Source organism: Acinetobacter sp. AB03, assembly GCF_058107045.1.
Window position 1 is genome coordinate 2,928,770 of the sequence record NZ_JBUEBA010000002.1, and the last position, 109,288, is coordinate 3,038,057.

General features: G+C 43.3%; 94 protein-coding genes, 5 tRNA genes, 1 pseudogene and 1 riboswitch. Of the genes and pseudogenes, 31 read left to right on the forward strand and 69 right to left on the reverse strand.

What is annotated here, in order from left to right:
- Together ACY3FQ_RS14720 and ACY3FQ_RS14725 are read left to right on the forward strand one after the other, a co-directional pair.
- A partial coding sequence (locus ACY3FQ_RS14720) for a hypothetical protein (protein ID WP_489774280.1) occupies positions 1-1,517 on the forward strand: 1,517 nt, incomplete at its 5' end.
- A gap of 77 nt (positions 1,518-1,594) precedes the next feature.
- Positions 1,595-2,746: a hypothetical protein gene (locus tag ACY3FQ_RS14725; RefSeq protein WP_279045292.1), complete on the forward strand. Its 1,152-nt coding sequence runs from the start codon at positions 1,595-1,597 to the stop codon at positions 2,744-2,746.
- Between the two features lie 180 nt (positions 2,747-2,926).
- On the opposite strand, the gene htpG is transcribed toward ACY3FQ_RS14725, so the two are convergent.
- The 5 genes from htpG to ACY3FQ_RS14750 form a co-directional block, all read right to left on the reverse strand.
- Positions 2,927-4,846 carry a molecular chaperone HtpG gene (gene htpG, locus ACY3FQ_RS14730; protein ID WP_287166388.1) on the reverse strand — a complete coding sequence of 640 codons (1,920 nt, stop codon included), beginning with the start codon at positions 4,844-4,846 and terminating at the stop codon, positions 2,927-2,929.
- 99 nt (positions 4,847-4,945) lie between these two features.
- A complete protein-coding gene (locus ACY3FQ_RS14735; RefSeq protein WP_279045295.1) occupies positions 4,946-5,290 on the reverse strand; it encodes a lysozyme inhibitor LprI family protein in 345 nt (114 codons plus the stop codon).
- A gap of 160 nt (positions 5,291-5,450) precedes the next feature.
- Positions 5,451-6,053 carry an OmpW/AlkL family protein gene (locus tag ACY3FQ_RS14740; protein WP_201953338.1) on the reverse strand — a complete coding sequence of 201 codons (603 nt, stop codon included), beginning with the start codon at positions 6,051-6,053 and terminating at the stop codon, positions 5,451-5,453.
- Positions 6,054-6,368: 315 nt separating this feature from the next.
- Positions 6,369-7,739 carry a Na+/H+ antiporter family protein gene (locus tag ACY3FQ_RS14745; protein ID WP_004978663.1) on the reverse strand — a complete coding sequence of 457 codons (1,371 nt, stop codon included), beginning with the start codon at positions 7,737-7,739 and terminating at the stop codon, positions 6,369-6,371.
- 101 nt (positions 7,740-7,840) lie between these two features.
- Positions 7,841-8,725 (reverse strand): alpha/beta fold hydrolase, encoded by an 885-nt coding sequence (locus ACY3FQ_RS14750; RefSeq protein WP_201953335.1) that lies wholly within the window; start codon positions 8,723-8,725, stop codon positions 7,841-7,843.
- 116 nt (positions 8,726-8,841) lie between these two features.
- Between ACY3FQ_RS14750 and ACY3FQ_RS14755 the strand changes: the two genes are divergently transcribed.
- Entirely contained in the window at positions 8,842-9,327 is a 486-nt protein-coding gene (locus tag ACY3FQ_RS14755; protein ID WP_004978660.1) for a DUF4442 domain-containing protein, read from the forward strand.
- A 48-nt stretch (positions 9,328-9,375) separates the two neighbouring features.
- Here ACY3FQ_RS14755 and ACY3FQ_RS14760 read toward each other — a convergent pair whose 3' ends face one another.
- The 30 genes from ACY3FQ_RS14760 to ACY3FQ_RS14905 all read right to left on the reverse strand — a co-directional run bounded on the left by ACY3FQ_RS14760 (position 9,376) and on the right by ACY3FQ_RS14905 (position 38,888).
- Positions 9,376-9,732: a YMGG-like glycine zipper-containing protein gene (locus ACY3FQ_RS14760; protein WP_201953333.1), complete on the reverse strand. Its 357-nt coding sequence runs from the start codon at positions 9,730-9,732 to the stop codon at positions 9,376-9,378.
- Positions 9,733-9,881: 149 nt separating this feature from the next.
- The gene (locus tag ACY3FQ_RS14765; protein ID WP_279043139.1) at positions 9,882-10,421 is read right to left on the reverse strand and encodes a hypothetical protein; all 540 of its coding nucleotides are present in this window, start codon (positions 10,419-10,421) and stop codon (positions 9,882-9,884) included.
- Between the two features lie 168 nt (positions 10,422-10,589).
- Positions 10,590-14,789: a DNA-directed RNA polymerase subunit beta' gene (gene rpoC / locus ACY3FQ_RS14770; protein WP_201702254.1), complete on the reverse strand. Its 4,200-nt coding sequence runs from the start codon at positions 14,787-14,789 to the stop codon at positions 10,590-10,592.
- Positions 14,790-14,947: 158 nt separating this feature from the next.
- The gene (gene rpoB / locus ACY3FQ_RS14775; protein ID WP_010325733.1) at positions 14,948-19,036 is read right to left on the reverse strand and encodes a DNA-directed RNA polymerase subunit beta; all 4,089 of its coding nucleotides are present in this window, start codon (positions 19,034-19,036) and stop codon (positions 14,948-14,950) included.
- Positions 19,037-19,337: 301 nt separating this feature from the next.
- On the reverse strand, positions 19,338-19,703 hold the full coding sequence (gene rplL, locus ACY3FQ_RS14780; RefSeq protein ID WP_004692767.1) for a 50S ribosomal protein L7/L12: 366 nt from the start codon (positions 19,701-19,703) through the stop codon (positions 19,338-19,340).
- Between the two features lie 48 nt (positions 19,704-19,751).
- The gene (gene rplJ / locus ACY3FQ_RS14785; protein ID WP_004692769.1) at positions 19,752-20,258 is read right to left on the reverse strand and encodes a 50S ribosomal protein L10; all 507 of its coding nucleotides are present in this window, start codon (positions 20,256-20,258) and stop codon (positions 19,752-19,754) included.
- Positions 20,259-20,556: 298 nt separating this feature from the next.
- A complete protein-coding gene (gene rplA / locus ACY3FQ_RS14790; protein WP_004692770.1) occupies positions 20,557-21,252 on the reverse strand; it encodes a 50S ribosomal protein L1 in 696 nt (231 codons plus the stop codon).
- Positions 21,253-21,255: 3 nt separating this feature from the next.
- Positions 21,256-21,684 carry a 50S ribosomal protein L11 gene (rplK, locus tag ACY3FQ_RS14795; protein WP_004668262.1) on the reverse strand — a complete coding sequence of 143 codons (429 nt, stop codon included), beginning with the start codon at positions 21,682-21,684 and terminating at the stop codon, positions 21,256-21,258.
- Positions 21,685-21,802: 118 nt separating this feature from the next.
- Positions 21,803-22,336 (reverse strand): transcription termination/antitermination protein NusG, encoded by a 534-nt coding sequence (gene nusG, locus ACY3FQ_RS14800; protein WP_004692772.1) that lies wholly within the window; start codon positions 22,334-22,336, stop codon positions 21,803-21,805.
- Positions 22,337-22,343: 7 nt separating this feature from the next.
- Complete coding sequence (gene secE, locus ACY3FQ_RS14805) at positions 22,344-22,784, reverse strand: preprotein translocase subunit SecE (protein ID WP_201702251.1); 441 nt, start codon at positions 22,782-22,784, stop codon at positions 22,344-22,346.
- 76 nt (positions 22,785-22,860) lie between these two features.
- Positions 22,861-22,936: transfer RNA gene (locus ACY3FQ_RS14810), tRNA-Trp, on the reverse strand.
- Between the two features lie 48 nt (positions 22,937-22,984).
- Complete coding sequence (tuf, locus tag ACY3FQ_RS14815) at positions 22,985-24,175, reverse strand: elongation factor Tu (protein ID WP_004692776.1); 1,191 nt, start codon at positions 24,173-24,175, stop codon at positions 22,985-22,987.
- Between the two features lie 146 nt (positions 24,176-24,321).
- Positions 24,322-24,396: transfer RNA gene (locus tag ACY3FQ_RS14820), tRNA-Thr, on the reverse strand.
- A 17-nt stretch (positions 24,397-24,413) separates the two neighbouring features.
- A tRNA-Gly gene (locus ACY3FQ_RS14825) sits at positions 24,414-24,489 on the reverse strand.
- 41 nt (positions 24,490-24,530) lie between these two features.
- A tRNA-Tyr gene (locus ACY3FQ_RS14830) sits at positions 24,531-24,614 on the reverse strand.
- A gap of 54 nt (positions 24,615-24,668) precedes the next feature.
- A tRNA-Thr gene (locus tag ACY3FQ_RS14835) sits at positions 24,669-24,744 on the reverse strand.
- A 98-nt stretch (positions 24,745-24,842) separates the two neighbouring features.
- Positions 24,843-26,336 carry an anthranilate synthase component I gene (trpE, locus tag ACY3FQ_RS14840; RefSeq protein ID WP_201953330.1) on the reverse strand — a complete coding sequence of 498 codons (1,494 nt, stop codon included), beginning with the start codon at positions 26,334-26,336 and terminating at the stop codon, positions 24,843-24,845.
- A gap of 112 nt (positions 26,337-26,448) precedes the next feature.
- Positions 26,449-27,117, reverse strand: coding sequence for an HAD-IA family hydrolase (locus ACY3FQ_RS14845; protein ID WP_201953327.1), 669 nt, complete (start codon positions 27,115-27,117; stop codon positions 26,449-26,451).
- A gap of 84 nt (positions 27,118-27,201) precedes the next feature.
- Positions 27,202-27,945 (reverse strand): FHA domain-containing protein, encoded by a 744-nt coding sequence (locus ACY3FQ_RS14850; protein ID WP_201953324.1) that lies wholly within the window; start codon positions 27,943-27,945, stop codon positions 27,202-27,204.
- A gap of 87 nt (positions 27,946-28,032) precedes the next feature.
- Entirely contained in the window at positions 28,033-30,393 is a 2,361-nt protein-coding gene (gene gspD / locus ACY3FQ_RS14855) for a type II secretion system secretin GspD (protein WP_201953321.1), read from the reverse strand.
- A 39-nt stretch (positions 30,394-30,432) separates the two neighbouring features.
- Positions 30,433-31,257 (reverse strand): type II secretion system protein N, encoded by an 825-nt coding sequence (locus ACY3FQ_RS14860; RefSeq protein WP_201953318.1) that lies wholly within the window; start codon positions 31,255-31,257, stop codon positions 30,433-30,435.
- A complete protein-coding gene (gspN, locus tag ACY3FQ_RS14865) occupies positions 31,257-31,967 on the reverse strand; it encodes a type II secretion system protein N (protein ID WP_125273450.1) in 711 nt (236 codons plus the stop codon). Before gspN ends, ACY3FQ_RS14860 begins: the two co-directional genes overlap by 1 nt.
- A gap of 196 nt (positions 31,968-32,163) precedes the next feature.
- Positions 32,164-32,487 carry an H-NS histone family protein gene (locus ACY3FQ_RS14870; protein WP_004692786.1) on the reverse strand — a complete coding sequence of 108 codons (324 nt, stop codon included), beginning with the start codon at positions 32,485-32,487 and terminating at the stop codon, positions 32,164-32,166.
- Between the two features lie 151 nt (positions 32,488-32,638).
- Positions 32,639-33,067 carry an acyl-CoA thioesterase gene (locus ACY3FQ_RS14875; RefSeq protein WP_125273404.1) on the reverse strand — a complete coding sequence of 143 codons (429 nt, stop codon included), beginning with the start codon at positions 33,065-33,067 and terminating at the stop codon, positions 32,639-32,641.
- Positions 33,068-33,074: 7 nt separating this feature from the next.
- Positions 33,075-34,268: a hypothetical protein gene (locus ACY3FQ_RS14880; RefSeq protein WP_004978625.1), complete on the reverse strand. Its 1,194-nt coding sequence runs from the start codon at positions 34,266-34,268 to the stop codon at positions 33,075-33,077.
- Positions 34,269-34,272: 4 nt separating this feature from the next.
- Entirely contained in the window at positions 34,273-35,115 is an 843-nt protein-coding gene (locus ACY3FQ_RS14885) for a hypothetical protein (protein ID WP_201953311.1), read from the reverse strand.
- Complete coding sequence (locus ACY3FQ_RS14890; protein WP_201953308.1) at positions 35,112-35,891, reverse strand: uroporphyrinogen-III synthase; 780 nt, start codon at positions 35,889-35,891, stop codon at positions 35,112-35,114. Before ACY3FQ_RS14890 ends, ACY3FQ_RS14885 begins: the two co-directional genes overlap by 4 nt.
- A 12-nt stretch (positions 35,892-35,903) precedes the next feature.
- On the reverse strand, positions 35,904-36,824 hold the full coding sequence (hemC, locus tag ACY3FQ_RS14895; RefSeq protein WP_201953304.1) for a hydroxymethylbilane synthase: 921 nt from the start codon (positions 36,822-36,824) through the stop codon (positions 35,904-35,906).
- Between the two features lie 117 nt (positions 36,825-36,941).
- Positions 36,942-37,682, reverse strand: coding sequence for a LytR/AlgR family response regulator transcription factor (locus ACY3FQ_RS14900; protein ID WP_004978616.1), 741 nt, complete (start codon positions 37,680-37,682; stop codon positions 36,942-36,944).
- Positions 37,683-37,733: 51 nt separating this feature from the next.
- Positions 37,734-38,888, reverse strand: a complete 1,155-nt coding sequence (locus ACY3FQ_RS14905; protein WP_279043153.1) for a sensor histidine kinase — start codon at positions 38,886-38,888, stop codon at positions 37,734-37,736.
- Here ACY3FQ_RS14905 and argH point away from each other — a divergent pair.
- Positions 38,879-40,312, forward strand: a complete 1,434-nt coding sequence (argH, locus tag ACY3FQ_RS14910; RefSeq protein ID WP_279698077.1) for an argininosuccinate lyase — start codon at positions 38,879-38,881, stop codon at positions 40,310-40,312. The genes ACY3FQ_RS14905 and argH overlap by 10 nt on opposite strands.
- A gap of 12 nt (positions 40,313-40,324) precedes the next feature.
- Positions 40,325-40,597 carry an oxidative damage protection protein gene (locus ACY3FQ_RS14915; RefSeq protein WP_004978611.1) on the forward strand — a complete coding sequence of 91 codons (273 nt, stop codon included), beginning with the start codon at positions 40,325-40,327 and terminating at the stop codon, positions 40,595-40,597.
- Between the two features lie 506 nt (positions 40,598-41,103).
- Here the strand turns inward: ACY3FQ_RS14915 and phoU are convergent.
- Together phoU and abuO are read right to left on the reverse strand one after the other, a co-directional pair.
- Entirely contained in the window at positions 41,104-41,820 is a 717-nt protein-coding gene (phoU, locus tag ACY3FQ_RS14920) for a phosphate signaling complex protein PhoU (protein WP_004692799.1), read from the reverse strand.
- Positions 41,821-41,910: 90 nt separating this feature from the next.
- Positions 41,911-43,239, reverse strand: coding sequence for a multidrug efflux outer membrane protein AbuO (gene abuO / locus ACY3FQ_RS14925; RefSeq protein ID WP_201953297.1), 1,329 nt, complete (start codon positions 43,237-43,239; stop codon positions 41,911-41,913).
- Between the two features lie 280 nt (positions 43,240-43,519).
- Between abuO and ACY3FQ_RS14930 the strand changes: the two genes are divergently transcribed.
- From ACY3FQ_RS14930 to gluQRS, 6 genes are all read left to right on the forward strand, one after another.
- Positions 43,520-44,572: a hypothetical protein gene (locus ACY3FQ_RS14930; RefSeq protein ID WP_201953294.1), complete on the forward strand. Its 1,053-nt coding sequence runs from the start codon at positions 43,520-43,522 to the stop codon at positions 44,570-44,572.
- A gap of 69 nt (positions 44,573-44,641) precedes the next feature.
- A riboswitch (TPP riboswitch) is annotated at positions 44,642-44,768 on the forward strand.
- A 144-nt stretch (positions 44,769-44,912) separates the two neighbouring features.
- Positions 44,913-46,805 carry a phosphomethylpyrimidine synthase ThiC gene (gene thiC, locus ACY3FQ_RS14935; protein ID WP_287166755.1) on the forward strand — a complete coding sequence of 631 codons (1,893 nt, stop codon included), beginning with the start codon at positions 44,913-44,915 and terminating at the stop codon, positions 46,803-46,805.
- A gap of 75 nt (positions 46,806-46,880) precedes the next feature.
- Entirely contained in the window at positions 46,881-47,501 is a 621-nt protein-coding gene (locus ACY3FQ_RS14940; protein WP_287166754.1) for an NUDIX domain-containing protein, read from the forward strand.
- Between the two features lie 10 nt (positions 47,502-47,511).
- On the forward strand, positions 47,512-48,309 hold the full coding sequence (gene cpdA, locus ACY3FQ_RS14945; RefSeq protein WP_287166752.1) for a 3',5'-cyclic-AMP phosphodiesterase: 798 nt from the start codon (positions 47,512-47,514) through the stop codon (positions 48,307-48,309).
- 209 nt (positions 48,310-48,518) lie between these two features.
- A complete protein-coding gene (gene dksA, locus ACY3FQ_RS14950; protein WP_004692816.1) occupies positions 48,519-49,046 on the forward strand; it encodes an RNA polymerase-binding protein DksA in 528 nt (175 codons plus the stop codon).
- A gap of 2 nt (positions 49,047-49,048) precedes the next feature.
- The gene (gene gluQRS / locus ACY3FQ_RS14955; protein ID WP_287166750.1) at positions 49,049-49,981 is read left to right on the forward strand and encodes a tRNA glutamyl-Q(34) synthetase GluQRS; all 933 of its coding nucleotides are present in this window, start codon (positions 49,049-49,051) and stop codon (positions 49,979-49,981) included.
- A 215-nt stretch (positions 49,982-50,196) separates the two neighbouring features.
- Here the strand turns inward: gluQRS and ftsW are convergent, their stop codons facing one another.
- The 5 genes from ftsW to ACY3FQ_RS14980 all read right to left on the reverse strand — a co-directional run bounded on the left by ftsW (position 50,197) and on the right by ACY3FQ_RS14980 (position 55,315).
- Positions 50,197-51,393: a putative lipid II flippase FtsW gene (gene ftsW, locus ACY3FQ_RS14960; protein WP_114837823.1), complete on the reverse strand. Its 1,197-nt coding sequence runs from the start codon at positions 51,391-51,393 to the stop codon at positions 50,197-50,199.
- A gap of 19 nt (positions 51,394-51,412) precedes the next feature.
- Complete coding sequence (gene murD, locus ACY3FQ_RS14965; RefSeq protein WP_348958315.1) at positions 51,413-52,759, reverse strand: UDP-N-acetylmuramoyl-L-alanine--D-glutamate ligase; 1,347 nt, start codon at positions 52,757-52,759, stop codon at positions 51,413-51,415.
- 160 nt (positions 52,760-52,919) lie between these two features.
- Complete coding sequence (locus ACY3FQ_RS14970) at positions 52,920-53,171, reverse strand: DUF6587 family protein (RefSeq protein WP_104222290.1); 252 nt, start codon at positions 53,169-53,171, stop codon at positions 52,920-52,922.
- A gap of 27 nt (positions 53,172-53,198) precedes the next feature.
- On the reverse strand, positions 53,199-55,058 hold the full coding sequence (feoB, locus tag ACY3FQ_RS14975; RefSeq protein ID WP_348958317.1) for a ferrous iron transporter B: 1,860 nt from the start codon (positions 55,056-55,058) through the stop codon (positions 53,199-53,201).
- Positions 55,055-55,315, reverse strand: coding sequence for a FeoA family protein (locus ACY3FQ_RS14980; RefSeq protein WP_010325703.1), 261 nt, complete (start codon positions 55,313-55,315; stop codon positions 55,055-55,057). Before ACY3FQ_RS14980 ends, feoB begins: the two co-directional genes overlap by 4 nt.
- Before the next feature lie 180 nt (positions 55,316-55,495).
- Between ACY3FQ_RS14980 and xerD the strand changes: the two genes are divergently transcribed.
- From xerD to thrC, 4 genes are all read left to right on the forward strand, one after another.
- Positions 55,496-56,413 carry a site-specific tyrosine recombinase XerD gene (gene xerD / locus ACY3FQ_RS14985; RefSeq protein ID WP_062033281.1) on the forward strand — a complete coding sequence of 306 codons (918 nt, stop codon included), beginning with the start codon at positions 55,496-55,498 and terminating at the stop codon, positions 56,411-56,413.
- Between the two features lie 126 nt (positions 56,414-56,539).
- Positions 56,540-57,349, forward strand: a complete 810-nt coding sequence (locus ACY3FQ_RS14990; RefSeq protein ID WP_004692830.1) for a DsbC family protein — start codon at positions 56,540-56,542, stop codon at positions 57,347-57,349.
- 129 nt (positions 57,350-57,478) lie between these two features.
- Positions 57,479-58,783: a homoserine dehydrogenase gene (locus ACY3FQ_RS14995; RefSeq protein ID WP_010325700.1), complete on the forward strand. Its 1,305-nt coding sequence runs from the start codon at positions 57,479-57,481 to the stop codon at positions 58,781-58,783.
- A gap of 65 nt (positions 58,784-58,848) precedes the next feature.
- On the forward strand, positions 58,849-59,988 hold the full coding sequence (gene thrC / locus ACY3FQ_RS15000) for a threonine synthase (protein ID WP_348958318.1): 1,140 nt from the start codon (positions 58,849-58,851) through the stop codon (positions 59,986-59,988).
- A gap of 86 nt (positions 59,989-60,074) precedes the next feature.
- On the opposite strand, the gene ACY3FQ_RS15005 is transcribed toward thrC, so the two are convergent.
- Positions 60,075-61,130 (reverse strand): serine hydrolase family protein, encoded by a 1,056-nt coding sequence (locus tag ACY3FQ_RS15005; RefSeq protein ID WP_348958319.1) that lies wholly within the window; start codon positions 61,128-61,130, stop codon positions 60,075-60,077.
- 215 nt (positions 61,131-61,345) lie between these two features.
- Here ACY3FQ_RS15005 and gacA point away from each other — a divergent pair, with 215 nt between their 5' ends.
- The 3 genes and pseudogenes from gacA (at position 61,346) to ACY3FQ_RS15020 (ending at position 65,021) form a co-directional block, all read left to right on the forward strand.
- Positions 61,346-61,981 (forward strand): response regulator transcription factor GacA, encoded by a 636-nt coding sequence (gacA, locus tag ACY3FQ_RS15010; RefSeq protein ID WP_004692836.1) that lies wholly within the window; start codon positions 61,346-61,348, stop codon positions 61,979-61,981.
- Between the two features lie 21 nt (positions 61,982-62,002).
- Positions 62,003-63,571: a sensor histidine kinase gene (locus ACY3FQ_RS15015; RefSeq protein ID WP_489774293.1), complete on the forward strand. Its 1,569-nt coding sequence runs from the start codon at positions 62,003-62,005 to the stop codon at positions 63,569-63,571.
- Between the two features lie 72 nt (positions 63,572-63,643).
- Positions 63,644-65,021, forward strand: a pseudogene (locus tag ACY3FQ_RS15020) (sigma-54-dependent transcriptional regulator).
- Between the two features lie 4 nt (positions 65,022-65,025).
- Here the strand turns inward: ACY3FQ_RS15020 and ACY3FQ_RS15025 are convergent.
- From ACY3FQ_RS15025 to lptF, 4 genes are all read right to left on the reverse strand, one after another.
- Positions 65,026-66,201, reverse strand: a complete 1,176-nt coding sequence (locus tag ACY3FQ_RS15025; RefSeq protein ID WP_004692840.1) for a S41 family peptidase — start codon at positions 66,199-66,201, stop codon at positions 65,026-65,028.
- A gap of 18 nt (positions 66,202-66,219) precedes the next feature.
- Complete coding sequence (gpmI, locus tag ACY3FQ_RS15030) at positions 66,220-67,767, reverse strand: 2,3-bisphosphoglycerate-independent phosphoglycerate mutase (protein WP_287166747.1); 1,548 nt, start codon at positions 67,765-67,767, stop codon at positions 66,220-66,222.
- Between the two features lie 123 nt (positions 67,768-67,890).
- Entirely contained in the window at positions 67,891-68,961 is a 1,071-nt protein-coding gene (lptG, locus tag ACY3FQ_RS15035) for an LPS export ABC transporter permease LptG (protein WP_058868725.1), read from the reverse strand.
- A gap of 2 nt (positions 68,962-68,963) precedes the next feature.
- Positions 68,964-70,064, reverse strand: coding sequence for an LPS export ABC transporter permease LptF (gene lptF, locus ACY3FQ_RS15040; RefSeq protein ID WP_287166745.1), 1,101 nt, complete (start codon positions 70,062-70,064; stop codon positions 68,964-68,966).
- 158 nt (positions 70,065-70,222) lie between these two features.
- Between lptF and ACY3FQ_RS15045 the strand changes: the two genes are divergently transcribed.
- From ACY3FQ_RS15045 to blhA, 3 genes are read left to right on the forward strand one after another with little or no spacing between them, the layout of a single operon-like run.
- Positions 70,223-71,671 carry a leucyl aminopeptidase gene (locus ACY3FQ_RS15045; protein ID WP_287166744.1) on the forward strand — a complete coding sequence of 483 codons (1,449 nt, stop codon included), beginning with the start codon at positions 70,223-70,225 and terminating at the stop codon, positions 71,669-71,671.
- Positions 71,664-72,071 (forward strand): DNA polymerase III subunit chi, encoded by a 408-nt coding sequence (locus ACY3FQ_RS15050; RefSeq protein ID WP_078425943.1) that lies wholly within the window; start codon positions 71,664-71,666, stop codon positions 72,069-72,071. The genes ACY3FQ_RS15045 and ACY3FQ_RS15050 overlap by 8 nt, the downstream gene beginning before the upstream one ends.
- Positions 72,072-72,102: 31 nt before the next feature.
- Positions 72,103-72,738, forward strand: coding sequence for a cell division protein BlhA (gene blhA, locus ACY3FQ_RS15055; RefSeq protein ID WP_004978568.1), 636 nt, complete (start codon positions 72,103-72,105; stop codon positions 72,736-72,738).
- 82 nt (positions 72,739-72,820) lie between these two features.
- Here blhA and ACY3FQ_RS15060 read toward each other — a convergent pair whose 3' ends face one another.
- From ACY3FQ_RS15060 to glnK, 7 genes are all read right to left on the reverse strand, one after another.
- Entirely contained in the window at positions 72,821-73,369 is a 549-nt protein-coding gene (locus ACY3FQ_RS15060; protein WP_004692848.1) for a VTT domain-containing protein, read from the reverse strand.
- A 145-nt stretch (positions 73,370-73,514) separates the two neighbouring features.
- On the reverse strand, positions 73,515-74,174 hold the full coding sequence (locus ACY3FQ_RS15065; RefSeq protein WP_176536997.1) for a riboflavin synthase: 660 nt from the start codon (positions 74,172-74,174) through the stop codon (positions 73,515-73,517).
- 23 nt (positions 74,175-74,197) lie between these two features.
- Positions 74,198-75,496 carry a DNA adenine methylase gene (locus ACY3FQ_RS15070; RefSeq protein ID WP_004692850.1) on the reverse strand — a complete coding sequence of 433 codons (1,299 nt, stop codon included), beginning with the start codon at positions 75,494-75,496 and terminating at the stop codon, positions 74,198-74,200.
- A complete protein-coding gene (gene ribD, locus ACY3FQ_RS15075; RefSeq protein WP_287166743.1) occupies positions 75,493-76,596 on the reverse strand; it encodes a bifunctional diaminohydroxyphosphoribosylaminopyrimidine deaminase/5-amino-6-(5-phosphoribosylamino)uracil reductase RibD in 1,104 nt (367 codons plus the stop codon). Before ribD ends, ACY3FQ_RS15070 begins: the two co-directional genes overlap by 4 nt.
- Before the next feature lie 14 nt (positions 76,597-76,610).
- Positions 76,611-77,069 (reverse strand): transcriptional regulator NrdR, encoded by a 459-nt coding sequence (gene nrdR / locus ACY3FQ_RS15080; RefSeq protein ID WP_004692852.1) that lies wholly within the window; start codon positions 77,067-77,069, stop codon positions 76,611-76,613.
- A 151-nt stretch (positions 77,070-77,220) separates the two neighbouring features.
- The gene (locus tag ACY3FQ_RS15085; RefSeq protein WP_010325684.1) at positions 77,221-78,624 is read right to left on the reverse strand and encodes an ammonium transporter; all 1,404 of its coding nucleotides are present in this window, start codon (positions 78,622-78,624) and stop codon (positions 77,221-77,223) included.
- Positions 78,625-78,683: 59 nt separating this feature from the next.
- The gene (gene glnK / locus ACY3FQ_RS15090; RefSeq protein WP_004281042.1) at positions 78,684-79,022 is read right to left on the reverse strand and encodes a P-II family nitrogen regulator; all 339 of its coding nucleotides are present in this window, start codon (positions 79,020-79,022) and stop codon (positions 78,684-78,686) included.
- 275 nt (positions 79,023-79,297) lie between these two features.
- Between glnK and ACY3FQ_RS15095 the strand changes: the two genes are divergently transcribed.
- Positions 79,298-79,525 carry an accessory factor UbiK family protein gene (locus ACY3FQ_RS15095; RefSeq protein WP_004692854.1) on the forward strand — a complete coding sequence of 76 codons (228 nt, stop codon included), beginning with the start codon at positions 79,298-79,300 and terminating at the stop codon, positions 79,523-79,525.
- 65 nt (positions 79,526-79,590) lie between these two features.
- Complete coding sequence (locus ACY3FQ_RS15100) at positions 79,591-81,078, forward strand: YifB family Mg chelatase-like AAA ATPase (RefSeq protein ID WP_279698090.1); 1,488 nt, start codon at positions 79,591-79,593, stop codon at positions 81,076-81,078.
- 69 nt (positions 81,079-81,147) lie between these two features.
- Here the strand turns inward: ACY3FQ_RS15100 and ACY3FQ_RS15105 are convergent, their stop codons facing one another.
- Together ACY3FQ_RS15105 and ACY3FQ_RS15110 are read right to left on the reverse strand one after the other, a co-directional pair.
- Complete coding sequence (locus tag ACY3FQ_RS15105) at positions 81,148-81,918, reverse strand: TorF family putative porin (RefSeq protein WP_058868716.1); 771 nt, start codon at positions 81,916-81,918, stop codon at positions 81,148-81,150.
- Positions 81,919-82,264: 346 nt separating this feature from the next.
- The gene (locus ACY3FQ_RS15110; RefSeq protein WP_287166742.1) at positions 82,265-83,035 is read right to left on the reverse strand and encodes a TorF family putative porin; all 771 of its coding nucleotides are present in this window, start codon (positions 83,033-83,035) and stop codon (positions 82,265-82,267) included.
- A gap of 465 nt (positions 83,036-83,500) precedes the next feature.
- Between ACY3FQ_RS15110 and ACY3FQ_RS15115 the strand changes: the two genes are divergently transcribed.
- Positions 83,501-84,814, forward strand: a complete 1,314-nt coding sequence (locus tag ACY3FQ_RS15115; protein WP_005401006.1) for an OprD family outer membrane porin — start codon at positions 83,501-83,503, stop codon at positions 84,812-84,814.
- Between the two features lie 102 nt (positions 84,815-84,916).
- On the opposite strand, the gene ppa is transcribed toward ACY3FQ_RS15115, so the two are convergent.
- Together ppa and ACY3FQ_RS15125 are read right to left on the reverse strand one after the other, a co-directional pair.
- The gene (gene ppa / locus ACY3FQ_RS15120; RefSeq protein WP_004692877.1) at positions 84,917-85,441 is read right to left on the reverse strand and encodes an inorganic diphosphatase; all 525 of its coding nucleotides are present in this window, start codon (positions 85,439-85,441) and stop codon (positions 84,917-84,919) included.
- A 117-nt stretch (positions 85,442-85,558) separates the two neighbouring features.
- Positions 85,559-85,963, reverse strand: a complete 405-nt coding sequence (locus ACY3FQ_RS15125) for an MAPEG family protein (RefSeq protein ID WP_005401007.1) — start codon at positions 85,961-85,963, stop codon at positions 85,559-85,561.
- A 107-nt stretch (positions 85,964-86,070) separates the two neighbouring features.
- Here ACY3FQ_RS15125 and ACY3FQ_RS15130 point away from each other — a divergent pair, with 107 nt between their 5' ends.
- Positions 86,071-86,451 (forward strand): hypothetical protein, encoded by a 381-nt coding sequence (locus ACY3FQ_RS15130; RefSeq protein WP_005401008.1) that lies wholly within the window; start codon positions 86,071-86,073, stop codon positions 86,449-86,451.
- Positions 86,452-86,499: 48 nt separating this feature from the next.
- Here ACY3FQ_RS15130 and ACY3FQ_RS15135 read toward each other — a convergent pair whose 3' ends face one another.
- The 6 genes from ACY3FQ_RS15135 to ACY3FQ_RS15160 all read right to left on the reverse strand — a co-directional run bounded on the left by ACY3FQ_RS15135 (position 86,500) and on the right by ACY3FQ_RS15160 (position 95,328).
- The gene (locus tag ACY3FQ_RS15135) at positions 86,500-88,179 is read right to left on the reverse strand and encodes an AMP-binding protein (protein WP_489774298.1); all 1,680 of its coding nucleotides are present in this window, start codon (positions 88,177-88,179) and stop codon (positions 86,500-86,502) included.
- A gap of 148 nt (positions 88,180-88,327) precedes the next feature.
- Positions 88,328-90,547 (reverse strand): DNA topoisomerase IV subunit A, encoded by a 2,220-nt coding sequence (gene parC / locus ACY3FQ_RS15140; RefSeq protein WP_279682034.1) that lies wholly within the window; start codon positions 90,545-90,547, stop codon positions 88,328-88,330.
- Between the two features lie 535 nt (positions 90,548-91,082).
- Entirely contained in the window at positions 91,083-92,402 is a 1,320-nt protein-coding gene (gene niaP, locus ACY3FQ_RS15145) for a niacin transporter NiaP (RefSeq protein ID WP_201953250.1), read from the reverse strand.
- A 103-nt stretch (positions 92,403-92,505) separates the two neighbouring features.
- Positions 92,506-93,150 (reverse strand): trimeric intracellular cation channel family protein, encoded by a 645-nt coding sequence (locus ACY3FQ_RS15150; protein ID WP_004692884.1) that lies wholly within the window; start codon positions 93,148-93,150, stop codon positions 92,506-92,508.
- Positions 93,151-93,209: 59 nt separating this feature from the next.
- Complete coding sequence (locus ACY3FQ_RS15155) at positions 93,210-93,677, reverse strand: YchJ family protein (protein ID WP_058868708.1); 468 nt, start codon at positions 93,675-93,677, stop codon at positions 93,210-93,212.
- A 70-nt stretch (positions 93,678-93,747) separates the two neighbouring features.
- Complete coding sequence (locus ACY3FQ_RS15160; RefSeq protein WP_058868707.1) at positions 93,748-95,328, reverse strand: TerC family protein; 1,581 nt, start codon at positions 95,326-95,328, stop codon at positions 93,748-93,750.
- A 332-nt stretch (positions 95,329-95,660) separates the two neighbouring features.
- On the opposite strand from ACY3FQ_RS15160, the gene ACY3FQ_RS15165 reads away from it, so the two are divergent.
- Positions 95,661-96,281, forward strand: a complete 621-nt coding sequence (locus ACY3FQ_RS15165) for an LOG family protein (protein WP_287166737.1) — start codon at positions 95,661-95,663, stop codon at positions 96,279-96,281.
- A 58-nt stretch (positions 96,282-96,339) separates the two neighbouring features.
- Here ACY3FQ_RS15165 and ACY3FQ_RS15170 read toward each other — a convergent pair whose 3' ends face one another.
- Both ACY3FQ_RS15170 and ACY3FQ_RS15175 read right to left on the reverse strand, forming a co-directional pair.
- A complete protein-coding gene (locus ACY3FQ_RS15170; protein WP_004692891.1) occupies positions 96,340-97,314 on the reverse strand; it encodes a hypothetical protein in 975 nt (324 codons plus the stop codon).
- Between the two features lie 166 nt (positions 97,315-97,480).
- A complete protein-coding gene (locus ACY3FQ_RS15175; protein WP_279682029.1) occupies positions 97,481-99,388 on the reverse strand; it encodes a choice-of-anchor I family protein in 1,908 nt (635 codons plus the stop codon).
- Between the two features lie 160 nt (positions 99,389-99,548).
- Between ACY3FQ_RS15175 and mdtD the strand changes: the two genes are divergently transcribed.
- The 4 genes from mdtD to ACY3FQ_RS15195 all read left to right on the forward strand — a co-directional run bounded on the left by mdtD (position 99,549) and on the right by ACY3FQ_RS15195 (position 103,911).
- Positions 99,549-100,943: a multidrug transporter subunit MdtD gene (gene mdtD / locus ACY3FQ_RS15180; RefSeq protein ID WP_287166735.1), complete on the forward strand. Its 1,395-nt coding sequence runs from the start codon at positions 99,549-99,551 to the stop codon at positions 100,941-100,943.
- A 98-nt stretch (positions 100,944-101,041) separates the two neighbouring features.
- Entirely contained in the window at positions 101,042-101,827 is a 786-nt protein-coding gene (locus tag ACY3FQ_RS15185) for a glycoside hydrolase family 25 protein (protein ID WP_489774301.1), read from the forward strand.
- Between the two features lie 135 nt (positions 101,828-101,962).
- The gene (gene dinB / locus ACY3FQ_RS15190) at positions 101,963-103,024 is read left to right on the forward strand and encodes a DNA polymerase IV (protein ID WP_436905378.1); all 1,062 of its coding nucleotides are present in this window, start codon (positions 101,963-101,965) and stop codon (positions 103,022-103,024) included.
- Positions 103,025-103,554: 530 nt separating this feature from the next.
- Positions 103,555-103,911 (forward strand): RidA family protein, encoded by a 357-nt coding sequence (locus ACY3FQ_RS15195; RefSeq protein ID WP_436905379.1) that lies wholly within the window; start codon positions 103,555-103,557, stop codon positions 103,909-103,911.
- 61 nt (positions 103,912-103,972) lie between these two features.
- On the opposite strand, the gene ACY3FQ_RS15200 is transcribed toward ACY3FQ_RS15195, so the two are convergent.
- Both ACY3FQ_RS15200 and ACY3FQ_RS15205 read right to left on the reverse strand, forming a co-directional pair.
- Complete coding sequence (locus ACY3FQ_RS15200) at positions 103,973-104,515, reverse strand: DUF2726 domain-containing protein (protein ID WP_004692898.1); 543 nt, start codon at positions 104,513-104,515, stop codon at positions 103,973-103,975.
- 382 nt (positions 104,516-104,897) lie between these two features.
- Complete coding sequence (locus ACY3FQ_RS15205; protein ID WP_178928449.1) at positions 104,898-107,303, reverse strand: YgiQ family radical SAM protein; 2,406 nt, start codon at positions 107,301-107,303, stop codon at positions 104,898-104,900.
- Between ACY3FQ_RS15205 and ACY3FQ_RS15210 the strand changes: the two genes are divergently transcribed.
- Positions 107,302-107,529 (forward strand): hypothetical protein, encoded by a 228-nt coding sequence (locus ACY3FQ_RS15210; RefSeq protein WP_010325666.1) that lies wholly within the window; start codon positions 107,302-107,304, stop codon positions 107,527-107,529. The genes ACY3FQ_RS15205 and ACY3FQ_RS15210 overlap by 2 nt on opposite strands.
- Before the next feature lie 269 nt (positions 107,530-107,798).
- Here the strand turns inward: ACY3FQ_RS15210 and ACY3FQ_RS15215 are convergent, their stop codons facing one another.
- The gene (locus ACY3FQ_RS15215; protein WP_178928450.1) at positions 107,799-109,094 is read right to left on the reverse strand and encodes a glutamate carboxypeptidase; all 1,296 of its coding nucleotides are present in this window, start codon (positions 109,092-109,094) and stop codon (positions 107,799-107,801) included.
- Positions 109,095-109,288: the final 194 nt, after the last annotated feature.

Sequence of the window (109,288 nt, forward strand, 5' to 3'; positions counted from 1 at the left end):
TTGCAGAAGTTGCAGAAGTTGCAGAAGTTGCAGAAGTTGCAGAAGTTGCAGAAGTTGCAGAAGACCAGTTTATCGTCCCTATTACAACAACATTCGAGGAAAAAACTGACATAGGGCATGCACAGGACAATGTAGTTACCGATGCTTTTGTTTTCACGGGTATTGAGCTTTTAAGCATTGCTACAGATGATACATCGGCTGAACGAACCCAAGAGTCTGAGTCAGACTTCCTCGAAGTCAGCCAAGATTCTGGTCTGGTTTTATCTAAGGCTGAAGCAGCGCTTCATTTCAATACGGAAATACAACTTCCATTTGACTGTGCCCCAAATGCAACTCAAATTGAAGGAACTGAACTCCGGTCTTTTAAAGAAAACACTGTAGAAGATGTCGTCCCAATCAATGCTATTAAACTAAGTATCAAACAAGATAAGGAACCTGAAAATCAGCTCGATATCGTACAAACAGATTTAGAGCCTCAACCTGAAGTATTAGCAGAAAATCATTTGATTCTCAAAAATCAGCCTCTTTTAAGTGATGAGCTATCTCAGCCTCAGGAAGAACTTATCATTGAGACTGCTGCAGTCATTCGATTTGAACTCAAGCCAAGTACGTCTATTTCAACGCTTGCCATTCAGGACTTTATCCAAAGGCAGGCAATCTTAGCTGAACCACAAGATGTAGATATTTCATCTGAATCTCAACAGCAAGATCCACTTGAAAGCGAGGTGACAGCACCATGCCCTGTTTTGCAGGATAGCCATACAGAAAATTCAGAAGCATCAGCTACTGCTGCGCAACCCATACTGCCCACACAGATTCATTTGGGGCAATATCAAGCGAAATTGTGCACGCTGCATCAACCAAATTTAGATCCTAAGCTCTATGGCCTCGACATTTCAGGGCACACTGAGATCGGTCAAAATATCGATTTTCTGATCCACAGCGACCAACTCGATCACTGGTTGGACTATCCCATCTATTTGGCAGAACAGACCCAGCAGCACGGAGAGTTTATTAAGTATTTGGCTCTATTCGGTGCTGACAGTCCCACGGAAGCCATTCGCCTGAGCCAACAATTTGCCCAGAGTGGTCAGCATCAAGTCGCAGCCATCCGCGAAATTGTATGGGACCAGCTACAAAGTCATATGCATGATGCATTTTCGATTTTTCAGCTGTATACCCAACAGGCCAAACTGGTATGGCATATTGAAGACTATCATCCATTTATTCTGGCCGATCTACTCAATAGCCGTAAATTCATCCAGTTTGAAGAAAGCTCCGCGGACGCAAATACGCCCATTTTAGTGTTAAAAGAACGACAAAAAATTCGAGTAATTCATGGTCAGAAGCGGGTTGAACTCTCACGTACCGAGATCGCGTATCCGTGCTTGGTCTTAGACCGACAGCACGGCATCAGTTGGCAACTGATTCAAAATACGATTTCTACTTTGCCTGAACCTATCACTGTGTTTCAATTATTTGATTCTATTCAAAAACAACTTGGCAGCGAGTTGTAGAGTTTTGTATTTTCTACTTGTGTTCTTATGTGAAATTTACAACACTAAAACATCGAAGAACAATAAAGTACGAAAGCATGCTAAGAACTCAACATGTGGGATCCATCTCTTTATTTTTCTGCCTAAGTTTAGGTACATACGTCAACGTGGCTTGGGCGGAAAGCAATACCAACATCACACAACATTTTGTGCCACCTCACGACGTGGCTGAAATTGACAAAATCGCATCGCCCCCCAAAGGTAGTGGACTTTTATATCAAATTCCACAGTGGATTGACTCACTTCCAACCGTTCTACCTGAAGAATCGGACGAGCTGATTGTGCCCACGACTGATCTCACTGAAGAACGCACATGGGTCGACCGCCAGCAAAAAGAAGTTCGAAACTGGGCAGACCGAACAGCCGCCAAAATGGACAATTGGTTTGGTGAAACTGATCCTAAAAAACCGGCCACAGCCACCTTACGGGTCTTGGTCGATAACCGCTGGAATAAACATGATGAATACGATGTAAAACCACGTATTCGAGGTCGAGTCAAACTTCCAACTTTAGAACATAAACTCAGTGTGGTGTTTGGGGATGACTCATTAGATAACGAACTGCAAAACAATGTTGCAATTACCAATGAAAATCCACCCAGTGCGAATAACGATAAAACATTTGATCGCCGCCAAACCCGTGATGCCAATAGTTCAATAGCATTAAGATGGTCACAATTGTCAGATCGCCTACCTTTTGAAACTGATTTCGACTTGGGGGTCCGTTCAGGGGATGATATCTATGCGCGGATCGAGTTATCGAAAGAATGGAAACTCGACAATGATTTTCGTGCTTATGCTGAACAGATTTACCGTTATGGTATCGACAGTGAAAATTACTTACGTACCAACCTAGAGCTGACGCATGCACGACCCAATCAGCCATTTTTATCCAATCAGTTCAGTCTGACCTATGCAGACGATCAAGATGATGATCTGCTCTGGGATAACTATAGCTTTAGACAACACCAATTCTTTCATGGCAATCGTTTTAACTACGGCATTTACACTGGTGGTTTCTACAACAACGATGACCTGCGCTTGAACCGTTGGGGGCCTTTTGTCTCGTGGCGTCAACCCTTCTTACGCGAGTGGTTTTATATCCAAGGCGATTTAAATTATTTTAACGATCACCGTGAAGACCGCAGCCATTACGTCAGTGCCTTGGTCCGTTTTGAGGCTTTATTTTAATGATATGGTGAATCTTTAAGCTGAACTGTGGATAAGTTCTCACTTATCCACGGATATCCACATCAGCTTCTTTTCCGCCAATTAAATCGATGCGTTCAACAGATATTAAGGTGCTTGCCCCAATGGGTTGACATAAAAAAGCCTATCTTAACGATAGGCTTTCTTTAAACATATAATGGTTTATTGAAGCAATAAGCTGTTAATCCGTTTGATATATTCGGCAGGATCATCAGGTAAGCCGCCTTCAGCAATCAGCGCTTGGTCAAAAATTACATTGGCCAAGTCATCAAACTGTGCCGAATTTTCTAATTTTCTTACCAATGGATGCTCTGGGTTAATTTCCAAAATTGGCTTGCTTTCAGGTACGGCCTGACCCGCTTGTTGCAGCATACGAATCAGTTGTGGAGAAAGTTCTCCCTCACCTGTCACCAAGCATGCAGGTGAATCGACCAAACGTGTGGTCACACGTACTTCTTTGGTCTTGGCTTTCAATGAGTCAGACAGTTTTTCAACCACAGGTTTAAACTGCTCTGCGGCTGCTTCAAGTGCTTTCTTCTCTTCGGCATCTTGTAAATCACCTAAGTCGACTGCACCTTTGGCCACGTTTTGCATTGGTGTGCCATCAAACTCATGTACAAATTCCATTGCCCATTCATCGACACGGTCTGCCATGAGTAAGACTTCAATTCCTTTTTTCTTAAACAGCTCAAGTTGTGGCGAGTTCTTCGCAGCATTGAGACTGTCTGCAGTCACATAGTAAATCGCTTTTTGCCCCTCAGGCATACGCGCTTTATAGTCCTGCAAAGAAGTGCTCACCGCATCATTGTTTGAAGTTGAGAAGCGTAAAAGTTTTAAAATACGCTCACGGTTACCAAAGTCTTCACCTAAACCTTCTTTCAACACTGAACCAAATTCACGGTAGAAGGTTTTGAACTTCTCTTGATCTTTTTCATCTTCCGATTTGGCTAAAGCATCCAGCATCGTCAATACACGGCGTGCATTCCCTTCACGAATAGTTTTCACATCACGGCTTTCTTGTAACAACTCACGACTGACATTCAGTGGTAAATCAGCACTATCGACCACCCCTTGGACAAAGCGTAAATAGTTTGGAATCAAATTATCCGCGTCATCCATAATGAAGACACGTTTTACATAGAGCTTAATCCCCGCTTTGGCTTCACGGGTAAAGATATTCGCCGCAGCTTTGCTCGGTACATACAACAGCTGTGTATATTCGGTACTGCCTTCGACGCGGTTATGCGCCCATGCCAGTGGTGCTTCAAAGTCATGGCTGAGATTCTTATAAAACTCGACGTACTGCTCTTCAGTCACTTCATTTTTATTACGTGTCCACAGAGCGCTGGCTGAGTTGATCGCTTCCCATTCATCTATTTTTACATACTGACCCGGTTTTGGCTCTTCACCTTCGACCGCTTCTTCTTGCTGCCAAACCTCTTTTTGCATCTCAATCGGCAGGCTAATGTGATCTGAGTATTTATTGATAATTTGCTTCACTTTATGCGACTGTAAATAGTCCAACGCATCTTCACGCAAATGTAAAATAATATCGGTCCCGCGGCTGTCTTTGTGGATCTGCTCGACTTCGAACTCACCCGTGCCCGCACTGACCCAACGTACCGCCTGATCAGCATCCACACCTGCACGGCGTGATTCTACGGTAATTTTGTCAGCCACAATAAAGCCTGAGTAGAAACCGACACCAAACTGACCAATCAGTTGTGCATCTGATTTTTGGTTACCTGTAAGCTTAGACATAAAGTCCTTGGTTCCAGACTTAGCAATCGTACCTAAGTGGTCAATCGCTTCTTGTTCAGTTAAACCAATCCCATTATCTGAAATGGTCAGTGTTTGATTGGCTTCATCAAAGCTGACGCGCACATGTAGGTCTGGGTCATTTTCATAATATTCAGGATGATTAATGCCTTCAAAACGCAATTTATCGCAGGCATCGGACGCATTTGAGATCAATTCACGTAGGAAAATGTCAGGATTCGAATACAGTGAGTGCGTCACTAAATGTAATAGCTGAGCCACTTCAGCTTGGAAACTATGTTTATGTGCGTTTTGCTCGCTCATCAATCGCTCCTTAATGTATTAAGTCTTATAGAGAATGCTTAATGAATTGGAGTGAGCGATACGTTTTTCAATAGCAATCGCAAGTTTTTTTGCTTTTTTTTAAAATGGGCCCTGACGGTTAATACGATCTAAATGTAGTTCTAACTGCTGCTGGCGCATTTTATACACATCCATAAGGCAACTTTGTGAATCACCACAACGGTCACGGAGACTCAACCACTTCACTTGCTCATCCTGAATCATGCCACGTGTCCCCATCGGAACAAGACGTTTTAAAATGGTATAAGTGGTGGCCATTTTCACATCGGCGTCATTGATTTGGCGATACTCACAAATCGCATGTTCTGTCGTCGTTTTTGCTTTATCACAATTAAAACTTGCTGCTTGAGCATGCATGCTCCAAGCCAAACTACACACTAAACCAATCCCGAGCATAGCTTTCATTTTTATAACTCTCTTATTCTGTTTCTATCCATTCTATAGATGATTTTCTTTTAATACTGAATCATCGTGATTTATTTCAACGTTGACCACTATTTAACTTTAGTCTTTGCATAAAAAAACCCCATCATCGATGAGGTTCTTAAAAAGCTACTTTTGATTATTAAAATTTGTAGCTATAACCTAGGGTATAAATCACTGGATCGATATCTAATTTAAAGTTTTCAACCACAGTTTCAACTTTTGGGTTTAAGTCCGCATAACGAACATCGACAAACACACCCCAGTTTTTCGCATCAGCAGGTTGGTAATTAAAACCAAGTTGTGCAGCGTAGCCGTAGTCGTCTTTGACTTTAACTTTAGTTCCTGCAAGTACACCTGAAGTTTCTTCATCCCAAGCAATAAATGCTGTTGCACCGACACCAATATAAGGCGTGAAACCTGTTGAATTTTTAAAGTTATATTTTGCAGTCACTGTTGGCGGCAAATGCTTAAGTTTTACAGCATTGCTACCATTTACTGTCACGTCATGGCTAATTGGCGTCGCCAATAGCAGCTCTGCAGAAATATTGTCATTAAAGAAATATTCAACCGATGGCGTAAACGCGAGTTCGCTATCTGCTTCAACCGTTAATGTACCATTCGCAATTTTCGTGTCCTGCGTTGGCGCAATTGCAGATCCACCGACTTTGACTTGCCATTGACCTGCCATTGCAGCAGATGCAGAAAGACCCATTAATGTAATTAGAGCAATTTGCTTCAACATTTCAAACAACCTCTGTTTGTAAAATAATTAATATAAAAATCAACATTAACTCATCATAAACAAGAGTGTAATTAATATGCAATTATAATAATAATGTATTTTAAATGCTATTTTTAAGTGATTGTTTATAATTGATTTAAATATTAAATACACTGTTTTAGTTGGTTTTAAATTAATAACGAAAAATCAAAATAAATATATTTTAATTCCAACCTTTTTAATCCGAATTAACATTATAAACCCGATTATTTTAATCTGAATAAATAATAAAAAAGGCGATTTAAAATCGCCTTCTTATAATAATTGGAGGGTAAATTACAAAACCATGGCCGCAATCCAACCAAAAATCATGAGTGGAATATTAAAGTGAATAAAGGTCGGGATCACACTGTCTTTCATGTGATCATGCTGACCATCCATGTTCAAACCCGAAGTCGGTCCCAAAGTGGAGTCAGAAGCTGGAGAACCCGCATCACCAAGTGCCGCAGCCGTACCAATAATCGCAATGGTTGCCGCTGGACTGAAACCAAACTGGATACACAAAGGCACATAAATAATTGCTAAAATTGGAATGGTAGAGAACGAAGAACCGATTCCTAAAGTAATCAGTAAGCCAATCAATAGCATCCAAAATGCAGCGAGTCCTTGGCTAGAACCAATCCATTGCACTGATGCTTCTACCAATGCTGGCACTTGATTGGTCGCAGAAATAACAGATGCAAAACCTTGTGCTGCAATCATAATGAAACCAACTAATGCCATCATTCGCATACCGCTAATAATCACATCATCTGCTTCTTTCCATTTAAAAATGCCCGCACAGCTCAAAATCGCAACACCAACCAGACCAGCTAAAATCATGGAATCTGATGCAATTTGTACCCAAAGCGTAGCAACTACCGCAATGAGAGCCATAGATAACGTAAACTTTGAAATTTCAGGTTTAGACTTCTCACCCGTGATATCAAGTTCAGAAGAAATACTTTGCTGCACTGGTTCCACATGTACTTCTTCGTATACACGTTTCTTACGGTAACTAAAGAATACAGCAACCAATAAACCGACAAACATGCCAAAAACAGGAATGGCCATTGCTGAAGGGATATCGGCATAATTGATTTTAAAGCCGTAGGGTTGCCCGAAAGTATTAATGTTTTGACCTAAGATGTCATTCAGGAAAATCGCACCAAATCCAAATGGTACTAGCATATAAGTGGCAACCAAGCCAAAGGTTAGAACACAAGCAATTAGTCGACGATCTAACTGAAGATGGTTAAACACACTTAATAAAGGAGGAATCAGGACTGGAATAAACGCAATATGCACAGGAATGACGTTTTGTGAACAAATGGCTGCTAACGCGACGGTTATAAAAATCAGATATTTAACCCGATTTTGTGCCTTTTCATTGCTCGAACCTTTCAATGTTTTAATAAGCTTATAGGCCAACAAGTCAGGTAAACCTGAGCGTGCCAAAGCCAAAGCAAATGCACCTAAGACCCCGTAAGCCAACGCAATTTTTGCGCCGCCCCCAAGCCCATTGTTAAATGCTTCGAGGGTGCCGTGTAGCCCTAAACCAGCCAATAAACCACCTGTGACAGCACCAATAATTAATGCAAATACTACAGGCACACGAGCTAATGAAAGTCCAAACATGACCCCAATAGCGGCAAGAATTGCGAACATAGTGAAAAGAGTGACTTGGAAGAAAGGCGCATTTTATCAGAAAATAACCAAAAAATTCTGCCCTTACAGGTCGCTAGCGCCTTTCTCTTTCACAGATCATTTCAGCTAGCTTCAACACAACGCCAGTTTTGAACAAACCTTTTGATTTCTTTAGCAATTACCTCTGGCTGGCTCAAGATTGCCCAATGGTTGGCATTCACATTCACCCGTTGAAAATCCTCGACCCACTTCGGCATTTCATCGATTAACGCTGGACTTACAAACTGATCTTGCTCCAACACAATCGCTTGTACGGGACAAATTGCAAAGCGTTCCCGAGGTTTCGTCAGACGTGGGATAAAGTTCGCGCGGTAGAGCGCAACCCCGTGCTTACCATCGGCAGCAATGTGATGATTCAGCGGTAAGTCTGAACGTCCTTCTAAACGCGATAAAACTTTGCCCCAATGCTCAGGACTAAAAAACTGCCATACGCTTGGTGCCAGAAAAGGCAACTGAAAGGCCGCAATGTACCAAGACTTCGTTAATTGCTTAAAAAATTGAGGCTTGTATTGTGTGAACTGTTCACGCATCCAAAATGCGGCATGGTCTAAGCATGGGCCTGAAATAGTGGTAAATGACAGCATACGCTCTCTAAATTTTGGCTCAGTCGCGGACTCCCATGACTGAATCGACCCCCAGTCATGCGCAACCAGATGAAAGCTACGCTGCGGAATCACACTATTCACCACACTTTCCAAATCTAGCGATAGCTGAGGCAAGGCATAGGCCCATGTAAGACGCGGCACACTCGACATCCCTGCACCGCGAACGTCATAGGTCACAATATAATAATCTTGCACCAGATGCCCAATCACAGGCTCCCAGACCTCTTGATTATCTGGATAGCCATGCACCAAGACCAGCACAGGATTGTTCGCATTGCCCCATGTTTTCACATAAAGTCTTTGCTGATCTGTAGTTTGTACCCAGTAACTTTGCTGCTCCATATTCAGCTCCTTATTGTTATTGACTGTTTTTTATACTTTACTGGCAAAACGATCAATGCCAATTGATTTGATCTTCTCTAGTATGGATAGAAGTTCATCAGATACCATTGACCGAAATGAGCATTTTAAAAAAACTTGTGACACAGCCAATTGTCGCGAAATACTTTCTCAATCATTTTGCTCCCTTTAAAGGTGCAGGGATTCAAATTGAAAAATTTGACCTTAAACACTACCACATTCGCGTCAAAATGCCCCTGACTCGACAAAACCGAAACATTGTCGGCGTACATTTTGGCGGGAGCTTATATGCAATGGTCGATCCTTTTTATATGACCCTGCTGATGCATCACTTAGGCAATAAGTATATTGTCTGGGACAAAGCAGCCTCTATCCAATTTCTCAGCCCAGGGCGCAGTACAGTCTATGCAGACTTTCATCTTGATGCCCAAGAAATCGCGACTGTGAAACAACTGGCCGACAACTATGCCCCCGTACATCGTATTTATACCTTAAATATTTACGATGAAGCTGGCATTCGAATTGCCGAAGTGGAAAAGACTTTATATATCCGTCGTAAAAAACCTAAACCAGCACAGCTATAAAAAAAGCACTTCCATGAAGTGCTTTTTTTGAAATTTGAACTTAAAACATTATTTACGTTCTTCAATTGCAGCGCCTGCACCACCGCCGATGGCACCACCAATGGCTGCGCCGGTATTACCACCAAACACGCTTTTACCCACTGCTGAACCAATCGCACCGCCAACACCACTGTAGGTTGCACTACGGTTTGAGCCACCTTGAGTTTTACTGCCCACAGCTGCACCAGCACCGCCACCAATGGCTGCACCTACACCGCCACCGAGGCTATTCCCCGCAGCACCACCTACTGCACCGCCTAAAGCCGCTGTCCCAATACGTTGCTCAGAAGCGCTCATATTTTCACAACCTGCCAACAGCATCGTCGAAAGAGATGCCACTGCAATAATGCTCATATACTTTTTCATGAGATTTGTCCTTATTGGCTATTTCTTACAGCATAAAAGATCAGTATGAACTTAAAACTCGTAAAATGTTACGATTACAGCTGCTATTGCTGAAAATTTGTAAGCAAGAAGCCCTCCTTAGAGGGCTTTATACCGTATTCAACTCAAGCTTATTCAGGCTCTTTCACCACAACCACATCTTTGGTGGTGGTGCCATTTTCTTGGAGCACCGCACGCGTCACACTTTCTTTACTGTTTGGATCTTTCACTTGATCCAGTTTCAGCTCCTTACGTACAGGATGCTGCCCTTTCTTAAACTCAATCCCTTGTGCATCAACTTGCTTACCTTCTGCAAGGACAACACCACCTTGACTCAAGGTCGATTTCACTTCAACTTTGGATGTCGGAACAATCACGCTACCCTTTTGCACAATCGGTGCCGACATTTTTTTATCTGAAAATTGGCTGGCATTTTCCTCGAGAACCACTTCACGTGCCACAATATCTTTACCGCCATTTTTCACTTCAAAAATAGTCGCTTCGGTCGTCCGCACTGGGGCTTGACCCGCGACACTGCGAATAATCTGTGTTTTGACAATCGGTACAACAGCCTTATCCTCCACGGTGATGGTATTCGGCATCGGTGCTGCCATCGTTTGGCTCACAAATGCGAAGATGCTTAAGCCCAATAGTTTTGATGTCAATTTCATGTGGAACCACCTCTATTTTTTAATCGTTAATGAAGTAAGGAGATTTGTGTACTTATATTTTTAATATAGGAAAAATGTGAAATTTATAAAAGCTTAAATCCTCTTTTGTAACAAAAGGACAAAAAAAAGCCACTCGAAGGTGGCTTTTTCACGCGTTTAAAGGGCTAATTATAGACCGTTAAACTCATCGCTAAATGCTTGGCTTAATGCTTGATCCACATCAGAGAAGTCATTTACAAGCTCATGCTCTGCAGCTTCAGCTTCTTGACGACGACGCTCTAAGTGATACGCAAGACCAGTACCTGCAGGAATCAAACGACCTACAACTACGTTCTCTTTCAAGCCACGTAAATCATCTTCTTTACCTGTTACAGCCGCTTCAGTTAACACACGTGTAGTTTCCTGGAACGATGCAGCAGAGATGAACGAGTCAGTAGACAACGATGCTTTGGTAATACCCATCAATTGACGTTCAAACTTCGCAGGGAACTTGTTTTGCGCAAGAACAGCTTGGTTCTCTTGCATCACGCGGATGTAATCCACTTGCTCGCCTTTGATGAAGCTTGTATCACCGCCATCAGTGATATCAACTTTACGCAACATTTGACGTACGATCACTTCAATGTGCTTGTCGTTGATTTTTACACCTTGCAGACGGTATACGTCTTGAACTTCGTTCACGATGTAGTTGGTCAGCGCAACTTCGCCTTTCAAGCGTAGGATGTCATGTGGGTTTTGTGGACCATCAGAAACAGTCTCACCACGGTTCACATGTTCGCCTTCGAACACGTTCATGGTACGCCATTTTGGAATCAGTTCTTCGTAAATCTCAGAACCATCATCTGGAGTAATCACTAAACGGTTCTTACCTTTAGTCTCTTTACCAAAGCTTACAACACCTGAAATTTCAGCAAGAATCGCATGCTCTTTCGGTTTACGTGCTTCGAACAAGTCAGCTACACGCGGTAGACCACCGGTAATGTCACGCGTACGTGAAGTTTCTTGTGGTACACGACCAATAACGTCACCCACACCAATTGTTTCGCCATCACGGACAGAAAGAATCGTGTTTTGTGGTAGGAAGTAGAACTGCTCATCACCATCAGTCGTATCAAGAACAACCGCAGGACGTAAATCTTTACCAGACGCAGGACGTGCAGTCACAGGTAAGATTTCAATCGTCGTCATACCCGTTGCATCATCAGTTTTAGAGGTAACAGTTACGCCATCAGCGATTTGGCTGAAACGTACTTTACCTGCAACTTCTGTTACAAGTGGGTGTGTGTGCGGATCCCAAGTCGCCACAATACCGCCAGCTTCTACAGCTTCGCCATCTTTCAACAAGATAGACGCACCGTATGGCAGTTTATAACGCTCACGCTCACGACCTAAATCATCCGCAATACCGATTTCGCCTGAACGAGAAGTCGATACCAAGTGTCCTTTGGCATGTTGTACTGTTTTCACATTGTGGAAACGTACAGTACCTTTGTTACGTACTTGTACGCTGTTTGCAGCAGACGTTCGGCTTGCAGCACCACCTACGTGGAAGGTACGCATTGTTAACTGTGTACCCGGCTCACCAATCGATTGTGCAGCCATAACACCCACAGACTCACCAGGGTTCACCTGATGACCACGTGCAAGGTCACGACCATAACATTTCGCACATACGCCGAATGTAGATTCACACGCAACCACTGAACGTACTTTAACTTCATCGACACCTTGCTCTTCTAGGAAGTTTGCAAGTTTCTCATCAATCAAAGTGTTACGTGGCAGGATAATGTCATCAGAACCTGCTTTCTTCACATCTTCAGCAACAACACGGCCCAGTACTCGAGTACCTAAGTTCTCGATCACGTCACCGCCTTGAATGAACGGAGTCATTACAAGACCGCCCAAAGTACCACAGTCAGGCTCAGTAATAACCAAGTCTTGCGCTACGTCTACAAGACGACGTGTCAAGTAACCAGAGTTCGCTGTTTTCAGTGCTGTATCGGCCAAACCTTTACGTGCACCGTGTGTTGAAATGAAGTACTGAAGTACTGTCAAACCTTCACGGAAGTTGGCTTTAATCGGGGTTTCAATGATCGAACCATCTGGTTTCGCCATCAAACCACGCATACCCGCTAACTGACGAATCTGAGCTGCCGAACCACGGGCACCTGAGTCAGACATCATATAGATCGAGTTGAATGATTTTTGCTTCTCATCTTCACCCTGTTTGTTTTTAACAGTGGTAAAAGACAAGTTGTCCATCATCGCTTTCGCTACTTGGTCATTCGTACGTGCCCAAATATCGACAACTTTGTTATAACGTTCGCCAGCAGTTACGAAACCTTGTTCGAACTGTTGCTCAATTTCACGAACTTCAATTTCTGCTTTTTCAATAATTGAGTACTTCGCAGGTGGAATCACCATGTCTTCCATACCTACCGATACGCCTGAACGTGTCGCTTGACGGAAACCTAAGTACATCAATTGGTCCGCAAAGATCACGGTATCTTTAAGACCTAATTTACGGTAGCAAGAGTTAATCAATTTAGAGATGTTTTTCTTGGTCATCTCAACGTTGATTTGTTGGAAATCCATACCCTCTGGCACAACTTCCCAAAGTAAGCAGCGACCTGGTGTGGTATCCACAACAATAGTTTGCTGCTCACGGTTACCATTTTCATCAATCACAGTCTGGTGTACACGTGCTTTTACGCGAGCGTGTAAATTTACCTGACCTGTTGCAAGTGCACGGTTAACTTCGTGAGTATCTGCAAACACCATGCCTTCACCTTTGGCATTGATCGCATCACGAGTGATGTAATACAAGCCTAAGACAACGTCCTGAGACGGTACGATGATTGGCTCACCGTTCGCTGGAGACAAGATGTTGTTGGTCGACATCATTAACGCACGCGCTTCTAACTGCGCTTCAAGTGTTAATGGTACGTGTACCGCCATTTGGTCACCATCGAAGTCGGCGTTAAACGCAGCACAAACGAGTGGGTGAAGACGGATTGCTTTACCTTCAATCAGGATCGGTTCAAATGCTTGCAGACCCAAACGGTGAAGTGTAGGCGCACGGTTCAACATCACTGGGTGTTGACGAATCACGTGAGCAAGAACGTCCCAAACTTCTGGCGTTTCGCGCTCAACCATTTTCTTCGCAGCTTTAATGGTTGTTGCTTGGCCAGATGCTTGTAGTTTCGCGAAAATGAATGGCTTGAATAATTCAAGTGCCATTTTCTTCGGAAGACCACATTGGTGCAAACGTAAAGTAGGACCTACAGTAATTACCGAACGACCTGAATAGTCAACACGCTTACCAAGTAAGTTTTGACGGAAACGACCTTGTTTACCTTTGATCATGTCAGCCAAAGATTTAAGAGGACGCTTGTTCGAACCCGTGATTGCACGACCACGACGACCGTTGTCTAACAATGCATCTACAGACTCTTGTAACATACGTTTTTCATTACGTACGATAATGTCTGGCGCTGCAAGGTCAAGAAGACGCTTCAAACGGTTGTTACGGTTGATCACACGACGGTAAAGGTCGTTCAAATCAGAAGTCGCGAAACGACCACCTTCAAGTGGTACTAACGGACGAAGATCTGGTGGAAGTACTGGAAGTACATTCATCACCATCCATTCTGGCTTGTTGTTTGACTCTTTAAACGCTTCCATCAACTTCAAACGCTTAGACGCTTTTTTAAGCTTAGTCTCAGACGTTGTGTTTGGAATTTCTTCACGTAAACGTGAAATTTCGTTTTCAAGATCGATGTCTTTTAACAAGTCTTGAACAGCTTCTGCACCCATTTTCGCAGTGAATTCATCACCGTGTTCTTCTAAAGCGTTGAAGTATTCTTCATCGTTTAAAAGTTGGTATTTCTCAAATGGAGTCATACCTGGGTCAGTTACTACGTAAGATTCGAAATACAATACACGTTCGATATCACGTAAAGTCATGTCTAATAATAGACCGATACGGCTCGGAAGTGATTTTAAGAACCAAATATGTGCAACTGGAGAAGCCAGCTCGATGTGACCCATACGCTCACGACGAACTTTCGCAGTTGTTACTTCAACGCCACATTTTTCACAAATGACGCCTTTGTATTTCATACGCTTGTATTTACCACACAAGCATTCGTAATCTTTGACTGGGCCAAAAATTTTGGCACAGAATAAACCATCACGTTCTGGTTTGAACGTACGATAGTTAATGGTTTCAGGCTTTTTAACTTCACCATGAGACCATGACTTAATCATTTCTGGTGACGCAAGACCAATACGGATGCGATCAAACTCAACTGGAGCATGACCATCTGAATCCGTCTTTTTGCGCATGATATCGAGCAAGTCTTTCAATTTTTTTCTCCGTGTGTTGTGGAGACTTTCACTACACAACTGGGTCACAAATATTGTTTTTTACTGAAATTTGGGAATCTCGAAAAATCCCCCTAAATCCCCCTTTGTAAAGGGGGACTTTCTCCCCTCTTTCTCAAAGAGGGGTTGGGGGAGATTTCTTAGTCACCATTTTTCAGTTCAATGTTGATACCTAAAGAACGGATCTCTTTGGTCAATACGTTGAACGATTCAGGCATACCTGGGTCCATATAATGGTTACCATCTACAATGTTCTTATAGATACGGGTACGACCTTCAACGTCATCCGACTTAACAGTAAGCATTTCTTGAAGCGTGTAAGCTGCGCCATATGCTTCAAGCGCCCAGACCTCCATCTCACCGAAACGCTGACCACCGAATTGTGCTTTACCACCAAGCGGCTGTTGAGTTACTAATGAGTAAGAACCAGTAGAACGCGCGTGCATCTTGTCGTCTACCAAGTGGTTCAGTTTCAACATGTACATGTAACCTACAGTTACAGGACGGTCAAACTGTTCACCTGTACGACCATCATACAATACTGTTTGACCAGTACGTGAAATGTTCGCAAGCTCTAACAAGTCTTTAATTTGTGATTCTTCAGCACCATCGAATACTGGCGTTGCAAGTGGAACACCCGCACGTAAGTTACCCGAAAGCACCAAAATTTCATCATCAGTTAAGCTATCAAGATCTTCTTGCTCGCCACCAACTTTGTTATAAATCTTGTCTAAGAATCCACGAAGCTCAAGTACAGTACGTTGCGCTTTTAACATCTTGTCGATTTCTTCGCCAAGACCTTTCGCTGCCATACCTAAGTGAGTCTCTAGAATCTGACCCACGTTCATACGTGACGGTACACCCAGTGGGTTCAATACGATGTCGACTGGAACACCATTGGCATCGTGCGGCATGTCTTCAACAGGTAAGATGTTAGAAACAACACCCTTGTTACCGTGACGACCCGCCATCTTATCACCCGGTTGGATGCGACGTTTAACAGCCAAGTAAACCTTAACAACTTTCAATACACCTGTTGTTAATTCATCACCTGTAGAAAGTTTGCGTTTTTTCTCTGCAAATTTCTCATCAATTTCAAAGCTCTTCTCTTTCAAGAACACTTGAATTTGAGTTAAACGCTCTGCAATAGCTTCATCAGTCGGTTGGATTTCAAGTAAATCAACCAACTCTAAACCAGACAATACGTCTGCAGAAAGCTTATCGCCACGCTTGGTTGTACCACCACCGTTAGACTCTTGACCTGTCAACAAACGAACAATACGTTCACGTGCTGCTTCTTCGAAGATTTTGTATTCTTCTTTCAAGTCTTTACGGTATGAATCAAGCTGAGCTTTTTCAATTGCTTGAGCACGTTCGTCTTTTTCAAGACCATCACGTGTAAACACTTGAACGTCAATCACTGTACCTTTGGTACCTGATGGAACACGTAAAGATGAGTCTTTTACGTCAGCTGCTTTTTCACCGAAGATTGCACGAAGCAATTTTTCTTCTGGTGTTAACTGCGTTTCACCTTTAGGCGTTACTTTACCTACAAGGATATCGCCAGCAGTCACTTCAGCACCGATATATACGATACCTGATTCATCAAGCTTAGACAGTGCAGCTTCACCCACATTCGGGATATCCGCTGTGATCTCTTCAGCACCTAATTTCGTATCACGTGCAACACATGATAATTCTTGAATGTGAATCGAGGTTAAACGGTCTTCTTGAAGTACACGCTCTGAAAGTAAGATCGAGTCTTCATAGTTGTAACCATTCCACGTCATGAACGCAACGCGCATGTTTTGACCGAGCGCAAGCTCACCGCCATCTGTTGATGGACCGTCAGCCAATACATCGCCACGACCCACTTTATCACCAAGTTTCACAAGAACTTTTTGGTTAATACAAGTGTTTTGGTTCGAACGTGTATATTTGATCAGGTTATAGATATCTACACCTGCCTCGCCTGCAACCATTTCGTCTTCGTTGACACGAATCACGACACGTGAAGCATCGACAAACTCGATACGACCACCACGACCCGCAATCACACACACACCTGAGTCATGCGCTACATTTGCTTCCATGCCTGTACCTACAAGCGGTTTGTCAGCAATCAATGTAGGCACAGCTTGACGCTGCATGTTTGAACCCATCAATGCACGGTTGGCGTCATCGTGTTCAAGGAATGGAATCAGTGATGCCGCAACAGAAACAACCTGCTGTGCAGAAACGTCCATATGCGTCACTTTTTCAGGCGGCATACGTACGAAATCACCTTGGTGACGTACAGAAACAAATTCTTCTGTTAAGTTACCGTCTTTATCTACGCCAGAATCGGCCTGTGCAATCACAGTACCTACTTCTTCAATTGCAGATAAATACTCAACTTCATCCGTTACACGACCATCAACCACTTTACGGTATGGTGTTTCTAAGAAACCGAAATTGTTACATTTCGCATAAACAGAAAGCGAGTTGATCAAACCAATGTTTGGACCTTCCGGCGTTTCAATTGGACATACACGACCGTAGTGAGTTTGGTGTACGTCACGTACCTCAAAGCCTGCACGTTCACGTGTCAAACCACCAGGACCAAGCGCCGATACACGACGTTTGTGCGTAATCTCAGACAATGGGTTGTTTTGGTCCATGAACTGAGATAATTGGCTTGAACCAAAGAATTCTTTGATTGCAGCAGCCACTGGTTTCGCATTGATCAAATCTTGCGGAGACAAGTTATCTGTTTCAGCTTGGCTTAAACGTTCTTTAACAGCACGTTCTACACGAACTAGACCAACACGGAATTGGTTTTCAGTCATTTCGCCTACTGAACGTACGCGACGGTTACCCAAGTGGTCGATATCATCGACTTCACCTTTACCGTTACGGATTTCAACCAATGTTTTGAGTACATCAGTGATATCTTCGTTCGACAAAATACCTTCAACTTCACGAGACTTCTGATCCGTACCCACTTCGTAAGGACGACCCAAACGACGGTTGAACTTCATACGACCCACTGGAGAGAGGTCATAACGTTCTGAAGAGAAGAATAAGTTATTGAATAAGTTTTCAGCCGCTTCTTTCGTTGGTGGCTCGCCTGGACGCATTACTTTGTAGATTTCTACCAATGCTTCTTCACGACCTGTCGTGGTGTCGGCACGTAAAGTATCTGCAACGAATGAACCACGATCGATGTCATTGGTGAATAGAATGTTAAATTGTTTAACACCACCTTCAGCCAATTTCACCATCACTTCATGGCTTAACAAGGTATTAGCTGCAATCACATCACCATCTTTAAGTGGGATGTCTTCCGCAGTAATGCGCTCGTACAAGTACTCATCTGGCACAGAAAGCTTTTCTAGGCCAGCAGCTTCCATTTGACGCACATGACGCGCGTTGATACGCTTGCCTTGCTCAACAATGGTTTTGCCATCATTGTCTACGATGTCAAATTGTGCCATTTCGCCACGCAAGCGTTCTGGAACAAGGTCAATCTGGTAGCTACCCATGTCTAGGTATACAGGCACTTTTTCATAGAACAAGTCTAAGATTTGCGCATTGTTATAACCCAAAGCACGAAGAACCACAGTCGCGAGTAATTTACGACGACGGTCAATACGCACAAATACAAGGTCTTTTGCGTCAAATTCAAAGTCTAACCATGACCCACGGTAAGGAATAATACGTGCAGAATAAAGCACTTTACCACTAGAGTGGGTTTTGCCTTTATCGTGGTCAAAGAACACGCCTGGTGAACGGTGTAATTGAGATACGATTACACGCTCAGTACCATTAATAACGAATGTACCGTTATCGGTCATGAGTGGCATTTCACCCATGTACACTTCTTGCTCGCGCACGTCTTTAATTGATTTAGTTTCGCGATCTTTTAAGATCAAACGAATTTTTACGCGCATTGGTGCTGCATAAGTTGAGCCACGAAGAATACATTCGCGTACATCAAACTCAGGCTTACCAAGACTATACTCAACAAATTCTAAAGCAGCATTGCCAGAATAACTTTCTATAGGAAAAACTGAACGAAACGCGGCTTGCAGACCGATATCTTCGCGGTTTTTTGGTGATTTGCCATCTTGTAAAAATGTTCTGTACGAGTCGACTTGAATCGCGAGCAAGTACGGAGCATCCATAACACTAGGCAATTTACCAAAATTCTTACGGATCCGTTTCTTTTCGGTATATGAGTATGCCATCTGGAGTCCTCGGAAAGTAAACCGAGCCCGCCTGCAGAACGGGCTCAGAAGGAATTACGCAGGCCGATATGGCCACCACTTTTTACAAATGCTGCAATTTTCAGTGGTATTGAAACGCTTACCAATATTTTTCAAATTTAAAAATATTGGTAAGCGTTTGATTCTTTTCTTTATTTTAATTTGATGGGTTTTCCACCAAGCAAACAAAAATCGAGCCGATTATTGTAACGCAAAAAGGCTGATGACCCAAGAGCCATCAGCCAATTTTTGGGGTGAAATTAACATTCCCCCCCTGGTAGCATTACTTAATAGTAATAGTAGCACCAGTTTCTTCAAGTTTTTTCTTAAGTTCTTCAGCTTCTTCTTTAGAAACTGCTTCTTTAAGAACTGAAGGAGCGCCTTCAACCATGTCTTTAGCTTCTTTCAAGCCAAGACCAGTGATTTCACGAACTGCTTTAATCACAGCTACTTTGTTCGCGCCGAAAGAAGTCAACTCAACGTTGAATTCTGATTGTTCTTCAGCAGCAGCAGCAGCAGGACCTGCAGCTACAGCTACAGCAGCAGCAGATACGTTGAATTTTTCTTCAAAAGCAGAAATAAGTTCAACAAGTTCAAGAACAGTTTTTTCAGCAACTGCGTTTAAGATTTCTTCGTTTGTTAAAGCCATGAGAGTAACTCCAAATGGGTATTGAATGATGTGTGTTTAAGTTTGAGCTTATGCAGCTTCTGACTCGTTTTTCTCTTGAAGCGCTGTAAGTAAGCGACCCAATTTCGAAATAGGAGCTTGAAGAACGCTTGCAAGCATAGTAAGCGCTTTCTCTTGGTTTGGAAGATTCGCGATAACGCTAACTTCTTCGCCTTGATAAAGTTTGCCTTCAAATGCAGCAGCTTTAAGTTCAAATGCTTTGTTAGTTTTCGCAAATTCTTCGAATAAGCGTGCCGCAGCACCCATATCATCTGCAGAAGTTGAGAAAGCTAAAATTGTTGGGCCAACAAGGTTGTCGTTCAAGATATTGAATGGAGTATCTTGAAGAGCACGTTTAGCCAAAGTATTACGTACAACACGTGTAGCAACACCTAACTTACGAGCTTCAACACGAAGAGCAGTTAATTGCTCAACAGTTAAACCTTGGTAGTCAGCAACAACAGCAGCAAACGCAGTAGAAGCAACTTCAGTTACTTCAGCAACGATCTGTTTTTTGCCTTCGATAAGAAGAGCCATTGTAAAACCTCCTAACGGTGATTTATGTACTTACGCGAAGTACACTCCCAATTCGCAAGTTCATCACTGAACCTACACGCGGAGGATGAACAAATCACACCACCGCGTCTACTCAGGCTGGGAAATTAAGAAAGTAATCGAAATTACTCTCGCCTGAGGTCTTTGACGCTGATAAATCTACATTTACCAATTCAAAGTTTGCCTAAGTTTGCAATATACGACAGAGCGTTTCTTGCGTAAAAATCAAAGCAGCGCTTTGATTTTTACTCAGGGCTTTAAAATTCTGTCTAAGTAAAACTTAGTTAGAAACGTTGCTTACATCAACAACAAGACCAGGACCCATAGTTGAGCTCAAAGTGATCTTTTTGATGTATACACCTTTAGATGTCGCAGGCTTTAACTTTTTCAAGTCTGCAATCAAAGTTTCAACGTTTTGACGAACAGCTTCAGCAGAGAAATCTACTTGACCGATCGCAGCGTGGATAATACCCGCTTTGTCTACACGGTAACGTGCTTGACCAGCTTTTGCATTTTTAACTGCACCAGCTACGTCAGGAGTTACAGTACCCACTTTAGGGTTTGGCATTAAGCCACGTGGACCAAGAATCGTACCCAACTTACCCACAACGCGCATTGCATCAGGAGCAGCAATTACTACGTCAAAGTCAAGGTTACCCGCTTGAATGCTTTCAGCAAGGTCATCAAAACCAACGATGTCTGCGCCTTCAGCTTTAGCAGCTTCAGCAGCAGCGCCTTGAGCAAACACAGCTACACGTACAGTTTTACCAGTACCTGCAGGAAGTGTAGTCGCGCCACGAACAACTTGGTCAGATTTACGAGGGTCAACACCTAGGTTTACCGCAACATCCAAAGATTCTTTGAATTTCGCAGCAGGAAGACCAGCAAGAACAGCTACTGCTTCTTCTAAAGTGTAAACTTTGTTTGCTTCAATAGCAGCAGCAATGGCTTTTTGACGTTTAGTTAACTTTGCCATGTCTTATAGCTCCACTTCCAAGCCCATAGAACGTGCAGAACCAGCGATGGTACGAACACGTGCGTCTAAATCAGCACCAGTTAAATCTGGTTCTTTAGTAGTCGCGATTTCTTCCAATTGAGCACGAGTCAACTTACCAACTTTAGTTTTGTTAGGTACAGCAGAACCCTTTTGGATACCAGCAGCTTTCTTAAGAAGAATAGATGCAGGAGGAGTTTTCATGATGAATGTGAACGACTTGTCGTTGTACACAGTGATCACGACTGGAATTGGTAAACCAACTTCAAGTTTTTGTGTCGCAGCATTGAATTCTTTACAGAATGCCATGATGTTAACACCACGTTGACCCAATGCAGGACCAATCGGTGGAGATGGATTCGCTTTACCAGCTGGAACTTGCAGCTTGATATAGCCGTCAATCTTCTTAGCCATTTCAAATTACCTCTGGGTACAAACGCCGATGAAGGCTCCCCAATTTCTAAGTAACGATACCGTTACAACAACAATGCCTGACTTATAAATAAGCCAGGCGTTTTTCAACCACTTCGAATTAAACTGATTTTTCGACTTGGCGAAATTCCAGCTCAACCTGAGTTGGTCGATTGAATACATTAATGGTCAACGTTAAACGTGACTTTTCGTATAGAACTTCTTCCACCACACCTTTAAAGTCTGTGAATGGACCGTCAATTACGAGTAATTCTTCGCCTGGTTCAAACATCGTCTTCGGACGTGGTGCTTCACCAGTATTGCGTACACGAGCAAGAATCGCATCTGCTTCACGTTGGGTAATTGGCGCCGGTTTCTCAGCCGTACCACCAATAAAACCTAAAACTTTTGGACATTCTTTAACAATGTGCCAAGTTTCATCATTCATTTCCATTTCGACCAATACATAGCCTGGAAAGAACTTACGTTCAGATTTACGTTTCTTACCATCCTTCATTTCTACCACTTCTTCGGTAGGAACAAGGACTTCACCAAAGCTATCGGCTACAGCGCTACGCTGGATTCGATCATTAAGTGAACGCATCACTTGTTTTTCATAACCTGAATAGGCATGAATAATGTACCAACGTTTCATAGCTCTCTTACCCGATAATAAACTTCATTAACCAGCCCAAAATGTAGTCAAAACACCATAATAAAATGGATGCAACAACTACAACCGCAAGCACCTGCCAAGATGTGGTCATGGTCTCTTGCTTCGTTGGCCAAGTCACTCGACGCAGCTCAATTCGTGAGTCTTTCAACAAACGAGCAAAGCCTTTGCCTTGATGGGTGGCGTATAATAAACCGAATGCCACGATGATACAAGCCAAAATTACCCCAACGCGCACCCAGATATCGTTGGCTGGTGCCCAATACGCTGGTAGGTGTTGATTCACCATGGTCGCACCAATTAATAAAATCAATGCGATAATCCATAAGACGACGTCTAGGGGAGAACCAGATTTAACTACTTCAGCAGAATTATTTCTTTGAGGGATTGCCGCGTCGTTTTGTGCGTCGCGTAATTTTTCATTCGACATTTTTGTACTCGTCGTAGGTTTCGCGACTTATTATATGACCAGTTTTGCCGACATCAAGCGTCTTTTATAAAAAAGTTGGCAGGCCAGGAGGGACTCGAACCCCCAACATTCGGTTTTGGAGACCGACGCTCTACCAATTGAACTACTGACCTGCAAAACAAATTGGAGCCGAAACCCCAATTTGTAATTTTATTTTATAATTATGCAGTTACTTTAGCAACTACACCAGCACCAACTGTACGGCCACCTTCACGGATCGCAAAACGTAGACCTGGGTCCATTGCGATTGGGTGGATTAATTCTACTGACATTTCTACGTTGTCACCAGGCATAACCATTTCAACGCCATCTTGTAATTTGATCGCGCCAGTTACGTCAGTTGTACGGAAGTAGAACTGTGGACGGTAACCGTTAAGGAATGGAGTATGACGACCACCTTCTTCTTTAGAAAGTACGTATACTTCTGCATCGAATTTAGTGTGCGGCTTGATTGCACCTGGTTTAGCAAGTACTTGACCACGTTGTACGTCTTCACGCTTAGTACCACGTAGAAGAACACCACAGTTCTCGCCCGCACGGCCTTCGTCTAGAAGTTTACGGAACATTTCTACGCCAGTAACTGTAGTTACTTGAGTATCACGGATACCAACGATTTCAACTGATTCGCCTACTTTCACAATACCAGTTTCTACACGGCCAGTTACTACTGTACCACGACCAGAAATAGAGAATACGTCTTCGATTGGCATTAAGAATGCTTGGTCGATTGCACGTACTGGCTCTGGAATGTAAGTGTCAAGCGCGTCAACAAGCGCAACAACTGCTTCTTCGCCATACTGACCAGCGTCACCGTTAAGTGCAAGAAGAGCTGAACCACGGATAACTGGAGTGTCATCACCTGGGAAGTCATACGTAGAAAGAAGTTCACGAACTTCCATTTCTACTAATTCAAGAAGTTCTTCATCATCAACAAGGTCACACTTGTTAAGGAATACAAGAATGTAAGGTACACCAACCTGACGAGAAAGAAGGATGTGTTCACGAGTCTGTGGCATTGGACCATCAGTCGCAGCACATACAAGAATCGCGCCGTCCATCTGAGCAGCACCAGTAATCATGTTTTTAACATAATCGGCGTGGCCCGGGCAGTCTACGTGTGCGTAGTGACGAGTTGGAGAATCGTATTCTACGTGTGAAGTATTAATTGTAATACCACGTGCTTTTTCTTCTGGTGCAGAGTCAATTGCAGCGTAGTCTTTCGCTTCGCCACCGAATTTCTTCGCACATACAGTTGCAATTGCAGCTGTTAAAGTTGTTTTACCATGGTCAACGTGACCGATTGTGCCCACGTTAACGTGTGGCTTATTACGTTCAAACTTAGCCTTAGCCATGTTCATCTTCCTCGTTTACGTCGAACACAGGTATAAACAACTCAGTATCGACACATCGCCTAAAAAATCAAACACCAAATACTTGAAAAGCAGACTAATAAGCCTGCTTCTTTAAAAATTTGTAAAAATTCTACTAAACTGTAATCTGGAGCTCTTATCGAGATTTGAACTCGAGACCTCTCCCTTACCAAGGGAGTGCTCTACCACTGAGCTATAAGAGCAAATATAAAACTTCAAATGGAGCGGGAGACGAGGGTCGAACTCGCGACATGTAGCTTGGAAGGCTACCGCTCTACCAACTGAGCTACTCCCGCACGATGTTGGTACAAAGACCACTTTCTTGAAGTCTTAAAATTGGTGGTGAGGGAAGGATTCGAACCTTCGAAACTTTCGTAGCGGAGTTACAGTCCGCCCCCTTTGACCGCTCGGGAACCTCACCATTTTACACTTACTTCAGTGTCGCTCTTTACTTAACCTACTCAACTCTCTAAGATGGTGCCGGCACACGGATTCGAACTGTGGACCTACTGATTACAAGTCAGTTGCTCTACCAACTGAGCTATGCCGGCGTTTCTTAGTGTTTCGTACGTTTCGTATCGGAACGGTGTGCAGTTTAGCAAAACTCAAAATCCTTGCAAGTGTTTTTTTCAAAAAAAACGTCAAAAACTCACAAAATCAATCCGTTTGACGATAATTCAACCGCTTTGATCACTGCGCGAGCTTTTATTTGGGTTTCATTCCACTCAGATTCAGGATTTGAGTCATAAACAAGCCCCGCTCCTGCCTGAACATAGACCTTATTTTCACGAATCACACAGGTACGAATTGCAATCGACATGTCCATTTCACCATGCCAGCCTAAATAACCAACAGCACCGCCAAAAATTCCACGTTTTACGGGTTCTACTTGGTCAATAATTTCCATCGCACGAATTTTTGGTGCACCTGAAAGTGTGCCTGCGGGGAAAGTTGCTTTAAAAACATCCAAGGCATCCACATCATCACGAACTTCGCCTTGCACATTAGAAACAATATGCATGACATGCGAATAACGTTCGATCACCATTTGATCAGTCACTTGCACTTTGCCAATTTTCGAGACACGACCAACATCATTTCGACCCAAGTCAATCAGCATTAAATGTTCAGCAATCTCTTTTTCATCCGACAGCAAGTCTTGTTCTAACGCCAAATCTTCTTCTTTTGTTTTACCACGCGGTCGCGTACCTGCCAGCGGACGTACGGTTGCAATCCCATTTTCAAGGCGAGATAAAATTTCAGGGGAAGAACCGACAATATGAAAAGGCTGATTATTTTCCAAAGTTTGCCCCTGTACCAAGAACAAATAAGGCGATGGGTTCAAATGACGTAGCGCGCGATAGACTTGTAAAGGTTCACCATCAAAGTCAGAGACCATACGATGCCCTGGCACCACCTGCATCACATCGCCCGCACGAATATACTCTTTCACCGTTTCAATCGATTCTAAGAATTTTGCTTTGCCCGTGAGTGACTCAAAATGCGGTGCAGTATGCGGCGTGGCTTTTAGACTAATGGGCGTTGCGAGTAAATCTTCCAATGCATCCAGTTGCTGCTGGGCTTGGTTATACGCATCCGCATCGACCACATCGGCATGCACGATCAGGAATAGCGTATCTTTTAAGTTATCAAACACAATCACTGTTTTAGACAACATCATCCAAATATCAGGCAAACCCACTGGGTCTGCTTCTGGCGCGTTGTTTAAACGCGGTTCAATATAACGTACCGCATCATAACCAAAGTAGCCCACCAAGCCACCGGTAAAGCTTGGCAGAGCAGGTAAATCAGCTTGAGTAGGTACTTTATACTGCGACTGAAAATCTCGGATGAATTGGAACGGATCTGTACAGGGTTGCTTTTTTATAGTGCCATCGGCTTGTTGAATGGTCAGCTCACCCGCGTTGCATGAGAACACGGTAGATTCACCTAAACCAATAATAGAATAGCGTGCCCAGTTCTCCCCACCTTCCACAGATTCAAACAAATAGGCTTGCTTATGCTCTTTTAGGCGCGCAAAAACTGACAATGGTGTCTCAGTATCGGCTAAGCGCTGACGATAGACTGGAATCAGGTTATACCCTGCTGTTTTGAGTTGATCGAATTGAGTTTGCGTTGTCATGAGTGTTCTCTATTTTTTTCAATATGGCGTGATCAGTTTTTAAAATTAGTGGTTTGAGTTTCGCCATCGAAAAGCCATATGTTTACTCATGTTCATTCCTTCGTTTACAAAGTTACCCAATCAGTTCACACAGATTATCCACCACTTGCTGTGGCTGACAGTCTAAAATATTTTCACCATGATTATAGCCATAGCTGACCACAACACAATCAATACCCGCACGGCGTGCAGCCTCAACATCATTGGATGAGTCCCCAATCATTAAGACCTGATCTTTGCTTTGTGCATATTGCTCAACACAATGTAACAATTGACGCGGATGTGGCTTACGCTCTTCGAAACGATCGCCGCCGATGACATCAGCAAAATAATGGGTCATGCCTAACTGATCGACAATAGCACGCGCAGGCGCTTCAGGTTTATTGGTCACGCAAATCATGGTTTTCTTTTGTACCAAGCCCCATTCTAAAAACTCAAGAATGCCATCGAAAGGCTGAGTTTCCACACATGGGTCGGCATTATAAATTTTTAAAAACGTCTCCAACAATTGTTGTCGCTGGGCAGGATCAACTCTACCTGTTAAATGTTGCAAGGTACTTTGACAAAACAGCGCTGTTCCCTTCCCAACCCAGACCCGCACCTGCGCCTCAGTAACAGTAGGCAGCTGCAAAGCATTCAGGCTCATATTCATGGCACGATGCAAATCTGTTGCTGAATCCACCAAGGTTCCATCTAGATCGAAAAGTAAAACCTCTCGCTGTGCCAAATTTGCAATATTCATTCACCCTCACCCATTTTTATCGTGTACTGCCCAAAAAAATCAAGGCATGCTTGTGCATGCCTTGATTGTAGTGTGATCTGCGTTTTATTTGAACATCAGCCAAGCAATAATCGCTAAAATAATCAAGACAATAATCGAGATTAGCCCCAGCGAGGCATTTTTCTGAGTTTCTGCCTCTTGCTCAACCTGTACTTTTGGAGCCTCATTATTCTCAACCTGAGGCACGCTAGGCGCATTCAAATCCACCCCTGCTGGAATAGGAGCGGGTTTCGGAATACCGACATTTTGCGGCATCCCGTCACGCGTTAAACTCACATTACCATCGCGTTCTTTTAGCTCAGGCATACCCTGATCGCTCATATGCTGTGCCGCTGTTTTTGGCTGTTCTGGCTCAATAACAGGTGCATCAGCACCGACTTCCGCTTGGGCAGTTTCTGAAGTAGCTACCGCTTCTGATGGCTGGCTAATCGGCGCTTCAACCACAGCTGCACCTAAAGTTGCAACCTCTACCGATTCCACCACGTCTTCTAGCGCTTTAGCAGGCTCAAAGACCGAAAACTTTAAGCTTGCAAACTGAACGATATCGCCTTGCTTCAACAATGTTTCTGCCGCAATTTGCACATCATTCACATATGTGCCATTTGAAGAACCCAAGTCTTGTAGCCACAAAGCGTGTTCTTTCAGTAAAAAGGCCGCATGTTTACGCGAAATTTCAGATTGTTGTAATAAAATATCCGCTGCTTGATGACGACCGACCAACATATCACGATCAATGCTAATTTCTTGGCCCGTTAATTCGCCAGTAATTGCTTGTATTTTCCAAGTCATGACTTATCTCTCTATGTGCTGATTTATGATAACACAGAGAATATTCTTTACCATTTCACCTTCCCTTACAGATGAATGGCAGGACAGCTAGGCTGAACCTATCGAGACATTCTCAGTATATCGCTCAGGGATGGAATAGCTTGTCGATACCACCTGTGCCATGTGTGCCACACGAGCACCTTGAACATTTTCCATCATTAGGTTCAAGCCAATCTGAGGATGAACCGTCGGGTATAACTGCCGCAAGGTGGTATTTTTAGGAACACTCGCAATCGGCTGTTTACGAATCGCAGGTTCAATGGCCACAGGCGTTGTTTCAACCATCGGTTGCGTTGTGGTTGGACTGCTTGGCACTTGTTGATACGATTGTGGCAAGGCCGGTTTGGTTGATGTCACAGGCAAACGCTGTTGGAAAACATCATCGACATTTTCAGGCAACTTGGCAAAGCTACCATCTTTATCCATGGCTAACTGCAAACTATAAAGCTGACTGTAACGCTGCTGAGAAAGGCGACGCGCAGACTCCCCATCTCCCACAATCGTCGGATGAATGAAAACCAGCAAATTACGTTTCTGATCCGACTTACCATCTGAGCGGAACAAACGCCCTAACCCTGGTATTGCACCAAGACCTGGAATCGATTGGCGTGAATAAGATGTGTTATCTGAAATCAAGCCGCCTAAAACGATGGTATTGCCATGTTCAGCCAAGACTGAGGTTTTAATCGCACGCTTACTGGTAACCAAATCCTGCGCTTCACCTTTATTAGTTTTGACATCCGAGACTTCTTGTTCAATCTCTAAGCGGATGGTGCCACCTTCACCAATATGTGGCACCACCTTAAGCGTTACACCCACATCTTTACGTTCAATGGTGGTGTAGGGGTTAGCTGTACCTGAAGAGGTGGTAGAAACTGAGCCTGTTACAAAGGGCACATTTTCACCCACGACGATATAAGCCTCTTCATTGTCCATAGTGACAATCGATGGTGTAGACAGCAGATTCGACTTGGTATTACTTTTTAACGCTTGGATCATCGCGCCATATAACTGACGCGAGCCATCACTGCCTTCTTTATAATCCCCAAGGATTAACGAACCACCCGCGCCAATTGCACTTGCAGCCCCCGCACCGCCCCCCGTTAAATAGTTTGCAGCAATACTCTTGAGACTCGAACCAATATTGTCAAAATTGATAATCCCAACACCACTGCTTAAATCACCCATCGCCCATTGCACACCCAGCTGGTCAGCATCGTTTCCTTCCACCTCGAGAATAGTCGCCTCAATCAGGACTTGCTGACGACGCGTATCCAACTGCTGAATAGCCGACTCGATTTCACGCATCAACTGAGGGTCTGCTTTAACCACCAATGCATTTTGCGAACTATCGGCAATAATACTGACCCCATTACTGTTAAAGCTAGTGATGTTGTTCTGATTGCGATTGGACTGGCTGTTTAAGTTAATACTTGGCGTGGAAATCTGTGAAGATGAACCTTCACTCGAGCTATTATTTTGGTTATAGCTGGAATTACTATTGTTATTACTGTCGTTAGACTGACTAGAATTAACAGCCTGCCCTGAGACCAAACCTTGTAAAATTTCGGATAAGCTTTTAGCGCTGGCATATTTTAAGCGGAACACCTTCAAGCCGCCTAAACGCTCCGCAGCAGGCACATCCAGCATCTCGATCATTTGGCGAATACGTTTACGCGTCGCGGTATCCCCTTTTAGAATAATCCGATTGGTACGGTTATCTGCAATAATTCGTATTCTGGAGCCTTTTAAATCTTTGATCGAGCCCGTTCCGCTCATACTTTCTAGTAACCCAATCATTTCCTCAGCCTGACTCGACTGCAACGACACCGCTTCGATATCATTTTGTCCCGTCCCATCCAAGTTACGAATAATCGTCTCAAGCTGATAAATATTGCTGGCGCGATCTGACACAATCAGTGCATTGGTGCCATTCACTGCAGATAAATGCGCAAACTGCGGCATCAATGGACGCAGTGCAGGAATCAAGTCATTGGCATTGGTGTTTTCCAGCCAAATCACCCGCGTCACAACCTGATCGCCTGTGGCACGGTGACGAACATCATAGGGAATGCCTGAACTTTTAACATTACTGTCAGGCACAATTTTAATGGTCCGCCCAGAAGGAATCGCAACCACACCATTGACATTCAAGACCCCTAAGAACAAGTCGTAGACTTCTTGCTTATTCAACGCTTTGTTTGAAATCACCGTGACATTGCCGCGTACCCGTGGATCAACTGCAAAGTTTTTCCCAGTAATATCGGCAACTTCATTAATAAATGCAGTTAAGTCCGCATCGCGCAGATTAATTTTCCACGTTTGTGCATAGCTGGCTGTACTCACCATGGCAAGCAAAGGCGCTGCGATTGTCAGTGCCCAAGCAGGGCGGTGATTCAATAAAGCCATAAATCCAAGTCATTCCTAACTAATATTGGTGATGTTCGATCACTGAAAATTCTGTTGTACCGTAATGATACGATCACCACGTTTCACTTCTATTTTTACTTGTCCTTCACGGCGCGCACGTTCTAACAACTGCGCATCGTTTTGCCCCTGTCCGATCGTTTGACCATTTAAAGACATAATTTGATCCCCAGCCTGCAAGCCTAAACGGCTTCGCAGTGCAGCTGGTGTTTGCTCAGTGACTTGATAACCTTGCCCTGTGTTATTGGTATTTACACCCAAATCTTTTAAATATTGCTCACGATCTTGTTGTAAGTTCTGTACTGCTTGGCCTAATGCTTGCTGCTCTTGACTCACAGCAGGCGCTGCAACGGGTGCTGTTGCTGGGGGCACAATTTGCTGATCTAAATTATCAATCCCTTGAAAAAACAATTCTCGGGTTTGCCCACTGTTATTTTTGAGAATCGCGCGATCCCAATACACCTCTGACAAATAATAAGCGCTGCCTTCGATGTTTTCCCCCACCCGATAGCGCTCTGCTACATTATTTGCCTTAATCACAGCAGATGAGAACTGACTGGGTTGTCCAACCACCACCCCTTGTAGCTGTAAATTGAGCTGATCATCTGCAGGATTCTTACTTTGCTCTGCAAATAACGCAAAATTGGTAATATTCGGAACTTGTGGTTGCTGTGAACCCAATTCAACGCGTGGCATTTGCATGACTTGTGGTGGCGCTACCCAAAGCCAAAATAAGCCAGCCAACTTCCAGCATAGTGCCAAGATCAAAAGCATTAAGCACAGTGGCACTATACGTTCAAACTGTTTGAGATTCACTTCTGGTAATTTTTGCAGATCAAAACCCATTAAAAGCCCCCACTAAGTAAAGGCTGACGTGAACTCACCACATAACTATCTAGGCCTGCTTTACCTTGATATGACGGGACATTCAACATAAGACGCTGGGTTAATTGCACATCTAACATCAGACTTGGGTCGATGGTCAGGTTCATCAGTTTTTGTTGTCGTTGATCGCGTAAATCGACCATCAGCTTATTTTGCTCCTGCGACAAACGGCCCGCTAACGATGGAATCTGCATTTGTTGTGGGCGCTGCGCAAAGATATACATGAGTTCGCCGCCTGCCCATTGTATTCCCCCATCCACTTGATCAAATCCCTGCTCTTTTTTATAGTTAAAATCAATTTCTTTTAACTGAATCGCATTACTTGGCCATTGCCAATTGGCCAACGACTTTAACGTTTCAGGTGCAATTTGTCCGTTTAAATCACGTACCATTATTTTTTTCCCAAACCCATAGGCCAAAACGCCTTCAAGCTTGGTATTGGCACTATAAATTTCGAGATTGGCTCCTACACGAAGGAGCAGTAAATCTAAAGGTCGGGTGGTCCAAAGCACAGTTCCACGTAATTTTCCAGTTTGCCAATCGGCCTGTCCATGCCAAATATTACCGCTGACGTTATGTAAAACTTGGTTGTTTTTATAAAATTTTGCAATGAGCCATGCCGCAGGAATTTGCAGCAAAACAAAAATTAAAAAGGCAACGACTGCAAACATCCACCACGTGATGTATTTAGGTTTTGTGATTCTCCCACCACGAACTTTCAATTATTCTTCCTTGCTTCATTTCTTGTCTTTCTTTGATAGACATTATGCATAATTTTACAACAACACCAAACTTTAACTATAAAAAAACCAAGCAGATGATGCTTGGTTTTTTGAGCTTATGTCACATCTGTGACAAGGTGATGACTTAGATTAGAAAATCTTCAAGCTTCGCACCTTTTTCTAACTGAGCCACCAACCAACGTGGTTGCTTACCACGGCCAGTCCATGTCTCAGCAGCATTGCCTTTGTTACGGTAACGCGGTTCAACCGACTTACGTGTGCCTTTTTTACGCTTGGTCGCGCCAAACTCTAAAATTTGTTCAATGCTTAAGCCTACATTTTCCGCAATCGCGTTAATTTGAGTATAAGCATCTTCAATTGCTTGATCTTTTTTAGATGCAATTAAAGCTTCCGCTTCGATTTGTAGACGCTTTAACTCTTCTACGGATAAATTACTAATATCTGGCATTACATTAACTCCATTAACCAACATTTTATTTACTGAGTCTATTTAATAATATTTTGATTAGACCAAAGACTCAACTCATCCATGACTTAAACAACAATACTTAGACAATATTTATATAGTCTAACGACTTTTAAAATAAATAAAAAGAGATTTATATTTGGTGACCGACGGTTAACTCAAATTCTTTGAGTTTTTGACGCACCAGTTCAGGAATTAATGTTTTCTGCATATTGGTTTTATTAACACAAACAATGACCGCTTCTGCTTCCGCAACGAATGCTTGTTGCTGTTCACTCCATAATAAATAGTGCATACGAAATGCACTATTTCTGAGTTCTTCAATACGTGCACTAATTTTTAATTGGTCTGGATAAAATACTGGTTTTAAATATTTGCACTGATTTGATGCAACAACAGTCAGCACATCAGCAGATAAAATACCCGTATGTTCAATATAAGCCAAACGAGCACTTTCAACATAACGATAATACATGACATTATTAACATGACCAAAGGCATCCATATCTCCCCAAGCCACGTGTTGAGTATAAACCAATGGGTAATCTAAAACGCTCTGCATTATGCACCTATATTTTCATTTCTACAAAATTTGCATTATTTTCAAAAATTAAATTTAACTGTTTAATTAAATCTTCATCACCATTTAAAGTCGATTTGATTCTTAAATAGTTCATTAATACATTATCGGGATATAAACTTAATAACGCATCTGCCTGCTCTTGCATGCCTAAAGCAGTATAAATATGCCACTTGGCAAAACTCAAAACCGGCACACTCGTATACTTCGCTTCCCATGCTTCAATGTGTTGCTGCAAGTCCACATAATCGGGTTGCTGTTTCAAAAGTTGCTGCTGGAACCACAAATAAAATACTTCCGAATTAAACTGCTGATTGAGCAAATAAATCGACAAGTGTTCGTGCTGTTCACTCATGTCTGGCATACGTGCTAATAACTTAAGCCACAGCAGTTGAACATCATAACTGCGGCTGAAAATCTGATCAGACAAATCCAAATAACGTTGTTTTAAATCCTCTAAATTTTCATAATTGGCTTGATCAAATTTTATCAACAAACGCTTCAGCCATGCTTTTTTCACATCTTGATCTAAATGACCATATTGGGTTGAGCGTAAATACAGCCACGGAAACTGAATCGCAAAACGCCCCCATAGCTCTTTTAAACACGCTTCATAAGCGGTTTGCACATCTTTAAGCCAAGGTGAAAGTTCATGTTGATTGAGAAACTCTAGATGGGTTAAAGCCTGTTCTGCATCTTCTTGTGCTAAAAACAGTTCAATACGCTGCAGTTCAGCCAACTCAAAAGCCATGGCATTGCTTTGGCTCAAGGCGCTTAAGGCTTCAGGGAACTGCTCCTGCATCAAATATAAACGTGCATCGATTATACTTTTGAGCAAGCCCGACTGCGCGAAGGCATTTTGAATAAAGGCTTGTTGATCTCGACCTGCATCCAACAGCCAAATCACAGCCAGTTGTTCATAAGGATGCAAACTTTTAAAATCAAAAACAGTTTCCGCTTTGCGTTTTTCTCGACTGAGATACCGTTTTAGCCCCAACCAAACCAAATGCAAGCTAAAACTAAGCAGTGCTAGAGCAATAAATACGATCCAGAGATTGGTTTGTAACTGCCAGTCATGCCAAAACACGTAGACATAACCCGCACCATGCCCATAACTCAAGACACTCAACACAGCAATTGCAATTAAACTCACCAAACCATAAGCAATCAGTATTTGTTTCATTCCATTACCCCAACAACGCACGCGTACTTAAAATAGGCGTTGGGACAACCACCAATGTTTTCAGCTTATTCAGCTGTTTCAGCAGCTCTTTGGCTTTAGGGTCTGGAAGTTGCTGGATCAACAGCATTACTTCGGTTAAGTCTTTTTGGTATTCGGTATATTGCCCTGCAGCTAAGGCTTGGCGTGCCAACAATAAACGTAACTGGGCTTCTTTAAGCACGATTTGTCGTTGCATTAACGCTGTTGCAGGTGCTTGCGCAGGTTCGAGCCTCAACCATTGCTTCCAAAAGGATTCGGACGTATCGCGCGTGGTGTTTAACTGAGGTTGTTGTATTTCTCGACTTAAAGCCTGATCAATCTGTTGCAGCTGGCGGTTAATCAGCGCTTGCTGCTCATTGCGCTCAGCCACAAACTTCTGAATGGTTTGCATATCTCGCGCTATGACCTGATGCAAACTTTGCTTCAACGCCACAGCCAAGTTATATTTTTCCAGCTGCATATCTAAAAAAGCCAACTTATCGGTGGCCACCACATACTGCTGTTGCTTTAAGGCAAACTCAACCAAGTCCAACTGTTGCTTAATAAACAAAATTGGATCAATACCCTCAACCACCAATTCGGCAGGTTGGCTACTCGTCACATTCGCTGCTGTTGGGTTTTGTTTCAAAGTTTCTTTTTGACGCTGCATAGCCACGACTTGATCGTTCAAGTTGGCGCTGCGCTGTTCGATTTGGTGCATTTCATTGAGCAAAGTAGCTTGCTGTGTACTCAACCCCCACACGTCATAACTTAGCTTCGCAATCCACGCCAATGCAGCCATCAATACAATGATAAGAATCTTCTTCATGCGTTCCCTTGCTCACTTTGTAACAACTGTACAATCGTGGCTGTCTTTAAATCTTTCAGTACACTCATTTTAAACGGCACATGCATTTGCTGTTGATACTGCTTCAAGATCTGTGCCAAACGCTCACCCAACACCAAAAAGTGTCCTTGTTGCAGGAGCTGAATATTTGTGTCCAGCAGCGCTAACCAATTCAGCCAACTGGCCTCACTGCTGATCAGTGCGACGTAGTGATTATGTTCTGATAAACATTGAATTAATTCAGCCTGTTGCTGCATCGTTTCATTTGGACAGCGACGCTCATACAAAACAAAGTTCAGTATAAGACGTCCGTGTTGCATTAAGGTGTCCATCATAAACTGACGCCCACCTTCTCCTCGCCAAAATGCAATACTCGCATCACTGGCCAAGTTCTGCAAAACAGGCAGTTGTAACATCCCTTCAGAGGTTTCCACCTCAGGCACCACACTGTCCAAACCATATTCGCCCAAAGCCTGCGCTGTTTTTTGTCCGACTGCAATCCATTGAATATGCTGTAAATCGGACACCGTTAAACCGCTTTGCAGCAAATGTGCCATACCAAACTGCACGGCACTGGGGCTGACCACCACAATCACTTGGGTGTGCGCTAACTGCTGATACAAGCGTGCTAGGTCATGACTCCATGCTCTAGGCAACAACTCCAGTAACGGCAATGGATAGACCTCAACAGCCTGTTGCTCTAGTGCCATCGTGAGGCTTGCCGCGCGATCAACAGGGCGCGTATTAATAAACAGCATCGTTAAGAAATATTAGTGATAAAAGGCTTTGAGTAAATCACCTGCACCTTGAGCCAATAACTCTTGTGCAAGGACAACGCCCAAATGCTCGGCTTCAGCGGCATCACCCGCCACTTGTGCTTTGAGGAGCGTTTGCCCATCGACACTCCCCACACGCCCTTCAAGCTGAATACGGTTGTCTGCTAAAGTGGCATAGCCTGCAATAGGTACCTGGCATCCACCTTCAAGATAAGCATTGAAAGCACGTTCAGCGCGAACACAGGTATCGGTTTCTACATGTAATAAAGGATGAATCAAATCCAATACCGCTTGATCATTTGCACGGCACTCTAGCCCTAAAGCGCCCTGACCCACAGCAGGTAAACTCAACTCTGGGCGAATGGTATGACGGATACGTTCTGCCAACCCCAAGCGTTTTAATCCTGCACTGGCCAAAATAATGGCATCGTACTGACCTGCGTCTAATTTAGATAAACGCGTTCCCACATTCCCACGTAAATCAATAATCTCTAGGTCGGGTCGTTGTTTTAAAATTTGGCATTTACGGCGCAAACTCGAAGTACCGACCTTTGCTCCTTGTGGCAAGGCATCAAAACTAACATAACTATTCGACACAAAAGCATCTAAAGGATCTTCACGCTCACAAATGACGGCCAGCGACAAACCTTCAGGCAAAGCCATCGGAACATCTTTCATCGAATGCACCGCCAAATCAGCACGACCATCCAACAAAGCTGCTTCAAGCTCTTTGACAAATAAACCTTTGCCACCAATTTTTGCCAATGGCGTATCTAAAATTTTGTCCCCTTGGGTAACAAAAGTCACTAACTCTACTGTGAGCCCCGCATGCAGTGCTTCTAAACGAGCACGAATATGTTCAGCTTGCCAAAGAGCAAGCGGGCTTTGTCGAGTAGCGATCTTTAGGGTTTTCATAAATTTTAGTATGTGCCAATAAGAATGAAACTATCTTAAACTGAATTTACCCCATTGGAAATGTATTCAGCCCAAAGCGCCCCGCCTCAGCAGCAGCAGAGCCATTTAATTGGCGTGCTAAAGCTTATGTAAGCGCTCTCGCAAGCCCGGTAAATGCCGTCGACTCACTGCTAGGCGCTCATCTAATTCACGGCAACGCACTTGATACTGCCCAGAGTTGACCACTTCAAGCCCTTCTAAAAAGTGAACTGAAACCAAGGCATTACGGTGAATACGAATAAAGGCCTCCCCAAACTCATGCTCTAAGTCTTTTAAGGTTTCATCAATTAAGACACTGCCGTTTTTGTGGCGTACCGTGACATATTTTTGATCCGCCAAAAAATAATAAATATTTTCAATGGGCACCAATTCCACACCACGATAGGTTTTCGCTGCGATTTGATGTCGCTTTACGTTAAATTCGTCCATATTTTCTTTTTGTTTTATCTCGCTCATTTGAGCTTGGGTTAATTTAGTGAGGTGACCGAGCACCTGTTGCAATTCCTGTTGCATCACTGGTTTTAATAAATAACCTTCAGCATGTGACTTAAATGCATCGAGTGCATGTTCATCATAAGCTGTACAAAACACCAATGCAGGCATCGGTTCAAGTTGGCGCAAATAATGCGCACAGGTCAAACCATCCATTTCTGGCATTTGAATATCTAAAAGTACCACATCTGGTTCATATTGTTGAGTTAATTCAATTGCTTGTTGACCATGTGAGGCTGTTGCCACCACTTGATGTCCGAGCTGACTCACCAATCTAGACAAACGTTCGATTGCTAAAGGCTCATCATCACAAATTAGGATGTCCATTTATCTCCTCCCCAACAGTCACCTTGTTTATTTTTATAGGTTCACTGCGGCTTATTTATATTGATACTGCACAACAGTGGTATACATTCCCTCCCCTGCATAGGTTTGAAAGCTCACAGTTCGCCCAAAATATGCCTCTAGACGCTGCTTCACATTTTCAATGGCAATACCATGTCCTTGTCGTTTATGAATTGTTTCCTTTGTAAATGGGTTAGTTATGACGATATTAACTTGATTTTGCAATATTTCAATCAGTACACTTATCGTACTCTTAGTTAAAAATTTTTCAACACCATGAAAAATACTATTTTCAAGTAAAGGTTGTAAAGTTAAGAGTGGAATTTGTACCTGCTTACACAATTCGGCATGCTCGATTTTCCATTCAACCTGTAAACGATCCCCCAAACGAATTTGCTCAATCGCCAAATAACGCTGACACAACTCAATTTCATCACTGAGCTTGACCAGTTTTAACTCTTGGAAACTGGCTCTAAACAGACGCGATAGATTGAGCAACATCTGTTCGGCTTTATCTGGGTCAATCGCAATTAGGCAAATCACATTGTTTAAACTATTAAACAAAAAATGCGGGTGGATACGGGCTTGCATGGCTTGCACCCGTGCATTCAGCTCACTATTTTGCTGCCTAAACCACTGTTCTCTTAGGTACAAATAACGAAAACAAAAGCTGCCTAACAGCAAGCCATAGCCCAAATGCAAAGCAACATCATTCCATAAGATGGCTGAAGTCAAACCATTGAAACTAAAATTAGCTCCAAAGAAGATCAGTATATTAAGGCTGAGCGTGGTCACCAAAACAATGATCTGTAATAGAAAAAAGCCTGACAATAAAGTCATACCTAGACTTAAATTCTGCAATTTTTTTTGCCCATACTGCATCAGTGCGGTAAAAGACAGTAAAACCCAATTGATATACAGCATATAGCCCAGCACATGCTCAAACACCAAGTTTGTCCAAGACTGTGCTTCAGCCAATGCCAACAGCATGGCCAACAAATTTCCGCCGACAAATAATTCCAACAAATGCGGCCATTGCACGATTTTGCTAAATAAATAAGAGATATTTGGCTTAGCCCTACTGGAAGTTAAATTTTGCGCATCTTGAACTTCGGCAAGTTGTCTTGAATTTGTTATACTCATGCGAGTTCTACCGCTTTTTATCTTATTGAGCCGACATGACCACATCTTCTAATTCCTCAAATCCGTCACAAGCCCAAACTTCGGGTATGTGGGGCGGTCGTTTCTCTGAAGCTACTGATGCCTTTGTTGCTGAATTTACAGCATCTGTACAATTTGACCAACGCTTTTATAAACAAGATATTGCAGGTTCTATTGCTCACGCGACCATGCTTGCAAAAGTTGGCGTTCTGACAGAACAAGAACGTGATGACATCATCAATGGCTTAAACACCATTCAAGCTGAAATCGAAGCGGGTCAGTTCGAATGGCGTATTGACCTAGAAGATGTGCACATGAACATTGAGTCGCGTTTGACTCAACGGATTGGCATCACAGGTAAAAAGCTCCACACAGGTCGTAGCCGTAATGACCAAGTGGCAACCGACATTCGCCTCTATGTCCGCGATGAAATCGATGCCATTTTAGAATTACTGAAAAAATTACAAAAAGGTATTTTGAGTATTGCTGCTCAGAACACATATACCATTATGCCGGGCTTCACCCACTTACAAACGGCACAGCCTGTGACTTTTGGTCACCACCTGTTGGCATGGTTTGAAATGTTAGTGCGTGACTCTGAGCGCCTCATTGACTGTCGTAAACGTACTAACCGTATGCCTTTAGGTTCAGCAGCACTTGCAGGTACCACTTACCCAATCGACCGCGCATTTACAGCAGAGTTACTGGGTTTTGAAGCCGTTTCTGAAAACTCACTCGATGCAGTATCTGACCGCGACTTCGGTATTGAATTCAATGCTGCGGCGTCTCTGATCATGATGCACTTATCACGCATGTCAGAAGAACTGATTCTTTGGACGTCTGCACAGTTTAAGTTCGTAAACATTCCAGACCGTTTCTGTACTGGCTCTTCAATCATGCCACAAAAGAAAAATCCAGATGTTCCAGAGTTAGTGCGCGGTAAAACAGGCCGTGTCTATGGCGACCTGATGAGCTTGTTAACACTGATGAAAGGTCAACCATTGGCGTATAACAAGGACAACCAAGAAGACAAAGAACCGTTGTTTGATGCGATTGATACCGTGCGTGGCTCGCTCATGGCTTTTGCAGACATGATTCCTGCTTTGGTGCCAAACATTGAAATCATGCGTGAAGCAGCCCTGCGTGGTTTCTCAACCGCAACGGACTTGGCTGATTACCTTGTAAAAAATGGCGTAGCTTTCCGTGATGCACATGAAATTGTGGGTAAAGCCGTTGCTTTAGGTGTACAAGAATCAAAAGATCTTTCTGAATTAACTTTAGAACAACTTCAACAGTTCTCTGACTTAATTCAAGCGGATGTATTTGAAAAAGCACTAACCCTTGAAGCGTCAGTCAATGCACGTAACCACATTGGTGGAACTGCACCTGCGCAAGTAGAAGCTGCCATTGAACGTGCCCATGCGCGTTTAGAAAAACTTTATGCTCAATAAGGACATCTAGATATGACTCGACAAGTTTTTTGCCGTAAATATCAAACAGAAATGGAAGGTTTAGACTTTGCACCTTTCCCTGGCGCAAAAGGCCAAGAACTTTTTGAAAGTATCTCCAAGCAAGCTTGGGGAGAATGGTTAAAGCACCAAACCACTTTAATCAATGAAAAACGCTTAAATGTGTTTGAACCTGATGCGAAAAAGTTTCTTGAAGAACAACGTGAGAAGTTCTTTAACAATGATGAAAGCTTAGAAAAAGCAGAAGGCTTAAAGCCAGAGGCATGATAAAGCGGAGCACTGCTCCGCCACGCTGCAAGATGAAAAGCTATGCTTGGCGTGACCAATAGAGTATTGCTCTGAAAATTATCTAAAGTAAGCAAAGCACACAGTTTCACATTTGAAAAGCCCCAACATCGGGGCTTTTCTTTTTATTCGTACAATGTTCTATCCAAGCATAGGGATGACCAACCCCCAAATAGATGACATATTGATGACTCCATTACGCTATAAAGCAATTATTTGTATCTAAATGATTGAGTGTAAACATAGCGCTACACAACCCTTGCAAAACTCAACATTACACTACAAGAACCTACATGACGCAGAAAAACATCTTTCCTATAATAGCATTCAAGGATAGAGGGAAACCTCTTATCTATAACGATAAATATCCCCGATTTTAGTCTCAGATTTCCCCCAAAGTCTGAGATTTTTTTTATCTAAAAATTAAGCAACCAAGCAACCATTAAAAAGCACAACTGAAGTTGTGCTTGAAAAATAAGATATGCTTTTTATTTTTGAATATGTTTTTCAACTTCTTCAAAACTGGTATGACGCACATCTAAACCTTTCACCATGTAAATCACTTGCTCAGAGATATTACGCGCATGATCGCCAATCCGTTCTAATGAACGCAATACCCACATCACATTAATCACACGGGCAATATGACGCGGGTCTTCAATCATATAAGTCATCAAAGTACGCGTTGCAGATTGATATTCACGGTCAATATCAGCATCGGCCATCATCACACGTAGCGCTTGTTCTGCATCTAAGCGTGCAAAAGCATCTAGGGCATCATGAATCATGACACGGACTTGGTTACCAATATGACGCGTTTCCATATAACCGCGAGGGGATTCGCCGTCTTCACATAAGCTTTGCGCAATACGAGCAATTTTCGCCGCTTCATCACCAATACGCTCTAGGTCGGTATTGGCTTTCGACATCGCAATTACCATACGCAAATCAATCGCAGCAGGATGACGACGCGCCAAAATCAAGGTCAAGGCTTCATCAATTTCACGTTCGAGCTGATTCACCGCATTATCTTTAAACTGAACATCGACCGCTAAGTTGGCATCAGTGTCGAGTAGCGCATGAATTGCATTTGCCACTTGTTGCTCTACCAAACCACCCATGGTCATAAATTTGGTGTTCACATCCTGCAAATCTTCGTTGAATTGCGAAGAAATGTGATGGTTTAAAACAGGACTATTTGGCAAAGGACGTACTCCACAGCAACATCATGAGGGACTAAAGATTGAGCGATATTAAAGCATATCAATTATGAAGATTTGATGACAACGCCCATTTTATAAGCGTGCTTTGTCCACCAACCATGCATTCATTTCTTGAATATCTTGTTCAGTCAACTTACCCACAGATGCCTTTAAATGCAAGACATTGATCAGGTAGTCATACTTGGTATTGACATAATCTTGCTTGGCCGAAAAGGCGTTGCGCTGTGCCAGTAAAACATCGACCATAGTTTTTAAACCTTCTTGATACTGCGCTTGTGAGGCACGAGAGACGAGGCTGGATGATTCCATGGCAGCTTTACGTGCTTGCAACTTGGCTTGGTCTGTTTCCACTTGTAAATAGGACTTTTTCACCTCTGTATTGGCTTTACGGATAGCGGCATCCAATTCGGCTTCAGATTTTTTGACGTTGACGGCAGCTTTTTGAATCGACTTCTTGGTTCTCCCTCCCGTATAGACATTCCAATTCATCTCAATACCAATCTGATCAAAGTTGCCTTTGGCCGACATAATATTCTCAGGAGTCTGCTCACTATAACCATAGCTTCCCACAGCTTCAATTTGCGGATACAACGCAGCTTGTTCAACCCGTTTTTGATCTTCAGCATAGCGCTGCTGTAAACGTGCCTGCTGAATGCCTAAGTTCTGTGCGAGAGCTAAATTGGTCCATGCCGAAAGCTCTGCGGGATAAGGTTTTTGAAACTGAAAGTCTTCACGCAACACTGCCAAGTTTTCTTGATAAGGCCCGATAATTTGCGCCAGTTGTTCCTGCGCCAAGACCAGTTGTACATGCGTCGCAATGCGGTTGGCCTGTGCGCTTTGGAATTGTGCATTGGCTTCACTCACATCACTTTTTGCCACCAAACCCTCTCTGAGTTTGGCATTCATCATATTCAGTTGCTCAAGTAGAGCCCGTTCTTCTTGTAAATTGGCTGCGGTTAAACTTTGTTGGCGCAGTACATTAAAATAGGCTTCCGTCACCGCTAAAATGTGTTGCTGTCGCTGTAGCTGTAAATTGACTTCACTTAAACTGAGGGAGGTCTTGACTTGTTTCAACCCTTCCCACGCATCCCAACGAAAAAGGGGTTGGCGCGCCGTAATCGCCACTTGTTTGGTGGTGGTCGTATCGGGCATGGAAAGAACCGAACTCACCTGCCCAATGGGTTGATTTTTTCGAGTCACATTCCCAGACAGACCAATGGTAGGTAGTAAATTGCCTTGTGCAATGCCTAAATTGAGTTGATCTGCTTCATATTGGAGTAAATTGGCTTGCCAGTTGGGATCATTGACTTTGGCGCGTTGTAAAGCGTCGACCAAATCCAAGGCATGACTCCACGGCGCGAAAAACAACACACAGCTGGCTAGGATACATTTAATCTTCATTGTTTTCAGTCAACCTTTCCGCCTCACTGGCCTCGTTCTGAGCAACGCTATACTAAAACGGGTTGTCATTTTTTTCGTATATTTTTTATTGCACTGGTTACAATAGCGCCCACTAATTTGTTCATTATGAAGTAAATATTAAACAGTGTCACAGCCCGTTCAACAAACTCATTCACAATACTACACATTAAAAATTCCATTCCCCCTATAAAATGAGGCACGGAGAAAAGGAGTTTCTCTACTGTGTTGTCGCTGAACTGAGTTTTTTGATCGAGTCGCTGTGAATCATTCTTCTTTATTTTCGCTTAAACCTTACGCACTGATTTTCATGTGCACGCTGTTGGCTGCCTGTCAGAAACCTGAACCTGTCAGCTTTCAAGAGCCCGCACAAATAGAAGCGTCTTCGACTCAAACCTTGGACTTAACCGATTTGTGCCAAAAAATTGACAAAAACATGTCGGAAATAGATGCACAACGTACGACTTTTGCTTTAGAGCAAATCAATCAAGATCTTAAGCTGTGTTTACCTTTACTCGGCTTTCAACAACAAAAGCATTTATTGGGTTTATCCAATAAAATGTACCGTGACTTTTTATCGGTTGAACGTACACCGCAACAGCAGCGTGCTTTTGAAAGCTATGCCCTAGAAATGGCTCAGCATCCGACCATTCAACAAAGTCTTTTTGAGCAACTTACCATTCGCGACCAATACCTCATCAAACACCAAGGGCAGTCTTATGTCGAGCTGTTTGATGCAGGCGAAGGACAAGTGCATTACCGCCGTAGCCCTGAATATTTAGCCAAAATTTTCGCGCCTTATCTCCCTGTCGCAGAGCAAGCGTTTATTGAACATCTGGCGACACAGAATCAATACCCAGCCGTGATTGGGAGTCAGGTCAAAATTGACGCCAAAGAAATTGCGGATCGTGCGCTGTATTGGGAAAGCTATTTACAGGAATATCCGAAAAGTAGCTACCACCAAGATGCACGTCATCTGTTGAATCTATACAGCACCCTCTTGTTTATCGGACTGGATACTCAACGCGTTTACGACGGCTATACCGTGCAAAGCAATTATTTGGAAGAAATTGAGCGCCTAGCCGCATTAAAAAATTCAATAGTGACGGATCAAGCACGCTTATTTTTACAGTTTGTGGCGCTCAGTCCTGAACAAAGAGCGGCTCAAATCATATTGCCTGCTTCCGCTCATGTGCAGCACCTCGGCGCAGATCAACTCTTGCAAAGACAATTGGCGCATTTTATTCAACTGCGTATGGTCCAACCCGATCAAGGCAAAGACTGCTTAAGCGATGCCATTTGCTTAGAACGTTGAATACATTTCCCTTTCACACTTTGAATAAAAAGGTCGCTGTTTTTAACAACAGTGCATGTTAAGATGATGCATCGCTTGACGGAGCGCGAGTAATTGCTCGCTGAGATCAGCTAAGACTTTCCATAAAGTTTTGAAGCTGAGTACCGTTGAACCTGATCAGGTTAAGACCTGCGTAGGAATCAAGCCATCTAAAAACTGAACGCCTTTCATTGAACTATTTCCAGTAGAAATACATCCGTTGCATTTGTACCCTCAAATCAACAACACACAGAAATAGCTTCAATTGCCATCGTTTTTGGTCGTGCTTGATTCGTTGATGTCATTCATAAGGATCATTGCAATGAACCAGTTAACGAATCTTTCCGCTGAAATTTCAGCACAACATGAACAAGATGCCAAAGATCTGACCCGTATCTTGCCTGCCTCTAAAAAAGTTTATATCCAAGGTTCACGCCCAGACATTCAAGTCCCCATGCGTGAGATTGAACTGACCGAAACCCCAACAGGCTTAGGCGGTGAATACAATCCACCAGTGATGGTGTATGACACCTCTGGTGTGTATACCGACACCAATGTCAGTATTGATCTGAACAAAGGTCTACCGAATGTCCGTGAAAGCTGGATTGAAGAGCGCAACGATACCGAAATGTTAGACAGCCTCAGTTCAAGCTTTGGTCAAGAGCGTTTACGCGATATACGTACCGCTGATATTCGTTTTGCCCATATTCAAAAACCACGTCGTGCCAAAGCAGGCCTCAATGTCACGCAGATGCATTATGCCAAACAAGGCATCATTACTCCTGAAATGGAATACATCGCTATTCGTGAAAATCAGCGTCAACGTGAAGGGGTCGATGCACGTCAGCACGTGGGGCAAAACTTTGGTGCGCATAACTTGATGGAGATCACGCCTGAATTTGTGCGCAAAGAAGTGGCTGAAGGGCGTGCAATTATCCCTGCCAATATTAACCATCCTGAAATTGAACCGATGATCATTGGCCGAAACTTCTTGGTGAAAATCAATGCCAATATTGGTAACTCCGCTCTCGGCTCTTCAATCGATGAAGAAGTCGCAAAAATGACATGGGCAACCCGTTGGGGTGCAGACACCATCATGGACCTCTCCACAGGGAAGAACATCCATGAAACCCGAGAATGGATTATCCGTAACTCACCTGTTCCGATTGGTACTGTACCGATCTATCAAGCTTTAGAAAAAGTTGATGGGGTAGCGGAAGACCTGACGTGGGAAATCTTCAAAGACACGCTGATCGAGCAAGCTGAGCAAGGCGTAGATTACTTCACCATCCATGCAGGCGTCTTATTACGTTATGTTCCAATGACGGCGAATCGCCTCACTGGTATCGTGTCTCGTGGCGGTTCGATCATGGCACAGTGGTGTTTGGCCCATCATCAAGAAAACTTCCTCTATACGCATTTTGATGAAATCTGCGAAATCATGAAAGCCTATGATGTGTCATTCAGCTTAGGTGATGGCCTGCGTCCGGGGTGTATCCAAGATGCCAATGACGAAGCACAGTTCTCTGAATTACGCACTTTAGGCGAGCTGACCCATCGCGCATGGAAACATGATGTACAAGTGATGATTGAAGGTCCGGGGCATGTGCCTATGCATATGATCAAAGAAAATATGGATCTACAACTTGAAGTCTGTCAAGAAGCACCCTTCTACACGTTAGGACCATTGACCACCGATATTGCCCCAGGTTATGACCATATTACTTCTGCGATTGGTGCGGCGATGATTGGTTGGTATGGGACTGCCATGCTGTGTTATGTCACGCCTAAAGAGCATTTGGGTCTGCCGAACAAGAAAGACGTCAAAGATGGCATCATCACCTATAAAATTGCAGCGCATGCGGCAGATTTGGCCAAAGGTCATCCGGGTGCGCAAGTCCGTGACAATGCCCTGTCTAAAGCACGTTTTGAATTCCGCTGGGAAGATCAGTTTAATCTCAGTCTTGATCCAGACACGGCGCGTAGCATGCATGATGAAACCATGCCGAAGGAAGCACACAAGTCTGCGCACTTCTGTTCAATGTGTGGTCCGAAGTTTTGCTCGATGAAAATCACCCAAAACGTGCGTGATTATGCACAAAACCAACAAAACGCTACGCTGAATAAAATTCAGCAAGAAGAGGTCGAAACTGGTCTCGATAGCATGAAAAAACAATTCCATGCAAGCGGACAAAACTTGTACCAAAAAGTGTAAGTTGATAAAAAACCTTTTGTAATCATGCGATTCTCAGTTAGGATGAAATGATAAATTTCATCCTGATTGCGCTTTATGAACATAATTAAGCAAGCTACATATCACAGTGAAGATGTCCAAATTGTAGACAGAGCCTTTGTTTTTCAGGGTTTTGTTCAAGTAGAAAAAGTAAATTTACGTCATCGCCTGTTTAATCAAACTGAGTACACTTCTGTGATTTCACGTGAGCTTATTCAGCGCCCTGAAGCTGTAGGTGTCTTGATTTATGATGATGCACAACAAAAATTTGCCTTGATTGAACAATTTCGTATTGGTGCTATGGATGACCAAGATTCAGCTTGGCAACTGGAGATTATTGCGGGAGTACTCGATGGTGATGAATCACCTGAAAGCTGTATTCGCCGTGAAGCATTAGAAGAATCAGGCTGTCAGATTGAACACTTACAACATCTGTTTAGCTTTTATCCTTCAGCAGGTGCCTGTGCGGAACTGTTTCATCTGTATAGTGCTGCGGCCAATTTACCCGAACAAGGTGGTGTATTTGGTATGCCCGATGAAGGTGAAAATATTTTATTACACCTGATTGATTATGCGCAGATCGATACATTACTTTCCAACGGTCGGCTCAGAAATGCGCCTGTCATAATGGCCTTGCAATGGCTACAACAACAGATTAAAACGACAAGGAATGTCTAAGGGGTCAGGCATGACTTTAAATAATGAGAAAAATTGGACCATTATCCAAATTTCAGATACGCACTTGATGGATCAAGATCATCTGGAGTTTGTACGTATGAATCCAGAGCAAAGCTTTCATCATGTAATACAACACATTGTGGAACGTCATCCACAAATTGATGCCTTCGTCCATACGGGCGACTTGGCACAAGTACCTGTGTCTCGAACCTATCAACGCTATTTAGACTTTATGCAGAGCTTAAAGACGCCGTTTTATCAAGTTCCGGGCAATCATGACAATGCCGAACACTTCCCTTTTCATCAGCAGCAAAACAAAGTTCATGTGATTCACTTTGGCCCTTGGAGCGTGGTTTTACTCAATAGTGCGGTCAAAGGTAAAATCGATGGCTGGGTCGATGAAGCACAATTGAACCAACTGGAACAAATCCTACAAGAATTTGGCCAGCAACACATTGTGATTGCCTGTCATCATCATCCTTTTGAAATGCAGTCAAAATGGATTGACCAACATAAACTCAAGAACACCCAAGACCTTACTGCCGTGTTGGCACGATATACCAATGTCAAAATTGTGCTGTCGGGACATGTCCATCAAGAATCATGGCGTGAGTGGCATGGTATTCAGTTTTACTCGACGCCGTCTACTAGTGTCCAATTTAAGCCTTTAAGCGATCATTTTGCCTTAGATGAGCAGGCACCAGGTTATCGTATTTTACAATTAAACGCAGATGGCAGCCATGAAACCCACGTAGAACGTGTCTTACATGCACAGCAAAAAATAAATGTTGAAATTTCAGGTTATTAACTTTTCATTTTTATCGTTTTCAATTACCTTAGTTGCTCTTACGAAAAAGTGATCAATTTAATCCAAACATCAAAGACTATCAAAATACTTAAAAAGTCTATATGATGACGACCCCCGAGGGTGAATCTCCTCGAGGGTGGATAAAAACACTTGCATATCACCATATTTTTTGCGTATTAAAGATACGTATATGATGAGGATTGCCCTAAATGGCGAATGACAACCAAAATACTGTCTTAGACGAACAAACTGATGTTGTAGATGAAAAATCTACAAAACGTGTGCGCAAAACTAAGCCTAAAGCGACTGACGGTGGTTCTACTGCAAGCTTATTTGGTATTGAACCTTATCAGCCGAAAAAAAATGAAGAATACATGTCTGAAGGTCAGCTTGAGCACTTCCGCCAAATTTTGTTGGCATGGAAAGCAGAGCTGATGTCAGAAGTTGACCGCACACTCAACACCATGCAAGACGAAAACACCGCTTTGCCTGATGTGAATGACCGCGCGACACAAGAAGAAGAGTTTGCAATTGAACTACGTACACGTGACCGTGAACGTAAACTCATCCGCAAAATCGAACAATCAATTGAAGCGATTAAAAACGATGACTATGGTTTCTGTGAAACCTGTGGCATCGAAATTGGTCTGCGCCGTTTAGAGGCCCGTCCAACTGCAACTTTATGTATTGACTGCAAAACACTGGCAGAAATCAAAGAGAAGCAAAATAACGGTTAACTGTGACTGTTGATAACTCTCCAGCCAAGCATCGCTTGGCTCTTGCGCAGCGGCGAAACGATGTTTCGCTGACTCGCTACTCAGGTCGGTTTGCGCCATCGCCAACCGGCCCTTTGCATTTTGGTTCACTCATCACAGCCGTTGCCAGTTATTGCGAAGCTAAAGCACATCAAGGCACATGGTTGGTTCGTATCGAAGATACCGATATCCCGCGTATTTACCCTGGCAGTGAAAGCCACATCTTACGTTGTATCGAGGCTTTCGGCTTTCAGCCCGATGCGGAGATCATTTTCCAAAAAGATCGTCTCGACCTATATGAAGACGTGATTCAACAACTGCATCAACTCAAACTGGTCTATGCCTGTCAGTGCACCCGCAAAATGCTCGGTTCTAACCACATTTATGCAGGCACCTGCCGTGACCTTGCTCTGCCTTTTGAGCAACAAGCCATTCGCGTCAAAGTAGAAGATGTCGAAATTTGTTTTGATGATGCTCTGCAAGGCAGACACTGTTCACAACTGGCACATGAGCTCGGTGACTTTGTACTGAAACGCCGCGATGGCATTATCAATTATCAATTAGCAGTCGTGGTGGATGACTACCTACAAGGCATCACCCATGTGGTTCGTGGTGCAGATCTATTGGATAATACCGAGCGTCAAATTTATTTAGGTCAGCTCCTAAATTACCCGCGTCTTAGCTATATGCATCTGCCTTTAGCCATGAATGATCAAGGGCAAAAGTTGTCTAAACAAAACATGGCACAGGCACTGGATCTTAACCAAGCACCAGCACTACTCGCTCAAGCGATACATGCTCTAAATCAGCCATCTGTCGCGTTAGACCACCCTGAACGAATGTTGCAACAAGCCATTGCGCAATGGGATATTTCACTAATTCCGCACCGGACTACCCTGCACGGTACCTATTTATAGCAAACGATTGCAGCAGAAACTCAACACTACGCATAGCGCGCAACGTTTCAATTGAAGCAAATTCAAAAAATTTAGACCATTACAGTCACATTCATCATAAAAGAATGATAGATAGATGCGCTGACGAGAAACACAATTTAGGAAGGACTCAAACGCTATCCGCATAACGAAAAGTACGTTTCGTCTGTGGATAGCGTGATGAAAGAACAACCCGCTTAGAAGCTGGATTCTTCTTTGGTTGGATTGGCACTTTGTGTGGTTGCATCAATTTTCAAAATCAAACTGATCATCACTGCGCACATAATCAGTGATGAACCGCCATAACTAATAAAAGGTAGCGTCAAACCTTTGGTTGGCAGCATCCCCATATTCATACCTGCGTTTACCAAAATTTGCAGTAAGAAAATAATCGATACCCCATAAGCCAAATAACCCGCACGCAGGTACTGATTTTTCAGCGCACGATGACCCACTTTGATACAGCACAGCAACATGGTAAAGGACAGAATCAAGACCGTAGTGATCCCGAAAAAGCCAAACTCTTCGCCTAAAATGGCCAACATGAAGTCGGTATGCGCTTCAGGCAAGTAGGCCATTTTCTGTACACTGTGGCCAAGTCCTACACCAAACCATTCACCACGCCCAAAAGCCATCAAGGCATTGGAAAGCTGGTAACCAGTACCTAGCGGATCTTCCCAAGGGTTTGAGAAAGACATTAGACGTTCAAAACGGTAAGGCTCAAATACAATCAGAAAGACAAAGGCCGCAAAAATTGCACCAAAAGCCATACCAAACTGAATCAACGGCGCGCCAGCAAGGAAGAAGATACCGAGCATCATCAAACTAATCACCACGGTTGCACCCAAGTCGGGCTCCGCGATAATCAAACCCACCGTCAACAGCATAATAATACCGAGACGGATCAAACCTTTGATATTGTTTCTTACTTCTTCGGCACGGCGTACCACATAGTCGGCCGTGAAAATCGCCATCATCACTTTGGCGACCTCAGAAGCCTGTAACGTAAAGCCCGCAACACGAATCCAGCGGGTTGAACCATTGACCTCTGTACCGACGACCAGCACGGCGGCCAGCAGTAAGATGGTCAAAATCCACAGCGGAAAGGTGTTATTGAACCAAACATTGAGCGGAACTCGGTATACCGCATAGGCCAAAACGCCAGCCACCGCAATTGAAATCCCGTGACGAAGGACATAGTGAAATGAATTCTCATGGAGACGTTCAGCATAAGGCATCGACGCAGATGCAACCATGATCGAGCCTAAACACAACAAAGCAATGACGCAAAAGATCAACACATTACGTGGTGTCACTTCGCTGGGTACACGCGGCGCCCAACGGCTATAAAACTGATTCATTTTATTGATCGTTGTCTGAGCAAACTCAGCCATCTCAATTTCCTTATTATTTTTAGTGGAGTTCTTGCACACAAGCGACAAACTGATGTCCGCGCTGTGGGTAACCACTGAACATATCAAAACTTGCACATGCAGGTGACAATAACACGACATCATGGGCTTGGGTATTGGCTTGGCAAAGTGCAACCGCCTGCTCTAGCGTCTCAGCATGTAGTAAGGTCGTTGTTCCTGCCACAGCTTTTTCAATTAATACTGCATCTTCACCAATCAATACCGCCACTTTCACGTATTTGCTCAAAGCCTCACGTAAAGCGCTAAAGTCTTGCCCTTTGCCTTGACCACCTAAAATGATCGCGACCTTACCACCTTGGGCTTCAATCGCAGCACCTAAGCCATCAATTGCAGCTAGTGTTGCACCTACGTTGGTGCCCTTAGAGTCATTATAGTAACGGACACCCTCAACTTCTTTCACAAACTCACAGCGATGCTCTAAGCCTTTAAAGCTTTTCAGTGTTTCCAACATCGACTCAAGCGGAAGATTGATTGCCTCACCTAAAGCCAAACAGGCCAACGCATTGGCCACATTGTGTGTGCCTTGAATATACATCTCTGCACTGTTCAATAAACGTGTGCGACCACGGGCCAACCAAATCGTACCATCGTCATCTCTTAATACACCATATTGATTCATATCAGGTGCATTTAAACCAAAGCTTTGCATTGGCGTAGCATCAGGTACTAAAGGACGAGTCAGCGAGTCATCACGGTTATGAACGACTTTTTTCACGCCTTGGAAAATGCGATGCTTCGCGGTGTGATAGCCCATCATATCGCCATGACGGTCAAGATGGTCTTCACTCATATTCAGCACCACCGCAACCTCAGCTTGTAAATTTGAAGTGGTTTCTAACTGAAAGCTGGATAGTTCTAAAATGTATAAATCTGGCTGATCTTTGGTTAAATCCAACGCTGGGCGACCAAGGTTACCGCCTACCGCGACTTTTACACCTGCATGTTCAGCCATTAGCCCAATCAAGGTCGTCACGGTACTTTTTGCATTCGACCCAGTAATGGCCATGATCGGCTTGTCGGTTGCACGGCGTAAAATCTGAATTTCACTCACCACGGGAATACCTTTGGCAATCGCAGCTTGAATTTCAGGTAGTTTCGGATCGAGCCCAGGGCTAATAACGATTTCTTCAGCAGACAACAACAGTTCTGCGTCAAACTGACCAAAACTGGTTTGTACCTCTGCTGGAATTTGGTCATGACCGGGCGGGGTCGACCGAGAGTCCGTTACTGCAACGCGGTAGCCTTGGTTATGTAAAAAATTGACCGCTGCAACACCAGAAATGCCGAGCCCTGCAACGACCTTAAGTCCACCACGTTGTATTAACATTTTCGCCCCATGCTTGGTCTGAGATTTATCTGCGGAAATGTTAGCACTTTGCTGTTTTGAATGCTTTTTCTGTTTTGACTTTCCTGCACTTTTTTTGTGTCAGTGCGTAAAAAAGCCGCCCCTCTTGGACGGCTTTTTTATTTGTGAGCAAAAATCGTTTTTATTTCCACTTCACCGCTTGGACTTCAGGCTTTTTCGCATTGCTGTCTTCCGTTGCTGGACAAGCACAGTTTCCGCCACAACCACCAGCCATTGACGGTTTTAACCACGTTGCTAAACGCGTCCAACCTCGAGCCTCACACAGCGTGGACAAGGACATGAAAACTGAACCCGATGTCTTAGGAAATACTTTCTTAAATACCACCACGGCACTCCAGATCACCAGAGCAGCAACAATTAGAATTTCAATCATCTCAATCTCCTCGCCTATTTACGCCAATTAGCCCAAATAGTGCGTTGCAATTTGATAGGTCAGGAATGACATTAAATAAGCCAAACCAAACAAGTAAATGGTCATAAAACTCACGGTTTTCCATGAACCTGTTTCACGTTTGACCGTCGCCAAAGTCGCCAAACAGTGCGGCGCATAAATAAACCACACCAATAAAGACAGACCAGTCGCCACCGACCAGCCGAGCTCACCGCCACTACTGATCAGTGAAGCCAAACCTTGTGACATTGCATCTTCATCGACAGCGGATAAGGCATATACCGTACCTAAAGCTGCCACTACGACTTCACGAGCGGCCATGGCTGGAATCAAGGCAATACAAATCTGCCAGTTGAAGCCCAGCGGTGCAAAAATCGGTTGTAGTAAATGACCGAGCATACCGGCAAATGAATAATCAATTTCTGGTAAAGTCGCACCTTCAGGGGCTTGCGGGAAAGTACACAAGAACCACAGCAAAATAGACAACGCGAAAATGATGCCACCCACACGACGCAAGAAGATCTTGGCGCGGTCAAGTAAACCAATCCAAATATTCTTTAAGTCAGGGAAACGATAGCTTGGCAACTCCATCATCAACATATGTTGTGACTTATCTTTCTGGAAGAACTTCAGAACGAAAGATACACACAGTGCACTCGCAATCCCGGCCATATATAATGCAAACAACACCAAACCTTGCAGATTGAATAGGCCCCAAACGGTTTGTTCAGGAATAAAAGCGGCAATTAACAAGGCATATACAGGTAAACGTGCAGAACACGTCATCAGCGGTGCAACAAAAATCGTGGTCAAACGGTCACGCGGATCACCAATGGTACGCGATGCCATGATGCCCGGAATTGCGCAGGCAAAGCTTGATAACAATGGAATAAAGGCACGCCCAGAAAGACCTGCTTTAAACATCAGTTTATCCAGCAAAAACGCGGCACGCGGTAAATAACCCGACTCTTCCAACACCAAGATAAAGAAGAACAAAATTAAAATCTGCGGTAAGAACACCACCACACCACCCGCACCCGCAATAACTCCGTCCACCACCAAGCTATTAAGCAAAGGTTGGCTAATCACGCCACCAGCAGTTTCACCGAGCCAACCGAAGAAAGTTTCAATCCCATCCATAAACGGCGCAGCCCAAGCAAAAACGGCTTGGAAGACAATAAACATCATGACGGCAAGGCTAACTAAACCCAAAACTGGATGTAGGAAAATCTTATCTAGAAAATCAGTTCGCTTGTCTTCTTCATCGACGTACTGCACAGCGTCATGTAATAAATTTTCTACTTTCTCATGTGCAGTGTCGCCTTTTAAACCCGTCAGCTCGGTATAAGGCACGGCATATTTGCCCTGCTCTAAAGCGCTAAGCAGGCTTTCAATACCCGAGTTACGCACCGCAACCGTTTCAACGATCGGCACACCCAAGCGCTCAGAAAGCTTTTGGGTATTGATTTGCATGCCACGGCGACGTGCTTCATCCATCATGTTTAAAACGATTAACATTGGACGGCCCAATGCAATCAGTTCAATCACTAAACCAAGGTGAAGTTTGAGGTTGGTTGCATCAACCACACATAAGAAAGCATCTTGCTGATCTTCGTCTGCAATTTTCCCCATCACCACATCGCGGGTAATCATTTCATCAGGGCTGGTCGCATCTAAGCTATACGTCCCTGGCAAATCCAGAACGCGAACCGCTTGACCAGAAGGAAGAGTAAATTGACCAACTTTACGCTCAACCGTTACACCCGCATAGTTACCTACTTTTTGGCGTGTTCCAGTGAGATGGTTAAATAACGAAGTTTTACCGCAGTTTGGATTACCTACAAGGGCAACACGCAAGGCATCACTCATCTAGGTGCTCCTTCGACTTGAATTTCAATTTTTTCAGCTTCAACTTTTCTTAAGGCGAAACGTGTAAAACCCACTTGGATTAAAATTGGATCGCCACCAAAAACACCTTTGGTAATCACCTGTACTTTTGTACCTGCGACAAAGCCTAATGTTTCAAGACGACTAGCCACCAAATCAGTCTGAGCTTCGCCATCCAAAGTATGATTCACTTTGTTAATGATGGCAGTTTGTTTGACTTTTAAATCAGATAAACGCACCGCATCCAACCCTTTAATATTTTGAACAGTATACAAACAAATGAGAATAATTACCAAATCAGATTCGATAATGATTCGCATCTGTTATAACACATCGACAAGCGAGAATGATTACACTACATTGAATAAAACCCCTATTCCTTGTTTTTGTCTTTCCGTGATGATGTGCTTGAGAGTTTTATGTTAAATAAAAAACCGCGTGTGCCTGCGCCTGTTCAAATCCCAACTCAGCTCAGTTTTTTACATGGCTTTAAAGATTATCTCATTGCACAAACCGTCAGCCCGCACACCCGAAATGCTTATCTCTCTGACTTATTGCAGTGCAGCGAGTGTAGTCTGGTGAGCATGCCCGAATGGAGCAGTGACGATGTCGCCGATGTTCTGCTGACCCTCACAAAGCAAGGTAAAAGCCCGCGCTCCATTGCGCGCTGTCTGTCTGCTCTGCGTTCTTTTTTTAAGTTTCTACGGGAACAAAAACTGCGTTCAGACAACCCTGTCGCGCTGCATAAAACACCCAAAATTGGCCGTGCACTGCCTAAAGACTTGTCTGAGCAAGACGTGGATGCCTTAATTCAAGCCCCCGATATTGAAACCGCTCTTGGACTCCGTGATCGTGCCATGTTTGAAGTGTTATATGCCTGTGGTTTACGTGTATCTGAGCTACTGAACCTACGCCTAGACTTAATCAATTTAAAACAAGGCTATTTAAGAATTACGGGTAAGGGCAATAAAGAGAGACTGGTGCCTTTAGGGCAAATAGCCGTGGAATGGGTCGAAAAATACTTAATTGAGTCCCGTCCGCAATTATATAAATCTGCAACTGACTATCTATTTTTAACTCAACATGGCGGCATTATGAGTCGGCAAAACTTTTGGTATGCCATTAAACGCTATGCCTTACAAGCAGGGATTCAGGCTGAACTGTCTCCACACACCTTACGACATGCTTTTGCAACGCATTTACTCAATCACGGTGCGGACTTGCGTGTGGTACAAATGTTATTGGGACATAGTGATCTGTCCACGACGCAAATTTATACCCATGTCGCACAAGTGCGTATGCAACAACTGCATGCCAGCCATCACCCTAGGGCTTAAGGTCTTGATCATCCATAACTTAAGGCTGTTTTTAGCACGAAGACTACGAAGTATTACCGAGTCCTGTACTTTTTTTGCTATGCTTGGCGCTCTGTTTTTATAAAGTCAAAAGAAAAAGGGTTATCTATGTTATTTACCCGTAAACCATTGTTCATTGCCTGTGCCATTGCTTCAAGTGTTCTATTTACAGCATGTTCAAATAACACCGAAGAAAAAAAACAAGACTCTTTAACGGCAAGCGCGCCAGCCACAGGTGAAGCGTCAACTTTGACTGAACGTAATGCAAAGCAACGTTTAATTGACACTCTTCAAAAGCATTTCAAAACAGCCAATATCAATGCCAAAATCATCGATATCAAAACCACTGAAGTGCCAAACTTATTTTGGGTCAATCTTGAAGGGATGAGCTCGGTTTATACCACGGCAGATGGTAAATATATTATCCAAGGTGATGTGATTCGCTTGGGCGATAAAACCCTCCACAACGTCAGCGACAACCTGCAAGCTGAAGCCAACAAAAAACTTCTAGCTGGACTCAAAACTGAAGATCTGCTGGTTTATAAAGCCAAAGGCAAGACCAAACATGTGGTTTATGTCTTTACCGATGCCAGCTGCCCTTACTGCCATAAACTGCACGAACACATCCCTGAAATCACAGCTCAAGGCATTGAAGTGCGTTACATTGCATGGCCGCGTGGCGAACAGTTCATGCCAGCCATGGAAAGTGTGTGGTGTAGCGCAGACCGTCAAGCTGCCTTTGATCAAGCGATTTCAGGTGCTCAACTTCCACCGGCGACCTGTAAAAACCCAGTGCGAGATCAATACCAGTTGGGTCTGAACATGGGCGTAAATGGGACACCTGCGATCTACAATGAAGATGGTGAATATCTCGGTGGCTATTTGGCCCCAAGTGAATTATTAAATCGCCTTAAATAACTAATTTTTATTTGTTATTTAACTAATATTTATAGTTGAACATAAAATGATTTCTTTCCTAGAGTCTCACAGTTTTTTTAGCTATGATCTAGGCTTGGTTCAATATATATAAGTAAATTGGAGTGTGACGTGAAACCAGTTCGTCTGGCAATCCTCGGTCTTGGTACTGTGGGTGGTGGTGCCCTTAAACTACTAAAAGAAAATGCTGCTGAGATTAAACGTCGCACCGGTCGTGAAATTCAAATTACCTATGTCGGCACACGCCGCCCTCGTCCAGACTTAGATTTAGGCGATGAGGTCAAGCAAAGTGCTGACTTACTCGACATTGTGCGTCAGCCTGATGTCGATGTTGTGGTTGAAGTGATGGGTGGCATCCATCCTGCATATGAAGTGATTAAAGAAGCCATTTTGCATGGCAAACAAGTCGTCACCGCGAACAAAGCTTTACTTGCTGAACATGGTAATGAGCTGTTCAAACTGGCGGATGACAATGCCGTGCAAATCGCCTATGAAGCTGCGGTTGCAGGGGGCATTCCCATCATTAAAGTGATGCGCGAAGGTCTAGCGGCAAACAAGATTAATTGGTTAGCGGGTATCATCAATGGTACAGGCAACTTTATTCTGACTGAAATGCGTGAAAAAGGTCGTGCCTTTGCCGACGTATTAAAAGAAGCACAAGAACTGGGTTATGCCGAAGCTGATCCAACTTTTGATGTCGAAGGCATTGATGCTGCACATAAACTCACGATTTTAGCATCGTGTGCTTTTGGTATTCCGCTACAGTTTGACAAAGTCTATACCGAAGGCATCAGTAAAATCACAGCACAAGATGTGAAGTATGCTGAAGAGCTGGGTTTCCGTATTAAGCACTTGGGGATTGCGCGTCGCGCAGCGAATGGCATCGAACTTCGTGTTCACCCAACCTTGATCCCTGCGGAAGAACTGATTGCCAATGTCAACGGTGTTAAAAATGCCGTCTTGGTACAAGCTCATGCTGTCGGCCCAACCTTGTATTACGGTGCGGGTGCAGGCGCAGGTCCAACGGCGTCTGCGGTCGTTGCAGATGTCATTGATATCGTCCGTGATATATCTTATACCGAAGATGGCGCTGGAACAATTCCACAATTGGCCTTCGAAGCACTGACCAATGTGCCAATTTTAAGCCGTGAAGAAATGACCACCGGTTATTACATCCGGATTAATGCAGAAGATCAAACTGGCGTCTTGGCGGATGTGACCACGATTCTCAGTCGTGCAGGCATCAGTATCGATGCCATCATGCAACAACCACGCTTAAAAGACCTTATTCCAATCGTGATTTTGACTGATCCAGTCGTTGAATCAAAAATGGACGAGGCACTTGCTCAAATTCAAGCCTTACCCGTCATTCATGGCGAAATCGTGCGAATTCGTTTAGAATCGCTTGATAATTAATCGGGTTGAGGAAAAGAACGCTCTTCTCTTCCTCACCAAGCTCTACACACAATTGGAACATCATCATGTCGAATGCCAATCGTTATACTGGTTTAGTTGACCGTTATCGCGACCGTTTACCAGTGTCTGCAACTACTCGCGCTATTTCTTTAGGTGAAGGTAATACGCCACTGATTAAACTCGAGAACATTCCACGTTTAATTGGCAAAAATGTTGAAATTTATGTGAAGTACGAGGGCTTAAACCCGACTGGTTCATTTAAAGACCGTGGTATGACCATGGCGGTTACTAAAGCCGTTGAAGAAGGCTCAAAAGCGATTATCTGTGCCTCTACAGGTAATACCTCAGCTGCGGCTGCGGCTTATGCAGCACGCGCAGGCATCAAAGCGTTTGTGTTAATCCCAGAAGGCAAAATTGCCATGGGTAAAATGGCGCAGGCGATGATGTATGGTGCCATCACCATGCAAATCCGCGGTAACTTCGATGACGGTATGCGTCTGGTCAAAGAAATTGCCGACAAAGCCCCTGTAACCATCGTAAACTCAATCAACCCATACCGTTTGCAGGGTCAAAAAACCATTGCTTACGAAATCGTAGATGAGTTAGGCCGTGCACCAGATTACCACTGCTTACCCGTGGGTAACGCAGGGAACATTACTGCACACTGGATGGGTTATACCGAAGCCGTTGCCAACCAACCTGCAGATCAATTTGAGCAAGTGATTTACGACTCTGAAACAGATCAGTTCACAGGTCCAAAGCCTGAAGGTTTACCAACCATGGTTGGTTACCAAGCAGCAGGTGCTGCGCCATTCTTACGTGGTGCACCAGTTGAAAACCCTGAAACAGTTGCAACGGCTATCCGCATTGGTAATCCACAAAGCTGGAACCATGCTAAAGCGGTGGTTCGTGATTCTCAAGGTTGGTTCGATGAGCTAACTGATGCTGAAATTCTAGAAGCACAGCGTTTGCTTTCAATGTATGAAGGTGTCTTTGTAGAACCTGCTTCTGCAGCGTCGATCGGCGGTGCAATCCGTGACATCAAAGCAGGTAAAATTGCGGAAGGTTCTGTGATTGTCTGTACGGTGACAGGTAATGGTCTAAAAGACCCTGATACTGCGATCAAACAGTGTTCTGATGCGGTCATGCTGTCAATCGATGCAACTTTAGAACAAGTTCGCGATTCAATTCTTTCAAACATGTAATTGAGAGAAGACAAAAAAAGCCCTGCATATGCAGGGCTTTTTTATGACTCAATTTTTGTTGTTGAGTGAACAAAAACAAAGTCGGGTTAAATACGTTTTGGTAATTGGCTTGCCCAGTTCATTAGGCGCGTTGCATCATTGGTACGTGCTGCAGAGGAGTCCGCGCCCAATAACACCACTACTGCTGGACGGTTATTTAAAGTGGTATGCATCACCACACAACGACCGGCTTCATTAATGAAACCTGTTTTTGAAATATTAATATTCCAGCCACCGTTACGAACTAAGGCATTGGTATTATTTGATTTTAATACACGATAACCCAAGTTAAAATCATAGCTTGCTGTGGTTGAGAACTGACGAATCAGACCATATTGTGATGCGGCATTGACTAAAATACCCAAGTCACGTGCTGAAGCGATATTACCTGGATGTAAACCTGTAGATTCCATATAATGGGTTGAAGTCATACCCAAGGATTTTGCTTTGGCATTCATCGCCGAAACAAAGGCTGAGCGACCACCCGGATACGTCCGTGCAAGCGCTGATGCTGCTGGGTTTTCTGACTTCATTAATGCAAATAACAATGCTTCTGCACGGTTCATACTGTCCCCTGCACGCAGTGACGAGCTTGAACTTTTACAACCCGAACAGGAAAAGTCCGCTTGCTGTAAAGTAATGTTTTCAGACATATTTAAACGCGCATCTGAAATCACCACCGCCGTCATCAGCTTAGTAATCGAAGCAATTGGCAGCGCGGTATTACTGTTTTTACTGTACAGCACTTCACCTGTATTGCCATCCATCACCAATGCTGCACGAGCATTGACACTGGGTTGGTTTGAATATTTAGAGGTATCGAAAATTTGTACCGTTTTTGAGGTGCTGTTGTTCGTCACCACACCATTGGAACTGCGAATACTGGTGGTGACTTTTGTTGAACCCTGAGGAGCGTACTCTTCAGGATCTTCCATTAGATCATCATTCAGAAGCTGTTCTGCATCTGCAGCAGACCAGCTCATGCTTGCTTGGCTAGGCCCCGAGCTCGGGTTCATCACCAAGTCTGCAAAGCTATGGGTACTGACCGTCATTGCAATCGACCATCCCAATAGATGCATTAAAAATTTATTTGATTTTTTCACTTTTCTTCACTCAACTTCATAACCCATAAGATACATTTGCGTATTCACGCCAATATGCCTTACATTTGTACACAATGCGAACAGCATTGCCGTCGACAGCGTGCATATCTTTTCAAATAAGCCTAAGAATAGGATTGCTAATTTTGTCGTTTCATTGCAAGCTTATTTTGCTTTATGTAACAAAAAATATGGTTTTTATAGTGAGGAAGAGCTAGGTGATCACAGTTTTAGTGGTAGATGACCATGAGTTAGTACGTACAGGGATTTGTCGAATGCTCGAGGACCATGCCGATGTTCAAGTTATTGGCCAAGCTGAATCTGGTGAAGAAGCAATTAATCTCGTCCGTCAACATCACCCAAATGTGGTTCTGTTAGATGTCAACATGCCAGGTATTGGTGGAGTTGAAACCACACGCCGCTTACTGCAAACCGCACCCGAGACCAAAGTACTGGCAGTCAGTGGTCTAGCTGAAGAACCTTATCCTTCCCTGTTACTCAAAGCTGGCGCCAAAGGCTACATTACAAAGGGTGCACCTGTGACCGAAATGGTACGTGCCATTAATAAAGTGATGCAAGGCGGCAAATATTTCAGCGCTGATATTGCTGAACAACTGGCCAGTTCTTATCTATCGGATACACAAACCTCGCCTTTTGATGCTCTGTCTGAACGTGAAATGCAGGTGGCGATGATGGTCGTGAATTGCATTAGTGCACAGGAAATTTCTGACAAGCTTTTTGTGAGCGTAAAAACGGTCAATACTTACCGTTACCGAATTTTTGAAAAGCTCAACATCGACAGTGATGTGAAGCTGACTCACCTTGCTATTCGTTATGGCTTAATCAAACCCTGATGCAAGCTGACTAACACCCGCATGCTGCAATACTCAACCAATATTCAGTTAAATCAATACCGTCTAGGTGTTTGGTATGCGTCTTATCGACTGTTTATTGGCTGTTGTTTGTTGCTGGTTTATCTGCTGACCTATGAGCAGTTGTTTTCAAATTATCAATATCCAGTATTGTATCGTTCTGTCCTGATTGGCTTTATTTTTATCAGTGCCTTTCAGCTATTGAGCCTCAAGCATGTGCGCAAGCGCATATCACTTCAGCTCACCTTGTTGTTTATTGTCGATGTCATTAGTCTCAGTTTACTCACTTTCGCCACCGATGGTCCAAACTTACAGTTAAGCTTATTGTTTGTGATCACGATCTTTGCCGCTTGTGTATTGGTCGATAAACAAAAAGCGCTCATCATTACCTTGATTGCTGTGATTACACTGGTTTATCAACACTTTATTGGAACGCTATTTTCAATTAGTTCATTGAATACCATTGGCAACAGTGCCGTGCTCGCCTTTTTGTTCTTTGTGGTTTATGGGTCTGGACAAATTGCAGTACGACGTTTTCAAGTCCTTGAAAATTTAAACTTCTATCAGTCCCAAGAACTGGACCAACTGCAAAACATTAACCGTTATATTTTAGAGCAAACCGAGCTCGGCTATTTGGTTCTCGATGAAAACTGCCACATGGTGCTGAGTAATCCTGCAGCCTGTGCATTATTGGGTATCTCCCCGATTTATGCTCACGATAAATATCCTTTGTACAAAGCACAGCCTGATTTATTTGAACTCCTCAAATTCGACCAACTGAAGAATGGAGAAAAATTCCAATTTACATCCCAGCTGAGTCGCTTTCAAATTCAGATCGAAATTCAAAAACTACAAGTACCGAATCAGACACTCACCTTATTCGTCCTGCAAGATGCACAAAAAATTAATCAACGTGTACAACAACTCAAACTGGCTGCACTGGGTCAACTTTCTGCCAGCATTGCACATGAAATCCGCAATCCACTGGCAGCCATCACGCAAGCCAATGAATTAATGCAACTTAACGACCCACAACAAGAACTGTTGCATAACATGATTGCCAAACAAGCCTCACGGATTGATAAAATTATTGGCGATACACTGAACATGGCACGCAGTAAAGAAACCTATCCGACCTTGATTGATGTCGCCGCTTTTTTAGAACGTTTTATCGTTGAAGATTTGCCCGATGTCAAAGATCAAATTGATTACCGCATTTCCGATCAAGCTCAGATTCAGTTTGATGAACAACAACTGAGGCAAGTGCTGATCAACCTGATTCGATACGCCATTCGGCATAATGCAGCTGAAGCTGAGCACATTCAAATTCGTGTCTATAGCTACAAAAACCTCGTCCATATTGAGGTCTGCGATTTTGGTGAAGGGGTCGCCACTCAGGATCAAACCGCCCTGTTTCAACCGTTTTTTAGTACCTCAATCAATGGAACTGGGTTAGGATTATATTTATCCCATAGTTTCTGCGAAGCCAACCAAGCTAAGCTATACTATGTAGAACAAAAAATAGGGGCATGCTTTCGGATTGAATGCCCCCGTATAAACAATGACGTGTAATTTTTGGGGTTAAACGTGGAAAAAAAACCACTTGTTTTATTGGTGGATGACGAACAAGACTTATGTACACTGATGCAAATGTCTTTAAGTCGGATGGGGATTGATACACATATTGCCTATCGCTTACAAGAGGCGGTTCAAGCCCTGAAAACGCATCAATATGATGCCTGTCTAACCGATCTGAATTTACCCGATGGTAATGGTCTGAGCTTGGTCGATTTTATTGCTCAAAATTATCCTAATTTGCCTGTTGCAGTGCTGACTGCTTACGGCAATATGGATATTGCGATTGCAGCACTTAAAGCTGGTGCTTTTGATTTTGTCAGTAAACCAATCAACCAAAAACATTTAGAGCAACTTTTACAAAAAGCCTTTAATCAGCCCATCAGTCAGCTGCATATCCAAGAAGATACGCTTGAACATCGTCTGCTGATTGGTCAGTCCCTTCCTATTCAACAGCTACGCATAACCTTAAAGAAAATTGCACGCTCGCAAGCCCCTGTCTGTATTACGGGTGAATCAGGCACTGGCAAAGAAGTGGTGGCTAATCTGGTACATCGCCTGAGCAATCGCAATGAAGGGCCATTTATTGCCATTAACTGCGGTGCCATACCGACCGAACTGATGGAAAGTGAATTGTTTGGACACCGTAAAGGCAGCTTCACAGGGGCCACTCAAGACAAACAAGGGCTGATTCTCTCTGCACATGGCGGCAGTTTATTTTTAGATGAAATTGCCGAGTTACCGCTCACTATGCAGGTGAAACTGCTGCGCGCGGTACAAGAAAAACGGGTGCGAAAAACGCATTCGCCCAATTGGGAGTGACACGGAAATTGATGTCGATTTTCGTGTGATTAGTGCCAGCCATCAAGACCTAGAAGCACTGGTACAACAAGGCAAGTTCCGTCAGGATTTGTACTTCCGCATCCATGTCATGGACATTGTGCTGCCAGCCCTACGTGAGCGTGGCAATGACATTATTCTTTTAGCACAACATTTCATTCAGAAAATCTGCCAAGAATGGGACATCCCAGTCAAAGCATTGAGTGAACGTGCACGTGAATTTTTATTGGCCCAATATTATCCAGGCAATGTGCGTGAATTACGCAATATGATGGAACGTGCCATCACTTTAAGTGATGAAAGCAGTATCGACTTACCACACTTGCAAACAGCCCCACTGCGACCAATTGCTCAGACCAACTATGCCAATGCCACGCAACAAGGTACTGTTGGCAATGATCAACTCAGTCATATGCCTTCGCGTAAATTGCCCGAAGAGGGTTTAGAGCTGTATTTAGAAAAAATTGAAAAAGAAATTTTGATGAATGCGCTCAATCTTACCCACTGGAACCGAACACTGGCGGCTAAAAAGCTCGGCATGTCTTTCCGTTCTTTACGTTATCGCTTGAAGAAATTCGGGCTAGATGGCGAAGACGATTCCGTTTAAAGACTTAACGACGGTTAATTAGAATCTCTGCCACATGTTCAACATAGCTTTCGTCTTTGAGTTCATGTGGCATTGGATATACCTGATTTGGCGCAATTCCTACTCCTTCAATCATCCGACCACTTGGGGTGTAATAATGCGATACCGTCATTTGCAAAGCTGCACCATTCGATAACGGAAATAGTTTCTGTACCACGCCCTTACCATAACTTTTTTCACCAATCACCCACGCCCGTCCATGCTCCTTCAGCGCAGCGGTAAACACCTCCGCGGCCGATGCAGAGCGATCATTAATCAGAATCCCCACTTTTAAGTTTTGAAACTCTAGGCTTGGTAAAGCTTGGAACTGTTGATCCCCTTCAGAACGGCTTTGGGTTGAAACAATCACCCCTTGATTTAAGAATAAATCAGCAGATTCAACTGCGGCAGACAACAGCCCCCCGGGATTATTTCTGAGGTCAATCAAGACCGCTTTTAAACGCGAAGACTGATGTTCTTCAATCAGTTGCTGAATTTCATTGGCCGTATCCTGTTGAAACACCCGCACCTTGAGCACCAAAACTTGGTTATTCAACAGTTGCGCCTGAATATCGGTTTCAACCTTTTTGGTTCGGACTAAATTGATCGGCGTTGAATTGGCTTTTAACTGTAGGCTGATGGTACTACCAATTGCCCCACTGAGTAATTCATTGACTTGAGCATGGTTGAGCTTGCGTAGCTCTTGATCATCCACTTTAAAAACGGAGATCCCATTTTTTAAGCCCAGTTTGCTGGAATCTGAGTCAGGTTTTAATCCACGAATCAGCCATTGTTGTAAGCGAGAATCAAACTCTAAACTGAAGTCAACTGAAGCCAAATCCCCTTCGGTATATTGCACCAGTTGTTTATATTCTTGAGGAGATAAATAGCGAGAATAACGGTCTAAGCCACTGACTAAACCTTTAATGGCCTGTTGAAACAATGCTTCATCACTACGTTCAGCCACATAATTGTCTTTGACTAAACCGTAGATTTGCACAAATTGTTGAATTGATTCAATCGGAACCTCAACATAACCTTGTTCCAATTCATCATCAAAAGCGGGTGCTGCCGCAGTTTTTGCAACAGCCCCCATCGGGTGGATCAGACTCAGACCTAAAGCAATCACTACACCTATTGAAGTCCACGATGCTTTTGCCATTTACCCACCCAAATTGATTTATACGTCTAATGTAATTAAGTTACGACCTTGCATGTCTGCTGGAACAGGAAGATGCATCAAGCTTAACAAGGTTGGCGCGACATCGGCCAATACACCACCCTCCGCAATGGTTGCTTGGGTTGGGCCGACATAGATAAAAGGCACCAATTCTGTCGTATGCTGAGTATGCACCTGACCACTGTGATAATCCTGCATTTGTTCAACATTACCATGGTCAGCCGTAATTAACATATGGCCTTTTTGTGCCATCACCGCCTCATAGACACGGCCTAAGCATAAATCAACAGCTTCCACTGCTTTCACTGCAGCATTAAACACGCCCGTATGACCCACCATATCGCCGTTGGCATAGTTCACCACCAATAGATCAAACTCACCAGAGTTAATCGCAGCCACCAATTCATCGGTCACTTCATAGGCGCTCATTTCTGGCTTGAGGTCATAAGTAGCCACATTCGGTGACGGAATCAAAATACGTTTTTCACCTGGATATTCATCTTCACGACCACCACTGAAGAAGAATGTCACATGTGCATATTTCTCAGTTTCAGCAATACGTAATTGGGTTTTACCAAGGTCTGAAAGATATTCACCAATCGAGTTTTTTAATGCTTCAGGCATATACGCCACAGGTGCATCAATACTGGCTTGGTAGCGTGTCAACATCACAAACTTAGATAGGTTTGGTACGACTTTACGCGCAAAGCCTGCAAAATCTTTTTCAACAAACGCTTTGGTAATTTCACGCGCACGATCCGCACGGAAATTCATAAAGACGATGCTGTCACCGTCTTCAACTTTCACAGTATCGCCAATGCGTGTTGCTTTGACAAATTCATCAGATTCATCTGCGGCATAAGCCAATGCTAAACCTTCAACAGCTGTAGCTGCAGTACGTGTTGCTTCAGACTCTGTAAGTAAACGATAGGCTTGTTCCACACGGTCCCAACGGTTATCTCGATCCATCGCAAAATAACGACCAATCAGACTCACAATACGACCTTGATTTGGATATTGAGCAAACAATGCATCTAATTTTTCTAAAGAAGGCTGTGCACTACGTGGCGGGGTATCACGACCATCTAAGAAGGCATGGAGATACACGGTTGCACCGCGTTTTAACGCAAGTTCAGCCATGGCAACAATGTGGTCTTCGTGTGAATGCACCCCACCTTCAGACAATAGCCCCATGATGTGCAACGCACCACCCGCTGCTTTGGCTTTCTCAACAGCATCAACCAAAACTTCATGCTCGAAAAAAGCACCCGTACGAATGTCTTTGGTGATTCGGGTAAAGTCTTGATAGAGCACACGCCCTGCGCCCAAGTTCATATGACCCACTTCAGAGTTGCCCATTTGGCCATCTGGCAGACCCACATCTTCACCAGAACCTGAAATTAAGCTATGCGGATGCTTTGCTTCAATCGCTGTTAAATTCGGTCGATTCGCTGCTAAAAATGCATTGTCTTCGATCGCTTCACGGTGTCCCACACCATCCATAATGACCAGTACGTGAGGGATTTTGCCAGCAGTTGCATCCGCCATAATAAGCACTCTTTTTTTGTCTACAAATTCATCGCTCTATCTTACCGAATTTTCGGTCAAGACTCTATGCAGGCATGATGGTTTAACACCATCATCCGCATTGTTTTCTTCAATATCGTACAGTTATCGCGCACGTTGTAATAAATAACCACCTGCGACAAACATCAGTAAAATCGGCACAAAAACAAACCATGCGGGTGAAGGTGAATAAACCAAACTTGCATAACCCAAGAAGTCTTGCAGGTAAAAGAAACCTAAGCCTGTAAACAGTGCAATGACTAAACGAAAGCCCATCGATTGTTGGCGCAGTGGGCCAAAAATAAAGGAACAAGCAATCAACACCAAAGCAATTAAGGCAAATGGAGACGCCACTTTTTGCCAAAAAGCCAACTGATAAGTTTTAGGCACTTGGCTGTATTCATGCATATAGCTCATGAAACTAACCAATTGACTTGGTGAAAGGTCTTCAGGGTCAATCGTCACCATGTGTACATATTTCGGCTGCAGTGCCAATGCCAAAGGCGTTTCAGCGGCCTTTTGTGCCGTGGCGTTACCTGTCGGTAGTAAATCAACTTGGGCCGTATTTTCTAAGATCCAATGACCATCTTGCACAAACTGACCTTGCTCAGCATTTAAAACGCCTTTTAAACGAGCATTATTGTCAAAGTCGACCACTTGCACATTTTTCAGCTGACCTTGAGAGTTGGCATAATCGACATAAATAAAACGCTGCCCTTCTCGTGTCCAGTAACCACGTACTTCACCGAGCTCAGCCGCTGTTCGATGGCTTTTCACACCTTTGGCTTGCTCATTGGTATATGGAATCACCCATTCACTTAAAGCGAATGACAGTACCACCAAAATTAAAGCCGAACGAATCACCCAACCAACAATCCGCCAGAGACTCACCCCCACCGAGCGCATCACAATCAGCTCACTGTTTGAAGCCAAAGTGCCGAGGCCCAGTACCGAGCCAATTAACGCGGCAATCGGTAGAATCTCATAGAGATATTGCGGTGCTCCCCACAGTACATAACGTAAAGCATCCCAAGCACCATAACCTTCTTTAAGGGAGCCTAGCTCACCCAAATAGGTAAACAAAATTTGTAAGACTGATAAAATAGCGGTAGCACCCAGCATCGCCATCGCGGTGGTTTTGGTCACATGTTTTGCGACTATACGACGTGCGAACATGATTAAGACCCCGCTCGTTGTAATGTTTTCTTAATTTTCGGGGCCAGCTTTTGTTTACGCGAAAACAAAGCCGCTGCTATCGCATAGATCACCAAGATCAATGGATAAGCCCAAATCCCCATTTCTTCTTTACTGACTCGGGTTTTAATGGCCATCAAAGCCACGATTAAACTGGCAAAAATAAGCAATGCAGGGAACAGCTTTAAGTAACGGCCTTGGCGTGGACTCACTTCAGATAACGCCACAGCGAGGAGCAACGCCACTACAATGGCAAACGGTACAAAAATACGCCAGCCCAACTCACTCGCCACAACAGGATCATTACGATTATCCCAAAGTTTCATGGTGGACAATGCTTCAACATCAGCACTTTCAAACTTCGCTTCTTTATCATTTTCTAAACGTAGGCGATAAGACTGAAACTCGGCTTGGCTATAACGTGGCTGTCCCGGATAAATTTCATAACGGCGACCTTGCACCAAATCCACCACATTGGCAGGATCATTTTCAATTTCAACCCGCGTGGCTTCTTTGGCCAAAATCATGACATCGGGCTTACCTTCTGCTTCAGCGCGTTGATAGAAGAAGATGTCTTTGAGGTTCTTACGGTCTTCGGATAAGTCACCCGCATAAATGGTATAAGGCCCCGATGAAATAAACTCTTTGGGTCGAACCAAATCAAAACCAGTACGCACCGCCTGACTGGTGGTGAGCTGCTCAAACTGACGAACACCCCACGGCGCCATCCAAAGCATCAGCACGGCTTGAACGGCAAGAAACACCACGGTCATAGGAATCAGCAGTCGCCCCAATTGGTTACGACTGACGCCACTACCATTGAGTACTGCCATTTCATGATCGACATACAGACGACCAAAAACCAGCATCAGCCCAATAAAAAAGCCTAGAGGAAGAATCAGCGTTAAAAATTCAGGCAAACGATAGCCAATAATGCTAAATAAAATACCTGCATCTAAGCGACCCTGCGCGGCTACGCCAAAATACTTGATCAAACGACCGCCCATCATGATCAAGGTCAATAAGGCGATCACAACCAAGGATGTCGACACCACTTGTTTGACCAGATAACGCCGAATAATCAAATTAATTCTTCCAAAAATAGGTGAATAAAAACTAGCGCTAGTTTACCCGAATAGTGAAAATATAAAACCTGTACTCTTGTTGCACTTTGCAACTCTATTCATGTTAATGTTTCAGTGGTTTAATCATTTTCAAACTTTATAAGGCTTAAATAAAACTTATGAAACTCTCTATTAATACGTCATTCACAGAGAATACGTCTAGCCAATTTTTGTTGATATTAGTAGATTCTGAAAACACGCAACACCTTGCAAATGCTTATCAAATTAATGATTTAAACAACTTAATTGAAGCGACTCAGTTTAAAGCCGCGTTCAATGAAACCTTGAGCCTCATTGGTCAAATTCCAACAAGCCCCAATGCAGCCTTGGTGGGTGTCGGGAAAGCAGCTGAATTACAAGCAGCAAAGCTGGTGAAAATTGCTCAAACCATTATCAAAGCTTCACAAAAAAAATTCAAACACATCAGCCTTGACCTTTCAGCCCTTCCAGCTGAACTCCATTATTTATTTGCCCTCAGTTTGACGCAAGCCGCATATGCTTTTGATGAATTCAAATCGAAAAAAGCAGACAACGTGCTTGAACAGATCAGCCTGATTGCTGCTGAGTCGCCGCTGAATGCTGCGCAACTTAAATTGATTGAAGCCGTGCAATCTGGTCAAAGCTTTGCTCGTGACTTAGGCAACCGTCCAGGCAATATCTGCTTCCCTGAATATTTGGCAGAGCAAGCCTTAGAACTGGCAGCCCAATATCCTGACCTACTCCGTGTTAATGTCCTTGATGAGCAGCAAATGGCTGATCTGGGCATGCATTCCTTCCTTGCGGTGAGCAAAGGTTCAGACCGCCCAGGCCGTATTATTACCCTTGAGTATCAAGCTGAACGTTCTGAAGCCCCAGTGGTCTTGGTCGGTAAAGGAATCACCTTTGATACAGGTGGCATTTCATTGAAACCGGGCGCTGGTATGGATGAAATGAAATATGACATGTGTGGTGCAGCATCGGTTCTAGGGACACTCCGTGCTCTATGTGAATCACGTTTAGCCATTCATGTCGTAGGTACGATTGCTGCAGCTGAAAATATGCCGTCAGGCAAAGCTACACGTCCGGGTGACATCGTGAGCACCATGAGCGGTCAAACCGTTGAAATTTTAAATACCGATGCAGAAGGTCGTTTGGTGCTGTGCGATACATTGACCTATGTAAAACGCTTTAACCCTGAACTGGTCATTGATATTGCAACCTTAACAGGTGCCTGTGTCGTGGCACTCGGTTCAGTCTTAACGGGTATGTTTACCCCAGATGACAAACTGGCGGCCGAACTGTCTGAAGCAGGTCAAAATAGCTTTGACCGCGTCTGGCGCATGCCTGTGATTGATGACTATCAAGAACAGTTAGACTCTCCATTTGCAGATATTGCCAACATTGGCGGGCCTAAAGCTGGTGCCGTAACTGCAGCGTGCTTCTTGCAACGTTTCACCCGTGATTACCGCTGGGCGCATTTGGACATCGCAGGTACAGCATGGAACTCGGGTGCCAATAAAGGGGCAACCGGTCGCCCAGTACCCTTATTGATGCAATTCTTAGCTCATCGTGCGCAGTCTAATGGCTAATATTAGCTTTTATCTGTTTGAACAAAGTCCTGAACGACAAGTCGAAAGTGCTTGTCGTTTATGTCGTAAAATCTTGCGTCAGCCAGAGCGAATCTGGTTGTATGCAAGCGACACTGAACTACAACAGCAACTAGATGAACGTTTGTGGAGTTTTGATGACACGAGCTTTATTCCGCATGGCATTGATCAAATCGATGCGCGTATTTGTATCTCAGCCCAACTGCCTGAGCAATCTGACTGGATTGTGTTCAATTTTAACGATCAAGCTCTTGAACAGTTCGAAAAATTTAGCCACATTATAGAAATTATTGAAAATAACGAATCGGCCAAACAACAAGGTCGTGAAAAATTTAAACAATATAGACGTCTCGGAGTTGAAGCTCGAACCTTCAAGCTTTAAATGATTCCCCGTCTAAATAAGGAGATGCGTAGTGGCATTGAATGTTGGTCCAGATTTTAAACAGCGCTGGTTAAATGTACCTGATGCTGTTCGTCAGGCCTTTATTGATGACCTGAGTCGCGTCTGCGATGTACTCAAACCTGAAACAGGTTTGCACAGTTGGATTGAACAAGATCAACGTGCTCAAGCTGTCTCGACCCAACGAATTGAACAAGCGTATGCTGATCTGAAAGCACAGCTGATTGAAGAAGCGCGGATTCGTAAACAACAAGCATTAGAAAAATCACTGGCAGACAAACGCGCAGCACAGGAAGCTTATGCGGAGAGCCTCAAAAAAGATGAAATCCGTCAGTTCAATGAGCAAACCCAAGCTTTAAATGTGATGCGTCAAAGTGTCGATCAGGAAATTTCGAGTTACACCGCACGCTATGAGAAAACGCCTGAACAAGCTCTGGACTATGCCAAAGGTAAATTTGGTATTGATGACTCACAAATTTTGTCTGAGTTAGAAAGTGTCCGTTTACGTTTAGAGCTTGAAGCGGAAACCTTAATTGAAGAGTCCGTCGCCAGCTACCGCAGTAAGCTGCAAGCCGCGGCTCAAGAAGAAATTGACTATATTTTGAAAAATTCAGACTTTTCTGATGAAGTGGTATCCAACTCTGCCTAACTGGCCTTGGCTTCCACTTAAACTCACTTCGGTGAGTTTTTTTATGCACCCTTGTTTTGCTCGGCTGATGTGGTCTGTGATCTCAAACCAACACATCAACCATAAACGATAAGGTATTGCCCACACCATAACCAATCGCCAACAAACTACCAATCCAAATCAGGCCACCGGTCACGTTGTACCACATAAAAGTCGCCAAGCTCATATGCCCTGCGCCCGCAGCAAAAGGCGCGAAAGAACGTACAAAAGGAATAAAACGTGCCACTAAAATGGTTTTACCACCATGCTTTAAGAAATATTGATTGGTCTTCATCATATATTCGGGTTTCAGCCAACGCGAATGCTGATGGGCAAATTTAAAGCCCAGCTTCTGACCGGTATAATAATTGACGATATAACCCAATACCGCAGCAATCATCATCAAAATACCCATGGTGTGGATATGGATTAAATCCGAGCTAGAACATAGGGCACCAATGGCAATCAGTAAACTGTCACCCGGCAAAAAGAACATAAAAACGAAACCGGTTTCTGCAAAAATAATCAGAAAAAGAATCGCATAAATCCAAAGGCCGTATTCTGCAAGCAGTACGGGCAATAATTGTTCTAGATGGAGAAAAAAATCAATCATTGTCACCGATCCGTGCAATGAACTGCGTACTATCTTTCATCATACTCAATTGCTTACCTATTCATTTCAAAAGAAAAACTCCCTCATTTTGGGCAAATAGGGAGCTCATCTTTTGTCTATTCTTGCTGCAATCTAAACGATTTTTCTATTTCAAGAAACCATTTTGTGCCAAAAAGTCTAAACTAATTTTAGATTGTGGGGGAGTTTCCGCAGCTTTGTCACCCATCATCAGACGTTCAATGTAGCGTGCTAACACATCCACTTCAAGGTTCACTTGACTGCCTGCCTTCCACGTTCCAATGTTGGTTCGTTCAGCCGTATGCGGAATTAAATTGAGGCTTAAAATACGCCCACGCAAATGATTAATGGTTAAACTGATCCCATCGACCGTGATCGAGCCTTTTTCTGCCAAGTAACGTGCAATCTCGGCTGGCGCAGTCACTTCAAAATAAAGCGAGCGTGCATCTTCACGCACAACGGTGATTTCACCCACAGCATCGACATGACCTGACACAATGTGTCCACCAAAACGTGTAGTGGGCAACATCGCCTTTTCCACATTGACACGTTGGCCAACTTTCCAGTGGGTCAGTGTGGTTCGGTTCAAACTTTCACGTGAGACATCGGCAGCATACCAGTGCTCACCCCAGTCAATCACTGTGAGGCAAATGCCATTGGTGGCAATCGAGTCACCCAAATGTACATCTGACATATCAAGATCCGTACCAATGCGCAACCGCACATCGCCACCGACATTTTGTACGCTTTCAACTGTGCCTAGACTTTCAATGATCCCTGTAAACATGTCTTATTTCTACCTCTATATTTTTACCACAGCGCCAACTGTGTCGTGACCCCAGATGTATCGACTCCACCCAATTCGGCATAATGGTACAACTGCCCCAGTAGCTGACGAATTGGCGGACCTGACTTGGCATGGGTATCGGTGATCACAATAAACTCTAACACACGCGCACGCTCAGACTGACGCTGTTTACTCACGCGATAACGCGGTACATCCTGCGTTAATAAAGTCACGCGACCTCGCTCCAAATTGGCTTTGAGCAAGTCCCCTGCTTCAATATTACCATCGGTTGAATAACTGGTCAGAATGTAACGTGCATTGATGGTAGAAAGTAATTTTTCATATGCCTCTTTGGCATACTTTGACGAGTTATAAGGACTCGGACGCTCTTTACGCCACGCACGGTCAATTCCGCTTTTAAAACCTTTGGTGTCTGGTGTCGGCAAATCCACCTGATCCCATAAGGTTAAAGCATTTAAGACATGATAATTACTACTGTAAGCATGCTGGTTATAGGGTGGATCTAGATAGGCTACATCGACCTCAAAACTACTCATTTGGTTTGCCAAATGCTGCGCATCGACACACCACATTTCAGCCATCGGGTTCTTTTGCTTATTATCACCCACTTCACTAAAGCGACTTGGGGTCAACCACAGCAAGGATTCAATCCGTTCTAACGCTGTTTGGGTTTTACCCCCCCAGCCGTGGTGGAAGCTCTTAAAGACGCCGGAAGTATTGCTGACAAAACTGGCTGAATACAGCAGCGGTGCCAATAAAGCAGACATCTCCACATCATCGATTGCCCCTTGTGCCTGCCATGTGGCAATTTGCTGACGAATCGCATCGATACGCATGCCGTTGCGACGTTTGAAGAACAAACGATCTCGGCTTGGATCATAGATCTCATCATTTCGCGGACACAAATTATGTGTCACCCAGCCCTTAACTTCAGGCAAGCGGTTTAAATAATCAATGGCTTTTTGATAACCACCCAACTCTTTAAATGCAGGCGCTTCGGTACAAGCCAAGATGGCATGGTTCAACGCATGGCTATACGGTTCCCAGTCATTGGCAATCACGCGATAACCATTTTGACGCGCCAAACGCGAGACCACGCCCGAACCTGCAAAGAAGTCAGCAAAAATAGGCGCACGACCATCTGCACGGTTTAAAGTCCCTGTACTCTCGAGTGCCTCTAAAATCAGATGCAACAGACGGCGCTTATTCCCCAAATAAGGAACAAGTTGATGAAATAGATATTCATCGGTGGTACGTGCCGCGTGACGACGTTTATGATAAACCGTAGACTCTGAACTCATAATGACTCTTGAGAAGGGATAAGCGTTAAGCGCACATCATCACCCAATTGTGTGACATCCATGAGCTTAAAGCGGAGTTGCTCTGCCATCTGAGAAAACTCAGCATTGAACATTGCACGTGCAGACTGACCCAATAAGGTCGGTGCTACATAACTAATCATTTCATCGACCAACTTCTCTTGTAAAAAAGCCGTCGATAACGTTGCACCTGCTTCAACCATGACATCGTAAATTTGATGCGATTGAACCAACTGCTTTAATAACTGATCTAAAGACTGTACAGCAAACTGTAGCACGCCTAAATCAGCCAATGCTTGACGATAAGGCCCCATCACCATCACGGTGTCAGGCTGCTGTAAAATTTGAGCCGTCAGAGGCAATCGGCCTTGACGGTCTAACACCAGACGTTTTGGTTGTACAACTGTTGTCAGATCCGTAACACGCTGAAGCTGTCTGACATTGAGCTGAGGATCATCGGCCAGTATAGTTTCAATCCCAGTGATCACGACGCCAGAAATGGCACGAAAATGCTGAACATCTAAACGTGCGTCTGAGCCTGTAATCCATTTTGACTCACCCGAAGCCATCGCCGTTCGACCATCTAAACTAGAAGCAACTTTTAAACGCACATAAGGCATACCTGTAGCCATGGCTTTTAAAAAGCCCGCATTCAACTGATGCGCTTCGGCTTGGCAAATACCAACATCGACCTCAATGCCTGCTTCTTTTAAAATTTGTACCCCTTTACCAGCCACCAAGGGGTTGGGGTCTGGACAGGCAATCACAACACGTGCCACACCTGCCTCGACCAAACCTTTGGCACACGGCGGTGTACGCCCATAATGCGCACAAGGTTCTAAAGTGACATAAGCCGTTGCGCCTTGGGTCTGTTCGCCCGCTTCGCGCATCGCAAAAACTTCTGCATGGGGCTGACCCGCTTTAGGGTGATAACCCGTCCCTAGCAACTGCCCATCTTTGACAATGACACAGCCTACATTTGGATTTGGCTTGGTGCTGTATTGACCTTGTAGTGCTAAAGCAATCGCTTGTTTCATCCAAGCTTGGTCGGCGTGTAAAGCACTAGACTGTAATTCAGACATGGATGCCAACTCGCTTAATGTTCACGTTGTTGCATTTGTTCAATTTGGTGGCGAAAGGCATCCACATCCTGAAAGTCTTGATAGACCGATGCAAAACGTACATACGCAACATGATCCAACGAAAATAAAGATTGCATAACAATTTCACCAATGGTGCGTGATTTCACATCACGCTCACCTAAACGGCGGATTTGCAGCTGAATATCGCTCAAGACAGTTTCAATTTGCTCTTGCGTCACGGGACGTTTTTGTAAAGCATGCATCAAGGAACGACGCAATTTTGCTTCATCAAAAGGTTCACTTTTTCCATCCGACTTGATCACACGAGGCATGACCACTTCATAACTTTCAAAGGTTGTGAATCGTTCACCACAACTAATACATTCACGACGACGACGAATTTGACAACCTTCAGCGGCCAAACGTGAGTCGATCACTTTACTGTCTTCAGCGTTGCAAAATGGACAATGCATAGTGGTTAAATTGAACAAATTTGAATGGTTTTAGAGTGTAGCAAAAATTCGGTGTTTTGTAGAGCTTTACGCTAGATATAGAAAAAAAACAGCCCTTTCGGGCTGTTTCACACAATATATTGATTATACTGTTTATTTATTATTCTATTGATTAGTCCACACGTTCGCCATGTTGACTCAAGTCTAGACCCATACGTTCATCATCAGATTCAACGCGAATTCCAATCACTAGATCAATCACTTTTAAGATAATGAAGGTTAATACTGCTGAGTATGCGATCGTTGCCAATACCCCTTCAACTTGAACCCAAAGTTGATGCATCACATCACTTGGCGCTTTGTCGCCCATGATGAAATCGCTGGCAAAGAATGCCGTTAAGATTGCACCGACAATACCACCCACACCATGTAAACCAAACGCATCTAAAGAGTCGTCGGCTTTTAAGGCACGTTTCAATGCACTGATACCCCAGAAGCACACCACACCACCGATTAAACCCATCGCCAGTGCACCGCCGACAGTCACAAAGCCTGCTGCTGGTGTAATCACTACCAGACCAGCAACCGCACCAGATGCAGCACCGAGTACTGAACCTTTACCACGTGCAACTTTTTCAGTAATTAACCAAGAGATTGCCGCTGCTGCTGCTGCTACTTGCGTCACGAGCAATGCATAACCTGCTGAGCCGTTTGCGCCCAATGCAGAACCACCGTTGAAACCAAACCAACCAACCCACAGTAAGCTTGCACCCACAACGGTTAATGCCAAGTTGTGTGGAGCCATTGATTCACGGCCTAAGCCCATACGTTTGCCCAGCATATATGCAGCAACCAAACCTGCCACACCTGAGTTGATGTGTACAACGGTACCGCCAGCAAAGTCGAGTGCACCATCATTTGCTAACCAGCCACCGCCCCATACCCAGTGAGTAATTGGTGCATAAACCACGACTACCCAAATCGAGATGAAAGCGATAAATGCGCCGAATTTCATCCGTTCTGCAATTGAACCACTAATAATGGCAACCGTAATGATGGCAAAGGTCATTTGGAAAATAACGAATAGAACTTCAGGAATCGTCCCTGTGAGTGCATCTGTGGTAATCCCAGTCAGCATAAACTTATCTAAGCCACCGATAAAGGCATTGCCCTCACCAAAGGCCAATGTATAACCAATGATGACCCATGCAATACTCACCACTGCCGCAGCAACAAAGCTATGTGCCATGGTGCTTAAGACATTTTTCTTACGAACCATACCGCCGTAGAATAACGCTAAACCTGGAATGGTCATTAATAAAACCAGTGCTGTGGAGACTAAAATCCACGCCGTATCACCTGTATCTAATGTTGGTTCTTCTTCTGCAGGTGCGGGTGCTTCTACTGGAGCAGCAACGGCTTCAACCGCTTGTACCGCTGGAGCAGCCACATCCGTTGTTTCAACCACTGTGACTTGTTCTGATGGAGTTGGCGCTGTTGCTGCTTCTTCAGCCCAAGCAACAGAACCACCTAAAAGTGCGCCAGATAAGCTCAGCGCGAATAGCATCTTTTTCATTCGTATCCCCCAACCTAATTTGTGCGAGTTATGTGTTACTCAGCAAACTTCATGCCAAATTAAACGGCATCGGCACCTGTTTCACCTGTACGGATACGGATGACTTGCTCTAAATTTGTGACGAAAATTTTACCGTCGCCAATTTTTCCTGTACTAGCCACACGTGTGATTGACTCAATCACCGCGTCGACCATTTCATCACTGATCGCGATTTCGATTTTTACTTTTGGTAAGAAATCAACAACATATTCAGCGCCACGATAAAGTTCAGTATGACCTTTTTGACGACCAAAGCCTTTGACTTCAGTTACCGTGATCCCTTGAACACCAATTTCAGACAGTGCTTCACGCACATCATCCAATTTAAACGGTTTTACAATTGCAGTTACGAGCTTCATGTTTGTTTTCCTTCGGCTTATTTCACCAGTAAGGTTTTATGTTCAAATTTCATGCCAAAAATTCTTAGGTTGGGGGGAAAAGAAAGTCTGACATGAGTTTTCTTTATACCCTATTCTATACATTTAAATGCGTTTTGAGCTTCAAAATTCAGGTTTTTTAGTCGAAGATTTATGATTTTTTTACAATCGATGAAATCATATTTCATCTGAAAGGCTATAGAGTCAGAAGCAGCAATGGTACACTGCTGTCACTTCTCCAACTGTTGGATATAGAAATGATTGAAACTTTATTACAAGCCATACTGGAACAAGTCGAACAACCTAAACAAGACTTAGAACATAATTTACGCGCACTGCTGAATGAAGCGGTGACCAAGATGGATTTGGTTTCCAAAGATGAAATTGAGCGTCAACGTACTGCACTGAATAATGCCAATTTGCGTTTAAATGACTTATTGAAACAAGTGGAAGCTTTAGAGTTACGCATTCAGAACAAAAAATGAGCACCTGTTTGGTGCAACAAAAGACGCATAACGAATTAAAATAATGCACTATAATGGAACAAAAGATGTCTTTTGCCAAAATTTACACTCGAGCTTTGCTCGGTTTACACGCACCTTCGGTTGAAGTTGAAGTTCATCTGAGCCAAGGACTACCCTCTTTAACCATTGTGGGGCTTCCTGAAGCAGCCGTTCGGGAAAGTAAAGATCGGGTACGCTCCGCCATTATCAATAGTGGCTTTCAGTTTCCGACTAAACGCCTCACTATCAACCTTGCGCCCGCAGATCTGCCCAAAGACAGCTCACGACTGGATTTGCCTATTGCACTGGGTATTTTAATTGCCTCTGGTCAGCTCCCTGAGCAAGGGACTGACAATTTTGAATTTATAGGTGAGTTGGCACTTGATGGGCAACTGCGACCAATTTCAGGTACTTTAAGTATTGCGATTGCCTGCCAGCAAGCTGGACATCAACTGATTTTACCTGAGGCCAATGCGCAAGAAGCCTCTCAACTGCCCAATTTTCAAGTATTTGCAGCGCAACATTTAAAACAAGTCTGTGAGCATCTGTCGCAAAACCATCTCATCCAACAGTTTCAACCCACGGCGCTAAAAGCCTCCCAACATTACAAATTTGATTTGGCCGATGTTAAAGGTCAACTACGTCCGAGACGTGCCTTAGAGATTGCGGCAGCAGGTGGTCATTCTTTGCTATTTAAAGGACCGCCAGGAACAGGGAAAACCCTATTGGCTTCACGTTTAGCCAGTATTTTACCGCCCTTGAACACGCAAGAGAATTTGGAAGTGGCGAGTATTTACTCGGTGGCCAATCATCAACATCCTTTTGGACAGCGGCCATTTCGTGCACCGCACCATACAGCTTCTGCAGTTGCCCTAGTCGGTGGCGGGTCACAACCCAAACCCGGTGAAATTACTTTGGCACATAAAGGCGTGCTGTTTTTAGATGAGCTACCAGAGTTTGACCGCAAGGTGTTGGAGGTTTTAAGACAGCCGATTGAAGCCAAAGAGATTGTGATTTCGCGTGCTTCACGGCAGATCACCTTTCCAGCCAATTTCCAACTGATTGCCGCAATGAACCCGTGTCCCTGTGGTTATGCTTTTAATCAAGATAGCCGTTGCCAGTGCTCAGCCGAGGCGATTAAACGCTACCAAAACCGCATTTCAGGGCCTTTGCTGGATCGGATTGATTTACATATTGATGTACCACCCTTGCATGCTTCTGAATTGCAAGACACACAAGCCGTGGAAGACTCGGCAACTGTACGTGAGCGCGTGATTCAAGCTTATGAATGGCAAATGCAGCGCCAAGCTTGTCTCAATATGGCTTTATCACCCAAACAACTCGAACAATTCGCACCGCTAGATGGACAAGCGGCTTTAATCTTTGAAAAAGCACAACAGCGTTTAAATTTGTCTGCTCGGGGTTATCATCGGATTTTAAGAGTGGCCAGAACCATTGCGGATTTGGCCCAGTCAGAGCACATCCAAACAGGACATTTGACTGAAGCTCTCTCCTACCGACAGCAAAATGCCTAAAATTGCTAAATTCCACATAGAAAAACCCCTCCAGTCCTATGACTAGAGGGGTTTTGAAGATGCTAAAACTTAGAAAGTTTTAGTTAAGGTAAACACAGCACCTGTTTCTACACCACGTGCTGTCACATGATCCAGATTATCAGTATCAATATTGGTTCCTACTGCTGCCAATTCTGCTGTTGCACCAGGAATAGACTGGAATGCATAGGTCACACCTACTTTCCAATCGACATAATTGTCATCATCACCAAATGAATATTTATCTTCATCACTGACCACGGTATAACCCACATTCGCAACGCCACCAAAGCCCGTTGAACCAAATGGAATTGCATAACCAGCATTGATGTTCCAACTGTCTGTATCTGCTGCAACATAGTCATTGGTATAGTTTACATTGGTCAGTAGGCTGTCCCCTTCAGTAAAGACACTCGCAAAGGTTAATTTGCCATAAAACTCTAACCAGTTCAGATCATCTGCACTTGGATAGTTGTAGTACACCATACCCACATCAAGCACTGGCTTGCTGGCAAAGCTTTCTAATGTTGTTGCAAAACCAATCGATGGATCGAGTTCTAAACTCGGTGAACCTTCGCCAAAATCAACATTTGACCCCCAAAGACCCAAATACAAGCCTGAGTCATGTGCCAAAGTAAAGCCCGCTTGTACCGCTGGATCATTTTGGGTTTGAGTTAAACCACGGAAACGATAGTCGGTTGTTACAGCAGCACTTCCGCTAAAAGAGAAACCAAACGGTAATGCTGGCTCGTCATCTGCGAAAGTGAATGTAGAAGCTGAAGCCACCACAGCTAAAGATAATGCTTTAAGTGCAAATTTCATTGTTTGATTCCCCCACATCGTATCCGACGTTTTTTGGTTATTTCGATAAACTCATGTAGGTAGTAGCAATAGCTATGCCACATTCAATTCAAAACCAGACCCGTTTTTCAAAAAGTCATATTAAGAATTTGTTTTTATTCAATTTATATGAAATATAAAAAAATTAACTCGCACTCAACTTGATCGTAAAATATCTTCGCGGTGAATTGAAGCCAAGCTGATCAAGCAAACATAATTGTTTACAATATGCGCTATTTTGAGACTCATCTTTGGAACGTACGTTTTTAAGTGCATAAAAAAAGTGCATCTCCAACCGATCAGGATGCACTCTTCATATTTGTAACATTTAGAAGTTGTAAGTTAAACCCAGCACCAGATGGTCCTCTAAATCCTCTCCCATACGATTATGTACACCATAAATATAATCCGCAGACATCTCGATCCCTGTCTCTGCAAAGGGTCTACTCAGGCCTAAGCGAACTTCATTAACAGTAAAGTTCTTCTCTGTAGTGAGTATGGCATCATCATGCTGACGATAAATCGATGCACCAATTGAACTATTGAGTTGAAAGTTTTGTGGAAGTGCATAATGATGTGCAAGGCTTAAATAGGTATCGCCTGCATTGGCATAGCTTACATCGGCTAAAGCCACCGTGACGCCTACATCAAAGTCTTTATAGCTCAGACTATTTACAAACTCCGCTCCAGTCGTACTTCGGCGTTCTGTGCGATCTTCACTATAGACCGAGCCGCCATCATTATATAAATAAGTCACAATATGTGAGCGGTAGCTTAAATCTGGGCTGAGTGTGCCTGCATACCCCATATAAAAATCATGCTCAACACCGTGATCTTTACTGATATCCGCTGCATCATAATTCAGTGTTGAAGCCCAATAACCAGCATATAGACCAGATGCATGTTCATATTCAAGCCCTGCTTGTAGGGTCGGCTGATCATTTTCAATACCCCCACGATAAATATACTGACTGAGCACAGCAAGGCTTCCACTGAGTCCACCTTCTGAACTTTGTTGCTGTGGCTCACTTGCGTTGACCAACATACTGCCAGTGGAAAAAATTAAAAATAGTGCAATTTTATGTGAATTTTTATGCATTTAAGCTCTCAAAATCTCTTTAGACATGAATCATTTACTGATTCCATACCTATAAATTTTAAAGCTATTTTTTAACAATGGGTCCATTTTATCTAGGCAACTGCTGTGTAATTCATCATTTGCCAATCTGGGTATGGGTTATTCTGAACCGATTCCAGACGACTAGAAATGACTGAACACTTTGATTCATAAGCTAAAATGACCTAACAGTCTATATATTATATTCTGCGATACATAGCAAAAAACAGAATTAAGAAGAGAAAAATAATTCGATGTTTTATAAAGATAAAGATTTATTTTAGTAAACTGAATATTTTAACTAAAATTAAAATATTTCAAACATATCGCTTACAAAAAAATGCATTACTTTAGTTGAATATGTTAAATAAAAATGACAATTTTTCAGCGATTACTTATACAATTGCTGTTCTCTTTCCATCCAATTTGTATAAGGTTCGCTCCCCAATGCAAAACACAAAAAAATTAGCATTAGCAGTTTTAGTACAAACTGCACTTATATCAACAGCTTTTGCGAGTGAGCAAAGTGAATCTAAAGGTTTCGTTGAGGACGCTGAAGGATCAGTGTTATTTCGTACTGGTTATTTAAGTCGTGACAAGAAAAATGGTGTAGCTGATACAAGTTCAGCAGCTCAAAGCGCAATAGTTAAAATTGAGTCTGGTTATACCAAAGGTATCGTTGGGTTTGGTTTAGGCGTAGTTGGTGATGGTTCGTTCAAATTAGGCGAAAATAACCATGCTGGCAACCAAATGATTCCATTGCACAACAATGGTGCAAAAGATTCAAATGGCCATGTTGATGCTTATGACCACTGGGCTCGTGGTGGCGGTATCGTCAAAGCGCGTATTTCAAATACTGAAGTGCGTTATGGTACTCAAGTACTCGATTTACCTGTTCTTGCAAGTAATACTGGACGTATGGTTCCTGAATATTTTACAGGTACTTTATTAACTAGCCACGAAATCAAGAATCTTGAAATTGTTGCTGGTAAATTTACTAAGAACCAAATGTCTGATCAAATCAAAACCGATGCTGACGTCAATGGCAATGGTCTTGATCGTGCAATTGTTTGGGGAGCTAAGTACAAATTTGATGACAATTTAAATGCATCTTATTATGGCTTAGACAGCAAAAATGCTCTTGAACGTCATTATGTAAATGTGAACTTTAAACAGCCTTTAGCGAATGACAGTTCATTAACTTACGATTTAAGTGCTTATCATACTAAGTTTGATGAAGCAGCAAATACTTATTCACAAACCACTGATAACTTATCAGATCGTAAGAATGATATTTGGGCTCTTTCTACAGCTTATAATACTGGCGCACATAACATCATGGTTGCATACCAACAAAACAGTGGTAATGTTGGTTATGACTATGGTCAAAATGCTGATGGCTTCCAAAGTATATACCTTCCAAACTCATACCTTTCTGACTTTATTGGTAACGATGAAAAATCTGCCCAAATCCAGTACAGTCTTGATTTTGGTAAATTAGGTATATTACCAGGTCTAAACTGGACAACTGCATTTGTATACGGTTGGGATATCAAAGTCAAAGATATGACGAATGATGCGCAAGAGCATGAATTCTTTAACCAAGTGAAATATACAGTTCAATCTGGTTTTGCTAAAGATGCGAGCTTACGTTTACGTCATTCGTACTACCGTGCAAGTGATGAATATCAAACAAATGCATACATTGGTGACACCAACGAATGGCGTGTTTGGTTAGACATTCCTGTGAAATTCTTCTAATTTCTATGGAAAAGCTAATCTAATAAAAAACCTGCACATTGTGCAGGTTTTTTATTGAAGCCTACAATCAAACACAGTTCAATCGAGGCTTCATAGACAGAATTATTTTGCTGCTTCGATTGCTTTAAGCACTTCTTGCTTAGCAACTTCAGAACCTTCCCAACCTGTTAATTTAACCCACTTCCCTGGCTCTAAGTCTTTATAGTGCGCGAAGAAGTGTTCAACTTGTTGAATCAATAAAGGTGGAAGATCGGTATATTCTTTCACGTCTTTATAAATTGGCGTTAACTTGTCATGTGGAACTGCGATCAATTTCGCATCGATACCACCATCATCTTCCATGTTCAATTTACCTACAGGGCGGCAACGAATTACTGAGCCTGGTTCAACTGGATGTGGCGTTACAACAAGTACATCTAATGGATCACCATCTTCAGACAAGGTGTTTGGTACATAACCATAGTTCGCTGGGTAGAACATTGCTGTACCCATGAAACGATCTACAAAAAGCGCATCCGAATCTTTATCAATTTCATATTTGATTGGTGCTGCATTTGCAGGAATTTCGATGATCACGTAGATATCGTTCGGTGCATCTTTACCCGCAGGGATATTGCTGTAGCTCATAACATCACTCTTTAACAAGTTAAATCTTTTAAAAACCGCATCGATTATAACGGTTTTTGAGAAAAAAATATTTCTGCGATTATACATCCACTGGGTGAAAATATGTATGTTTCGCACTTAGCCCATTGTCAGTCGAATGACCAACAATAATAAACAAATTGGGCAAAGCAGTGACAACAGCCAAACGATCGATCGAAGCGTCGACCAGTTAGCCAAATAACAAATGCCATACACCACACGAAAGACAAGATAGGCAATACCAAACGTCATAGTGACCACTTGCGGAATCACCATATATTCAGCCATTAAAATGGCTGCAATAAATAAGGGTAAACTCTCAAAGCTATTTTGCTGTGCAGCATTGGCACGTGCAGCCAGACCAGTCGTCTTGGCTAGAAATTCACGCGGATGTTGATTATCTTTGGCGCGAAATCCTGCTGTTTTTTTAGCAATGATTGTAAATACGTAAGGCAGTAAACAAGCAATTAAAATGAGATAAATAATCCCGCTAATGCTTTGCATTGGTTTTTTCTCATCAAGATCATTTCGACGGCTATCATAGCATGGCATTCCGAGGATAAATTTGGTTAAATTATAGTGTTTTTATAATTTCCCGATGAGACTCCAGCATGGCTAGCCCTGATCAAAAAGAAATGTTCGACGTACTCGAAATTCAGCGTCAACATCAACGCCAAGTGGATCGTGTTTTAAAGATTGTGCTTCCCGTTACTGCATTTTTATTGGCGGTCATTTGTGCCAATATGAATATTGGTTCGACTCTTGGCACACTGGTCATGCTGATCATTGCATTTTGGATGGTCGGGATTAAACGTCAAAACCTATGGTCTTGGTTGCTTGCAGTGACCGTCTATTGTCTGATCGATAATGTCCTGAGTTTTGGTAGTTTTGCTTTCCCAGCCTTTAGTCGTCAGTGCGGTACGATGCTGACCTTTGTTGGCATCTTGGGCATTGGCCGTCCCTATATTGATCGCTGGTTAATGAAGAATTAAATGCGAACATGAAAAAAAAGCGCCTGATGGCGCTTTTTTTATTTGAACTTAAGCTGTTTTACGTAAATCTTTACGTAGGATTTTACCTACGTTTGATTTCGGTAACTCATCTAAGAATTCAACATAACGCGGACGTTTGTAACCCGTTAAGTTCTCTTTCGCAAAGGCCAAGACTTCTTCTGTGGTTAAAGATGGATCTTTCTTCACTACAAACAGTTTTGGTACTTCACCTGATTTTTCATCAGGTACACCAATGGCAGCTACTTCCAATACTTTAGGATGCTTTGAAACCACTTCTTCGATTTCTGAAGGGTAAACGTTAAAGCCTGACACCAAAATCATGTCTTTCTTACGGTCTACAATTTTCACATAGCCGCGAGCGTCCATGACACCAATGTCACCCGTACGGAAGAAACCATCTTCAGTCATCACTTTAGCTGTTTCATCTGCACGATTCCAATAGCCACGCATCACTTGTGGACCACGGATTGAAATCTCACCTTGTTCACCCAGTGCAACTTCCTTACCGTCATCATCCAAAATTGCAACTTCAGTTAATGGCAATGGAATACCAATCGTGCCGCTAAATTCTTCTGACGCTGGCGGATTTGCCGTTGCCACAGGTGAAGTTTCAGATAGGCCATAACCTTCAATGATGTTGGTTCCAGTAATTCGCTTCCACGCTTCTGCTGTAGAAGGAAGCACCGCCATACCACCGCCCATCGCCATTTTCAATTTGCTGTGGTCGAGTTGCTTAAACTCTTCATTGTTCACTAAAGCATTGAATAGTGTATTCACTGCTGGGAAGAATGACGGTTGGTATTTACGTAATTCTTTCATCACCGCAGGTAAATCACGCGGGTTTGGAATCAAAACGTTGGCTTGGCCTTTGTACATGCCGTACATCGCACAAACCATGAACGCAAAAATATGATATAGCGGTAAGGCACAGAAAATGCGGTCATCAGGTTGACCATCTTGAGCACCAAATTTACTTTGGAAAATACCGTCACACTGCAACATGTTCGCCACAAGGTTGCGATGCGTCAGTTCTGCACCTTTTGATACCCCTGTAGTGCCGCCAGTGTACTGAAGCACTGCTGTGTCACTTAACGTTAAGTTCGGGCGCTTATAGTTACTCGCACTAACTTTCGACATTGCCGCATTAAAGCGAATATGACCAGGAATATTCCATGCTGGAATTTGCTTACGCACAGAACGTAATACAAAGTTCACCAGGGTGCCTTTTAATGTACCCAACATGTCACCTACAGAGGCAATCACGACATGTTTAACTGGCGTTTTACCATTAATCGCTTGATAAACAGAGGCAAAGTTTTCGATGATCACTAAAACTTCTGAACCCGAGTCATTTAACTGATGTTCAAGTTCGCGCGCGGTATACAGTGGATTGACGTTAACCAATACTAAACCTGCACGGAATACACCCAAAGCAACGATAGGATACTGAAGAACGTTCGGCATCATCACAGCGACACGTGAGCCTTTTGCTAGACCCAAACTTTGTAAATACGTTGCAAATTTACGGCTTGCTTCTTCTAACTCATTAAAAGTGAGCACTTTATCCATAAAGATAAAAGCATCACGAGAGCCAAATTTTTGGAAATTTCGTTCAAAAACATCTACTAATGACGTGTTTTCTGGTGGCAATTCTACAGTCTCTGGAATCCCCGTTTTTTGGTATTCTGCGAACCAAATTTTTTCCATATCGCCCGATTCTCCTATCAGTAATCCTTAAATTTCAACTATTGTTCTCAATATTAAGCGCTCTTTATTTAACTTCTGTTGCTTAATACTGCATCCATTTCCCGCATACATACCATATATAACGTATTTTGATCAATGGATGCTAGTTTTATCTCTGAACTAACAGTTTATTTGCTTTTTGATAACCACGTGGTAATAACTGCCCTTTTGATGCTCTTTTGCCTATGTATTTTTGCAAGTCATCACCCTTCAATTTTAATTGCTGCTGTCCTGCAACGACTTGCAGTATTTCATCTAGCGTTAATCTTGTCATAAATACAATTTGATCTTTCTCTTCAAGTTGTATCAATTTATTACCTTTACCTTTATTCAAAATAGGCAACTCTGACAACTCTAAAATCAACAAACGACCCGCTGAGGTCAATAACGCCAAATGGGTGGCCTGATCAACACTTATTAATGGCATAACTGTGGCTTTTTCAGGTAAAGTCAGGAAGGCTTTCCCTGCTTTTGCATTGGTATCTAACTGTTTTGCCTGTGTTTTAAACCCATATCCTTTACTACTTAGTGCTATGACTTCGGCTTCATCATCAGCAATGAAGACTTGTTTAAAACCAACACCACTGGCTGGGGATAATTTTGAACTCAACGGTTCTCCCAGACCACGTGCGGACGGTAGGCTATTAATGGCTAGTGCATAACTACGTCCTGACTCATCCAGCACATACACGCGCTGATTCGATTTACCTTGTGCATGACTGAGGTATTGATCGCCTGCACGGAAGTTCAGGTTTTCAGCATCAACTTCATGACCTTTGGCTGAGCGAATCCACCCCGCTTCAGACAAGACCACGGTCACAGGATCAGCAGGCATGAAATCTTGCTCACTCATCGCCGTCGCTTCTGCACGATGCACGATTGGTGAACGACGGTCATCGCCGTATTTTTTCGCATCATCTTTGAGTTCATTGATGATCAAAGCTTTTAAAGATTCTGGATTAGCCAACTGTTCACGAATCAGTGCAGCTTTGGCTTCTAACTCTTCTTGCTCACGGCGCATTTCCATTTCTTCAAGTCGGGCCAAATGACGCAACTTGAGTTCTAAAATAGCTTCAGCCTGAATGTCATCAATATTAAAACGTGACATCAACTCCGCTTTGGGCTGTTCTTCTTCACGAATAATACGAATCACTTCATCAATATTTAAATAGGCAATAATCAAACCGCCCAAAATATGTAAACGTTTTTCAATTTTATTCAGGTGATATTGCAGACGACGGGTAACAGTTTCCTTTCGAATTTCAATCCACTCCAGCAAAATACGACGAATCGATTTCACTTGTGGACGGCCATCCGCACCAATCATGTTCATATTGACCCGATAGCTCGACTCAAGATCGGTGGTGGCAAAAAGGTGACTCATCACCGCTTCAGCATCAATCCGATTTGAGCGCAGTACGATTACCAAACGGGTTGGGTTTTGATGATCTGATTCATCTCGTACATCGCTCACCAAAGGCAGTTTTTTCGCCTGCATTTGATCTGCAATTTGTGAAATTACTTTCGAGCCTGACACTTGATAAGGCAAGTCCGTGATCACAATTTCATTTTTTTCGATGCGATACACCGAACGCATACGGTAACTGCCCCGACCTGTGCTTTGTATTTTTAACAGCTCTTCAGGTGGTGTAATAATTTCTGCTTTGGTCGGCAAATCGGGTGCAGGAATATATTCTGCAACTTTTTCATCGCTTAAATTTGGATTACGAATTAAGGCAATGGTGCCTTTCACGACTTCACGCAGGTTATGTGGTGGAATGTCCGTAGCCATACCAACTGCAATGCCTGTGGTGCCATTTAACAATATATTCGGAATACGTGCAGGTAAAGTGACTGGCTCTTTCATCGAACCATCAAAGTTATCCTGCCAGTCACAAGTCCCCTGTCCCAGTTCAGACAAAAGCACTTCACTATACTGAGATAATTTGGCTTCGGTATAACGCATCGCCGCGAACGATTTCGGATCATCGGGAGAACCCCAGTTACCTTGACCTTCAATAAACGGATAACGATAACTAAAAGGCTGCGCCATCAGCACCATCGCTTCATAGCAGGCCGAATCACCATGCGGGTGATACTTACCGAGTACATCGCCAACGGTACGCGCAGATTTTTTGGGTTTACCGCTGTGTTTCAGCCCCAATTCACTCATGGCATACACAATACGGCGTTGTACAGGTTTTAAGCCATCGCTGATATGCGGTAAGGCACGATCCATGATCACGTACATGGCGTAATTGAGATATGCTTGTTCAGTAAATTCTGCTACGGAACGGTTTTCTGTCGCTTGATGCGCAAGGTTCGTCATAACAACCTGTCATCCTAATTAATCGTTTTTTGTTTAAGTTCTTATGCTATGTCGCAGGCTCTGCCTATACAAGTGAAAGCGTACACCACTACGACAAATTGCGTCTTTAGATGTTCCTAGTGTCGTAAAATTATCCATTTTTTTTAAAATGAGCAACTAATTATTTTGAAGTTCAGTTCCTGTGTTCATCTCTGCTCATCAATGAAAATGGTTAAGCAACTTCAGTCTTCTCAACTTGATCGATACGATCGACAAAAAATCGGGGCATCCTCGCCCAAAATACGACACAACCAATTGGATAGATTGCATCAATCAAGTCGCAGCTATTTAAATAGCCTCATCATGCACGGGGCTAACTTTTATCAAAATGCAATGTTGAGAAGCCACATTTCAGCCGAGCAGATTGAATTTTTTATTGCTGAGTTGGATCTGGTTATCGGCTATTTTCAGATCCATCATCTAGATTTTATGTTGAAGTGTATTGAAGACTGAGAGTCTCAGCACATCTGACTCTCAATCTTCAGCACGGACTAAATTACAGTCCAATTTCTTCCAATGTTTTGCCTTTGGTCTCTTCACCCAAAATCAAAATTACCGCTGCAACCGCAAGCAACACTGCGGTAAACATCATGAAAATCGCACTAAATCCATTGCTCTGTACCATCATATGTGTCACCACCATCGGTGCAACAATACCGCCCATACGACCAATGGCCGATGCCCAGCCCGAACCAAAAGCTCTGATATTGGTTGGATATTGTTCTGGGGTATAGGTATACAACACTCCCCATGCACCAAGGTTAAAGAATGACATCAGACAGCCCCAGAACATGATCATGCTCACAGTGTCAGCTTGACCAAAGAAATACGCGGAAACTGCACACATGCCAATAAAACCAGCCAAGGTTGCTTTGCGTCCCAGCTTTTCGACCAGCCATGCTGCGGCCACATAGCCCGGAAGCTGTGCCAAAATCATCACCAGTACATATTCAAAAGACTGAACAATGCTATACCCCTGCTTCACCAGCAAACTGGGTAACCATGTAAAAATGCCATAATACGAATAAACAATGCCAAACCAAATCAACCATAACATCAAGGTTCTACGCGCAAATGCCCCCGACCAGAGCTGTGTAAAAGACACGGTCTTTTTTTCTGCCACCGGTTTAACGATGATATGCTCGATCACTTCCACACCACATTGACGTTCAATCTGCTGCACCAAGGCATGCGCTTCCACAATACGACCACGGTTAATGAGATAAGGAATTGACTCAGGCACTTTGAACCAAATCACAATGGCGTACAGTGCAGGAATTCCACCGATTAAGAAGGCCATATGCCAGTCAAATTTTGGAATCACAAAATACGCCACCAATGCAGCACAAAGCCAACCTAAGCCCCAAAAACTTTCTAGCAGCACGATAAAACGCCCACGCACCTGCGCAGGAATGTATTCACTGACCAAGGTCACCGCTACTGGCAACTGTCCACCCAAACCGAGACCCACAATAAAACGAAACACCAACAACCATGTTAAGTTCGGGGCAAAAGCACAGGCTGCCGTCGCTAAACTGTAAATCACTAGGGTCGCGGCAAAAACTGTTTTACGCCCAATACGATCGGCCAGACCACCTGAGCACACCGCACCAATGGCCATTCCGACAAAGCCAATTGAGACCACCCAACCTTTTTCGGTTGGGCTCATGTGCCAGTCTTCGGCCATTTTTGCCAAAATAAAAGAAATCAGCCCCGTGTCCATGGCATCGAACATCCAGCCCAAGCCAATGACCCACAACAAGGTGTAGTGAAATTTACCGATCGGTAAGCGTTGTATGCGAGAAACTAAATCCATAGCTCGGCCTCTAAAGCGGGAAAAGATAGCAGGCTGCTTTCTCAACAGGCTTTATCATTATGTGCTTTTTTTATACAAATAAGGCAGTCAAATCACTGCTATTTTAGCTGGCATCTTTCGAGGAAGCCGATTGCTCATCATCGTCTTGATAAATGAATTTTGGCATTTCTAAGCCAAAGTAAATCGCGATTAGACGTAAGCTAAAACCAAAGATCAAAGTCGAAATCACGGTCAGCTCAAGTGATAAACCGAGCTGAATGCAGCCCCAATAGAAAATCACCGCGACAAAAGAAATACTGGCATACAGTTCACGGCGGAAGACCAAAGGGACGTCATTACACAAAATATCACGTAAGATACCGCCCGATACCCCTGTCAGAACTCCTGCGACCGCAGACACCACAAAACCATGTCCCATTTCTAAGGCAATTTGACAGCCAATGATGGTAAAACCGATCAGGCCCAGAGCATCGAGCACCAAGAAGATATTACGTAAATGGCGCATCCACTTGGCAATCAAAATCGTCATAAAAGCGGCAAAACAGGTCAGCATCAAATATTCAGGATGCTTGACCCAAGTCAGCGGATAATGTCCTAATAACACATCGCGGACAGAACCGCCGCCCAGCGCTGTGACACAAGCAATAATCACTACACCAAACCAATCCATACTACGCCGACCCGCCGACAGTGCACCTGTCATTGCCTCTGCTGTGATCGCTATAATATAAATAATAGTGAGTAACATCGCCTGGATTCCATATAGGCTAATTGATGCGCGCTATTCTAAGCCAAATTTGCTTAAAATTATAAAAATTGTGCACAACATTGTTTAAATTTTTTCCCTGAACCGCAGATGCACGCTTGTTTCATGGTGATATGCATTTCAGTGGTTGGATCTAAAAAATACCATGCCTCTGCATGTTTCACAAAATGTGAAATTTCATGATGTATCTGTGGCGATGTGCCATCATGATAATAGGCTTTGAACTCGACCATGGCATGGTTTTTATCGAGTTTTTCATTGGCCTGCACGACGTCCAACTTCAACCATTGATTGCTTCGACTCCACTCTGCAATTGCTGCAACATCTAGAGCCTGTTGCTGCCCCAACGCTGTGGTTTGTACAATGTAATCAATTTGTTGTTTAGCAAAAGCACTATAACGTGAGCGCATAAGTTGAGCCACGCTCTGCGCATGACTTTGTCCCAAGTGCAAAGGCTGACAGCACTGCTTATATTCGCCCTGTCCACACGGACACTCAACATTACTCATGATTTTTCCATAAAAAATAGCTCGACATTGCGAGCTATTTTAACCTGTTCAAACCAGATTACGGTTTGTTTTAAGAGGATTCCTTGTGCAGATCCGACTTTGGAATCACATGCACCTTTTCAATTTTGTGCCCATCCATCGTCACCACTTCAAAAATACAACCATCTGCTTCAAGGCTAGAGCCATTTTCGGGTAAACGACCTAAATGAAAGAGGATATAGCCTGACAAGGTTGAGTACTGATCAGACTCGTCGACCAAATCACGATCCAACAATAACGACACATGGCGAATATCGGTTGAACCATCGAGCATCAAGCTACCATCTTCTAAACTTTCAGCCACATTATCTTCTGCATCTTCATCAGGGAACTCCCCTGCAATCGCCTCTAATACGTCAATCGGCGTGGCAATCCCTTCAATCGAGCCGTATTCGTTCAAGACCAAAGCCATTTGCAACGGTGCTTGACGCAATTGTTCCATCACCATCAGGACTTGCGCATTTTCATGCACAATCACAGGTTCACGTAAATGTTTATCAAAATCGAGGATACCGGTTTCGATATATTCGTTTAAAACTTTATGGGTCAGCACCACACCTGCGATGTTGTCTAACTCGCCCCGTGCCACGATTAAACGTGAATGCGTAATACTGAGTAGTTGTGATTTGATTGAGGCTTCTTCATCCTCTAAATCAATCCACTCCAACTCTGGACGTGGGGTCATCACGGACTTCACTGGACGTTCAGACAAACCCAGCACCCCTTGTACCAAGACACTATGATAGACCCCATTTTCAGGATCAAATACTTCATCCGCGTAGGCGCGAGTTGCCAATACATCTTCAGGCTCAGAGGCATGATCACTACTTTTACCGCCCAACATTCGCAGCACCGCAGATGCAGTTTTATAGCGAAGGTCTGTGGTGGTGACCATTTTTTCTTGATTACGGCGCATGGTTTGGTTGATGAATTCAACAACCACCGAGAAACCAATCGCGGCATATAAGTAGCCCTTTGGAATATGGAAACCAAAGCCTTCTACAATCAATGAGAAACCGATCATCATCAAGAAGCCGAGACACAAAATCACCACGGTCGGATGTTTGTTGACAAATTCCATCAAGGCTTTCGATGCCCACAACATAATGCCCACGGCAATAATCACCGCAATCATCATTACAGACAGGTGTTTAACCATACCGACTGCGGTAATCACCGAGTCTAAGGAAAACACAGCATCCAAAACTACAATCTGAACGATCACCATCCAAAACACAGCATTGGCTGGACTTTCTTCTTTCTGAACCACTTTGGCGTCAATACGTTCATGCAGTTCCATGGTGCCTTTAAACAACAAGAACACCCCACCAAACAGAAGAATCAAATCCCGTCCTGAGAAAGGATGATCGAAGATATGGAACAGCGGCTCGGTCAGTGTCACCACCCAAGCAATTGAGGCCAACAGCACCAAACGCATTAAGAGTGCAAGGATCAAACCAACAACTCTAGCCGTATTGCGTTGTTCTGGTGGAAGTTTCTCCGCCAAAATCGCAATAAAAACCAAGTTATCAATCCCCAGCACAATTTCCAGCACCACTAAGGTGAGTAAGCCCACCCACGCAGAAGGATCAGACATCCATTCAAATATCATGTGATCTGCTCCTGTCGAGGGAATGTATAACGCGCATAATGATTAGGCGAATAAAAATGAAGATTCAGCACTGCTCGCTGTAAATTATTTTCGGAAAACTGAAGATGTCTTGAGCGACAACTACCACTACCCATGTTCGTTCTTGTGTTGTAAAACAGGAAATAAGTATAGGCAAGATCTAAATGAAATTCATCTTTTTTTCAAAAGCGCACTGTTTTAAAGGATTTAACAAATTATTACCCGATTGTGAGATTAAATACAGCTTGCAGTCACATTTCTTGCTTAAACTATGAAAGAAAAAGTAGATAAAGTAAAAGGTAAAAACATACGCCATGAATAGTAAATTAAAAACATCCTCTCTCAACACTGAAGTAAACGTTCAAACCACGCAACCTCTGATCGCACTTTATTGCGGTTCTCGTTCGGGCAATAAACCGATTTATCAAGAAAAAGCGATTGCACTGGCACAAGGTTTAGCTAAACAGGGTTTTGGTCTGGTTTATGGGGGGGCAAGTATTGGCCTCATGGGACAAGTGGCCGATGCCATGATTAGCCACGGCGGTGAAGCCGTCGGCGTCATTCCAGAATTTATGCTGGATTATGAAATTGCGCATCACCAACTGACCGAATTACATGTTGTACAAACCATGCATGAGCGCAAAGCCTTAATGGCCGAACGTGCAAGTGCCTTTGTCGCACTACCTGGTGGTTTAGGCACTTTTGAAGAAATTTTAGAAGTGGCAACCTGGGGACAACTGAACCAACACCAAAAGCCGATGATGATTTATAACGTCAATGGTTTCTATGACGCACTGATTACCCAGTTGGATCATGCAGTAGAAGAAGGTTTTCTACCGCCACAGCACCGCGCAAAACTGATTGTGTGCAACCATGCTGAACAGATTTATTCAGCCATTGCCAACCTCGGCAGTCCAGCACACTTTGCCATTTAAACCCTGTTCTTAATGCCATAAAAAGCGAGCCTAGAGCTCGCTTTTTAAACATGTGCGGTTATTGTCCATAATGGGTGACAAAGTTATAGAACCACGGCAGTGTGGTCGCCAAAATCACGGACATGGCTAAGCCAAACATCAATTTCATCGCATCTTTACTGACGTTACGCGAAGTGCGGTGTTTGTTCACTTCATCAAAAATCATCGACATTGCAAACTCACGACCTGCAAGTAAACCTAAGAATACCCATGTGGTACTCATTGGAATATTGCTCCACTCTTTGAACACCAACAAAATGAGGGCATACATAAAGTCAATAATGGTCGCTGCACGAATATCGGTAACACCTGTTTTGGTATCGACAATCTTCTGAATCGCACCACCACGTTGGTACAAAATCACCGCCAACAACACCACAAAGACCGTGATGGCAAACAGTAAAAATGAAAACGGCACTTGACGGGGTACATAGACAAAAATATTGGCCAAATCTTGAATCAGCCACTGACTCCACAGAAAAGCCGTAGAGACCCACTGTAGCCCAATCCAAATATGCGATGGTTCTTGATTACGGGTTTTCGCAAAATACTTCGCGACTTGGCGCATTACAAAACGATAGACAATAATCGCAACCACAAAGGCCACCGCATAGCCCATCATCGATTTCACCATCATCGAGCCTAAACTTGCAGGCGAGAAAATGGTTAAGACTAAGAAAGTGGTACTGACGGGAATTCCGTATTTGGTTAAAAATAACAGTAAAATCGGTGGCACAATATAGAGCCACGTGACCCCACCCTCAGGAAAAGGGATCGTTTCTAAACGACCATATGATGCATCCCCCACACCGGATGCATACCAACCATAAATCAACACCACCACCAAAATGGTGCTGATAAAGAGCCAAAGCACCCACCATGGACGATGTGCATTGGATGAAATAAACGTACCTAATGTCTGTGGCACATCATTTCCGACGATAGAATAAGCGGCTAAACAAAAGCCTATCACCATCAAAATTTCGATTGTCATAAAACCAACCTTTTGAATAATTTATTCCAAGACAGTGCCCTTGGACGTTTGCCAAAGATTATGACGGTTTTATTTCATTTTCATGACATCCTTGTCATATATTTTTTGTAGCGCCATAAAAAAGAACACCGTAGTGCTCTTTTTTCAAAGTCAAAACTCAGTTTTTTTAATTGAGTTTGACTTCATAAACCGCTGTACTACCACTGACTTCATTTCCCACCACCAACAGCGGGCGACCATTGGGTGAATTCTTCGCCGCGATGAAAATCAAACCTTCTGGGCCTAAGTCACCTTGCTTCGTGACTTCTGTTTCATTGGTATTGCGATGGTTCAGATACTGAACCAATTTAGCCTGATTCGGGTTGCTAATGTCATACACCATGATGCCACTGGCACGCTCAAGTCCAATAAAGGCAAAGGTCTTTGCACCAATTTTACCCAATGTCACGCCTTCAGGTTCAGGGCCTTTATTGTCACTACGGTCATCAAATTTAAATGCTTCATGATTGCTATTAAATTGATGTGGAAACAACTCCGCAATTTTTCGCTCAAACTCACTCCCCGAGTCCCATACAATCTGCTTGGTTTCAGGGTCGACAATACTCACCGAACGGCCACCATAGGCATATAATTTGTCATAAGTCAGACGACCATTTTCATCCAACTTCGGCAGACCTGTTAGTGGATCTTTTTGATAACCTTGCGTCCAACTAATGGTCAAACGTCCAATTTGTGAGTCTTTAATTAAATTATCCGCGCAGACTTCTGTTGCATCAGCCGTTTGACAAGGTTTAAACACCTCTGGGTTTAATTTCGCCCCTTTTACGCCCGGTGCAAGCTGACGTAAATGCGCGGCATAATCACCTTTGGCGTCAAAGCCTGCTTTTTTAAACAAATGTTTGATGCGTATCTCTTCAGCATAACCAGCATTTAAGTCCCCGCCTTCAAAGTATTTGGCTTCATCGCTTAGCCATTCACGGGCATCCCCCTCATTGGCTGTGACCAAATAGGTTTTGCCATTGGCTTGATATTGTGCAATGGCATCGGGCATATACATGCCATATAGCCCCGGCCAAGAGCGAATATTAATCATGCCTGCATCTTTTGCACATTCTGTAATACTACGTCCCAAAGAGTCTTGACCAATAGCACAGTCACGGTCACTTCCATCCAAGGCATTTTCAGGCAAACTATGGTCCTTGTAGCCCATCGGGAAAAGATCAACAAATTGATTTTTTGCTAAGTCTAAAACCCCAATCGCATTGTTTTCTTGCAAACTAACCCATGCTTTTTTACCATCAGCACTGACTGCGATGTACTCAGGCTCTAGGTCTTGTGCAACTGTGGTCGTTTGAATACCTGCTGTCGCTACATTTGGATATTGACTGATGTCTGGGCCAAAAATACGAATGCCTACATCTAATAAGTCTTGTTTACGGTCATTCCATGCGTGGAAGCCCGCAATAGTTGCTGTTGGTTTTTGAATATCTGAAATATCAATAATGCTGACCGAACCTTCAGGATCGACTTGATACCCTTCATTCGGTTCCGCTTCATTCGCTACCAGTACTTTTCGACCATCAGGCGTGAAGGTCAACATATCTGGCAAAGCCCCCACGTTGACTTGGCTGATAAAAGAGAGATCCTGTGCTTTAAAGAAAGCCACAATACCCGTTTGGGTTTTATCCTCAGCCTGAACCGCCAGTGCCACGATGCCATTATGCACCGCGACACTATTCACTTCGGAATTGGCTAAATAAGTTTTGGCATCCAAAGATTGGATATATGTCGGCTGCGCTGGTTGGGAGAAATCTAAAACATCGACCATGCCTTTTTGTGCATTCACCACGAACAGACGCTTACTCGCAGCATCATAGGCGGGGATTTCAGCTGCACTCTGTCCAAATATTCCCGACTCATAACTTGCAAGATGAACCAGTTCAATACTATTCGGCGTGGCTTCCTCTACCACAGGCGGTGATGTGATGGTTTGCGCATCATCACTGTCATTACATCCTACTAAGCCCAACCCCATGCATGCTAAAAAAACGGCACTATAAGTTTTATTCATCATGATCTAAATATCGGTTCAAATTTGACCAATGTATGACGTACGCGTTGCAAACACATGACGTAGAGATGTCAATTTGATGGCATGTGATAAATGCACATTCGCAACAACAGTCCAACTTAAATTAAGCTAAACTGTTTAAAAATTTCACTTTGTTGTATCTATGAACCAAACGCCGACCCATCAAGCACTCGCTCCTGAGTACCGTCTTTTGGTACTTTTGGTTTCGATTGGCTTTTTTATGCAAGGCTTAGATACCACCATTGTGAATACCGCTCTACCCGCTATGGCAGCCAGTTTGAATGAAGATCCGCTGCAAATGCATAGCGTGGTGGTGGCCTATGTGCTTGCCGTTGCTGCCTGTATTCCCTTGAGTGGCTGGCTCGCCGACCGTTTTGGAGTGCGCAATACCTATTTCAGTGCCATTATCATTTTTACCCTTGCCTCACTGGGCTGTGGCTTTTCTGAAAGCTTAAATGAGTTATTGTTCTATCGCGTACTACAAGGTGTGGGTGGTGCATTATTACTCCCTGTTGGCCGTTTAGCCATGCTCAAGGTCATTCCGCGGACGCAATTCTTATCGGCCATGAGTTTGATGAGTCTCGCGGGACTAATTGGTCCACTGATCGGGCCAACACTCGGGGGCTGGTTGGTCGAAGTCAGTACATGGCATTGGATTTTCCTGATTAACCTCCCCATGGGACTGTTAGGGGTCCTGATTAGTTTTGAAGCCATGCCGAATGTCACCGAGCAGAATGTGCCTCGTTTTGACTTTTGGGGTTTTATCCTGTTGGTCATCGCCATGGCAGGACTATCTTTAGGGATTGAAAATTTTGCCAGCCCACACCTGACTTTATGGTGGAGTATGGGGCTGATTGTACTGAGCTTGGTGACTGCGCTTTGGTATGCCTATCATGCACATACCCATCAAAATGCGCTATTTCGCAGTAAACTGTTTCGTAACCGCATTTATGCCGTGGGTATTTTAGGTAACTTCTTTGCTCGCCTCGGTGGCAATGCCATGCCTTTTTTGATGCCACTCATGTTACAAGTGGCTTTCGGTTTTGAACCCTTTGTGACCGGACTCTTAATGATTCCGACCGTGCTGGGTTCACTGGCGTCTAAACCCATCATTCGTCACTTGATTCAGCGCTTCGGGTATCGCCACGTGCTTTTGGTTAACACCTTGTTGGTCGGTGCATGTATCGCCAGTTTTGCCCTCAATACCGCAGACACCCCAACTTGGCTGCGCGCGCTGCATTTCTTTGTTTTTGGTATGCTGAACTCCCTGCAATTTGTGTCTATGAATACCCTCACGCTGAAAGATTTACCGCAACAAGATGCCAGCAGTGGCAACAGTTTCTTGTCGATGATCATGATGGTGTCGATGAGTATTGGTGTGGCTCTGGCGGGTACTTTGGTCAATGTTTTTACAGCGTATTGGGGCACAGATCACATCGTCATGGCATTCCATAACACCTTGATTGTATTGGGCTGTATTAACCTGATTACCGCGGCCATTTTCTGGCACATCCCCAAAGATACCGTGGATGAATAACAGATACGAAGTACTGCCATTTACTAACCATAATCATCATGGTCAGTTCCGCAAATTCGAGCTATGATGATGAGCTAAAAACCAATACCTGCAAAAGCATGCCCGCTAGAAAAAAAGTTTCCACGCCGTCAAAAACCTCATACCCCTATTACATACTTGCCTGTGTAGTGATGCTATGTGTCGGACTGGGAATCACCTATTTTTTCTTGCAGAACAATGTCGCATCTGCCCAAGAGTATCCGGTAAAAGGCTTTGATGTGTCTCATCATCAGGGCGACATCCAATGGCAATCGATTTCTCCCCAAGAGTTTAAATTCGTTTATTTAAAAGCCACTGAAGGGGGCGATTTCAAAGACCGTAAATTTCAGGACAATTGGCTCAAAGCCCGTGAACAAGGTTTTTTGGTCGGGGCCTATCATTTTTATCGTTTATGCCGTGATGGCCAGATTCAGGCGCAGAACTTTATCGAAACTGTGCCGAAGAAAACCGATAGTTTGCCGCCTGTGATTGATTTGGAATATGACAGCACCTGTATCAACACCTATACCAGAGAACAGCTGCTCAAAGAAATTCAGGTCATGCACGACCAACTGTATCAACACTATGGTTTGCAACCCATTTTTTATACATCTAAAGCATTTTATAATATTGTTTTGGTCGATGAATTTAAACAAACTCCCCTTTGGATTCGTGAATATCAAGGCCAGCCTGAGCTCAAAGGCAATCCGAAATGGACCTTTTGGCAACACACTAGCCAAGGTCAAATTAAAGGTATACCAACCTTGGTGGATCTCAATGTATTTCAAGGTTCAGAACAAGATTGGATCAGCTTTTTAGAGCGCCAAGGGCTTTATCAACTGCCACAAAACTTACCGATCAAGTAGAGCAGTTTCAAGCTCATCTTTGAAGTTCAAATACAAAAATACCAAGTCAAACTATGTCGCTTATGCCGCATACAGGACTACGCAATCGATCTGAATAGTGCAATACTGACTTAGGTTTCAACATTAAAATTCAGCATGCGAAAAATCATTCACATCGACATGGATGCCTTCTATGCCTCTGTGGAGTTACTTGATCGTCCCGACTTAAAGCATTTACCTGTGGTGATTTCTTCACACCATCCTCGTGCCGTCATTGCAGCTGCATCCTACCCTGCACGTCGCTACGGGCTCCGCTCTGCAATGTCGATGACTCAAGCCAAAAAACGCTGTCCTCAAGTGGTGGTGATTGAACCTAGTTTCTCTAAATATCGTGCGGTCTCAGCGCAAATTCATACAATTTTTCAGCGTTATACCACACTCATTGAACCGCTTTCCTTAGATGAAGCTTATTTAGATGTGACGGGAAATTTACAACAACTGGCCAGCGCCACAGAAGTTGCTGAACGCATCCGCGCTGATATTTTTCAGAGCACAAGACTGACCGCCTCTGCGGGTGTTGCACCGAATAAGTTTCTAGCCAAAGTTGCTTCGGACTGGAATAAACCCAATGGTATCTGTGTAATTAAACCCTCACAAGTTCAGCAGTTTATTCAGCACTTGCCGCTTAAAAAAATTCCTGGAGTAGGTAAAGTCATGCAAGAAAAATTACATGCGCTCAAACTTGAAACTTTAGGTGATTTACAGCATGTGGATGAAAATATCCTGATTCATCATTTTGGCAAGTATGGCAAACAGCTCTATCTATATGCACAAGGGATTGATGAGCGTCCTGTACAAGCGGAACGAGAACGTCAGCAAATTTCAAAAGAAACCACTTTTGATGATGATTTAACTATTGAACAGTGTCTCCCATTTTGGCCCAAGTTGATTGCACAAGTCTGGCAAAGCTTAGAGAAAAAGCAACTGTATGCCCGCGGTGTCACCGTCAAACTGAAACTGAAAAACTTTCAAACCCTACAGCACAGTAAAAGCTTCAAAACGCCATTAAAGCATCAAACTGAACTACAAATGACCTTAGATATCTTACTCAAAGAAATGCAAATCACACCGGATCAACAATTTCGTCTTATCGGTGTTGGGGTCTATGCACTTTCGACTCAAGAGCCTCTACCCCAGCTCTCTTTGTGGTCGGACTGATTGCTCAATCAGTCATTTTTTAACCAAAAGAACAAAAATAATGCAATTTAGCATTCACAAACTGTGTTTTTAGAGTAATCTAATGATGCGCTGCATTTATCCATGTAACCGCTGAGATGCTAAAACTTACCTTTACTTTTAGCATACGTCCTGTGATTGGCGTGACGATCAAATCCGAAGATTACAGGACATCTCTGATATTTATCATGGTATTCCCCCTCTATATTTCAGAGCAGCGCTCTAGTAGCATCAGAATAATCCAATATTTTAAAATATACTGTTATAAAGTCCGCATAAGATTGACCTATTAATCGCGTTCCTTCATCTTTTGTAATTCCCACGTCGAAATATCGAATCCATCCTCTGTTCACATGCACTTATAACAATAAATAGAGTTCTTCACGCTGTAAAATTCTGCACCTGATTGAAAGCCAACATCGTAGCCATCTGTCATACATGAGTTTGTGGTAGGCTATTGAACTACATTTTTATGTTCTATTTTTATACTCATCACACAGGATGCATACATCATGACGGTTCAACGTTTGCATGTCTCAAATCGTTTTTCTGAAATTGCTGTTTCAGGTAATTTGGTTCATTTAGCAGGACAATTGGCGTCTGACTTTGATCTCGATATTAAAGGTCAAACCCAACAAACATTCGACATGATTGACCAATTTTTAGCTGATGCAGGCACAGATAAAAGCCAGATTTTATCGGTAACGATTTATTTGAAGAATATTGAACAAGACTATGCAGCGTTCAATGAAGTTTGGGATGCTTGGGTTGCAGATATTGATGCATTACCCCGTACCTGTGTTGAAGCTAAACTTTATGATCCACGAGTATTGGTAGAGTTAACCGTTGTTGCAGTGAAACCTGCATAAAAAATACACTCATCATAAAAACATGAGTTTTCATGTTTTTATGATACGTGCTGAGATTCAGTTAGCCGATCAGACGTAATTTTCGAGTTTGTGCTGCATTATAGTAATCATATTTTTTGGCTACACGCGTATCTTTAGTCAAACGCGACGAAGCATAAAGATCGCCATAAAAATCTTCACGTAACTGATGATAGTCAGGCACTTCTTCATAACGAATCACTTTATAGCCAGCCATATCGAGGATCGCATCCTGAAACTGTGCCTTTTGTGGACGTTTCAATGAAAGCGGATCTTCTAAAGCAACCACTGCCAAAACTTGTTGTGCACTATCCATAATCACAAAATCAGCCACCAAATTGCGGTATTTGTTTCGTGTACGTGAAAATTTTGTCGTGAGTAAGGCATCATAAGATACATGCGCCAGCACAGTATGATGCGGTAAAATTTCTTTCAAACGAGTATAAGTCAGTTGCTCATGCATACTAAAAATAGCACGTTGTCTTAATGCACTATCTTGCTGCTTGGTCTTAGGGATCAACGCTTTACTCGCTAAAATCATGACCAGTATCAACAACACGCTACCAATTACCATATAAGTTGTCATATTTGTATCCTTTTCATCTTTATTATAATTTTCGGTATCACACCGATTTTTATCCGATCAGTATAACCTACTGACCATTTACCCAAACCACGCAATAAAAAAACTAAAGCTAAAATCAAACAAACGCTGATAAAACTAAACAATTTTTTGCAATGTCATCCGTTGTAACACGCTTTGTTTTAATCCGAATGACATTTTGGCTCTGTAGCCTATCTACACTGTAATAGAGTGATTCATTCACGTGCAATATGATTCTTCGGATTGACCCAATTTTCCCGACGGATGGCAGAAAAGCCAATCTTTGAGCTATTTTTCTAACGCAATAAAAAAGATCGATCCTAAAAAAGGATGCCGTAGCATCCTTTTTTATATTCAATTGCCATTAAGCACGTGACTTAGACTTTGGTTTTGACTTTGAATGTCCAAATGGCTTCTTGGCGTCACCTGTTTCACGCGGCGGCAAACCTGTATGCTGCGTTAAAATCTGACCACGTTCAGGACGCTTCTTGGTATTTGATGGACGAGATTGATTTTTCGCTTGTTGGTTACGGCTATCACAATTACGTTTTTGCGAATCACCATCCACGGTTGAGTTTTTCTTCCGAGCAGACTGATACTGACCTTCTGTCCCTTGCGGTTGATAGGTTGGAATCAAATGCTGTTTCGAGTTACCAATCAAGTCTTGGCGGCCCATCTCTTTTAAAGCATCGCGGAGTAAAGGCCAGTTGTTTGGATCATGATAACGTAAGAATGCTTTATGCAGACGACGACGCTTCTCACCTTTCACAATATCCACATCTTCAGTATATCGCGCCACTTTGGCTAATGGGTTTTTACCCGTGTGATACATGGTGGTCGCTGTGGCCATTGGTGATGGATAGAAAGTTTGTACCTGATCGGCACGGAAACCATTTTTCTTCAGCCAAATCGCCAAATTCATCATGTCATATTCAGTCGTACCCGGATGTGCTGCAATAAAGTACGGGATAAGATACTGCTCTTTACCTGCTTCCTTACTGAAACGATCAAACATTTGCTTGAAACGATCATAGGTTCCGATGCCCGGTTTCATCATCTTAGACAATGGACCTTTTTCGGTATGTTCAGGCGCAATTTTTAAATAACCACCGACATGATGCTGAACCAATTCTTTGACATATTCAGGGTTTAGTACCGCCAAGTCATAGCGTAAACCTGAGCCAATTAGAATCTTTTTGATGCCTTTAATGGCGCGTGCTTTACGATATAACTGCGTTAAAGGTGCATGATCCGTATGTAAGTTTTGACAAACACCCGGATAAACACACGATGGTTTACGACAGTTCTTTTCAATTTCAGGGTCTTTACAGTGCAAACGATACATGTTTGCTGTAGGCCCACCCAAGTCAGAAATGATGCCAGTAAAACCCGGTGCAGTATCACGAATCTTTTCAACTTCACGTAAAATTGATTCTTCTGAACGGTTTTGAATGATGCGTCCTTCATGTTCTGTAATCGAACAGAAGGTACACCCGCCAAAACAGCCACGCATAATGTTGACCGAAAATTTGATCATGTCAAATGCAGGGAAACGCGCCTCCCCATAGACAGGATGTGGTAGACGTGCATAAGGCAAATCAAACACATAGTCCATTTCTTCCGTGGTTAACGGAATCGGCGGTGCATTTAACCAAACATCACGTTCGCCATGCTTTTGTACCAAAGCACGCGCATTGCCTGGATTGGTTTCAAGGTGCAAAATACGGTTGGCATGTGCATATAAAACGGGATCATCTGCCACTGCTTCAAATGCAGGCAAACGAATCACAGCCAGTTCACGCGGCGGTAATTTATGTTTAATTGCCTTTGAAGATGGCTGTAATTGCACAATTTGTGTATCAGGATCAAGTTGATCCCCTTCACGAACAATTTGATTCGTCACAATTTCTTTTTGGAAATTTTGGTATTGGGTTAAAGAATTACCCTTATCTTTTTCAATTTCACAGCCATCTAAATCTTCAGTCATCACATATGGATTGATAATCGGATCAACACGGCCAATGGTATCCACATCATTTGATGCAATTTCCACAAACTTGGCTTTAGATGGACGGTTTAACTTATTCACGATAAATGCCGTGCCACGAACATCGGTAATTTCGTGAATTTTTTCGCCTTTGGCTAAGCGATGCATCACCTCAGTAATTGAACGCTCACCATTACCATACATCAAAAGATCGGCTTTTGAGTCCATCAACACTGAACGACGAACTTTGTCTGACCAATAGTCATAATGTGCAATACGACGTAAAGACGCTTCAATTCCACCTAACAATACAGGTACATCTGGAAATGCTTCACGCACACGTTGGCAATACACCGTTGCTGCACGGTCTGGACGTTTATTAGGTAAATTATCTGGTGAATAGGCATCATCAGAACGGATTTTACGATCAGCCGTATAACGGTTGATCATCGAATCCATGTTCCCAGCAGTCACACCCCAAGCGATATTTGGCTTACCCAAAACGCGGAATGCTTCAACATTAGTCCAATCCGGTTGTGCAATAATCCCGACACGGAAACCTTGTGCTTCTAACGTACGGCCAATAATGCCCGAACAAAAGGATGGATGATCGATATACGCATCACCACAGACCAAAATAAAGTCACAACTATCCCAACCGAGTTGGTCCATTTCCTCGCGCGACATCGGCAAAAATGGCGCAGGTTCAAAACATGACGCCCAATATTTGTCGTAATCAAACAACGCTTTAGGCGCGGTCTGCATAGTATAAGCAGTAGACATGGCTAGCAATTCTCGGCTGGCAGATGAAAGATCTCAAATAAAGATCAAAGATGAAAGCCGATCATTTTACCATGAATTACATTCAGCTTGCTTGGTTAAAAAAGCATCATATACAGCACGTTATCATTTATTTTTTTATGCAAACGTAATTTCGAAGTTTTTATTTAAAAAGAAACAATTTGACAGTGAAGAGACAAAAGCTGGCCCTTCATTCCTTAAAGAATAAAGACCAATGTCCAATCACTTGGGACAGTAAGCAATACATCGAGACCCAACTGACTCAGCTGAATTATCCAGCAAAGAATGAAAAATTAACATCAACTATGGCTATGCCAATCTCTCAGAATATCCCTCACTTTATGACGCTTTTATTTAAGATCTCATCCATTTCCTTTTAAGATTCTAATATTTAGATTAATGAAAGATGCTGCTAAAAATAAACACCATCTTTCATCATGTAAAAACTCAAATCAGTTGAGTTCTTTCATACCAACTTTATTCTTTTTGAGCGGTCGATAAGTCCATAATCAACTTTGTCGCTAAATATAAACGCGGCACAATACTTTCGACCAGAATATATTCAGCATTATTCGAATGTGCACCATCACCAGATAAGCCCATGCCTTCTAAAATCGCTGCTTTCGAATTTAAGCCAGCAAATGCAGCATCTGTACCACCACCTGTTGCTTCAGACAATACTTTCATTGGTAAATTAAAATCAGTTTTGTAAATAAGCTGTGCTTGTTCAGCCAATTTTTTTGCCTGTGGGTTTGCCATTAAAGGTGGGCGACGCATTTCAAACTTTAACTTAACTTCACTATCAGCTAACTTTTTATGTTTAATCCTTTCCTGTAATACACGTTCCACTTGCTGAAAATCTTTAACTTGCAAGGCACGAACATCTGCTTGTGCAGTTGCAAGGTCTGGAATCACGTTACGCACTTTACCTGCACTCGCCACCGTCCAGTTTAATTTCAACCCCGTTTTAGGATTGGATAAGTCTTGTAACTGTAAGATTTGATGTGATAATTCTGTTAGTGCATTTATGCCTGCTTCAGGCTTAACCCCTGCATGTGCAGATTTCCCTTGAACCTCTAAATATGCTGCACCAATCCCACTGGTGGCTAAACGTAAACTGCCGTCTTTACCACCACCTTCAAATGACAAAACCACATCTTGGTCTTGTGCAGTCTCAGTAATCAGTTCGCGTGAACCTGGCGAACTGATCTCCTCATCGGAGTTAAGTAAGACTGTGATCGTGCCATAATCTTGATAATTCAACTTTTTCAAAAGATCAAGCGTATGAATAATCGCAGCAACCCCCTGTTTATCATCTAAAATTCCGAGACCAAAAACTTTATCCCCTTCCATTTTAAAAGGTTGGTCTTTCAACATCCCTGTTAAATACACCGTATCCATATGAGCAATTAGCATAATTTTACTGCTGCCTTTACCCTTCAAAACAGCTTTTACCATTGGACCAGTCTGTTGGGGTGTATCATCCATACGATATATATCTTTAGCTTCTACAATACTGACCTCAGCACCTGTCATTTTTAATTGTTCGGCGACATATTTAGCGATCTTATTCACGCCGACAAGATCTTTACTCCCCGACTCAATATTGACTAAAGCCTCTAGAGTATTTAAATAATTCTTTTTTTCTGATTCAACCAGTTGTTTGACCTGATCATTAGATACAGCATGTACTTGCCCAAAAGCCAAACAGCTCAACAACGCACATGAAATTAAAGGAAGTTTTTTCAGTTGATATTGAATTTTATTAGACATACTCATTATTCCATTTAAAGATATTACTAACAAACTATGAACATTTGATCGACTATCCAATATTTTTAAAATCTTAAAGCAAAAATGTTGGGTAGATTAAATGTCATGATCGATAAATAAGTAAATCAGTATGTATAAAGCAATCCTAAATATAAATTAGACGATTGATTCATTTATTATTTTAACCTTCCTTG

Excerpts from the sequence above, each read along its gene's own strand:
- ACY3FQ_RS14725 (WP_279045292.1), top strand. The coding sequence starts at position 1,595 with ATGCTAAGAACTCAACATGTGGGATCCATCTCTTTATTTTTCTGCCTA.
- htpG (WP_287166388.1), bottom strand. The coding sequence starts at position 4,846 with ATGAGCGAGCAAAACGCACATAAACATAGTTTCCAAGCTGAAGTGGCT.
- ACY3FQ_RS14735 (WP_279045295.1), bottom strand. The coding sequence starts at position 5,290 with ATGAAAGCTATGCTCGGGATTGGTTTAGTGTGTAGTTTGGCTTGGAGC.
- ACY3FQ_RS14740 (WP_201953338.1), bottom strand. The coding sequence starts at position 6,053 with ATGTTGAAGCAAATTGCTCTAATTACATTAATGGGTCTTTCTGCATCT.
- ACY3FQ_RS14745 (WP_004978663.1), bottom strand. The coding sequence starts at position 7,739 with ATGTTCGCAATTCTTGCCGCTATTGGGGTCATGTTTGGACTTTCATTA.
- ACY3FQ_RS14750 (WP_201953335.1), bottom strand. The coding sequence starts at position 8,725 with ATGGAGCAGCAAAGTTACTGGGTACAAACTACAGATCAGCAAAGACTT.
- ACY3FQ_RS14755 (WP_004978660.1), top strand. The coding sequence starts at position 8,842 with ATGAGCATTTTAAAAAAACTTGTGACACAGCCAATTGTCGCGAAATAC.
- ACY3FQ_RS14760 (WP_201953333.1), bottom strand. The coding sequence starts at position 9,732 with ATGAAAAAGTATATGAGCATTATTGCAGTGGCATCTCTTTCGACGATG.
- ACY3FQ_RS14765 (WP_279043139.1), bottom strand. The coding sequence starts at position 10,421 with ATGAAATTGACATCAAAACTATTGGGCTTAAGCATCTTCGCATTTGTG.
- rpoB (WP_010325733.1), bottom strand. The coding sequence starts at position 19,036 with ATGGCATACTCATATACCGAAAAGAAACGGATCCGTAAGAATTTTGGT.
- rplL (WP_004692767.1), bottom strand. The coding sequence starts at position 19,703 with ATGGCTTTAACAAACGAAGAAATCTTAAACGCAGTTGCTGAAAAAACT.
- rplJ (WP_004692769.1), bottom strand. The coding sequence starts at position 20,258 with ATGGCTCTTCTTATCGAAGGCAAAAAACAGATCGTTGCTGAAGTAACT.
- rplA (WP_004692770.1), bottom strand. The coding sequence starts at position 21,252 with ATGGCAAAGTTAACTAAACGTCAAAAAGCCATTGCTGCTGCTATTGAA.
- rplK (WP_004668262.1), bottom strand. The coding sequence starts at position 21,684 with ATGGCTAAGAAGATTGACGGCTATATCAAGCTGCAAGTTCCAGCTGGT.
- nusG (WP_004692772.1), bottom strand. The coding sequence starts at position 22,336 with ATGAAACGTTGGTACATTATTCATGCCTATTCAGGTTATGAAAAACAA.
- secE (WP_201702251.1), bottom strand. The coding sequence starts at position 22,784 with ATGTCGAATGAAAAATTACGCGACGCACAAAACGACGCGGCAATCCCT.
- tuf (WP_004692776.1), bottom strand. The coding sequence starts at position 24,175 with ATGGCTAAGGCTAAGTTTGAACGTAATAAGCCACACGTTAACGTGGGC.
- trpE (WP_201953330.1), bottom strand. The coding sequence starts at position 26,336 with ATGACAACGCAAACTCAATTCGATCAACTCAAAACAGCAGGGTATAAC.
- ACY3FQ_RS14845 (WP_201953327.1), bottom strand. The coding sequence starts at position 27,117 with ATGAATATTGCAAATTTGGCACAGCGAGAGGTTTTACTTTTCGATCTA.
- ACY3FQ_RS14850 (WP_201953324.1), bottom strand. The coding sequence starts at position 27,945 with ATGACTTGGAAAATACAAGCAATTACTGGCGAATTAACGGGCCAAGAA.
- gspD (WP_201953321.1), bottom strand. The coding sequence starts at position 30,393 with ATGGCTTTATTGAATCACCGCCCTGCTTGGGCACTGACAATCGCAGCG.
- ACY3FQ_RS14860 (WP_201953318.1), bottom strand. The coding sequence starts at position 31,257 with ATGGGTTTTGATCTGCAAAAATTACCAGAAGTGAATCTCAAACAGTTT.
- gspN (WP_125273450.1), bottom strand. The coding sequence starts at position 31,967 with ATGTTTGCAGTCGTTGCCTTTTTAATTTTTGTTTTGCTGCAAATTCCT.
- ACY3FQ_RS14870 (WP_004692786.1), bottom strand. The coding sequence starts at position 32,487 with ATGCCAGATATTAGTAATTTATCCGTAGAAGAGTTAAAGCGTCTACAA.
- ACY3FQ_RS14875 (WP_125273404.1), bottom strand. The coding sequence starts at position 33,067 with ATGCAGAGCGTTTTAGATTACCCATTGGTTTATACTCAACACGTGGCT.
- ACY3FQ_RS14880 (WP_004978625.1), bottom strand. The coding sequence starts at position 34,268 with ATGAAACAAATACTGATTGCTTATGGTTTGGTGAGTTTAATTGCAATT.
- ACY3FQ_RS14885 (WP_201953311.1), bottom strand. The coding sequence starts at position 35,115 with ATGAAGAAGATTCTTATCATTGTATTGATGGCTGCATTGGCGTGGATT.
- ACY3FQ_RS14890 (WP_201953308.1), bottom strand. The coding sequence starts at position 35,891 with ATGCTGTTTATTAATACGCGCCCTGTTGATCGCGCGGCAAGCCTCACG.
- hemC (WP_201953304.1), bottom strand. The coding sequence starts at position 36,824 with ATGAAAACCCTAAAGATCGCTACTCGACAAAGCCCGCTTGCTCTTTGG.
- ACY3FQ_RS14900 (WP_004978616.1), bottom strand. The coding sequence starts at position 37,682 with ATGGACATCCTAATTTGTGATGATGAGCCTTTAGCAATCGAACGTTTG.
- argH (WP_279698077.1), top strand. The coding sequence starts at position 38,879 with ATGACCACATCTTCTAATTCCTCAAATCCGTCACAAGCCCAAACTTCG.
- ACY3FQ_RS14905 (WP_279043153.1), bottom strand. The coding sequence starts at position 38,888 with ATGTGGTCATGTCGGCTCAATAAGATAAAAAGCGGTAGAACTCGCATG.
- ACY3FQ_RS14915 (WP_004978611.1), top strand. The coding sequence starts at position 40,325 with ATGACTCGACAAGTTTTTTGCCGTAAATATCAAACAGAAATGGAAGGT.
- abuO (WP_201953297.1), bottom strand. The coding sequence starts at position 43,239 with ATGAAGATTAAATGTATCCTAGCCAGCTGTGTGTTGTTTTTCGCGCCG.
- thiC (WP_287166755.1), top strand. The coding sequence starts at position 44,913 with ATGAACCAGTTAACGAATCTTTCCGCTGAAATTTCAGCACAACATGAA.
- ACY3FQ_RS14940 (WP_287166754.1), top strand. The coding sequence starts at position 46,881 with ATGAACATAATTAAGCAAGCTACATATCACAGTGAAGATGTCCAAATT.
- cpdA (WP_287166752.1), top strand. The coding sequence starts at position 47,512 with ATGACTTTAAATAATGAGAAAAATTGGACCATTATCCAAATTTCAGAT.
- dksA (WP_004692816.1), top strand. The coding sequence starts at position 48,519 with ATGGCGAATGACAACCAAAATACTGTCTTAGACGAACAAACTGATGTT.
- ftsW (WP_114837823.1), bottom strand. The coding sequence starts at position 51,393 with ATGGCTGAGTTTGCTCAGACAACGATCAATAAAATGAATCAGTTTTAT.
- murD (WP_348958315.1), bottom strand. The coding sequence starts at position 52,759 with ATGTTAATACAACGTGGTGGACTTAAGGTCGTTGCAGGGCTCGGCATT.
- ACY3FQ_RS14970 (WP_104222290.1), bottom strand. The coding sequence starts at position 53,171 with ATGATTGAAATTCTAATTGTTGCTGCTCTGGTGATCTGGAGTGCCGTG.
- feoB (WP_348958317.1), bottom strand. The coding sequence starts at position 55,058 with ATGAGTGATGCCTTGCGTGTTGCCCTTGTAGGTAATCCAAACTGCGGT.
- xerD (WP_062033281.1), top strand. The coding sequence starts at position 55,496 with ATGTTAAATAAAAAACCGCGTGTGCCTGCGCCTGTTCAAATCCCAACT.
- ACY3FQ_RS14990 (WP_004692830.1), top strand. The coding sequence starts at position 56,540 with ATGTTATTTACCCGTAAACCATTGTTCATTGCCTGTGCCATTGCTTCA.
- thrC (WP_348958318.1), top strand. The coding sequence starts at position 58,849 with ATGTCGAATGCCAATCGTTATACTGGTTTAGTTGACCGTTATCGCGAC.
- ACY3FQ_RS15015 (WP_489774293.1), top strand. The coding sequence starts at position 62,003 with ATGCTGCAATACTCAACCAATATTCAGTTAAATCAATACCGTCTAGGT.
- ACY3FQ_RS15025 (WP_004692840.1), bottom strand. The coding sequence starts at position 66,201 with ATGGCAAAAGCATCGTGGACTTCAATAGGTGTAGTGATTGCTTTAGGT.
- gpmI (WP_287166747.1), bottom strand. The coding sequence starts at position 67,767 with ATGGCGGATGCAACTGCTGGCAAAATCCCTCACGTACTGGTCATTATG.
- lptG (WP_058868725.1), bottom strand. The coding sequence starts at position 68,961 with ATGTTCGCACGTCGTATAGTCGCAAAACATGTGACCAAAACCACCGCG.
- ACY3FQ_RS15045 (WP_287166744.1), top strand. The coding sequence starts at position 70,223 with ATGAAACTCTCTATTAATACGTCATTCACAGAGAATACGTCTAGCCAA.
- ACY3FQ_RS15050 (WP_078425943.1), top strand. The coding sequence starts at position 71,664 with ATGGCTAATATTAGCTTTTATCTGTTTGAACAAAGTCCTGAACGACAA.
- ACY3FQ_RS15060 (WP_004692848.1), bottom strand. The coding sequence starts at position 73,369 with ATGATTGATTTTTTTCTCCATCTAGAACAATTATTGCCCGTACTGCTT.
- ACY3FQ_RS15065 (WP_176536997.1), bottom strand. The coding sequence starts at position 74,174 with ATGTTTACAGGGATCATTGAAAGTCTAGGCACAGTTGAAAGCGTACAA.
- ACY3FQ_RS15070 (WP_004692850.1), bottom strand. The coding sequence starts at position 75,496 with ATGAGTTCAGAGTCTACGGTTTATCATAAACGTCGTCACGCGGCACGT.
- ribD (WP_287166743.1), bottom strand. The coding sequence starts at position 76,596 with ATGTCTGAATTACAGTCTAGTGCTTTACACGCCGACCAAGCTTGGATG.
- nrdR (WP_004692852.1), bottom strand. The coding sequence starts at position 77,069 with ATGCATTGTCCATTTTGCAACGCTGAAGACAGTAAAGTGATCGACTCA.
- ACY3FQ_RS15085 (WP_010325684.1), bottom strand. The coding sequence starts at position 78,624 with ATGAAAAAGATGCTATTCGCGCTGAGCTTATCTGGCGCACTTTTAGGT.
- glnK (WP_004281042.1), bottom strand. The coding sequence starts at position 79,022 with ATGAAGCTCGTAACTGCAATTGTAAAACCGTTTAAATTGGATGATGTG.
- ACY3FQ_RS15095 (WP_004692854.1), top strand. The coding sequence starts at position 79,298 with ATGATTGAAACTTTATTACAAGCCATACTGGAACAAGTCGAACAACCT.
- ACY3FQ_RS15100 (WP_279698090.1), top strand. The coding sequence starts at position 79,591 with ATGTCTTTTGCCAAAATTTACACTCGAGCTTTGCTCGGTTTACACGCA.
- ACY3FQ_RS15105 (WP_058868716.1), bottom strand. The coding sequence starts at position 81,918 with ATGAAATTTGCACTTAAAGCATTATCTTTAGCTGTGGTGGCTTCAGCT.
- ACY3FQ_RS15110 (WP_287166742.1), bottom strand. The coding sequence starts at position 83,035 with ATGCATAAAAATTCACATAAAATTGCACTATTTTTAATTTTTTCCACT.
- ACY3FQ_RS15115 (WP_005401006.1), top strand. The coding sequence starts at position 83,501 with ATGCAAAACACAAAAAAATTAGCATTAGCAGTTTTAGTACAAACTGCA.
- ppa (WP_004692877.1), bottom strand. The coding sequence starts at position 85,441 with ATGAGCTACAGCAATATCCCTGCGGGTAAAGATGCACCGAACGATATC.
- ACY3FQ_RS15125 (WP_005401007.1), bottom strand. The coding sequence starts at position 85,963 with ATGCAAAGCATTAGCGGGATTATTTATCTCATTTTAATTGCTTGTTTA.
- ACY3FQ_RS15130 (WP_005401008.1), top strand. The coding sequence starts at position 86,071 with ATGGCTAGCCCTGATCAAAAAGAAATGTTCGACGTACTCGAAATTCAG.
- ACY3FQ_RS15135 (WP_489774298.1), bottom strand. The coding sequence starts at position 88,179 with ATGGAAAAAATTTGGTTCGCAGAATACCAAAAAACGGGGATTCCAGAG.
- parC (WP_279682034.1), bottom strand. The coding sequence starts at position 90,547 with ATGACGAACCTTGCGCATCAAGCGACAGAAAACCGTTCCGTAGCAGAA.
- niaP (WP_201953250.1), bottom strand. The coding sequence starts at position 92,402 with ATGGATTTAGTTTCTCGCATACAACGCTTACCGATCGGTAAATTTCAC.
- ACY3FQ_RS15150 (WP_004692884.1), bottom strand. The coding sequence starts at position 93,150 with ATGTTACTCACTATTATTTATATTATAGCGATCACAGCAGAGGCAATG.
- ACY3FQ_RS15155 (WP_058868708.1), bottom strand. The coding sequence starts at position 93,677 with ATGAGTAATGTTGAGTGTCCGTGTGGACAGGGCGAATATAAGCAGTGC.
- ACY3FQ_RS15160 (WP_058868707.1), bottom strand. The coding sequence starts at position 95,328 with ATGATATTTGAATGGATGTCTGATCCTTCTGCGTGGGTGGGCTTACTC.
- ACY3FQ_RS15165 (WP_287166737.1), top strand. The coding sequence starts at position 95,661 with ATGAATAGTAAATTAAAAACATCCTCTCTCAACACTGAAGTAAACGTT.
- ACY3FQ_RS15170 (WP_004692891.1), bottom strand. The coding sequence starts at position 97,314 with ATGACAATCGAAATTTTGATGGTGATAGGCTTTTGTTTAGCCGCTTAT.
- ACY3FQ_RS15175 (WP_279682029.1), bottom strand. The coding sequence starts at position 99,388 with ATGATGAATAAAACTTATAGTGCCGTTTTTTTAGCATGCATGGGGTTG.
- mdtD (WP_287166735.1), top strand. The coding sequence starts at position 99,549 with ATGAACCAAACGCCGACCCATCAAGCACTCGCTCCTGAGTACCGTCTT.
- ACY3FQ_RS15185 (WP_489774301.1), top strand. The coding sequence starts at position 101,042 with ATGCCCGCTAGAAAAAAAGTTTCCACGCCGTCAAAAACCTCATACCCC.
- dinB (WP_436905378.1), top strand. The coding sequence starts at position 101,963 with ATGCGAAAAATCATTCACATCGACATGGATGCCTTCTATGCCTCTGTG.
- ACY3FQ_RS15195 (WP_436905379.1), top strand. The coding sequence starts at position 103,555 with ATGACGGTTCAACGTTTGCATGTCTCAAATCGTTTTTCTGAAATTGCT.
- ACY3FQ_RS15200 (WP_004692898.1), bottom strand. The coding sequence starts at position 104,515 with ATGACAACTTATATGGTAATTGGTAGCGTGTTGTTGATACTGGTCATG.
- ACY3FQ_RS15210 (WP_010325666.1), top strand. The coding sequence starts at position 107,302 with ATGGCTAGCAATTCTCGGCTGGCAGATGAAAGATCTCAAATAAAGATC.
- ACY3FQ_RS15205 (WP_178928449.1), bottom strand. The coding sequence starts at position 107,303 with ATGTCTACTGCTTATACTATGCAGACCGCGCCTAAAGCGTTGTTTGAT.
- ACY3FQ_RS15215 (WP_178928450.1), bottom strand. The coding sequence starts at position 109,094 with ATGTCTAATAAAATTCAATATCAACTGAAAAAACTTCCTTTAATTTCA.